A 114191-nucleotide genomic window follows, 5' to 3' on the forward strand; every position below is an offset into this window, starting at 1 on the left:
GAAATGGGCGCCGCCACAGGCTTCCATCACGACGGTGCAGGGTTCCAGTTTCGCCAGATATTGGGTGAGCGCTGCCCGCGTAAACTTTTTGCGGTAAAGCTCATGACCATGATCATCTTGAGCATGCAGATGAAAGGAGTGTTTTCCCAAGTCGATGGCGGCAATAGCTACGTTGTTCATGGCAACGATCTCCGATGAGCCCCCTGTGAAAGCTTAGTGGGCGATCACAGGGGGCAGCGGGGGTAGCCATTTCATTAGTGGAACTCGGCAGTACACACAATCTGTGTTCACTGAAGATTCAATGTGGGAGCGGGCTTGCCCGCGATTGAGGCCAGTCAATACAACCTCAACCTTGCTGATTGACTCGCTCGCGCAGGTATTCGAGTACCGCTACCCTCTCCCCAGCAAACTCGATCCGCACGCCTTTCTTCTCCCGCTGAAACGCATACATCGGGTCGTAATACTCGCGAAGCAACCCTTCGATCCAGCCCCGATGCAGGTCCACTGCACCGCTTCGGCCCTGCTCGGCCAAGGCTTCTTCCATCAATATCAACATCCGCCGATGGCGTTCACCACCCAGGCGTTTCTGCACGTTGTTGAGGCTTTCCAGCATACGTGCGCAAAACAACGCAAACCCTTCATCGCCATGCACACCAATGAACTCGGCACACAGGTCCACCACGTAGTCGCGCAATATTCGTTCGACACGCCCTTCGAGGCTGTCTTCCAGCCAGACCATCGGAAATTGCTGCATGCCCTGATACAGCGGCAACGGCAATGCGCAACTGCCGACTGCCCGGCTCTCGTCTTCCAGCACAAACTGCTCGATGCCGTGGGCACGCTTTTTCAGGACATCCACCGCCAGACGGTTTTCAAAATCAATGTTGGACGGCTGCCCGGTCGCGCGCTTGCCGAAGCTGGAGCCGCGATGATTGGCGTGGCCTTCAAGGTCCAGCCCGTTGCTCAACTGCGTCAGCACTTCGGTCTTGCCGGTGCCGGTCATGCCGCCCAGCAAGACGAAATCGCACTGGGTCACCGCCTGATCGAGCGTGTCGAGGAGGAACGTGCGCATGGCCTTGTAGCCGCCACCGACCCGGGGATAGTCAATGCCGGCTTCGTCCTTGAGCCATTGCTGGACGATCTGCGAACGCAAGCCGCCGCGAAAACAATACAAATAGCCCTCGGGATGCGCCCGGGCGAAATCGGCCCAGGCCTGGATGCGTTCAGCCTTGATCTCGCCGGACACCAGTTGATGCCCCAGCGTAATGGCCGCTTGCTGCCCGTGCTGCTTGTAACAGGTGCCGATGCGCTGGCGTTCGCTGTCATTCATCAGCGGCAGGTTGACCACCCCCGGGAATGAACCCTTGCTGAACTCCACCGGCGCGCGGGCATCCATCATCGGCCGGTCGTTGAGAAAGATGTCGCGGTAATCGGTGAAGTCGATCGACATCAAAACACCTCAACCGCGTGTGTCTGTCGCTCAACCAGTTCGCCGATCGGCTCAAGGCTCAGGCCCAGCTCGGCCGCCACTGCCAGGAACTGTTCGTTGCCCTCGGGCGTGACCGCAATCAGCAGGCCACCGCTGGTCTGCGGATCGCACAGCACGCGTTTGTGCATTTCCTGAAGCCGCCCCAGTTTGCTGGCATAACTGTCGAAGTTGCGCAGCGTCCCGCCCGGTACGCAGCCTTGGTCGAGGTAATACTCAACCCCTGGCAGGCGCGGCACGCGGTCGTATTCGATGCGGGCAGTCAGGTGGCTGCCGTCAGCCATTTCCACCAGGTGCCCCAGCAGGCCAAACCCGGTGACGTCGGTCATGGCGGTCACGCCGTCGAGCTTGCCGAAACGGCTGCCGGGTTTGTTCAGGGTGCACATCCAGTCACGGGCCAGGCCGATGTCGGCATGGCGCAACTTGCCCTTCTTCTCGGCGGTGGTGAGGATGCCGATGCCCAGCGGCTTGGTCAGATAGAGCAGGCAACCGGCCGTGGCCGTGTCATTGCGCTTCATGTGGCGCTTTTCCACGAGCCCGGTCACGGCCAGGCCGAAGATCGGCTCCGGCGCATCGATGGAGTGCCCACCGGCCAGTGGAATCCCGGCTTCATCGCAGACCGAACGGCCACCGCGAATCACTTCCCGGGCAATCTCCGGCGCCAGCACATTGACCGGCCAGCCGAGAATCGCAATCGCCATCAGCGGGTCGCCGCCCATGGCGTAGATATCGCTGATGGCATTGGTGGCGGCGATGCGGCCGAAATCGAACGGGTCGTCGACGATGGGCATGAAGAAGTCAGTGGTCGAGACCACGCCACGTTCTTCGTCGATGGAATAGACCGCGGCGTCATCGCGCGAGGCGTTGCCGACCCAGAGTTTCGGGTCCAGGTTCTGCGCCCCGCTGCCGGCCAGAATCACCTCCAGCACCTGGGGGGAAATCTTGCAGCCGCAACCTGCGCCGTGGCTGTATTGGGTCAGACGAATCGGCTCGCTCATGGGAGGCACCTTGGGAAGTCAGTGCGAGCGATTCTAGCATTGTGTCTGGTGATCGTTCCGAATGCCTCAACGGACGCTTCGCGTTCAGCTAGAGACGCGGAGCGTCCCGGGATGCTTTCCCACGCAGAGCGTGGGAACGATCACCGTTACGGCAACAGGATCACTTTGTCGCCACTGCCCTGATTCACTTCTGAATACCGCTCCAGGCCTTGGGACAGCGGTGATTCAAACAAGCCCTCGGGCAATGGCAACAACCCCTGATCGAAGAACTTGCCGAACTGATCGAGCATCGCCGCGCACGCCTGAACCCCGTACAACAATGAGTTGATCCCGACCACCGAGCCACCCTTGCGATACAGCGCCAGCGCCGGCAATTGCACCATGCCGTCCACCGGTGCGGCGATGATGGCGATGCGGCCGAACGTCGCCAGTGCCGGGACTGAGGCCGGCAGCCAGAACCCGGTGGTGTCGAAGATCACGTCAGCGCCGCCGCTGTACACGGTGTTCACCTGAGCGCCCAGGTCTTCCGGATTATCCAGTTGCAGGGTTTGATAGCCCTGAGCCTGCAATTCCTTGACCTGCTCCGGTCGCCGCGCCGCCGCCAGCACCTGAGCTCCGCGCACCTTGGCCAGCGCCAACGCCGCGCTGCCCACCGCGCCGCCACCGATCACCAACAATCGAGTTTGCGCCGTCACCAGGCTGCGCTCCAACGCATCCCAGGCCGTGATGTACGGCACGCCGAGGCTGGCGGCCTGGGCAAAACTCAGGTGGGTCGGTTTGAGCGCGACACCGTTGGCCGGCAGTTTGACGAATTGCGCATGGGAGCCATCGGCAAAGAACCCCAGCTCACGCCCGGTGCCCCAGACGTCCTGACCAATCAACGCCTGCGGACCTTCAACCACGACACCGGCAAAATCCCGACCGGGAATCCGTGGCAACGTGGTGTAGGGAAATCGACCCAGCACATTCTTCACGTCGCTGGGGTTGAGGCCCGCGGCCTTGATCTGCACCAGCACTTCATCGGCGCCGGGTACCGGAGTGGGCACGTCAACGTAGCGCAGGGCCGAGAGGTCGCCGGTTTTGTCGAACTGCAATGCTTTCATGAGCGTTTCCATCGAGTAAATAAACGGTTCAGGAGATCCAGCCAGCGACCAGTTGCCGCCCCATGGGCCACAACTTTTCACCGGCCAGCATGCCGAGCAGCCCGACCAGCGCGATAGCCGGCGGTGCGGGGGAACGAAAATCCAGTGCGCCGTAGAGCAAACCGACGCCCAGACCGATGGCCAGTGAGATGAGGTAGCTCATGGCTGACTCCGTGGGCTATTAAGATAGGCCAGAGTCTAATGGCAGGTTGCGCCGGGCATCGGCCAAGTGCTTCTGCTTTCCGGCCAAAGCACTAATGCCGAATACAAGACGACGTGTAGCAGCTGGCGAAGCCTGCGGCTACAGGGTTTGGTGATGGCTGGAAAATTGTGAGGGTGCAATGCCCAGTTCCCGGCGGAACATGTCGCTGAAACTGCTCGGCGAATAGCCCAATTCGCGCGCAATGGCACTGACCGGCACACCCTGAATCAGCTCGGCCACGGCTGTCGCCAGTTGCACCTGTCGCCGCCACTCGGCGAACCCCATGCCCAGACCGTCCTTGAACAAGCGCGCCAGGGTGCGCACGCTGGCACCGGCGCTTTCGGCGTGTTGTTCAAAAGAGATGTCCAGCGATGGCGCGGCCATGACGGCCTGACAGAGGTTGATCAGGCGTCGGTCGGAATCATCCGGCATCGGGATTTTCAACTCGGAGCGCTTGGCGCGCCTGAGTTCCAGCAGTGCAAGGCCGACCAGCGCCTCGTAATACTCGGGCGCGCCGTTGTCGCCCTGCTCCACCAACCCGACGATCAGCTCGCGCAGCAAGCCGCCAACCTCGATGACCTGAACGGTTTCGTCCAGCGTCGCGGCGAGGGACGGTCGCAGGTAGATGTTACGCATCTGCAAGTCCGAGACCACGCGAATCCCATGGGGCACGCCCGGTGGCAGCCATACCGCCCGTTGCGGCGGCACGACCAGCGCTTCATGGGGCGTTTCGACCCACATCACCCCGCTCATCGCATACAGCAACTGGCCCCAGACGTGCTCGTGTGGCTCGATGAACAAGCCGCGCGGATAGGTACGTGCCAGTGGTTGCACAGGCACATCGGTATCACTCAGGTCGGGGGGTGCGGCAAGGGCCATGGGCAGCATTCATTGGGGTATTGAGACATTGCATGGTAACCAGCCCAACGTCTGCTCGCCACTGGTCGCCGCCACCTGACAATCCAACTGAATTTTCCGCGACACCGACGATCCCTCTATTACCACCGGGAGGAATACGGGCTTTATGAACAACACAAAACTTTTCGTCATTGAATACACCCTTCATGGCGCCCCCAAGTCATTCATCATCCGCCTGGACAAGATGGACAACGCGGAGGCCTGGCATTGGGCGAGCTGCGACGCCGGGGTGGGCCGGATCCCGCGTTTCGGCCGGGAGAAGGTGCAAAAGACCAGCAAGCCGATGGCAGAGAAGTTCGGCGTCGAGAACGTGACCTGGCGGCCAGCGAGTTAATAAAAAAGAGCGATTGAATACCTGCGGCGAGGGAGCTTGCTCCCGCGCCACAAGATCAGGTTTTAGCACTATTTCTCGTGAGCACACTTGCAGCCCTTGCTGGAGCATTCTTCGCCATGTTCATGGTGCTTGGCGCAGGCTTCGCAGCAATAGTGTTTACCGTGGCGCGCTATCGGATGCTCGCCCAGCTTGCACGAGCATTTGGGACAATCGCAGATACTGTCACTGCTGATCATGAGTCTGACTCCATTGGTGTGGTCGTCGGGGTGCCGCACGCGCGGCCCGTCTTACCAGTGTAGGAGTTTGCGTCAGACCTGCCGCTTGCTGCTGCGATACATGAACACCAACGCCAGTCCCAGACACACCATCGCCACGATCCGGCTGTTCGACAGGTCGATGGCCGGATTACCCAGCCAGCCGAAATTGTCGATCAACATGCCCATGCCCAGTTGCCCGACAATCACCGCCACAGTCGCCACCGCCGTACCGACCCTTGGCACCGCGCCGACCATGACCATCATGTACACCACCCCAAACAGCGCGCCACTGAGTTGCCACTTCGGCACGTCCAGCAAGCTCACGACCTGCGCCGGTTCGAAAAACAGGATCAGCAGCCCGGTAACCACCGCCCCCACCACGAAGGTCAGCAAACTGCTGCGCAACACGCCAACCGTTTCGCCCAGACGGCCATTGATCGCCGCCTGCACACTCAACACCGCACCGGCCGCCACGATTACGGCCAACAAAATAATCAGATTCATCATCAACCCCGAGCGATCAGAACAAGTGCCACGACAATCAACAGCAACGCCAGCCAGCGTTCACCGTTGACCTTTTTGCGGCTGGCGCCGAACCAGCCAAAGTGGTCGATCAGTACGCTTTTGCCGACCTGCCCGCAGAGGATCGCGATCATGGTCATTGCAATGCCGATGTGCGGCGTGGCCAGGGTCAGCACCACCACATAAATCGGCCCGAGAAAGCCGCCGATCAACTGCCAGCGCGGCAAGGTGTTCAACGCCGGACCTTGTTGCGGGCCGCTGAACAACAACAGCAAAAACAGAATCGCCGAGCCGACTCCGAAAATGCTCAATGTCGCCCACAAATGCCCGACCTGAACCCCGAGCGGCCCGAGCAACCCGGCCTCCACGGAAAGGCCCATGCCGGCGAGGATCACCAGCGGCAACAGCAATAGCCGCAGCCCTGGTTTGGTCGCGGGTGTGACCGCAGTGTTGATTGAAGACGCTTGCATAAGGGAAACCTGCCTGTAGAAACAATGGCCGGCATTATCCGGTGGCAGTGCTTTGCGATAAATGGGAGTAGCCTGACAACACTTTTGCGCAACTCGCACAGCAGGACGAATCATGCACGGCCTCAACGACCTCGGATTCAAGGCACTTCGGCTGTTTGTCGCGGTGCTCGACCATGGCAGTTTTTCCGAAGTGGCGCGGCGCGAAGGCCTGGCGCCCTCTTCGATTTCCCGGCAGATCCAGCTAATGGAACAAGCCCTGAGCCAGCAATTGCTCTACCGCCACACCCGCGCCGTAACGCCCACCGAAGCCGGGCGCATGCTCGGTCATCATGCGCGGCTGGTGCTGGTGCAACTGGAAGAAGCCGAGCAAGCCTTGCAAGAACAGCAAAGCGAACCTAGCGGGCTGGTGCGGATCAACGCCCCGGTGGTTTTCGGCCAACGGCACCTGACGCCGTGGCTGGGGCAATTGTGCGAGCGCTATCCGAAGCTGCAACTGGATATCCAGCAAACCGACCACTACATCGACCCGCTGCAAGAAGGTGCCGACCTGCTGTTTCGCATCGGCCCGCTGCACGACTCCAGCATGCAGGCGCGCATTCTGGCGCCTCACCGGTTTCAAGTCGCCGCCAGCCCGGCCTACCTAGAACGCCACGGCACACCGCAACACCCTGAAGACCTCGCAGCGCATCAATGCCTGGCCTACAAAGGCGCGACAGGCCTGCAACGCTGGTTTTTCCGCAAGGATCAGCAGGACTGGACGCCCTACTCGGTCAAAGGGCCGATCACCGGCAATCACGCTGACACCCTGGTTCAAGCCGCCGAACAAGGGTTGGGGTTGGTGATGTTTCCGTCATGGTTGATTGGCGAGGCAGTGCGCGAAGGCACGCTGGTGCCGGTGCTGGGGGACTTTCAGGTATCCAACAGCCTGGAGCCGCAGCAGATTGCGGTGTTGTGGCCGGGCAGCCGACGGTTGTCGGTGAAGGTGCGGACGGTGATTGATTTCTTTGTTGAATGCTTTGGGGCTGTGCCGTATTGGGACAGACCGTAGCATCAACATAAATCTGTAGCAGCTGGCGCAGCCTGCGTTCGGCTGCGCAGCAGTCGTGAAATCAGTCGATGCGGTGTTTCAGGAAGACCTCGCACTCAAGGTTTACGACTGCTTCGCAGCCGAACGCAGGCTGCGCCAGCTGCTACAAAGAATGCTTAACGGCTCAGATACGGAACTGGCCGACCAGTTTGCCAAGGCGCTGGCCGAGGTCAGCCAGGCTGCGCGAAGTCTGCGCACCGAGTTGCGTTTCATCCGCCACATTGTCCACGGCGACCGCGATCTGATGCACGCTGCGGTTGATCTCTTCGGCCACTGCGGTTTGTTCTTCAGCGGCGCTGGCGATCTGTGCGTTCATCGAGTTGATGGTGCCGATCAACTGCGCCATGGTGTCCAGTGAGGCGCCCGCCTCGTTGGCCTGCGCGGACGTGCCGTCGCCGGCTTCGCTGGAACGGCGCATGGCTTCCACCGCCGATTGGGTCCCGGCCTGCAAGCGGTCGATCATGCCCTGGATTTCCTGGGTGCTGATTTGCGTACGACTGGCCAGCGCGCGAACTTCATCGGCCACCACCGCAAACCCGCGACCGGCTTCGCCGGCACGGGCCGCTTCGATGGCGGCGTTGAGTGCCAGCAAGTTGGTTTGGTCGGCAATCGAACGGATCACACCGAGGACGCTGACAATCGACGACACGTCTTTTTGCAGGCTGTCCAACGACACACCGCTGCTGCGGATGTCGTCCACCAACGCATGAATCTTCACGATACTGCCGGCCACCACACGCTTGGCGGCCTGGCCTTCCTCGTCAGTTTGCTGTGCAGCCACGGCTGCGTTTTGTGCACTTTTGGCCACTTCCTGAGCCGCCGCCGACATTTCGTTGATCGCCGTCGCGACCTGATCGGTCTCATGGCGCTGACGCTCCATGGCCTGGTCCGAACGCTGGGCCTGGTCGGAGACCTGATTCACCAGACCGGTCAGTTGCGAGGTCATTTCGGTGATCTGGCGCACCAGACTGTGGATTTTGTCGACAAAACGGTTGAACGAGCCAGCCAGTTCACCGAGTTCATCCTGGCTGGTGATGGACAAGCGGCGCGTCAGGTCGCCCTCGCCCGCCGCGATGTCATCGAGGTTGGCTTTCATCAGGTTCAGTGGACGCAGAATGGTGTTGGCCAGCAGCAGGCCGACCGCCGCAATCACCAACAGCAGCACCGCGGCAATCCCGACAATGCTCAGCACCACGCCTTCCATGCGTTCCTGGACTTTGGCCTCCACCAGCGCGACTTGCGCTTCGATGCCATCGAGGTTGACCGACGTGCCCACCGCCATGTCCCACTTCGACAGGTATTCGGTGTAGCCGAGTTTAGGCACCAGCACCTGGGTGTTGCCGGGCAGCGGTGAGCTGTATTGCAGGTAGTGAGTACCGTCCTTGGCGACTTTCACCAGGTCGCGGTTGACGTAGACGCCGTTCGGGTCGCGGTTGTCCTTGAAGCTCTGGCCCACGCCTTCGGGGCTGTTGGCCTTGAACAGGCGCACGGTGTTGGAGTCGTAGCCGAAGAAGTAGCCTTCCTTGCCGTAGGTGATGCTCGACAGCAACTTGATCACCTGCGCGCGCGCGGCATCATCACCGGGGGCGGCCGCGTCGTAGAGCGGTTTGATCGTGGTCATGGCCACAGCAACGTAGCTTTGCAGCGTGGCCTTGGCATCGTTGAGCAGGCGCTGACGGGTTTCTTCGACTTCCTTGTGCGCCTGTTCCTGGAGGACGAACAGCGTGGTCAGGCTGATAACCAAGGCAAAGAGCAACACCGGGAGAACGGCAAGGGACAGAACTTTAGCCTTCAGGCTCATGCGCATGACGGTTCACTCTTTTGGTTTTGTTGGCGTGGTTAAAGGCTTTAACGGCACGCCAACAAAAAACTGTAGGAGCACGGCTTGCCGGCGATGGCGATTTCAAGGACGCCATCGCCGGCAAGCCGTGCTCCTACAGGGTGGGCCAGGTTAGAGAATCATCGCCGCCGCCCAGCCGAACGCCAGCAGCGGCAGGTTGTAGTGCAGGAAGGTCGGGACCACGGTGTCCCAGATGTGATGGTGCTGGCCGTCGATGTTCAAACCCGAGGTCGGGCCCAAGGTCGAGTCGGAGGCCGGCGAACCGGCGTCACCCAGGGCGCCGGCCGTGCCGACGATGCACACGATCGCCAACGGGCTGAAACCGAGTTGCACGCACAACGGCACGAATATCGCCGCCAGGATCGGCACGGTGGAGAACGACGAACCAATGCCCATGGTCACCAGCAACCCCACCAACAGCATCAACAGTGCGCCAATGCCTTTGCTGTGGTTGATCCACGAGGCCGAGGATTCCACCAGCGTCTGCACCTGACCGGTGGCTTTCATTACTTCGGCGAACCCGGACGCGGCGATCATGATGAAGCCGATCATCGCCATCATCTTCATGCCTTCGGTGAACAGGTCGTCGGTTTCACGCCATTTCACAATGCCCGACACCGAGAAAATCAGGAACCCGGCCAGCGCGCCGATGATCATCGAGTCCAGCAGCAACTGAATAATGAAGGCCGCCACGATGGCGACGCCCGCGACCATCAGGCTCAGCGGGTTGTATTGCACCGCGACCTGTTCGACTTGCTCGATTTTCTCCAGGTCGTAGACGCGTTTCTTGCGATAGCTGAAAAACGCCACCGCCAGGCCGAACACCATGCCCAGTGCCGGAATACCCATGGCGTGGGTGACGTTGATGCCGCTGATGTCCACGCCGCTGCGGGCGACGTTGGCCAGCAGAATCTCGTTGAGGAAGATGTTGCCGAAGCCCACCGGCAGAAACATGTACGGGGTGATCAAACCGAAGGTCATGACGCAGGCAATCAACCGGCGATCCAGTTGCAGCTTGGTCAGCACATATAAAAGCGGCGGCACCAGCAACGGGATAAACGCGATATGTATCGGCAGAATGTTTTGCGAGGCGATGGCCACCACCCACAGCAAACCGATCAGCAGCCACTTGACTTGCCCCCCACCGCTGGCGTGCTGGCGATCAACCATCGCCAGGGCCTTGTCCGCCAAGGCATGGGCCATGCCGGACTTGGCAATCGCCACCGCGAACGCACCGAGCAAGGCATACGACAACGCTACTGTTGCGCCGCCACCGAGGCCACTATTAAAGGCTTTGAGCGTGGCGTCGATGCCCAGGCCGCCGGTCAAACCACCCACCAGCGCGCCGACGATCAGCGCGATGACCACGTGCACGCGCGACAGACTGAGGATCAGCATGATGCCGACCGCGGCAATTACAGCATTAATCATCGTTACCTCTGGGCAAGCGAAATGAGCTCAGCCGGCAGTCTGCGAAGAGCCGCCAGCGAAGTTAAGAATGGGTTTTATTAGAGGGCGCGCACTGTGCCGCAGCACCGGCGCCTTGTCAAAGTGAACACCGTCCCTGTAGCAGCTGCCGAAGGCTGCGTCGGCCGGTCCGCGCTCGGGCGCAGCAGTCGTGAAATCAGGCAGCGCGGTGAATCAAATGAACCGAGATCACAGGGTTTACGGCTGCTACGCCCGAGCGCGGACCGGCCGACGCAGGCTTCGCCAGCTGCTACAAGTTTTGTTTCGTTTCTTATTTGAGCGCATGGATAAAGAAAGCCAAATCACGGCCGCTACAGTGCAAAGTCTCAGATATTTATCGAATAAAGGACGTCTCCATGTCGCTAAGACAACTTTCCATTCAATGGAAAATCACCCTGTTGGCCGGGCTCTGCCTGGCCGGCATCGTGACCCTGTTGGTGGGTCTTTCGCTGTATCGCATGGAGCACAGCTCCGAGATGGTGAAAGCCTCAAGCATGGAGATGCTCACCGAAGCCGCCCAGGCACGGATCGAATCCCAGGGTGAAAACCAGGCGCTGCTGATTCGTCAGCAGTTCATGGATGCCTATCAATATGGCCACGGCTTCTCGCGTCAGGTGTTGTTCCTGCGCGATCAGGCAGAAAAGCGTTTTCTGGACGCCTTCGACCTGCGTGAAGACCTGACTCGCCAGGTCAAGTCGGCGCTGCAAGCCAACCCGGAACTGCTCGGCCTGTCGCTGGTGTTCGAAGCCAACGCACTGGACGGCAAGGACGAACTGTTCACCGGTCAGGCGGAACTGGGCAGCAACGACAAGGGCCGTTTTGCCCTGTACTGGTCGCAACCGACACCGGGCAAGGTCACCTCCATGGCATTGCCGGAAAGTGACATGGCCGACACCAGCACCGGCCCCAGCGGCGAACCGGCCAACGCCTGGTTCACCTGCCCGCGCACCTCGCTCAAACCGTGCGTGATCGAACCGTACTTCTACGTGATCGACGGCCAGAACGTGCTGATGACCAGCATCGTTTTCCCGCTGATGGTCAACGGCAAGGTCATCGCCTCGCTGTCGGTGGACATCAACCTCAACAGCCTGCAAGCCATGAGTCAGGGCGCGAGCAAAAAGCTCTACGATGGCCAGACCAATGTCAGCATCCTCAGCCCGGTCGGTTTGCTCGCCGGCTACAGCGCCGACGCCAGCAAACTCAGCCAGCGCCTGGACACCGTGGACAAAGCCAATGGTGCCGAGCTGATTCGCATGCTTGCCAGCAGCAGCAAAACCGAAAGCCTGCACAACGATCATCAGTTGAAAGTGTTGTCGCCATTCCAGCCGATTCCCGGGGGTAAATCCTGGGGCGTGCTGCTGGACGTGCCGGAAAAAGTCCTGGTCGGCCGAGCCGAAGCGCTGAAAAAACAACTCGATGAAAGCAACACCTCCGGCACCCTGATTGAGCTCAGCCTCGGCGTGCTGGCCGCGTTGATTGGCCTGATGCTGGTGTGGCTGATGGCCCGCAGCGTGACCAATCCGATCCTCGGCGTGGCGCACATGCTCGAAGACATCGCCAGCGGCGAAGGTGACCTGACCCGGCGCCTGGCCTACGACAAAAAGGATGAGTTGGGCCAGTTGGCCGGCTGGTTCAACCGTTTTCTCGACAAGCTGCAACCGATCATTGCCGAGGTAAAACGCTCGGTGCAGGACGCACGCAGCACCGCAGACCAATCATCGGCCATTGCCACCCAGACCAGCGCCGGCATGGAGCAGCAATACCGCCAGGTCGATCAGGTCGCCACCGCGTCCCACGAAATGAGCGCCACCGCCCAGGACGTTGCCCGCAGCGCCGCGCAAGCGGCACAAGCCGCCAAAGATGCGGACCAGGCGACCCGTCGCGGGTTGACCGTGATCGACCAGACCACCACCAGCATCGACCGTCTGGCCGCCGACATGAGCGCCGCCATGGTGCAAGTCGAGGGTCTGGCGGCGAACAGCGAGAAAATCGGTTCGGTACTGGAAGTGATTCGCGCGATTGCCGAGCAGACCAACCTGCTGGCCCTCAATGCCGCCATCGAAGCTGCCCGTGCGGGTGAAGCCGGGCGCGGTTTTGCCGTGGTCGCCGATGAAGTGCGCAACCTGGCGCGACGCACGCAAGAGTCGGTCGAAGAAACCCGCCTGGTGATCGAGCAATTGCAGAGCGGCACCCAGGACGTGGTCGGTTCGATGAACAACAGCCATCGCCAGGCCCAGGGCAGTGTCGATCAAGTCAGCCAGGCGGTGACCGCGCTGCGCCAGATTGGTGATGCGGTGACGGTGATCAGCGACATGAACCTGCAGATTGCGTCGGCAGCGGAAGAGCAGAGCGCGGTGGCCGAGGAGATCAACAACAACGTGGCGACCATTCGGGACGTGACGGAATCGTTGTCGGGGCAGGCCAACGAATCGGCACGGGTGAGCCAATCGCTGAACAGCCTGGCGAATCAGCAGCAGAGCTTGATGGATCAGTTCCGCGTCTGAGATCCGCCCCTCATGATCGTTCCCACGCTCTGCGTGGGAATGCCGCCTGGGACGCTCCGCGTTCCGCTGTGGGATGTGACGCAGAGCGTCACGGGATGCATTCCCACGCAGAGCGTGGGAACGATCAACGTCGCGGAGCGTGGGAACGATCAGTGCCGAGGTAACTCGATCACCACTTTCAACCCGCCCCACTCGCTCTCCTCCAATCGCATCACCCCGCCCCACGTGTCGACGATGTCGCGCACAATCCCCAGCCCCAACCCGTGGCCATCCGTTTGTTCATCCAGTCGCGTGCCGCGATTGAGCACCTGCTCGCGCTGGTCTTCGGGAATCCCCGGCCCGTCATCTTCGACGCTCAGTTCAAACCCTCCCGGCGTCTCGGCCACACTCAAGCGAACCTCGGCATCCGCCCATTTACAGGCGTTGTCCAGCAGGTTACCGAGCAGTTCGAGCAGGTCCTCACGATCCCGCGGCAGCTGCAAACCCGTCGGCGCGCGGTAGCTGAGCGCCAGGTGCTCGCCATGAATCATGTTCAGTGTCGCCAACAACCCCGGGAGTTCTTCATCGCAATCAAACAATGCCCCCGGCAGCGCGTCGCCAGCCAATCGGGCGCGGTTGAGTTCGCGATTTAGGCGTTGCTGCATCTGTTCCAACTGCTCCTTGAGGAGCTTGCGCAACGCTGGATGAGCGTCGAGTTTGTCGCTGGACGCCAGGCTCAACAACACCGCCAGCGGGGTTTTCAAGGCGTGACCGAGGTTGCCCAAGGCGTTGCGCGAACGCTTGAGGCTGTCTTCGGTGTGCGCGAGCAAATGGTTGATTTGCGCCACCAGCGGCTCCAACTCCACCGGCACCTGATCATCCAGTTGCGAGCGCTGGCCCTGCTGCAACTGGGCGATCTGTTCGCGGGCCTGTTCCAGGGGACGCAAGGCGCGGCGCACAGTGAAGCGTTGCAGCAGCAAAATCAGCAGCAGCCCGGCCAATCCCAGGCCAAGCCCCACCTGCTGCATGCGCTTGAAACTCTCGCGCACCGGGGTGTAGTCCTGAGCGACGCTGATGGAAATCGATTGGCCAAGGCGCCGATAGTCTGACCGCAACACGAGCAACTGCTGGCCTTCGGGCCCCAGCTGCAAGTTGCTGTGCAGGCCCGGATGTTCAAGCATGGGCAGTTCCTGATCCCACAGCGAACGGGAGCGCCAGTGGGTATCGTCGAAATCGATGCGAAAGTAGTGCCCGGAAAACGGTCGTTGGTAGGCTGGCGACAGGTGCCGCTCCTCCAGTTGCAACCCTTGCGGCCCGCGTACCAGCGCCAACAGCAGGTTTTCACTGTCATTGCGCAGCCCCGCTTCGAGGTAACGCTGCAAGCCCATTTCGAACAACCACAAACTGGTTTGAGCCAGCACCAGGCCGACAACGACCATGACGCTGATCAGGCCCAGGCTCAAGCTGCGCTGAATCGACTTCACTGAGCCGCCCCGCCGAACACGTAACCCTGACCGCGACGGGTTTCGATCACACTGCGCCCCAGCTTGCGCCGCAGGTGGTTGACGTGAACTTCCAGCACGTTGGAGTCGCGCTCGGTTTCACCGTCGTAGAGGTGTTCGGCGAGGTGGCTTTTGGAAAGGATCTGTTCGGGGTGCAGCATGAAATAGCGCAGCAGGCGAAACTCGGCGGCTGTGAGCTGAATGTCGGCACCGTCGCGAGTCACGCACTGGCGGCCTTCGTCCAGGTGCAGCCCGGCGGCCTTGAGCGTCGGTTGATTGGCCTGACCGTGGGAGCGACGCAGCAGCGCCTGGACCCGCAGGTGCAGTTCTTCAGGGTGGAACGGCTTGGTCAGGTAATCGTCGGCACCGGCCTTGAGGCCTTCAATGCGTTCGGCCCAGGACCCGCGCGCGGTGAGGATCAGCACCGGCGTCGACAAGCCGCCGGTGCGCCATTGCTCCAACACCTCAAGCCCCGGCAAACCGGGCAGGCCGAGGTCGAGAATAATCAGGTCATAGGGCTCGCTGCTGCCCTGATACACCGCATCGCGACCGTCGGCCAGCCAGTCCACGGCGTAACCCTGGCGAATGAGGCCGGCGAGTAATTCGTCGGCCAGCGGCACGTGGTCTTCCACCAGCAGCAATCGCATCGATCAGTCTTCCTTGTCTTTGAGTAAACGCCCGGTGGTGGCGTCGATGTCCAGTTCGCGGACCACACCTTCGGCGGTCAGCAGTTCGACTTCATAAATGTAGACGTCGTGTTTTTCTTCAAGCTCGGCTTCCAGCAATTTCGAGCCGGGGTAGCGATCCAGTGCCTGCTGCAGCAGTTGCTCCAGCGGCAGAATCACACCCTGTTGACGCAGGCGCAGGGCTTCGTCCTGATCAAGGTCGCGGGCCAGGGCCACCGAACAAAACGCCAGAAGCACCAGCGCCATGCGTGAAAATGAAAACACCTTCATTACGTATCCTGATGATCCTTGAGAACCTGGCCACTGACAGCGTCTAATTCCAGTTCCCACTCGATGCCCTGTGGGTCGCGCAGCTCAACCTGATAAATGTACTTGCCATACGCGTCTTCCAGTTCGGTCTGGGTAACGGTCGAACCGGGGTGTTTGGCCAGCGCCGTGGCGTTGAGCTTCTCGAAAGACACAATGGTACCAGCGTCACGCAGCCTCAGGGCTTCGTCGGGGCCCAGGTCGCGAGCGTGGGCGAGGCTGGCGGTCATGGCGATGATCGAGGCGCAGAACAGGGCAGTCTGGGTGTTCATGGGTGTGCCCGGGTTTTTATGTGTTGCAGCACCGGACACCTTAGCGAGCTGAACTTAATTGAAACTGAATGGCCATCATTGGAACAACACACCACGAAATTGCAGATCTGCACAAACCCTGTGGGAGCGAGCTTGCTCGCGATAGCGGTGTATCAGTCACCATCAGTGGTGAATTTGAGACCGCAATCGCGAGCAAGCTCGCTCCCACAGTGGATGGGTGGTGTTGCCTGAACTGCTTATAATCTTGCGCTTGCCAACCATTGAGACCGGTATGACCGCTATCCACATCAAGTTCCCCTCCCTGACCCTCAAGGCCGGCCCGCGTGCCATGGCGCGTATCCGTGAAAACGGCTTGAGCGCCGCCGATGTCGGCACGCTGCCGGGTGCCGCCGGTGGCCCCAAGGCCCTGGGGATTCAAGGTCTGGACCTGGCGTTGTTTGGCGAATGGCTGCCGGCCGCGCCTCGGGAGCGTTCGCTGATTGGCGCCTCGGTCGGTTCCTGGCGCTTTGCCAGCGCGTGCCTGCCGGATGCCGCCGAAGGCATCCGGCGCCTCGGTCACTTGTACACCGAGCAGAACTTTGCCAAGGGCGTGACCATGGCGCAGATCAGCCAGAGTTCCCGGCGCATGCTCGATGAATTGCTCGACGGCCGCGACGCCTCGATCTTGAGCAACGCCCATTACCGGCTGAACATCATGGTGGTCAAAAGCCACGGACGCCTGGCCGACGATCATCGTGGCCGGCTCGGGTTGGCGCTCGGCTCAGTGATCGCCGACAACTTGCGTGCTCGCGCGCGGCTGTCGCGGCATTTCGAACGGCTGATCATCCACGACCCGCGCCTGGCCCCGCCGGTCAATGCACTGAATGACTTCCCGTCGCGCTTTGTCGCATTGAACGCCGGCAACCTGCGCCAGGCCTTGCTCGCGTCGGGCTCGATCCCGATGGTGATGGAAGGCGTGCGCGATTTGCCAGGGGCCGGCAAGGGGACGTTCCGCGATGGCGGCTTGCTGGATTACCACCTTGATCTGCCCTACAGCGGCAACGACATCGTGCTGTACCCGCACTTCACCGACCGGGTGATTCCCGGCTGGTTCGACAAGACGTTGCCGTGGCGCCGTGCCTGCCCCGCGCGGTTGCAAGATGTTCTGCTACTGGCGCCGTCGAAGGATTATCTGGCGCGCTTGCCCTACGGCAAACTGCCAGACCGTAACGATTTCAAGCGTTTCATGGGCGACGCGCCAGGCCGGCAGAAATACTGGCGTGCTGCGATGGATGAAAGCCGTCGCCTCGGTGATGAGTTCCTCGAACTGGCCGCCAATGGTCGCCTCGGCGAGCGCTTGCTGACCCTTTAGTCAGTGTTTTGCCCAGAGCTCTGTTAAACTCGCCACCTGCCCACATCGCCGCGGCGATCGCCACCTGACAGAGCTCAAATCACTGTGGAAATCTTCAAAGAGTTTACGTTCGAATCCGCCCACCGCCTGCCTCACGTACCGGAAGGCCACAAGTGCGGTCGCCTGCACGGTCACTCGTTCAAAGTGGCGATCCACTTGAGCGGCGACATCGACCCGCACACTGGCTGGATCCGTGACTTCTCGGAAATCAAGGCGATCTTCAAGCCACTCTACGAGCGTCTGGACCACAACTACCTGAACGACATTCCCGGTCTGGAAAACCCGACCAGTGAAGTCCTGGCCAAATTCATCTGGAATGAATTGAAGCCCCTGCTGCCGGAACTGAGCGCGATCCGTATCCACGAGACGTGCACCAGCGGCTGCATCTATCACGGCGAGTAACCCGGCTCACTCCTGCAATGAAACGGCGTTTCGTCAGTGAATGATCAAACCACCCTCAGCGGTGGTTTTTTTATGCCTATGCTTTTCGGGTTCGCACCCGCCAAGAGGACAGGCACATGGCTGACTGGTTGCTGGACCGCCAATACCGCTTCAATGGGCACCGGATTCACTACGCCGTTCACGGCGACGGCCCGCCGCTCGTGTTCGTACACGGCACCCCCTTCTCTTCTTATGTGTGGCACCGGATCGCCCCGCACTTCATCGCCACACACCGCGTGCATTATTTCGACCTGCTGGGTTATGGCCAATCCGAGAAGGTCGACGGCGACGTGTCGCTGGGCGTGCAGAACGAGTTGCTGGCGCATTTGCTCGATCACTGGGCAATCGAACGGCCAGACGTGGTGGCCCACGATTTCGGTGGCGCCACGGCCCTGCGCGCGCATCTGTTGAACGGCAAGGATTACCGCAGCCTCACGCTGATCGACCCGGTAGCGCTGTCGCCCTGGGGTTCGCCGTTCGTGCAGCATGTGCGTCAGCATGAAGCGGCGTTCAGTGGCGTACCCGATTACATTCAGCAGGCCATTGTGCCGGCCTACATTCGCGGGGCGATCAAACGCGACATGACCGATGAAGAACTCGCGCCTTACGTGCAACCGTGGCTGGGTGATCCGGGGCAAGCGGCGTTTTACCGGCAGATTGCGCAGATGGACGAACGCTATACCCGCGAGGTCGAAGGGTTGTACCCGACCATTCGATGCCCGGTGCAGATTCTGTGGGGCGAGGATGACCAGTGGATCCCCATCGAGCGAGGACGGGCCTTGCACCAGATGATTGCCGGCTCGCAATTTCACCCGATCCCCAATGCCGGGCATCTGGTGCAGGAAGATGTGCCGGAAGCGATTGTCGCCGCATTGCTGAAATTCTTGCCCCTGGCGCAATGACCCCACAATCCCCCTGTAGGAGTGAGCCGGCTCACTCCTACAAGAGCAGTGTTGTGTTTCGTCACGCGGCACTAGCAAGGATCGCCACTGCCGCGCTAATTTAGAGTCATCAACCCAAAGGACTCACCTCATGCACATCATCAACGCCCGCCTGCGCAACCAAGAAGGCCTGCATGAGTTGCACCTGGAAAACGGCCTGATCCGTACCATTGCCCGCCAGACCGAAGCCCCGACCCTGGGGCCCGACGATCTGGACGCCGGCGGCAACCTGGTGGTGCCTCCCTTCGTCGAACCACACATTCACCTCGACGCCACCCTGACCGCCGGCGAGCCGCGCTGGAACATGAGCGGCACACTGTTCGAAGGCATCGAGTGCTGGGGCGAGCGCAAGGTCACGATCACCGAGGAAGACACCAGGACCCGCGCCACAAAAACCATCCAGACCCTCGCCGCCCACGGCATTCAGCATGTGCGCACCCACGTCGACGTCACCGACCCGCAACTCACCGCGCTCAAGGCCATGCTCGAGGTGCGCGAGCAAAGCCGTCACCTGATCGACATGCAAATCGTCGCGTTCCCGCAGGAAGGCATCGAGTCCTACCGCAATGGCCGCGAGTTGATGGAAGAAGCGATCCGCATGGGCGCCGATGTGGTCGGTGGCATTCCGCACTTCGAGTACACCCGCGATCAGGGCGTCAGCTCAGTGAAGTTCCTGATGGACCTGGCCGAACGCACTGGCTGCCTGGTGGACGTGCACTGCGACGAAACCGACGACCCGCATTCACGTTTCCTCGAAGTGCTGGCCGAAGAAGCCCGCAGTCGCGACATGGGTTCGCGGGTCACCGCCAGCCACACCACGGCGATGGGCTCTTACGACAACGCTTACTGCGCCAAGCTGTTTCGCCTGCTCGGGCATTCGGGAATCAGTTTTGTCTCCTGCCCGACCGAAAGCATTCACCTGCAAGGACGCTTCGACACCTTTCCGAAACGCCGTGGCGTGACACGGGTCAACGAGTTGCTCGAAGCGGGGATGAACGTGTGTTTCGGCCAGGACTCGATCGTTGACCCGTGGTATCCGCTGGGCAATGGCAACATCCTGCGGGTGCTCGAAGCGGGGCTACACATCTGCCATATGCTCGGGTATCGCAACCTGCAAAGCGCACTGGACCTGGTCACCGACAACAGCGCCAGGGCGATGAACCTCGGCGATCGTTATGGCCTGGAAGCCGGGCGGCCGGCGAACTTGCTGGTGCTGTCGGCGGACAGCGATTATGAGGTGATTCGCAGTCAGGGCCTGCCGCTGTATTCGGTTCGCGGGGGCAAGTTGCTGATGAAGCGGACGATGCCCGTGGTCGAGTTCAGTGGTCTGAGCTGAAAACTGCGTCGACGTTGATGGCCTCATCGCGGGCAAGCCACGCTCCCACAGTGGAATGCATTCCAAATGTGGGAGCGTGGCTTGCCCGCGATAGCAATCTTGAATTCAACCCATCAACCGCGCCGTACCGAACAGCCTGACCCGACTCAATTCCCCTGCTGATTCTTCCAACAAAATCGGCGCCGTGCCCCCAGGCATCACAACGCTCACGGCCCCCGCCGCCACCCAACCGACCGACCACGCCGCGCACGCCACCGCACTGGCGCTGGTGCCCGATGACGCCGTCGGCCCTTCCCCGCGCTCAAACACCCTCGCAACCACCCGGCCTTCAGATTCAAGCATCGCCCATTGCAGGTTCACCCCCGCCGGACACGGCGCCCCTGCCCCGGTCGGCAAGGCATACGCAATGCGCAGCAGTCCTTGCGCCAACGGTGCTTCACGCATCTGCTCATTACTCGGCAACGCGGCAGCGTCCGCCACCAGCGTCACGCAATGAGGATTGCCGATGCGCACAAACTGGCTGCGGCTCCACGCCGGTTCGAGCGCGGCCAATGGCGCCACATGGCTGACATCACCCCCATTCAACAACACGCCTTCAATCCCCTGCGCACCCACGGCTTGCGGCCCGAACGACGGTTTGCCCAAATCCAGCCAGAACCCGTGCACGCCCTCGACCTCGGCCGGTATGACGGTCGTTTCAACCGGCGACACCGCGTCAGCCTTGTCGTGATGAACCCGCAGCAGGCAGGCACCCTCCTTCGGCATCAAGCCTTGCTCGCTCAGTGACTGGGAAAAGATCGTCAGCCCATTGCCACTGCGTTCGGCCAGTGTGCCGTCGGTGTTGACGATCAGCAGGTCATAAGGTGGCGCCGATTGAAACGGCCCGACCAGCAAACCGTCGCTGCGATGATCTTTGCTGCCGGGCGGTTGAGTACCGGGCGCCCAGGCGCAGAACGTCTCGATGGCCGACAGTCCCCATTTCTCACGGGTTTGCGCGGCAAGGTCGGCCTGTTCAGGTAATTCGATACCGCTTGCGCGCACGGCGTCAGGCGCCACGACGATATAAATATTGCCTCGCGCATCGTACATCCCCGCCATGTCGCCTCCTGCCTGAGCAATCAAAGTGTCGACGATATCGCGAAACAACCGCTGGCTGTGCAAGGATGTGGACCTGCCTGACCGCGAACCGCTGCGGACACTGACCGAACCCCGCGGGTCAGTCGGTGTCCTTTGCGGACGCGACGTTTTTTGCCAAGGATTGATATGACCAACCTTCACACCCAAACCCCGCTGGTTCCCGGCCGTCTGGAGCAGATGTCCACGCGCATCGCGTTCTTCATCGCCGGTCTCGGCATCGCCGCCTGGGCGCCGCTGGTGCCTTACGCCAAGGCACGGGCCGGGCTGGAGGAAGGGACGCTCGGTTTGCTGCTGTTGAGCCTGGGGGTCGGTTCGATTCTGGCGATGCCGATGGCCGGGTTGCTGGCCGCGCGCTTCGGTTGCCGGCGAGTGGCCACCGGGGGGACGTTGTTGATTTGCGTGGCATTGCCGCTGCTGGCGACGGTCTCGTCCATACCGGGGTTGATCGCCGCGTTGTTCTTGTTCGGCGCCGGGCTCGGCACGGTGGATTCGACCGTCAACCTGCAAGCGGTGATCGTCGAGCGAGCCAGCGGCAAGAACATGATGTCGGGGTTTCACGGGATGTTCAGCCTGGGCGGGATTGTTGGCGCGGCCGGTGTCAGTGGCCTGCTTGGCCTTGGGTTTTCACCGCTGGGCGCGATGGCCGTGGTGATTGTGGTGCTGGTACTGGCGTTGCTCAAGGCGGCGCCCCACCTGTTGCCCTATGGCAGCGAAAGCACAGGGCCTGCGTTTGCCGTGCCCCATGGCATCGTGCTGTTTATTGGCGGGATGTGCTTCATCGTGTTCCTGGCCGAAGGCGCGGCGCTCGACTGGAGTGCGGTATTTCTGGCGCAGGAACGCGGGATCGATACCGCGTATGCGGGACTTGGGTATGCGGCATTTGCACTGACCATGACGGCCGGGCGCTTGACCGGTGACCGGATTGTCCGACGCCTGGGTTCGACGCGGGTGATTGTGTTTGGCGGGCTGACAGCCGCGATGGGCCTGGCGTTGGCCACGTTCGCACCGGCCTGGGAGGCAGCGCTGGCCGGTTATGCGTTATTGGGCGCGGGGTGTTCCAACATTGTGCCGGTGCTGTACACCGCCGTCGGTAAACAAACGGTCATGCCCGAACACATTGCCGTGCCGGCCATCACTACGTTGGGCTATGCAGGCATCCTCGCCGGCCCGGCCGTGATCGGATTTATCGCCCATGGCAGCAGCTTGAGTTTTGCCTTCGGCTTGATGGCATTGCTGCTGGTGGCGGTGGCGATTGGCGGGAAAGTGTTGAGAGCCTGAAACAGCAATCGCGGGCAAGCCCGCTCCCACATTTGTTTTGTGTCGTTCACAAAACCTGTAGGAGCGGGCTTGGTCCGGGCGGCGTTCCGACGATGAAGTCACCTCGCTCTATCAGAAGCCGACGCTGGCCTGCACAAAGAACGTGCGCGGCGCACCGACATACATCCCCGAGTTGTTGTCGCTGGAGCGAGTGAAGTACTGCTTGTCGAAGATGTTTTTCACCCCCGCCGCCAGTTTCAGGTTTGACAACTGCGCACCGAAGTCATACCCGCCGCGCGCGTTCCAGGTCACGTAACCCGGAATGTCGCCGAACTGGCCGTCCGCAGTCCCTTCGGTGATGTAATTGCCGTTGAAACTGCCATCGGCGTTCACGCCTGTACCCGGCGAGCGCTGCTTGGACTGGGCAAACGCATCGAGGTTGTAAGTCCAGCGATTGATGTCGTAACGCAACCCGGCGGTGGCCACCTGGCGCGAATAGAACGGCAGGTCACGGCCCTTGAAGCCCGGAATCTCACCCTCATACGTCGCGCGGGTGTAAGTGAAACCGGCGTTGGCCGTCAGGCCTTCCAGCATCGGGTTCAGCGCCGCCATGTCGTAATGCACCGACGTTTCAATGCCCTGGTGCTTGGTCGCGCCGAGGTTGGTCCAACCCACATCGTTGCTGATGTATTGCAGTTCGTCGTCGAAGTCGATGTAGAACAGCGTCACTTCGCCGCCCCACACGTCATCGTTGTAGCGCGTACCGATTTCGTAGGTCTTGGCCTTTTCCGGCTCCAGGCCATTGGCCGGGTTGTCGCCAATGCCACCCTGGCCGAGCTGGAAATATTGCAGGCTGCCGAACGACGTTTCGTAGTTGGCGAACAGCTTCCACGCTTCGGACATGTGATACATCACGCTCAGGGCCGGCAGCGGCTCGTTGCTCTCGATGCTGCGGCTTTTCGCCGGTACACGCTTGCCGGCGGTGTCGAGCACGGCGCGGTCGTGCCAGTCAGTGCTGATGTGTTCAAAGCGAATGCCCGGGGTCACGGTCCAGTTGCCGACATCAATCTTGTTGTCGACATACACCGAGTTGGCTTCGGTGCCACCGGTACGGTCCTGGAACACGTGGCCATCGGAGGTCTTGGTGATCACCGGCTGATTGTTCACCAACGCCACGCGGCTCGATTCTTCGTGCATGGCTTCCTTCAGGTAGCGATAACCGACGCTGACTTCCTGAGTGGTCGGGCCCACATCAAACACATGGGACACCCGTGGCTCGATGCCGTACGTGTAGTAAGTGCGCGGGTACGAGCTGAGGGTTTTCTGGTCGCGGGCGGCGATGTTGCTGCCACGAAAACTGTCGGTGTAATACGTCAGCACTTCGGCCTGGGTGCGGTCGTCGATCTGCCGCGCCCAGCGAAAGGACACATCTTTACGACGGCCGCTGAAATTGTCGTGGTCACGGTCGGACTGGAACGGATCGGCGTCGTACTGCGCCTGGGTCAGGCCGCCGGGCATGTCGGCGCTGGCGTCGTAGTAGTGAAAATTGAGGCTGAAATCGTCGACATCGGTGGGTGCCCAATGGGTCTTGAGGATCACGTCGTCGATGTCGTTGCCGTTGTTGCTTTCGCGGTAACCGTTGCCGTTGACGCCGGAATACAACAGCGCCATGCCGATGCCGTTGTCCGCCGTGCCGCCGAGGAACGCGGTGTCGATGTGTTTCCAGCCACCGTACTGGGACGTTTCCAGGGTGGTGCCGATTTCACCAGTGGCCTTTTCCGGGATGGCGCGGGTGACGAAGTTGATCACGCCACCGACGTTCTGTGGCCCGTAACGTACCGAACCGGCGCCGCGTACCACGTCGATGCTGTCGAGGTTGCCTGAGGAAATCGGCGCCATCGACAGTTGCGGCTGGCCATAGGGGGCGAACGCGGCGGGGACGCCGTCGATCAGCACCGTGGAGCGTGGCGACAGGCGCGATGTCAGGCCGCGCACGCCGACGTTCAGGGAAATATCGCTGCCGCCGGTGCCGTTGGCGTCCTGCACTTGCACGCCGGGAACGCGTTTGAGCACGTCGCCAACGTTCATCGCGCCCTGCTCGATCATCGCTTCGCGGCGCACCACCGTACGCGCGCCAGGGTGGTTCTGCACCAGGGCGGCATCGGCATTATCAAGCCAGTCGCCGACCACTTTGATGTCGGTCACGCCCAGTTCGATCGGGCCATTGGCGGCGGAAGTCGGTGCTGGCATCAGCGTGACCGAGCCTTCATCGATCTGGTATTGCAGACCGCTGCCTTGCAGCAATTGACGCAAGGCTTCTTCAGGCGAGAAGTTGCCGTCTACCGCCGGGGCTGTTTTGCCGGCCACCAGTTCCGGACTGAAAAAAACCTGCAGCGAGGTTTGCTGACCCAGTTCACTCAAGGCCTCGCCCAACGGCTGGGCCGGAATGCGGATCGCGTCAGCGGCGAATGCCTGAGGCAGCGCCGAGCTGATGGCCAGGGCAAGCGCGAGCCGTAGCCAAGGGGAATTGTTGTTTTTAGCGGTTGTTTTCTTCACGTCGAACAGTGTCCTGAGAATCGCAAGAGTGTGCGTCTGTTAATGCAAACCAGTTGCAGTTGGACAAGAAGACGATGAACTCGAAAAAAACCTGAATCGGTTTGGAAATTAATTGGAAATTATTTCCTGACTGCCGTCATCGAGGGTGCGCACGGCCACCGGCAGGATGCTCGGCAAGGCCTTGAGCAGTGCATCGGTGTTGTCGGATTTGAACACGCTGGTCAGGCGCAAATTGCCCACTTTATCGTTGCCGACCGTGAGGGGTTTGGCCCGGTAGCGCGACACTTCGGCAACCACCTCGCTGAGGCTGGCGTTGTTGAACACCAGTTTGCCGCTGCGCCATGCGGTCAGTTCCTCGGGATTGATCGCATAGGCGGCTGCGACCACCCCTTGCGCATCGATGCGGGTACCGAGGCCGGCAGTGACGGTGATGAAATCAGCGCCCTGCCCCTGAACCTTGACCGTGCCCTGCTCCACCGCCACCCGGGTTTGCGTGGGGTCGCGACGTACATCGAAACGCGTACCGGTGACCGTGACCTTGCCGTTGCCGGCCTCGACCACAAACGGCCGGCTGGTGTCATGTTCAACGCTGAACATGGCCTCGCCTTCCGTCAATTCGATGGCCCGACGATTCTTTTCATAACGCACCTGCACGCGGCTGCGGCTGTTCATGTCGATCACCGAACCGTCCGGCAAGGCCACATGACGCCGCTCGCCCAGCGCCGTGGAATATTCAGCCGTATACGCTGCCGGATGATTCAAACCGCTGAACAATCCCAGCCCCAGTGCTACCGCGACGATGCTCGCCGCCACGGCATAACGCATCAGCGGCTGGCGTTTGCGGCGTGCTGGCGGGGTTTCGCACAAGGCTTGCAGGCGTTTGACCGGCAGCCTATCTGCAGCCGTCCACAAGCCCTGAAGAATCTTGAATTCGTCGCAGTGTTGAGGATGTTCGCTCAGCCAGGCTTCAAAGCGCTGGACCTCTTCGTCGCCCATCGCCGGCTCCTGCAAACGCACAAACCAGCGCGCCGCCTCGTCGCGAACGGTTGTTTGCCCGCACGCACAATCACGAGTATCCATCATGGAAGTTCCTGTTTGGCTGGGGATGAGAATGCGCGGCCAGTCATGGGTACAGTCCGTCGAGGCGGTCGCGCAGATGCCGCAGGGTGCGGATCATATACTTTTCCACCATGTTCTTGGACAGGCCCAGGCGTTCGGCGATTTCAGCCTGGGTCAGGCCTTCGATCTTCTGCCACACGAATATTTTGCGGCAGTTGATCGGCAACTCGGTGAGCGCCCGTTCGATGGAATCAGCCAACTGAACCGCCTGCATGAAATGCTCCGGGTCGCCGGACGACGACACACTGTGATCATTCGCCTGCGACTCCATGGCGCCCCGCCGATCCTCACGCCGATAACCATCCACCGCGATGTTGCGCGCGGTCTGGTGCAAATAGGCCCGGGGTTGTTCCACCACCGCCGAATCGGACTCAAGCACCCGCACAAAGGTGTCGTGGGCCAGGTCCTCGGCCTGCTGACGATTTCTCAGGCGACGGGTCCAGGTGCCAACCAACTCTTCGTAATGCTCGAAAAAGCCGTGTCTGCGGGGCAGCTTGGGGGTCATTGCGGTGTGCTGTGGGGACGGAGGTGCGAATAGTAATGCTTCCTATTAACTGGAAGCAATGGATACTACGTCGCCAACGTCGCCGCCAGTCAGTCAAACCAACGGCCCCCATTGCAGGGGCCGTTGCCAATTACTCAATCAGTGCGCAATACACACCGACTTCAGCTCGGTATACGCCTCAATCACCGCACGACCAAACTCACGGCCCATGCCCGATTGCTTGACGCCACCAAACGGCATGGCCGGGTCGAGCAGCACGTGGGCGTTGACCCACACCGTGCCGGCTTCGATGCGTGGCACCAGGTTCATGGCTTTGCCCAGGTCGTTGGTCCACAGGCTGGCGGCCAAACCGTAACGGTTGTCGTTGGCCAGCGCGATCACGGCGTCTTCGTCGTCGAACGGCATCACGCCCAGCACGGGGCCGAACACTTCTTCACGGGCCACGGCCATGCTGTGGTCGATGTCGGCCAGAATGGTGGGCTGCACATAGAAGCCCTCGCCTTCCACCAACTCCCCGCCCGAGACCACGCGCGCGCCTTCACGGCGAGCCAGTTCGATGTGCTTGAGCACGCTTTGCTGTTGCTTGCGCGACACCAGTGGGTTGATCGCGGCATTGCAGTTCATGCCCGCGCCGATCGGCATGGCCGATACCGCTGCGGCGAGCGCTTCGACGAATTGGTCGTGGATCGAGCGGTGTACATAGAAGCGCGACGCCGCCGCGCACACCTGGCCATTGTTCAGCAGGCCACCGAGGATCGCGCCCTGCACGGCTTTTTCGATGTCGGCATCAGCGAGCACGATCATCGGGTTTTTGCCGCCCAGTTCCAGCGAGAAGCGCGTCATGTTTTCCATGCACGCCACGCCGACGCTTTTGCCCACGGCAGTGGAACCGGTGAACGACACTTTGCTCACCAGCGGATGCGCGGTCAGCACGCCGCCCACCGAAGCACCGCCACCGGTGACGACGTTGAACACGCCGGCCGGGATGCCCGCTTCAAGGGCCAGTTCGGCCAGGCGCATGGCGGTCAGCGGGGTTTCCATTGCCGGCTTGATGATCACCGTGCAACCGGTGGCCAGCGCGGGCATCAGCTTCCAGGCCGCGATCAGCAGCGGGAAGTTCCACGGCACAATCCCGACCACCACACCCACTGGCTCACGCTTGGTGAACGCGGTGAACTTGGCGCCCGGTGGCAGCGGGATCGACACGTCAAAGGTCTGGCCTTCAATCTTGGTCGCCCAACCCGACATGTAGCGCATGAATTCCACGGTGGCGTTCAAGTCCAGCGCGCGGGCCATGTTGATCGACTTGCCCTGGCTCAGGGTCTCCAGCTGCGCCAGTTCTTCGGCGTGGGCCTCAACCAGTGCGGTGAAGTTCAGCAGAATGCGTTCGCGGTCCGCCGGGCGCAGTGCCGACCAGACGCCGGATTTGAACGCCTTGTGCGACGACTGCACGGCTTGCTCGACGATTTCCAGCGGCGCGTCCAGGGTTTCGCAAAGGGTTTGCCCGGTGGCCGGGTTGACCACGGCGATTTGCGGGCCGTCGGCCAACACCCATTGGCCGTCAATGAAGCAGCCATGGCGGCGTTCAAGGAAGGCAGCAACCTGCGGCAGAATTTCAACGTTGCTCATAATTCACCTGTCATTCAAACGTGTGGTTCAGCCTGGAAGTCCGGCTGATTAGCGTTGTTCTTTGAGATAGCAAACGACCGCCTCGCGATCATCGGCGGAGGCCAGCCCCATGTAGGGCATGTAGGTCCCGGGCACATAGGCCTGGGGTTGGGTGATCAGTTGGCTGATGGTTTCGGCTTGCCAGGTCACGTCCTTGCTGCGCATGGCCTGGGAGTAGCTGAAGCCTTCGAGCGAGCCGGATTTGCGTCCGACCACGCCCGACAGGTTCGGCCCCATCATGCCGGCCATGCCCTTGCTCACCGAGTGGCAAACCCCGCACTCATTGGCGAACACCTGGGCGCCATGGGCTTGATCCGGCGCGCAGTCGGCGGCCACGACGGTTTGCGCCAGCGCCAGTGTCAGCAAACCAATGAGCGAGCATTTGTGTGAAGTGAACATAAGAAGCGACCTTGAAAATCCGTGGGGGAAGCAACAGCAGGGTTGAAACGGATTGTCAGCGCTGACTCACGCACAGGTTTTGCCCTGCGTGCCAGTCGTGTTGGCCGGGCTGCCAAACCACGCTTTTTGGCAAGCACAGGCAACTCTTTGGCAACCACACAAAAGGCCGAAAAAGTTCCTCGCCTTAGTATCGAAACAGACCTCAACCCTGTGGTCATGAACAAGAATGGATGCCACACCATGCTCAAGTCCCCCTTGCTTCGTCTTTCGACGCTCGCGCTGATGATCAGCGCCACCCAGGCTCATGCCTACGAACTCTATGCCGATGACGACAGTCATTTGAACGCCACCCTGGAAGCCGTCTTCGGCGCGTTCCACAGCCAGGAAAACTACGCGCTGTCGGGTCGTCTCAGTGAAGGCTCTTCTTCATGGCAAGAGGGCTACATCAAATACGGCCTGAGCTTCGACCAGGCCCTGGGCGGTGTCGGCACCGCTTACGGCGCCGGCAACATGCTCAGCTCCGGCACCTGGGGTGATGGCGATGCCGCCGGTTTCACCGACGGCTCGGAACGCACCACCAAGTTCGAAGACGCCTACCTCGGCTGGCGCTCGGGCAAGTTGTTCGAAGCGATGGGTGATGACGGCGTCGACCTGTCCTTCGGTCGCCAGAACATCGTGGTCGGCGATGGTTTCCTGATTGATGGCGACGCGCTGAACATCGGCAAAGGTCTGGCCGACGGTGAGTTCAACCGCGGCGGCGCCTACTACCTGGCCGCGCGTAAAGCCTTCGACGAAACCGCCGTGCTGCGCCTCGGTGGCAAGCAAGGCTGGCGCAGCGACTTGATGTGGTTGAAGTCGGATAACCGCGCCCAGGCCAAGACCGAAATGTACGTCGGCACCCTTGAGCACGTGGCCGAAGCAGGCACCGTCGGCCTGACCTACATCGACACCACCGATGTCGACGAGCAATTCGCGTCCCCGTTGCAAGCTGAACGCGACGGCATGAAGACCTACAGCCTGCGCGCGACCGGCAATGCCGGGGTGAAAAACCTGTTCCTGTCCGGTGAATACGCCGAGCAGGACAAACCGCACACCGGCAACGAAGACGCCTGGTACCTGGAAGCGGGCTGGACCTTTTCCGACGCCCTCTGGACGCCGTATGTCAGCTACCGCTACAGCCGCTTCTCGGAAAATTACGACACGTTGTTCTACGGTTTCAGCCGCGGCTATGGCACTTGGTTCCAGGGTGAAGTGGCCGGTAACTATGCCGGGCCGTTCAACAGCAACTCGCGCATCCAGAACGTTTCCATGAAGGTTTCGCCACTGGAGAACCTCAACGTCGGCGTGATGTATTTCAACTACGACACCATCGATCGCAACCTCGGCAACACCGATGGCCACGAAGTCGACCTGTACGCCGAATGGCACGTCAACGACCACCTGACGGTGATGCCGCTGGTTGGTATCTACCAGCCGGACAAGAGCGCCGAACAGGGTGGCACCCAGCTGGGCAACAACGACCAGAACGTCTACAGCCAAGTGGTGTTCGCCACTTCGTTCTAAGTCTGTAAGCCCAACAAGATCCCTGTAGCAGCTGGCGAAGCCTGCGTCCGGCTGCGCAGCAGTCGCCAAGACAGACAATGCGGCATGTCAGGAAGGCCCCGCATTCAAGTTTTACGACTGCTTCGCAGCCGGACGCAGGCTTCGCCAGCTGCTACAGGAAACGGGTTGAGGCAAACATTGTTCTTCAACGGAAACGGAGTTTCCAATGCGCTCAAGATTTCTGACGATTCAGAGCAAAATCGCCCTGCTCGCCGGCCTCTGCCTGTTGTTGGTGGTGGGTTTGTTGATGGGGTTGTCGCTGTACCAAACCCATCAAAGCAGCCAGCAAGTGGCCCAGGCCAGCAGCGACATGCTCGCCAACGCGGCCAGGGAACACATGCAAGCGCTGGGCACCGTGCAGGCGATGCAGGTGCAACGCACCTTCATGCAGACTCACGAATACGGCCAAGGGTTGTCGCGGTATTTGCTCTACCTCCGGCAGCTGCAACAGCAGGGTCATCTGACCCGCTCGCAACTGCGCCAGGAGCTGAGCACCCAGCTTCATCAAGCCCTGATCGACAAGCCCGACCTGCTCGGGCTTTATGTCATTTTCGAACCCGATGCCCTCGACGGTGCCGACGCCGGTTTCACCGACCAGGCCGCCATGGGCAGCAACGAAACCGGGCGCTTCTCCCTCTACTGGGTGCAAAGCAAACCCGGCGAACTGCAAGCGGTGATCGGCGATGAATCATTGCTGGCCAACACCTCACCCGGCCCCAGCGGCGCACCGTACAACGCGTTCTACACCTGCGCCCGCGACACCCGTCAGGCCTGTGTACTCGAACCTTATTTCGATGAAGCCTCCGGCAGCCGCAAACTGGTGACCAGCGTCGCGTTCCCGCTGATGGACAACGGCAAAGTCATCGCCGTGGTTGGCCTCGACATCAACCTCGCCGCCCTGCAACAGAACAGCGAAGCCAGCGCCCATCAACTGTTCGACGGCCATGGGCAGATCAGCATCGTCAGCCCGCGTGGCGTGATCTCGGCCAACAGCCAGGACGTCAGCCGCCTCGGGCAACCGTTGGACAATGCCGAGGTGATCGACGCCTTGCGTCAGGGGCAACCGAAGGTCTTTATCGATCAGCAACAAATCAAAGTCCTCGAACCGTTGGCACCGATTGCCGGCGCCGCGCCGTGGGGTGTATTGGTGGGTGTGCCGCAAGACGTGCTGTTGGCGCCGGTGACCACGCTGCAAAAAGAACTTGATGCCCAAGGCGTGCAAAGCACCGCACTCGAAATGCTGGTGGGTGGCGGCTCCGCCCTGCTCGGTTTGCTGTTGATCTGGTACACGGCGTTTCGCATCACCCGGCCACTGCAAGTGCTGACGCGGGTCATGGAAGATATCTCCCGAGGCGAAGGCGACCTGACGCGGCGTCTTGAGGTGCAGTCGCGGGATGAAATCGGCCAACTGGCGACTGCGTTCAACCGCTTTGTCGAACGCATTCACCAGTCAATTCGCGAGGTGTCTTTGGCAGCGATTGGCGTGAATGAAGTGGCCAAGCGTGTGCTGCTCGCCTCCAATTCGTCGATGAGCAACTTCGACGAACAATCGACCCGCACCAACAGCGTCGCCGCCGCGATCAACCAACTCGGGGCCGCCGCCCAGGAAATCGCCCACAACGCCTCCGATGCTTCACAGAAGGCGTCCGTCGCACGGGAACAAGCCGAGGATGGCCGGCAAGTGGTGGAGCGCACGATTGAACTGATGAACGAATTGTCCGGAAAAATCAGCGCCTCGTGCGTCAACATCGAAGTGCTGAACGGCAAAACCGTGAACATCGGGCAGATCCTCGAAGTGATCAAAGGCATCTCGCAGCAGACCAACCTGCTGGCGCTCAACGCCGCGATCGAGGCAGCACGCGCCGGTGAAGCCGGTCGCGGGTTTGCGGTGGTCGCCGACGAAGTGCGTAGCCTGGCCGGACGCACCCAGACGTCCGCGGCGGAGATTCAGCAGATGATCGAAGAACTGCAAATCGGCGCCCGCGACTCGGTCACCACCATGACTGAGAGCCAGCAGCACAGCGAAGAAAGCGTCAACATCGCCAACCTCGCCGGCAAGCGCTTGGGCAGCGTGACGCAGCGCATCGGTGAGATCGACAACGTTAACCAATCAGTCGCCGCTGCTACGGAAGAGCAGACGTCAGTGGTCGAGGCGTTGAATGTCGACATCACCGAAATCAACACGTTGAACCAGCAAGGCGTGGAAAACCTGCACTCGACGTTGCAGGCTTGTACCGAGCTGGAGCGGCAGGCGGATCGGATGAATCAGTTGGTCGGGAGTTTTCGGATCTGAGAGTGATGTTGTCTGACCCACCGCCATCGCGGGCAAGCCCGCTCCCACAGGTTTTGAGGTCATCACAAAATGACTGAACACTACAAAACCTGTGGGAGCGTGGCTTGCCCGCGAAGAACGATGACGCGGTCTCTGATTGTTACTTCGGCACCTCAACGTTATCCATCATCCGGTTCGCCGCCAATTCCGCCAGCATGATGATCTGCTGAATCGCCATCGCCGTGTGCCGATGCGGTCCTTCCAGGTACCCCGCGAAATCGCTGGCCATGACACTGGCCTGGGCCAATGACTCACAGGTATGGGCGAGCAGGTCTTCGTCTCTGATATTCGGTGCGAGCATGAACATCGTGCTGGGTTTGCGGGTAGCGGGTGATTTGAGGGCCGCGGGGTTGAGGTAGTGATTCAGCGCGCGCTCGGCGGCTTCGTGGAGTTTTTTTGAATCGACTGATTCGTAGGGGGATGCCGGATCTGTGTCTGGCGGATTTGGCGTTACCTTGAACATATTATGCGTTCCTGATTGGGCAGCCACGCCTCGCTACTAATACGAGGGGTGGCGGCTGTACGCAGGTTAGTAGACCGGGGAACGAATAGAAGACCGGCGCGCCCGAGGGCGCCCTGCGAACAGCCACCATCAAATGCAGGCAATGAAATACCTGTCTGACAGACGCCTGACGCACTACTCGAACCTCGGGCTACTAAACCCGATCACTGGGAATCAGTGACGGGAATCAAGTTACCGAGGGCGTCCAAAGCGCACAAGCCGGCGGATTCTGGCGTAGTCGTAGGCAATGGCGCAAGGTGCTGTGGCTTTCAGGAAGTTACCTTAAACGCTGTTAAACATGCGCTCCGATTTGAGACCGCCATCGCGGGCAAGCCCGCTCCCACAGTGTGCGTGGTGCTCACTCATTTTGTGATCACCTCAAATCCTGTGGGAGCGGGCTTGCCCGCGATGAACGATAACGCGATCCCCCTGCCCTCCACCCAACCAAATCTGGCATCCACAAACAACCGGATGGCATCCACGCAAACAAGCCCCACCACCACCCCCGCGTAGTATCAAAACCGATCCCTTTTTTAACCCCCAAAAACAATAAATCGACCCCAGGGTCGCGGGAGACGCTTGTGCTTAAGAAAAGTGCGTTGGGCTGGCCAAAGATTGCCGGCCTCGGAATTGCGTTAGTGGTGGCCGGGCAGTTCTCCGGCTGGAATTTCGGCTTGATGGCCGGCGGCTGGCTGAACATGCTGATCGCCACGTTGTTGATGGCCTTGCTGTGCGGCGGTCTGGCGTTGTGTGTGGCGGAGCTGTCCACCGCGTTGCCAAGTGCCGGCGGTGTATTCGTCTATGCGCAAAACGCTTTCGGACCGTTCGTGGGTTACCTGGTCGGCGTCGCTTGCGCGCTGGCACTGACCATCGGCACCGGCGCGGCGGCAACGTTTATTTGCGCCTACACCGAGTCGATGTTCGGCCTCGGTGGCTGGCCGGTGAAAATCGCCCTGTTCGCGATCATCATCGGCATCCACATGCGCGGCGTCGGTGAGGCCATGGGCCTGACCATGATTGCCGGCGTGATCGCCGTCGTCGCCCTGCTGACCTTTGGCGTGGCCATGGCACCGCATGTCGAGTTGGCCAACCTGCTGACAATGCCGGCGGCCATCGCTGGGCCGTCGATCAGCCTGGGCGGTATTTTCGCCTGTGTGCCGTTCGCCATCTGGTTGTTCATCACTGTCGAGCAAACCGGCTCGGCCGCCGAAGAAGCGCAAAACCCCGGGCGCAGCATGCCGCGCGGGATTCTTGCCGCCATCGCCACGTTGCTGGTGACCGCATTGGTGGTGCTGGTGTGCGCACCGGGCGCCGGTGGCGTTGAGTTGGTCGGTTCGGCAGGCGACCCGCTGTACGCCGCGATGACCAGCACCAATGTCTACGGCGACGCTTCGTGGCTGGCCAAGGTGATTGGCTGCGGCGCGGTGTTCGGTTTGATCGCGACCTTCTTCTCGCTGATCTACGCCGCCTCGCGACAATTGTTCGCCATGGCCCGCGACGGTTTGTTCCCGCAGTGGCTGGGCAAAACCGGCAAGCGCGGCACGCCGTTCCCGGCACTGCTGTTGATCGGCGCCATCGGCCTGCCGTTGTCCGCCGTCGACCCGGCCACCGTGATGCTCGCGGTCGTGCTGCTGCTCAACGTTTGCTACCTGTTCATTTTCGGCGCCTACCTGCGCATCAAAAGCAGTCAACCGGACCTGCCACGGCCGTTTTGCCTGGCCGGCGGCAAAGTGATCGCCTGGCTGGGCCTGGCCCTGACGCTGCTGGTGATCGCTGCCTGCTTCCAGCTCGACATGCTGATGCTGATCGCCCTCGCGGTGACCTTCGTGCTGAGCATTTTCAACTTCCTGCTGCGTGCCCGTCTGCAAGGCAACGCGCCACTGATCGAGACCCCAGACCATGCCTGAAGACACGCTCTTGCAGCGCCGCCATCGCGTACTCGGCAGCGCTTCACCATTGTTCTACGACAAGCCATTGCACCTGGTGCGCGGCGAAGGCGTCTGGCTGTATGACGTCGATGGTCAGCGCTACCTCGACGTCTACAACAACGTGCCCTGCGTCGGCCATTGCAACCCGCACGTGGTGGCGGCCATGCACCGCCAGGCCGAAACGCTGAACATCCACACGCGTTATCTGGACGAGCAAATCGTACGCTACGCCGAGCGCCTGACCGCAACCTTCAGCGACCCGCTGGACACCGCGATGTTCACCTGCACCGGCAGCGAAGCCAATGAGCTGGCGTTGCGCCTGGCACGCTTCGCCAGCGGCGGCACCGGCATTATCGTCAGCGATTACAACTACCACGGTAACTCGGCGTCGCTGGCCGAAGTCACCACCGCGTTGCCGTCACCGGAACCGTTCGGCGCGCATGCCCGCGCCGTGCCGATCCCGTGTCTTTATCACGCGCCCGCTGGCACCACTGAAGCGCAATTGGCGGAGCAATATGCCGCCAACATCAAAGCCGCCATCGCCTCGATGCAAGCCCAAGGCATTCGCCCTGCCGCGTTGCTGATCGACACCTTGTTTGCCAACGAAGGCTTGCCACGGGTGCCGGCCGGTTTCGTCAAAAAAGCCGCTGAGCTGATCCGTGCGGCGGGCGGCTTGTTCATTGCCGACGAGGTGCAATCCGGGTTTGCGCGTACCGGCGAACACTTGTGGGGGCATCAGGCCCACGCCGTGGTGCCGGACATCGTTACCCTCGGCAAGCCGATGGGCAACGGTTATCCCCTGGCCGGGTTGATTACCCGCAAGGAGCTGGTCGAGTCGTTCGGTCGTAGCGCGATGTACTTCAACACCTTCGGCGGCTCGCCAGTGGCGGCGGCGGTTGGCATGGCGGTGCTCGATGTCATTGAAGAGCAACAGTTGCTGCGCAATGCGCACACCGTCGGCGCTTATGTGCAGCAACGCTTGCAGGTGCTCGCCAGCAAGCACTCGATCATTGGCGATGTGCGCGGCAAAGGGTTGTTCTTCGCCATGGAACTGGTGCGCGACCACGCCAGCAAAGAGCCCGCCGGGCTGGAGGCGCGGCGGGTGGTCAACCACATGCGTGAGCTGGGGGTGCTGATCAGCAAGATCGGCGCCGGCGACAACATTCTCAAACTACGGCCGCCGCTGGTGTTCAACCGCGAGCACGCCGACCTCTTCGTCGACACGCTGGACACCGCCCTGAGCGCTATCTGAGGCCATGCCATGACTGATTTCCACACCCTGAGCCACGACCAGCAAGTCGCCAAACTGCACGATATGGCCCGGCACGCCCTGCAACAGTGGGACGGCGCCTTTGCCGAGATCGAACTGGTGAAATTCCGCGAGAACGCGGTGTTCTCGGCGCGCCGTGAGGACGGCCAACGGGTCGCCTTGCGCATCCACCGCAACGGCTATCACTGCGAAGCGGCGCTGCGTTCGGAGCTGCAATGGATGGAAGCGCTGGCCACGGCCGGCATTACCGTGCCGCAGATCATCCGCGCGCAAAACCAGCGCCACCTGGTCGAAGTGCTGCATGCCGACATCGGCGAACCGCGCCACGTCGACATGCTCGCCTGGCTGCCCGGCGCCACGGCGGGCACCTCTGAAGCGGGCGTGCAGGCGGACACCGAAATCGACTTTCTGTTTGCCGAAGCCGGCGCGCTCGCCGCGCGTATTCATTTGCACGCGGCGGATTGGCAACAGCCGGACGAGTTTGTCCGGCATGCCTGGGATGAGGATGGCTTGATCGGCGCCAATCCGTTCTGGGGGCGGTTCTGGGACCTGGAACAGCTCAGCGTCGATCAACGTGAACTGCTGCAACAGGCCCGCCGCCGTGCGCGCAGCGACTTGCGTCGATACGGTCGACAGCTGGGCAACTTCGGCATGATCCACGCTGACCTGGTGCCAGAGAACCTGCTGATCGAGGGCGCAAACTTGCGCCTGATCGACTTCGACGATGCGGGTTTCGGCTGGCACATGTTTGAACTGGCGACGGCGCTTTACTTCTGCCTGGACGACCCGCGTTATGAGCAGATCAAAGCGGCGTTGCTGGAGGGGTATCACGCGGTCAAACCGCTGACGGACGCCGACCGGGGGACGCTGGCGCTGTTTCTGATGCTGCGCGGCACGACGTACCTGGGCTGGATTCATACCCGCAAAGGCACACCGACCGCGATCGAAATGGCACCGATGTTGATTGATCGGGCTTGCTTGTTGGCTCGGGAGTATCTGCAACAGGTGCGGTGACTGTTAGTCCGCCATCGCGGGCAAGCCCGCTCCCACAGTGGTCAGCGTGAACACCAAATTTGTGTATTGCGCAAAACCCTGTGGGAGCGTGGCTTGCCCGCGATGAACGATAACGCGGTGTATCAGCAATGCGCACCGGCATGCTCAAGGCGATGAAACAACCGGTTGAAGTACACCAGGCTGTCCCTCTCCCCGCGCACACCGACATTCGACAGCTCAACAAACATCACCGAATGCGACCCGACTTCCTTGCATTCGGTGATCCGTCCTTCCAGCTGCACCAACGCATCGCGCAGCAACGGCACGCCGGTGTCGCCTTCGTCCCACAGGTCCCAGGCAAAACGTTCGGCCATCGACACTTTGGTCATGCCGGCGAAGTGTCGGGCCAGCTCTTCCTGCTCGCCACACAGCACGTTGACGCACAAGTGGCCGTTGGTGCGGAACACATCGTGGGTGGCGCTGTTGCGGTTCACACAGACCAGCACGGTCGGTGGCGAATCGGTGACCGAGCACACGGCGCTGGCGGTGATGCCGCATTGTCCGCCGGGGCCGTTGGTGGTGATGATGTTCACCGCAGCAGGCAGCTGCGCCATGGCGTTGCGAAAGTCGATTTGCTGCTGGCTCAGGTCGGCCATGTCGATGCCCCTTCCTTCAGGAGGACCGTCGTTGCGCGGCCCCTTGTTGTTGGAACAAGATTAAGGCCCGGCGCGGCGCGCGACCATTCTGACGATCCCCATGGCGAGGTAGGCTTTCCGCTAGTCGACTAGGTGGTTTCTTTATCGTCAGGGCCCACGGCAGTGGGTATTCTGCTACTAAGCTCCGTGATGAGCTGATGTCCGCCGCAGCGTGCACGCGTGCGAAAACAATAATTAGAAATTCTCGTGGCAGTCCCAGATGGAAACCCGCAAACCGATTGTGTATATCGTCGATGACGACAAAGACCTGCGCACCTCATTGGCGTGGTTGCTGGAGTCGGTCAGTGTGCAGGCGCAATGCTTTGCCGGCGCTGAAGAGTTCCTGAGCCAGTACGACCCCAAGCAACCGGCGTGTCTGGTGCTGGACGTGCGCATGCCGGAAACCAGCGGCTTTCAGTTGCAGGAAATCCTCAACCAGCGTGGCAGCACCCTGCCGACGATTTTCGTGTCGGCCCATGGCGACATTCCGATGTCGGTCACGGCGATGAAGAACGGCGCGCTGGATTTCGTCGAGAAGCCTTACAACCCGCAGCAGATGATCGACCGCATTCAGGCGGCGCTGAAGACCGCCGTGCATGCCCAGGCCGATCAGGAGCAACGTCAGAACCTGCAAGGCAAACTGGCATTGCTCACGAGTCGGGAACGGGAAGTGTTGATGCTGGTGATCGATGGCAAGGCGAGCAAGGTAATCGCCCGCGAGCTGAACATCAGCGTCAAAACCGTTGATGTGCACCGCACCAAGATCAAGGAAAAGATGGGCGTGACCAGCATTGCGATGCTGGTGCGCGAGGTGTTGCATTTGCCGGTGGATGAACCTGCCCGGCACTGACCTTAATCTTCGGCGGTCTTCAGGCCGCCATCGCGGGCAAGCCCGCTCCCACAGTTGATTTTGGCGTTCACAAAATCACTGTGGGAGCGGGCTTGCCCGCGATGAGGTCGTCACAATTAGTCAGTGACTGTAGCGCTTGCGATATTCACCTGGTGACACGCCAAAGCGCGACTTGAACGCTGAGGAAAAGTAGCTCGAATCCGAGAATCCCCACGCGTAGCACAGCGCCGACAGCTTCTGCTCGACATCCGAACGGCGCAGGTTTTCGGCGCAGAAATCCAGGCGTCGATGCTTGATGTATTGCGCCACCACCAGACCACGCTTGGAAAACATCCGGTACAGCCCGCGCACCGAAATCCCCACCTCACGGGCAATCAGCTCCGGGCACAGTTCTTCGGCACTGATGTGCTCGTCGATGTAAGCGATGGTTTTACGAAATTGCCGCTCGTGGGCATCCACGCTGGCGTCGCGAGCGCTGATACCCGGCAACAACAGGCTGACCAGCGCGTCGAGCACCGCTTCGCTTTCCTGCATGTCCAGGCTTTGATGCTGCCGCGTTTCCAGGACCATGCGGTTGGCCAGCGCAGCCAGTGGCGTGGTGGCCGCAATGCGCGTGGCGCAGTTGAGCGCGTTGAAGTGCGAACCGCGCTGCACCACCTGGCGCGGCAAAATCAATGACAACTGCCGGGAGTCTTCGTTGTAGGTCATGTCACTGGGTTGGCAGGCGTCGATCAGCGCAATGTCACCACAGCCCAATTGGGCGCGGTTGTCCCCCTGTTCGAGTTGCGAGCTGCCGCGCAGTTGGAACACTGCGTAGTAGTGGCCGTCGCTGCTGGTGCTGACGTCTTTGCTGGTGCGATACAAATGCACGTGGGCCATGTCGACCACGCTGAGGTTGATCGCGCCGCTGCGAAACTCCGCCAGTTCACCGTAGAAATTCGTGTCCAGTGCGCGGGCGTCGAAGCGCCCACAGGCCTGATTGACCTGACTTAACCAACTTTCAAATGCATCGTTGCGCAGTGCCGATGAAGTAATCATGACCGCAAGGCCTCACGTCAGTTTTATTGTTATTTTTCGACCGCTTCGTCGAGCGGTTCGATGAATACCGGTTTCGTGACCGTCGCCTCCTTAGACGGTCGTGGGGCGTCGATTTAATCGACTCCCACGCAATGTTTCCAGGGATTTGCGCTTACAGGTCCAATACCAGACGAGCGGACAACGCTCGTGAAACGCAGGCACAAATTTGCTTGTTGCCCGCTTTTTCTTTGCTCGACAAGCAGTTATCCCGGTGTTCCGGCACCCCGTCCAGGACCTCGACGATGCACGTGCCGCAGATACCTTCGCGACACTCGGTGTCGATGTCGCAGCCGTGGGCCTGGAGTACGTCGACCAGGCTGGTATTGGCCGGAATCTGCAGCACCACGCCGGAGCTGGCCAGTTCCACTTCAAAACCGCCGCTCGGGCCGGCATTGGCGGCCGGGTCGGCCTGGAAATGCTCCAGGTGAATCGCGTCTTCGCTACGGCTGCGGGCGGCCACTTCCACCACTTTGTTCATGAACGGCGCCGGGCCGCAGGTGTAGACGTGGGCATCGCTGCCGGCCTGGTTCAGGCTTTGCGTCAATGCAGCGTCCATGTCACCCGGCTCGACGCCGTAATGGAACTGAACGTGATCGGCAAAGGTGCTGGCCAACAATTCGGAAAATGCCGCGTACTGCGGCGAGCGGGCGAAGTAATGCAAACGATACGGTTGACCACTTTCTGCCAGTCGATAGGCCATGCTCAACAGCGGCGTGACGCCGATACCGGCGGCGAACAGCACGTGCTCGGTGGCGGTCGGGTCGAGGCGGAACAGGTTGCGCGGGGCACCCATTTCCAGCTCCATGCCCTCTTCCACCTGCTCGTGCAGGGCCGCGGAACCACCGCGCGATTGCGCTTCTTTCTTGACCGCCACCAGATACGCACGGCGATCCTGCGGCGGACTGCACAGCGAATACTGACGAGTCACGCCGGTCGGCCCGGTCAGGTCGACATGCGCCCCCGGTTCATAAGCGTCGAGCGGCTGACCATCACTGCGCACGAGGCGAAAGGAACGGATATCCAGCGCTTCGTCGACGATCCTTTCGATCCTCACTTTCATCATTGCATCACCTGAATTCGGTTGATTTTGTTAAATGAGCAGCCCTGTAGCAGCTGTCGAGCACCGCGAGGCTGCGTTCGGCTCGGTCCGCGCTCGGGCGAAGCAGCCGTCAATCCTGAAAACGCGATCTTCCTGAAACACCGCATCGCCTGATTTCACGACTGCCTTGCAGCCGAACGCAGCCTCGCGCTGCTCGACAGCTGCTACATAAGCTGCGTCGAACGCTTTTTCAGCGCATGAACAACCCGCCATTGATGTCCCAGCACGCGCCGGTTACGGAGGCGGCGTGGTCGGCGATCAACAGCAAGACGCTGTCGGCGATGTAGTCGGGGGCGCCGAGGGTGCCGGCCGGGATCACCTTCAAAATCTGCTCCAGACGCTCCGGGGCCACGGTTTCGTGCACGATCGGCAAGTCCAGTGGTCCTGGCGAAATGCTGTTGACCGTCACCCCTTGTGGCGCCAGTTCGCGGGCGAATACTTTGGTCAATGTCGCCACGCCGCCCTTGGCCGCCGCGTAATGCGCGCCGGTGGCGGTGCCGCCGTTCTGCCCGGCCAGCGAGGCGATGTTGACGATGCGACCAAAGCCGCGCTCGGCAAAGTGCGCGCCGAACACCTGGCAAGCCACGAACGTGCCGCGCAGGTTGATCGCCATCGACTCATCGAACTCTTCGGGCGTGATGTCCATCAGCGCGGCCACTTTCGATTGACCGGCGTTGTTCACCAGAATGTCAGTGCCGCCCCAACGCTCGGCGAGCAGATCGCGGGCACGGACAAAGTCGGCCTTGTTACGCACATCCAGTTCGACGGCGACGGCACTCGCGCCGCTGCTATCAAGCTCCGCCGCCAACCGCTGCACGCCATCAAGGCGCACGTCGGCCAGCGCCACGCGATAACCCGCCGCGTGCAAGCGACGGGCGATGCATTCGCCGAGACCGCGCGAAGCGCCGGTCACCAGGGCTACTCGGTTCATGGTGTTGGCCCTCACAGCAGGAAGCCGAGCGCGCTCAGGCTGTCGGTGGAGTTGATCAGGCGCACGACCTTGCGCTCCAGTTTCGCCACACCGTCGGTGAAGCGAATCCGGTGGTTGAGGTCGGCCACGAACGGTGTGTGCACGCCGCGTTTGTAGGCGTACAGCACCTGCGCCGAATTCACTTCAACCAGATCCCCCGCCGCTTCCACCAGACGGAAACGCGAGACCGAGCGAATGGTTTTCGCCGCGTCCACCGCCGACGGCGAGTAGCCCGCAGTCAGGCGTTCGATGCGCAGGTCACGCATGCGCGCATCGTCATAGGCGTAGTTGAGGGTCGCTTCGAAGTCTTCGGTGTCCGGGTCGATCGGCACGATGTACTTGCCGCTTTCGCTCCACAGGGTCGCCCATTCGGCGTAGTTCTTGTGGTCGAGCAGTTCGGCTTCGCGCCAGATGAATTCGATGGCCTGGGCCAACGGGCCGGAAAAACCGTTCAGGGTGTCGTGATTGCTCATTGGCTCATCATCCTTTTCCACATGTCGTAGGCACCGCGCATGCCGCCTTCATCGGTGGCGTGGCTGACCTTGTCGCCGTTTTCAGCGATGATTTCGCGGTTCAAGCCGCGGTTGACCAGGATTGGCGCATCGACGCCGGCGTACGAGCCGCGCTGCACGCGGTCCCAGGCCTCGGCATCGTCGGGGCTGCCGAAACCGAACGGGCCCTGGAAGTGTTCGTGAATACGCATGCGTTCGCGGTTGGCGATTTCCGGGCCACCGTCCATGCCGAGGGCGACGTGGCGGATCTCGGTTTCGGTGACCGATACCGGACGCAGCACGCGGAAGAACGACATCGACATCGCCACGTTCGGGAACAGGTTCAAGTTGAACCCGGCGCCGTGCAGCGAGCGCACGATGCGGCGCACTTGATCCGCCGGCAGGGTTTTCGACAGTTCTTCAGTCACATGCGCAAAGCGCTCTTGCAGCTGTTCGGTGCCGTCGTCGTGATCGAGATCGACGTGTTCCGGCACCATCACCATCACGCTGTGGCCGTTGCCCAACGAATGGGTTACGGCTTGTTCGTCGGTCATGAACGAGAGCATTTCCGAGGTTTCTTCATCCACCGACGACATGAACGACTTGTGCACGATCGGGAAGTGGTAGCCGTCAGTGGTGTTTTCCAGCTGGATCTTCCAGTTGCCCTTGAAGCTGAACTTGTGTTCGCCCTGGGTTTTGATCGGGTAGCCGGCGCCCTGTTTCATGAACAGGTCCATCCAGTGTTTGGCGCCGCCGAGGAAGTCTTCCAGCGGTTCGATCTCGTCGTTGTAACTGGCGAAAACCATACCGGCGTAGCGTTCAACGCGCAGGCTGGTCAGCGGCAGTTCGGACTTTTCCAGAATGCCTTCGTAGCCGTCCGGGTACGGCAGCGCGCGCAGTTTGCCGTCCAGGCCATAGGACCAGCTGTGGTACGGGCAGGTGAAACCGGTGGCGTTGCCTTTGTGTTTTTCGCACACTGTGGCGCCACGGTGCCGGCAGCGGTTTTCCAGAACGTTGATGTTGTTCTTTTTGTCGCGAACAACGATCACCGGGCGACGGCCAATGGTGGCGGTCTTGAAGTCGCCGCTGTTGCGCACTTCGCTTTCGTGGGCGACCCACACCCAGGTGCGGTAGAAAATCTTTTCCAGCTCGGCTTCGAACAGCGCCGGGTCGTTGTACAGCGAGACGTCGACGCGGTCGTGCTCGACCAGTTCGTCAGGGCTTTTCGACGTAGCGATCAGCCGGTATTCATGAGTGCTCATGCGGTTCTCCTCATGGCTTTTTATGACTTCTTGTTAGGGATCGACCGTTCACCGGTCATGCTCTGTTGCAACTGCGCACCAAAGGCGCAGACCACTTCGTCCTGACCTTTGCGGCCAACAATTTGCAGGCCGACTTTCAGCCCGCCGCAATCCAGTTCCACCGGCACCGTCAGCGCCGGATGGCCGCTGAGGTTGAATGGCCGTACCAGCGGCGTCATGCCGGCCACGGCTTTGCTCGCGCTGCGGGCTTCGACCAGTGTCGGCGGCAAACCCGGCATCGTCGGCAATAGCAGCACTTCAACGTTTTCCAGCGCGGCATCCACCTGCCGGGTGAAGCGCTCACGGACCTTTTCGGCTTCTGCCAGTTCGGCAGCGCTGGTGCGGCTGGCGGCCAGCAGACGCAGTTCGACGTCCGCACCGATCAAGCCTTGACCGGTGAGGTGGCCGAACGCGGCCCAGTTTTCAAAATTGATCACGGTCAGGCCGGCGGCAAATGCGGCGTCGAATTCACTCAGTTGCACGGTGCTGCGGCGCCAACCGGCACGGTCGGCAGCAGCGCCCAGACACGCTTGCAAATGCGGATCGCAGGCGACATCGAGAAAGCCCACCGAGGCATTGGCCGATGGCAAACCCTGAGCCTGAAAGCCAGGGCAGATCACTTGCATCGCAGCGATCAAATCCGCCATGTCCGCCGCGAAGGGGCCCACGCAATCGAGGCTGGATTCAGCCGGATGCGCACCGACCCGACTGACACGGCCATAGGTCGGTTTCAACCCGGCAATGCCGCAGCACGCTGCCGGTACACGTACCGAACCACCCGTGTCGGAGCCGATGGCGATGTCTGCCAGCCCGGCCGCGACGGCTGCCGCCGAACCGCTGGAAGAACCACCGGGCACGCGGTCCGGCGCTTGCGGATTAATCGGAGTGCCGGTCCAGTCGTTGATGCCGGTGACGCCAAACGCCAGCTCGTGCATGTTGGTCTTGCCGACGATTTGCCAGCCTGCCGCGAGGATCGCATCGACCACCTCGGCGTTTTTCAGGGCCGGCAAAGCGCGAGCAAAGGCGCGGCTGCCGGATTGGGTCGGGTGGCCGGCAATGTCGATGGAATCCTTGATCGCGACCCGCTTGCCGCTGCCACCGAGTAGAAATTCGCTGATAAACGTACTCATGCGCCCAGCACCGTGTTGAACAAACGTTGTGTGCGGAAATGCGCGATCAGCCAGACACCGTCGACGCGCTGGAAATCGATGTTCAAGCGCGTGCCGAACAATTCGCTGCGGCCATCGGCATAGGTTGAAATCTGCTGCATGATCCACTGCCCTTGGGCCGTGCTGCCGTCGACCACAATCGACTCGCTGGTGAGGTAATGCAGGTTCAGCGCAAAGTGTTCGGACGGCGGCAAGTAGCTGCCGACAAACGCAGCCACGGCGTCACGTCCGCGATGCTGGCCAAAGGTCTGCACCGTCTGGCTGCCGATGCCTTCCCAGATCGCGTCTTCGCTGAACAATTCAGCCAGTTCACGCACCTGCGTCGGTGCCCTCGGCACATCGCACAGGTCCATGTAGCGCGCCATCAAGCGGCGCACCTGGCTCTCCCCTTCCAGCGTTTCAAGACGCTGCAGCACGGCCTCGTTCATGGTTTAAACCTTGGCTGCATCAGGAATGGTCAGTGGGCGGCCGATGCGCGCTTCGACCTTGGCGTAGCGCCACAGGCTGTATTCGTTCACCGGCGTAGTGCGGAACAGGTTGCAGGCGTCGATCACCGTTTGATGGCAGTCGACGTCGGCCATGATGTAGACGGTCCACGGCGAGGTGGTGGACGGGCCGACCATCAAGCGGTCATCGTCCATCGCGCCCAGCACGGTGATACCCGGCAGGGCGCCGAGCGAGCCCATCATCTGGCTGAAGCCTTTCCACACGCTCAGGCCTTCGCCGGTTGGCAGGTCGAAAAAGTTCTGGGTGATGCCGATGCAAAAGACGACGCGCAGCGGTTCTTGAGTGGTCTGGGACATGGGACTTGATCCTTGAAATAGAGGGTTCAGATGTAGCCAGGGAATGGCGGCACACCGAGGAACACCGAACCGGCGCCGTCGTACAGGCCTTCACTGAGAAATGCGTGCTGGGTGACCACCATCGAATCGCGCAGGTAGCGCTGCAATGGATGGCGCAGATAAATGGCGGTGGTGCCGGCCAGGCTGTATGCGCTCTGCACCACGGCCGCACCGGCCTGGGACACGTGAATCGCGGACAGGCGCAGCAGGCTGGTTTGCTCTGGCGTGACCGGGTTGCCGGCGAGGATCGAGTTCCACACCTGCTCGGTGGCGTTGTAGAAGAACCCGCGTGCGGCGGCCAGTTGCGCTTCGGCCTTGGCGATTTCAATCCGCACGTAAGCGCGGTCAGCCATCTTCGGCGCGCCTGTGATGCCGCTGCCGGCGGCCATGCTGCTGACTTCGTCGAGGGCGGCGCGGGCCAGACCGAGGTTGACCACGGCCAGCACTTGCGCAGCGTAGGCAATCGAGGGATAGCGGAACAACGGCTCGTCGATGGTGGCAGCACCGCCACGGATGAAGGTCCAGCGCTCATCTACGTGTTTGTCGGTGACGCGCAGGTCGTGGCTACCGGTGCCTTTGAGGCCGACCACGTCCCAGTTCTCGATGATGTCGACCTGGTCCGCACGGAACACAGCGGTGCGTGGTTTGCCGCCGGCCGCGCCAATGCCGACACCGAGCAGGTCGGCGCCTTTGCAGCCGCTGGCGAATTTCCAGGTGCCGTTGACCTGCCAGCCGCCATCAACCGCTTCCGCCGGTTGCAACGGGAACAGGCCGCCGGCGAACACCAGATCAGGACTGTCCGCGTAGATTTCAGCGAGGGTTTCTGGCGGCAACGCAGCGAGATAAACACCGGCACTGCCGAAGCTCGCCACCCAGCCGGCGGACCCGTCGGCTTCAGAAATGCGTTCGATCATCTGCAGGAACAGCGCGGGGGCCAGCGCATCGCCGCCGAAGCATTTCGGCGTGGCGGCGCGGTAGATGCCCACTTGTTTGAAGCGCTCGATCATGTCCCGTGGCACATGGGAGCCGGCGTCGAATTCATCGCGACGTTGGCGCACTTCATCCAGCACCCGCTGAAATTCCTGGCAGTGGACGCTGGTGTCGTCGACGCCTGGCAGAGGGTCTTTCTGCGCGGTAGCTGAACGCAGCATGGGCTTCTTCTCCGTTGACTTGTTATTAGACGGAGCCTGCCTCGTGGCGAGGCGACCGTTGATGGGTTCAGTGTAAAAACCGCATCCGCTCGCCACTATTGGTGCGTGTAGCCTCCCTGCTAAAGAAAACCCCTAGGCCCAGGCGGGTTACCTCTGAGCGCATCCCGAAGCGCAAGCCGGTATAAAACGCCATACTTCTACCTCACCCGTAGTGGACCCCTCCGTCGTCAAGGGCTGCGCGATGTACCTGCCAAAACCGAATGACTTCTACACCCTCATCGAAGCCATGCCGTTGTGCATCATTCTTCACGACGCGCAGAGCAAGGAGATCCTGTGGGCCAACGCCGCGGCCCTGGCGGCGCTCGGCTTTACCCTGGAAGAACTGACGCCGCTCAAAGCCCCGGACATGACCCGCAATGAGCCCAAATACCGACGTTCGGTGGGTTTGCGCTGGCTGGAAGGCGCCGCGCGCACGGGTCAGCGCGCCATCGAGTGGTGTTATCGCTCCAAGCAAGGCGTGGAAATTCTCTCCGAGGCGGTGGCGACGCTGGTGCACCTGGAAGGTCGCGATGTACTGATGGTGCAGTTCCGCGACATCTCCAAGGAAGACCGGGTCAAGCGCGACCTCAAGCGCTTCGAAAGTCGCCTCAAGGCTTTTATGCAGGACCTGGCCGAAGGGGTGGCGGTGCTCGGGCCGGACGGTGAGATTCGTTTTATCAGCGACTCCGGTGCGCACTTGCTGCACAGCGAGGAGCCGGCGCTGATCGGTGAAAATTTCCTGACCTGGTGCGACGACGATTCGCGCCAGCGCCTGTTGCAACAGTTGGCCGGCGAGACACCCGAGCACGCGCCCTTCAGCGTCCACTACCACGTGCAGCGACGTGACGGTGAATGGCGCTGGCATGAGGCAACGTGTCGTTTTATTGAAATTGAAGATGATCTGGTCGGGCATCTGCTGCTGTTTCGCGACGTCACCGAACAGGTGCAAGCCGAAGAAGCGCGGCGGGTCAGTGAGCAAAAGCTTGAATACCTGGCGCGCTATAACGCCATGGGCGAAATGGCCGTGGCGATTGCCCATGAGTTGAGTCAACCGTTGGCGGCCACGCGCAACTTCATCGAAGGCGCGGTGATCCGTCTGGGCCATGCTGACACCACCGAGCAAGGCGTGGCCTGGGGTTTGCAGAACGCGGTGCGGCAAATCGAGCATGCGTCGGTGATCATCAAGAGCGTGCGTGAATACGTGGTCAAGCTGGAGCAATCCGAAGAGCTGATCGACCTCAATGAACTGCTACGCGATTCCCAGTATTTCATCAGCCTGCGTGCCGACCCGAGCCTGATCAAGGTCGAGATCGTCACCAGCCCTGAACCGCTGCTGATCAGTTGCGAGAAGGTGTTGATCGGACAGGTCATCCTGAATCTGGCCTTTAATGCCATTGAAGAGATGAGCGATTTACCGCCGGAACGACGCGTGCTGCGCATTCATGCCAGCGCCGACAACGAGGTTGCGTTGGTGCGCATTGAAGACTGTGGTCGCGGCATCCAGGCCCAGGCGCAAGAGAAACTCTTCGACGGGTTCTTCTCGTCCAAAGTCAGCGGCAACGGCATTGGCCTGGCGTTGTGTAAAAACATCATCGGCCGCCATCGCGGGGATATCTGGGCGCAAAACCTGGAGCCTTGCGGCGCGGTATTTACCTTCTCCCTTCCCCTCGCGAACCCCGCCTGACACCCAAATCCCACGCCGGCCTGTAGCAGCTGCCGAAGGCTGCGTCCGGCTGCGCAGCAGTCGTAAAACCAGAGCGCGCGGTGTGTCAGAAGGACCGTGTCATCAGGGTTTACGACTGCTTCGCAGCCGGACGCAGCCTTCGGCAGCTGCTACAGGTATGCCGCGTTGCAGCCTTCGGCAGCTGCTACAGGTATGCCGCGTTGCAGGCTTCGGCAGAAGCCACAGGTGCGCCGCGTTTGCAGTGCTTTTCGCCGGTTTTCCGCGACTGGCACAGACACACAAACACTTGGCAGCCACAGCAATTCCAGGGGTTTCCCGGCGAGGCAGAATCGAATTGTAAAAATCTGCCCAAGCACCCGCGATCTGCGTGAATAACAATTCAGGGAGTTCCCCTAATGCGAACCAACAGGATCAACGTACAGTCAGCGCTAGGTCTGAGCCTGCTTGTACTCGGCTTGACCAGCGCCCGTGCGGACCTGCCGGCTGACACCATCGGCCAGACCGTTTTGGCGTTTCCGCCAGAAGCTCACCGGGCGTATATCGTCGACGTCGAATTCGACAGTTTCGTGGCTGGCCGCGTCACCGTGGTCGACCCCGACAAAAAACGCATCCTCGGTATGGTGCCGACGGGCTTTGCCGCGCCTTCGACGCTCAGCCGCGACAAGAAAACCCTCTACAGCGCCGACATCTTTTACTCGCGCGGCACCCGCGGCACGCGCACCGATGTGCTGACCGCGTGGGACACGTCGACCCTGGCGCCGGCCTGGGAGCTGTTGATTCCGACCAAGCGGGCCGAATCGCTGACCCAGCGCTTTGGCTTGGGCACCAGCAGCGATGACCGCTTCGTCTACGTCTACAACTTCACGCCGTCGACGTCGGTGACCGTGGTCGACACCCAGACCAAGTCGGTCGCCGGTGAACTGGCGATTCCGGGCTGCGTGCTCAACTACCCGGTCGGCGCTCGTCGCTTCGCTTCTCTGTGCGGCGATGGCAGTTTGCAGGTGATCACGCTGAACGATCAGGGCCAGGAAACCGCGCGCAGCCGCACGCCGTTCTTCGACCCGAATGCTGAAAAGCTCATCGAGCGCGCGGTAAACGTCGGCGATACGTACTACTTCACCACCACGACCGGCACCGTTCGCCCGGTGGATTTCTCGGCCGATGCGCCAAAGATCCTGCCGTCGTGGTCGTTGACCACCGACGCGGAAAAGAAAGCCGGTTGGGCGCCAGGTGGCTGGCAGTTGATGGCCGTGGCGCCGAAGCTCGACCGTTTGTACGTGCTGATGCATGACGCGCACGAACCGATGAAGTGGGAAGACCCGAGCCCGCTGATCTGGGCGTTCGACCTCAAGACCCACAAAAAAGTGGCGACGCTGGAAGCGCCGGCGCCGGTCTGGAGCATGCAAGCCACTGGCGATGACAAGCCGCTGTTGCTGGGCGCCGACGTCGAGGGCGGTTTGCAGATTTTTGATCTGAAGACCAACAAGCTCACCGCCAGCATGCCAAAAGTCGCCAAAACCGCGACTCAGGTCATGAGCTACTAAACGAGGTTCGGCCATGCTTTTAGATCCGATCTTCATCATTGCCTGCGCCCTCACCATTGCGGTGTTGCTGGCCAGTGCCGCGACGCACAAGGTGCGCGCTCCGGCACGCTTTGCCAAACAGTTGGCGGACTACCAACTGCTGCCCGACGCGCTGGTGCGTCCCGTTGCCCGTGTGATCCCGGTGGTAGAACTGGCGATCGCGTTTGCGCTGCTGGTGCCGGTCAGCCGGCATTGGGCAGCGTTGACGGCAGCCAGCCTGATTGCGCTGTACGCCGCCGCCATTGGCATCAACCTGTGGCGCGGTCGCCGCGACATCGACTGCGGCTGTGCCGGTCCGGACCAGGCGCAACCGCTGCGCCCGGTCCTGCTGCTGCGCAACAGCGTGCTGGTGGGGTTGGCGCTGTTGGCCAGCACCCTGCCGATGGCTCGCGACCTTGGTTTTTTTGATGGCTTCGTCACCGTTGCCGCCAGCGCCGTTGCGCTGCTCCTGTACGCCGCAGCCGATGGCTTGCTGGCGAACTCCCCTCTTCTGCTCAAACTGATTGGTAGGTGATCAATGGAAGGCTTAATTGTTTCCAACGTTTTGCTCTGGATTCTGCTCGCGGCCGTGGCGTTTGCCGTCATGGGCCTGGTGCGTCAGATTGGTGTCCTGCACGGCCGCCTGGCTCCGGCCGGGGCGCTGATGATGGACAAAGGCGTGGCGGTCAACGAAGCCGCGCCGCAAGTCACCGCGTCCGACCGTAACGGTCGCCCGGTGAACTTCGGTTATGCCGGCGAAAAGAATCAGCTGCTGTTCTTCCTCTCGCCGACCTGCCCGATCTGCAAATCGCTGTTGCCGGCGATCAAGTCCATTGCCAAGGAGCAGGCTGATCGCCTGGACGTGGTGTTTATCAGTGACGGCGACATGGACGCCCAACAAAAGCTGATCCGCGAACACAAACTGGAAGACGCCACCTACGTGGTCGGGCCGGAAGTCGGCATGACCTATCAGATCGGCAAGCTCCCTTACGCCGCCCTGATCGATAAGTCCGGCACCCTGCGCGCCAAAGGCCTGGTCAATTCCCGCGAGCACCTGGACAGCCTGTTCGAAGTCGAGCACCTGAAAAAGTCCACGCTGCAGGAATACCTCAACAGCCAGCCGCACCCACACGACCACAGCCACGGCCATAGCCACTGATTAAGGCAGGGAGATTTTTATGAAACTGCTAGACCTGCTGTTCGAGCGCTCGACACGTCGAGTGGCCGACACCACCTCACGCCGCAAATTGTTGTCGCGCATGGGTTCCTTGATGGTCGCCGGTGCCGCATTGCCGCTGCTGTTGCCGCTGGACCGCACCAGCAAAGCCCTGGCCGCCGATAACCCGAAAGCCGGTGACCCGGGCGATCCGAACAGCTGCGACTACTGGCGTTACTGCTCCATCGACGGCTTTCTGTGCAGCTGCTGCGGCGGATCGGTAACGTCCTGCCCGCCGGGCACCGAAGCCTCGCAAGTGACCTGGATCGGCACCTGCCGCAACCCGGCGGACGGCAAGGACTACATCATTTCGTACAACGACTGCTGCGGTAAGCAAAGCTGCGCCCAGTGCGCCTGCACCCGTAACGACAGTGAAGAACCGGCTTATCGCCCGTTCAACAACAACGATGTGAACTGGTGCCTGGCCGCCAAATCGCACATCTACCACTGCACCGTTTCGGTCATCCGTGGCGTCGCCGTTTAACGCGCATTGCCGTCGGTTGCTCACGCAATCGACGGCTTTTTTTTGCCCAACGCAATCCCTGTAGCAGCTGGCAAAGCCTGCGTCGGCCGGTCCGCGCTCGGGCAAAGCAGTCGTAAACCCTGTGAACAAGGTCTTCCTGAAAAACCGCGTGCGCTGATTTTACGACTGCTGCGCCCGAGCGCGGACCGGCCGACGCAGGCTTCGCCAGCTGCTACATAAACGTGTGTTTTACCGTAGAGGTGCTTGTCATGCGTAAGTTGCTCTTTCTCGGTCTGGTCTGTGTCATGAGCGCCCCGCTCGCCTATGCCCGTGCCATTCCCGACCCGGCGCAGCGACATGCGCCGGGCAACGAAGCACCGCAAAAACCCATCGCCGAGGCCGGCTACGGCGTTGGCGTGAACTACCAACTGCAATGCGCTGGCTGCCACTTGGGCAACGGCATGGGCTCGGCCGCCAATGACACGCCTCGGCTCACAGGATTTGTCGGCAACTTTCTGAAGGTGCCGGGGGGCCGAGAGTTTCTGGTGCGTGTGCCGGGCATGTCGCAATCGGCGCTGAACAATGCGCAGTTGGCCGATCTGCTCAACTGGTTGATGCGCGAAGATGGCCTGGCGGGCAAAAGCACGCCAGCAAACTACCAGCCTTACAGCGCGGAGGAAGTTGCGGAGTTACGCCACAAAGCCATGCTGAACCTGCCGGGTACACGGGCAGAGTTGATCAAGGAAATGCGCGCGCAAGGGATCGCGATCGAAGATGGAATGAGCAATTGAGTCGCCCGACCGCCACCCCCCTATTGAGGCCATTTACGCCATTTTAGACGCTTTAATTGCTATCACTCATTCAGCGGCCAACCGTCTTCTAGACTCATCGAATCAGGCGGAGCCCCGCTCCATACGCCATCCCCTATGTTGATGAAAAACAAGGAAAGCTAACCTTGAAGGCTTCAACAGTGTGCCTTGCGTTCAGCGTGCTCTTTTCGGCCATGGTTTCTGCCAACGGGGTCATTCCTGTCATCGATCTCGATTTCACAAGGTCAGCTGACCAAACGCTGAAAAAACTGAACATCAACGACGCTTGCATTATTGCGGCGGCGACTCCCATGACGTTCACCTACTGCCGGGAAGGCTCGTTAACACTCTGGAAGTATCAGGCGCTGGACATGGAACAACAGCCGATCATCCACACTGGCGCCCAGCAGTCCCCAATGGCCTTAGGGCGAATCAGCGTTGTGGAAGTCGAGAGCGCTGCCTGCCTTCACGAATACCAGTCAGACCTCAAACCGGTTGTCACTCGCCGGATTGTCTTGAGCCTGATCGCTCTGTTTCTGCTGATCAGTTCGCGATACGCCTACAAGGTCATCGCCCAACGCCGCTCCCAACAGTCGGCGTATTCAGAGCCCTTCTGGCAACAATCGACCGAGTCCGAGCCCGCGCACCATGCCATTGAAAAAGCAGTGGGAGCCTTTGCCATCGCTGCGGTGCTGGCACTCGTTTATGGTTGCTGCAGCGTCATTTAACCGGCCCTGGCTCCCGCGCCACCGGCATGTGTCCTATCCTTGCATCAAACCCATCGATGCGAACAATGAAATGCCCGATCCCGAATCCACCCTCCTCCAGAGTTGGCACCACAACGCCCGCGCCTGGATCGAAGCCATTCGCAGTGGCACCCTCGCAAGCCGCGTTCAGGTCACCGACCAGGCCATGGTGCTGGCGGTTCTGGGCCGCCAGCCCGAACGCGTGCTCGACCTGGGCTGTGGCGAGGGCTGGTTGTTGCGGGCGCTGACTGAACGAGGCATCACCGCGGTCGGCGTGGATGGCGATGCGACGCTGGTGGAGGCCGCGCGGGCGGCGAGCGCTTCGCCAGTGTATTTGGCGAGCTATGCAGATCTGGTGGAGGCGAAGGTGGACGTCGGCCGCGACTACGATCTGATCTGCGCCAACTTCGCCCTGCTGCATCAGGACATCATTGCGCTGCTTGCCGCCATGAACGCACTGCTCGCCCCCGGCGGCGCGCTGGTGATCCAGACGTTGCATCCATGGAGCGTCGCGGCGGGCGACTATCAGGATGGCTGGCGCGAAGAAACCTTTGCCGGGTTCAACGGGCAATGGCAACCCATGCCGTGGTATTTGCGGACCTTGTCCAGTTGGTTCAATGCATTGGACATGGCCGGTTTTTGCCTCGCCGCGCTGCAAGAGCCGCAGCACCCGCAAAGTCCTGTGCCTCAATCGTTGCTGTTGGTGGCCGAGAAACGCAGTGACCACAATAAATGATTCCGGGACGACAACGACTAAGCTTTAGCGACTGAACCTCGCCTCTCAAGGAGACGTCCATGAGCGCCGCGCCCCTGTCCGAACTCGATGCAGCCCTGCCCTGCCTGGCGCGCAAGATCCGCGTGCTGGATGCGCTGTCCTGGCCGGATGGCGTCGAGGAAAGCTTCCTGGCGCATTGGCGCGGCGGACGGGCAAAACTGCCCACCGTCGAATTGCACCCGCGCGACCACAGCTCCGACATTGCGGCCCTGGAAGATTTTGTCAGCCGTTGCGACCTGGGACATCCGGCCGGGAATCACCTGGCCATGACCGCGCAAAGCTATGCCACGGCCGGCCGCCTGTTGGGCGCCATAGGCACTCCCGCGTTTACTCAGTATTCATCAGCGCTGTACCGGCGGCCGGATTTCTACTACCCACGCCTGAACCTGAGCATGCTCGACGCGGCCCGCTTTTTCCTCAAGACCACTGACGCCCTGCTGGGCAATGCCCGAATTCCAGCGAGCCAGGCCGACATCCCGGCCGAGGCTTTCGCCGCCTGGATGCAGCCGGAACTGGACCGGTTTTTCGGCCCGGGCCGGATCACGGTGGTGCTCGATTCGAGTCTGGCCGCCAAGGCCATCGCCGGCTCAAGCCGCATCCGCCTGCGTACCAGTGCTCTGTTTAGCGAATTGGACAAGCATCAGCTTTTGCAGCATGAGGCCTTCGTGCATGTCGCCACGGCCCAAAACGGCGCGCTCCAACCCAACCTTCGAAGCCTGGGCCTGGGAGCACCACGTACAACCCAGACTCAAGAGGGCATCGCCACGCTGGCCGAACTGTTCACCGGCAGCATGGACATCAACCGCTTGCGTCGCCTCGCCCTGCGCGTGCTCGCAGTTCAGCAAGCGCTGGATGGCGCCGATTTTATCCAGGTATTCGAAGGTTTTCTGGCGGCCGGGCAATCCCAAGAGGAGTCTTTCCGTTCCACCCAACGGATTTTTCGGGGCGCCAACCTGCAGGGCGGCTCGGCGTTTACCAAGGATGCCGCTTACTTGACCGGATTGATCGGGGTCCACACGCTGTTGCGCATTGCCATCCGCGACAACCGTCCGGAACTGGTGAGCCACTTGTTTGCGGGGCGCCTCACTCTGGGTGACACCGTGCGTCTGGCGCCACTGTTCGAATCCGGCTGGCTTCAGGGCCCCACCCATCTTCCGGCCTGGGCCAGCGACCTGCGCCTGCTCGCCGCCAACCTGGCCTTCTCGGCGTTTATCTCCCGAATCAAGCTGGATGTGCTCGATCTGGAGGTGCTCATGGCCTTTGCAGACGAGCACGAAGTCAACGCCAGCGCCCAGTGATCGCGGTAGCTACAGACCTGCTCGGCATTCAATGGCCGGCAGGATCAACCTTCTCAGCCCCCCAGCGATGCTCGGGGGCATGATCCAGATTATTAATATTTGATGTCACGCGCAGTGTCGCGCGTGTCCTGCTTGGTGTCGCGCTTGTCCTGGCGGCAATCAGGACGACTCTTTTCATCGCCAGACTTGCAGGCTTGCTTGGTTTCCCGGGCAGTGTCGCGCCCTTCCTGCTTGGTGTCGCGCGAATCCCGGCGCTGGTCAGCCTGGTCGGTCGCGTAGGCCAGCGTCGGCGCCCAGCAACTGCCCGCAGCAATGGCCAGCGTGACCAACACAGGCAAATAACGTTTGCGAATCATGATGTTCCTCCTTCCAGAGTCATCGATCCCGTTGTGCCCCAATCACTCATCGCACAGGGCGGACGGGAGCTGTTGTAGCGTGCAAACAGAAACACTCCTCACAGGGTGGAATTTAACGATAGACGACGTAGGCGGCCCTACAAGGAAGCGGGTTTCCGCTGGTCGGTGAGAGCTGGAATAACTGTCAGAAGTACCCGTTGTAACAACCACCTCATTTCTACAGGCGCCGGTTTTACCAGCTGCTACGCTTCAAACAAATAGCCTTTTAGCGCTTTCCTGGACACCGGTGCACGCGCGCTCTGTGGGCTGATGGAACAGTCGCATTACCAGATCCTGTGCCCGCGCAAGTTTGACTTCGTTGAGCAAAGGAGTGGACATGTCCCCCCGCAAAAGCAGGCCTGCCAGCAGCCTGGCAAGGCCATCGGAAAACACCGGTGACGAGTCAATCTTTCTCTCGCGCAAGGAGCGTCTGTACGCGGGTGAGCAATTACGCGAGCGTCTGCCACATGCGGTTCACTCCGTCTGGAAACCACCGAGCAAACACCGCGACCCCATAGAGCTTCTCGAAGAGTCCAACCGCTATCGACTGCCCAACCTGGTGCCACTGCGCTACGGGCGCATGTTGCGCAGTCCCTTCACCTTTTTGCGCGGTTCTGCAGGTTTGATGGCCCATGACCTGGCCACGATCCCGACCACTGGCATTGAGGTGCAGGCCTGCGGGGATTGCCACCTGATGAACTTCGGGTTGTTCGCGACACCCGAGCGCAATCTGATTTTTGACATCAACGATTTCGACGAAACACTCCCCGGCCCCTGGGAGTGGGATGTGAAACGCCTGGCGATCAGTTTTACCGTGGCCGCACGCGATAACCGACTCAGCGACAAAGACGCTCGGGCCATTGCTGCCAAATGCGTTTGTGCCTACCGCGAAGGCCTGCGCAAATTTTCGAAAATGGGCCCACTGGAGGTCTGGTATGACTGCCTGGATGCCCAAGCGATCATCGATATGGCGCCCAATGCTGAAATAAAGAAAACTCGTGAGCAGGTGGTCGCCAAGGCCAAGACGCGTCTTGGCGATTACCTTTTTCCAAAAATCAGCAGCGAAGTGGGTGGGCGTCGACGGCTGATCGATCAACCGCCCTTACTGTTCCATGTGTATGAAAAAGGCTTCAACCAGCGCGTCCGTTTGGCACTGCTGGATTATCGCTTGTCACTGCCCCATGAACGACGCGTGCTTTTCGATCGTTACCGCCTCGAGGACATTGCAGTCAAAGCGGTCGGGATCGGCAGCGTCGGCACCTATTGTTTCGTCGGCCTGTTCTTTTCCGCGGAAAACCACCCTTTGCTCCTGCAATTCAAGGAAGCCTGCCCCTCGGTACTGGCGCCCTATGCCGGCAAGAGCGAGTACGAGAACCAAGGGCAACGCGTGGTCACGGGGCAACGGTTGATGCAGTCTTCCAGCGACATTTTTCTGGGCTGGACACGCGGTAAAAACGATCGGCATTTTTTTGTACGCCAGTTACGAGACATGAAAATGTCAGCGCCCATTGAAGGCATGTCCGCCGCACGGATGAAAATGTATGCCGAGTGGTGCGGTCATACCCTGGCGCGTGCCCACGCCAAATCCGGGGATGCGGCACTGATCAGTGGTTACTTGGGCAAGTCGGACTCCTTCGACCAGGTCATCGGCAAATTTGCCATCGCCTATGCCAATCAGAATGCGAAAGATCATGCCGCGCTTATCGCTGCAGAAAAATCAGGGCGGATTAATGCACTACGAGAAGAGGAGTGATGAAGCCGATCCGTTGCGTTGTTTTACCTCGTGCGCTTGAGTTGCCGACGCGGCCAGTCCATATCGCAAGGTGTGTAACGTTATGCACTCGGTGCGCGCCACGGGAGTCTGGCCCAATACCTTAAGCTGATATCATTCAAACATTTACGAGCCGAGTTGAAAAAGATGAACCGCCAGAAAAAAATAAAGCAGTTATTGAAGGCCCACGCCAAAAAGGCCAGCGCCAAACTGGCACCACGAAACACCTCTAAATACATCAGTAAAGCGGACCGATTGAAGCTTGCGGCTGAGTCCGGTCAAGACGTCATCATTTCCTCTGAGAGCGGCTCTCAAGGCTGATATCGGCCCCTCACGGGAGCTGTAAAAGCGTTCTTTTTTACCCACCAGGGTTTGTTTGCAGCCGGTGGTGACGGGCTGAAACCGGCCATTTGCATTCGGTCGGAGGTGGCTCAGGCAAATCGAGAGTCACTTCATCTGATTCGATGGATAAAGACCGGCAAGCCGCGCAATCACAACACCAACGTAAAAGACGCCTGAAAACTCTTCGACCATCACAAGTGAGCGGGCGTGGTTAGTCAACGGGATAACATCACCGTAACCGGTGGTTGTGAGCGTCGTGAGGCTAAAATAAATCAGCTTGAAGAAAGTGCCGGGCTGTACGAAATCGAGGTGACCAGGGCCGAATGAGCCAGCGTTGGATATCTCGACCAGGGCATAAACGAAGGACCAAACGAAGGCCAGCATGATGTACCCCGCAAGCGCGCCATGCAGTTTGTCGGCTGTAATTGGCCCGCGCTTGAGAATATAGCTAAGCACTGCGCTAAACGAGACGGCAAGAGACGCCGCATAAGATATTCCGGCGAGGTTAAGAATGGCGATGCTCTCAGCCCACAAAGCGGCCCATTGAAGGCCAACCCCAAGCAATGCCAGGCCCAGTTTGAGGATGAACCCTTGCCGAGTCTGCCTGGTGGCGAAAGCACCCACGAGCAGCACGATGGAAAACAGAATGCCGAGCAACGTGCGAGCAAACGTGCCCTCCTCAAGGAAGGGAAACACAAGGATCAACCCTAGTAAGAGCAGCAATAGATAGGTGCAGGGCCCTAGCCCTATAACCATCTGAGCTAAATCCTCCTCAGGTTCGGTTTTATCTTGCGGACTTGTCATACCGGTTTCCCAGAGGCTGAAATAGCGCTCGTGTCCTGACGTTGTACCGTTGAAACAGGACCTGATTTTAGAATCTGGTTTTAGAATAGTCGGCAGTGAAACTCTAGTCGCGAATGCATAGGAGAGGATTCAGCCTGACAGACAACTCTGAGTCGTTTTCTGTCCTTCGCGACGGGCAAAAAACGGCCAAAAGCGGTCGATCAAAATACCAATGGCGAGTCATAAACGATGAATCTCTAACGTAGCGCACAACCCCGTCGGCATCCGATTCTCTAATCGAACTTGCCCCCCCAAACGATCCGCAATGGCTTGAACGATGGTCAACCCCAATCCTGCACCCTGATTGTTTCCGCGACTGTAAAAACGCTCGAAAAGCCGCTCGCGATCCTCCTCGTTGATTCCCGGCCCCTCGTCCTCTACGGACAGTTCGTAGCGATTGTCTTTTTTGTTCAACCTTACAGTGATCACTCCATGCGGCGGGGAGAAATTCGCCGCATTGGTTACCAGGTTGTTCAAGGCAATATCAATGGAAGCGGGATCAACTCTCACAGGGCTGACATCGGTGGTGACATCGAAGACCAGTTCGAGATCCTTGCTCAACAACCAGGGAGTCAACTGCACCAGGCTATCGCGAACGGTGGTTGTCAGATCAATCGGTGTAGGCGTTTGAGTTCCTGCTTGAGGTTCGATGCGGGCCATCGTAAGTAATTGGTTAACCAGCCGACTGGTACGGTCCACGCCGGCGATGAGGTGTTCAAGTGAGGCCCGACGATCATATTCACTCCCCGCCTCCATCAGATTTTGGGCATGTACTCTGAGCACGGCGAGTGGTGTGCGCATCTCGTGGGCGGCGTCAGCGATAAATCGTCGCTCACGCCCCATCACTTCCTGAATCTGAGCGAGCATTCGGTTGAGGGCTGCCTGCATGGGCTCAAGCTCAGTGGGTAGCGGTGTCAATTGCAAGGGATCGAGTGAGCCAGGATGCCTCGCTCGTAATGTAGTAGCCATATTGACCAGGGGCTTCACCCCCCATCCGATGGCCAACCAGATCAATGCGGCCAGCATCAAACTTCCCAGAACATTGGGCCACATTGTATGGCGCAGAATCCGGTCCACCAGGTCCGAACGGACATCGTCTCGTTCCCCTACCCAGATGCGCAAACCGTTTTGTTTATCTTCTAGTAGAAAGGCACGCCAGTGGCGATTGCTTAGGTCGACGACATTGCTGAAGCCTGGCGTTCTTGCCGGGGAATTGAAGGACGGCGCGCTAGCCGTGTGCACGAGCACTTCGTTCTTAAGGTTCCAGACTTGAAAGGCAATCTTCGTTTCGTAGGGATGACCGTCAACCCTTGGCTCCGCTTCGCTCAAGGCCTGATTGAAGGCCATATACAGGTCAGCATGTTCTTTGCCGGCGATGGGCATGCGCATGACCCCTTGTAGCAGACGGGCGTTCTGGGCCAATTGTGCGTCATAGATTTCGGCGATTTCGTGGTTGCTGTCGTGCAGATTGAGTAGGCTGATCACCGCCAGACCGGCCAGCATCAGGCCGATGATCAGCGTCAGGGTACGCCGCCTGATCGAGGTCATCCACGCTCCTCCACCAGATAACCGACACCACGGATGGTCCGGATCAGATCAGTGGAGAATTTCTTGCGCAAATGATGGATGTGTACTTCCAGAGTATTGCTTTCGGCTTCCTCGCTCCAGCCGTACAGCAGTTGCATCAAATGATCGCGGGTCATTACCCGTCCGGGTGGCGAAAGCAGTTCGTGGAGTAGTTGGTATTCCTTGGGCGTCAGGGCCACGGGCTCGCCCTTATAGCTGACTTGCTGATTGCCGGGATTCAAACTGATACCCGCGTGCTCGATCAACGATTGTGCGCGCCCGGCACTTCTACGCAGGAGCGCACGTATGCGGGCTTTCAATTCCGCCAGGTCAAAAGGTTTGATCAGGTAATCATCAGCCCCGGCATCCAGCCCGGCAATGCGATCTTCGGTGGCATCCCGCGCTGTAAGGATCAGCACCGGCAGATTGGAGCCACTGTCACGCAAACGCCGCAGTACTTCGAGACCATCAATGCGTGGCAGGCCAAGGTCCAGCACCGCCAGATCAAAGGTTTCACTGAGCAATGAATGCAAAGCGCTGCTGCCGTCCTGCAACCAGTCGACGGTGTAACCTTCGCGACCCAGGGCCTGATGTATGCCTTCGCCGAGGGCCACGTCATCCTCTATCAGTAATAAGCGCACACGGACTCCTGTCAACTGAGTTTCTTGTTCACGTCCACCAACAGTGCTTCGATCTCCTTACGGCGACCGGCATCGGCGGTTTCTCGTCCGGGTCTAGGCGCCGCCAGCAGTGCTTTTTGTAGCGCAGCCTTGGCTTCAACGTAACGCTTTTGACGGTAGAGGTGATCGCCCCAGAAGTACAGGCTATCGATGCCACTGGGGTTCATACGCAGGGCGAGTTCGAGTAACTGCTCGGCCTTGTCCGAGTCGCCAAAACCGATGGGCCAACCCGGTACACGGTCATACAGTGCACCGAGGCTGGTGTAGGCCGAGCCTTGCAGCGCCTTGGGGTCAATGGCCAGAGATTTTTCCAGATCAGCCTTGGCCTCCTTGACCTTGCTCAGCGCCCCCAATCCTCCCTGGGCACCGGCCCAACTGCTAGTGACGATGCCGGACCAAATCCACGCTTCAGCAACCGTTTGACGCTCTTGGGTGAAGCTTGAAGCCTGAGCAGCCAGCTTTTCAAATGCGGCGGTTCGCTGCCCCTCCGGCAATTCGTACTGAATATGCGCCCAGCTTTGCTGGATACCGTTCAGGCGTTGCTGATCGGCAGTGTCCAGCGCCCATACACTCTGGCTCAATGCACCAAATAGCAGGCAAGCGATGATGTTTTTCATGGTTTGAGATTCTCCTCGTCTGTTTTCTGGCTCAGGCGGCGGATCAGCGGCAATTGCTTACGCAGGCCCCGGTCCACCAGATGCGGCAGCAGGCTATTGAGGCGTACGAAAAAGCGCTCCGGCCATCCCAGGTACAAATCGCGACGGTCACCGGCAATGGCGTGAATCACCCCAGATGCCACGGTTTGCGGATCGTCGACGTTGGCCTTGAGCGCATCGTTCAGTGCCTGGGCTGCCGGGCTATTCATACCGGTGCGGGTGGCTCGCGGGGCAACGTAGAGCACACTGACTCGAGTATCAGCCAGCTCTCGGCGCAAGGCTTCGGAAAATCCGCGCAGCGCAAATTTGGTGGCGCAATAACTGGCGTACCCGGCGTAGCCAATGGAGCCGTAGGTAGAACCGACGTTAACTACCATGGCGCTGTCGGCCTGCTTGAGCAGGGGCAACAGCATTTTTGTCAGGCAGATCGGCGCGCTGATGTTCACTGCCAGCATTGCGTTGATCTCACTGTCATCCAGTTGTTCGAGCATGGCGAAATGGTTCACCCCGGCGGCATTGATCAGCAGGTTAATGCCTCCCATGTTTTCGGCCTCTGCCAGCACCTCGCGGCGCTCGGCGAGGACGGTCAGGTCGGCACCCACCCAACACAGGTTTTTCGGGTAGCGTTTGAGCAACGGCGCCAACGGTTCCCGATGCCGAGCCACTGCCAACACTTGGGCACCACTGACGCACAGGGCCGTGGCGATTGCCAGGCCGATGCCGCCACTGGCACCGGTCAATACAACGCGAGCCTCAGACAGGCGCATGCAGGTTCTCCCCGTCACGCGGTAGGCCGCGGAACATATCGGCGTAAAGCCGGTACACCACTTTGGACGCGTGAATAACGGCGGCTTGATCGTCCGGGTCTTCCAGTTTGTTCATCAGTCGACGGTAGGTTTGCATGTGCTCGATATCCAGTGAACCGTGGGAACTCAGGTAGCTGAAGGCACTTTCCGGCAGGTCAAGGCGCTCGCGAATACTGCTGGCGGCGTGGGTGGCCAGGGCGATGCTGGTGCCTTCGAGCACGTTGACCATGCCGAACAGCCCCACTGGGTTGTGCCTAGCGATCAGGTCGTAGAGGTAGCTGACCATCAACTCAATCGGCAAGGACGGGCGCCCGTCGCGTACAGCGACTTTGTCCCCCCCGCAGGCCTGGATGTCATTGAGTACCCACTGTTCGTGGCCGTATTCGTCTTCGATGTATTCGCATACCGCCTCACGCAACCACTCCAGGCGCGATGGCAGACGCGCTCCGCAGGCCATCATCAACGGTACGGTATGGCGCACGTGGTAATAGGCTTGTGTCAGAAACGCCCGGTAGCTTTCCAGGCTGACGTTGCCTTCCAGCGCCTCACGGATGATCGGCAGGTTGAACAACTCGATGCGTTCTTGTTGAGTGGCATCTTGCAGGGTGTCGAAGAAGCTCATGGCGCTGTGTTCCTCTGAAAACGCGGATTCGGTCAGTTGTGCCCGGTAGCGTTCGACGATGCTGTCGCGGCGCGGCCGGCCGTTGGCGGTCAGCAAGCCATTGGCCTGGGTAAAGGGCTGCTCCAGGCGAGTCCAGCGATGCACTTGGGCGTAATCGGGAAGGTTCTCGTTGGCCTGGGCCACGGCAGCGGCCAGTTGCTCGTCCGGGCAGTCCGGGCGGTGCGGCCAGAGCAGCGCATGGTTGTGAGGCATGGCTTCGCCGTAGACGAAGGCCTGTGCGATGTGACTGCGCTGAGTCAGTTCCGCCTCAACCCACTCGGGATTCACATTGCGCCCGAAGCTGGTGACAAACTGATGCTTCTTGCGTCCCTTCAGGTAGAGAAACCCCTGCCGGTCGAATTCGCCGAGATCACCACTGCACCACCACTCATCGGTGTGAGGCGCGTCCCCCAGATAGCCCAACAGCATCGCCCCCTTGATGAGCACTTCGCCGTCGTCAGCCAGGCGAATATCCACATGTGGCAGAGGCTGACCGACACTGCCGGGACGGTGTGCCTGCGGGCGATTGAGGCATACCACCGATGCACATTCCGAAAGTCCGTAACCTTCGAAGACCGGTATGCCCACGCGTTCAGCGCGCTCCAACAATTCCTTGGCAACCCGGGCGCCACCCACAGCGGCAAAACGCAAATGCTGTGGATCGAAGGCCTTCTGTTCGGCAGCACTGACCAGCATCAGCAGCAACTGTGGCACCAGGATCAGGCTCTCGGGGGCACGGGTGGCCAGACATCCCAGCAATCGCTGCACATCTGCTCCACTGGCGCCTTGCATACCCAGGGCTTTCTGGCTGGGCAGACTCAAGGTCGCGCCAGCGTACAGCGCGGCATAGCAACCGATGTTCTCCAGCAGAATGGCCAGCGGCAGCAAGGCCAGGTGATGCCACGGATTGGTGGGTTTACTTGCCTGATCCAGTTCCCGGGCCACTCGCAGGATACTTTCGGCACTCAGGCATACGCCTTTTGGCGTGCCCGTGGTGCCGGACGTGAAGGTTAGCTTGGTGGTGCCTTTGGGCATTCGTTTCGAATCGCCGAAATGGCGGCACCAGAATTCGCCGGTTTTCTCATATCCGACCGCGCGCAATTCCGATTCCAGTTCTGGCGCGGCGATCACCCGTTCAGCCTGGCTTTGCTCCAAGCAATGGCTGCGTTGCGCGGGGCTGAAGAACGGTGGTAGCGCTACGCATGTCAGTCCTTCAAACAGCGTAGCCAAATCCCAGAGCATGGCTTCGACGCCATTGTCCAGAGCCAGAGCGACCACCATAACGTGTTCATCGCGCAAGCGCTGCTGGCGATAAATGACTTCGGCATACAGCGTGGCGTAGTCCAGCTTCTGCTGATCGTCCCATAACGCGGTGACATTGGTTTTACGCTCTGCATGGTTACGCAGGATCTGTTTGAACCGTTCCATTTCAGGCGACATGGCAGGCCCCCTCAATGGACGTTGGCAAACCCAGGCGACCAAATAGCCCGATGTTGCGTAAGTGAATGAATCCCGCGCGGATGTTGCCAACATGAACCCAGGGCTTGCTTTCGTAGTAGCTACCCCAGGCATGGCGATCCTCACCCAGGCGCGCTGGGTCGGCAGCGCAAAGCGTCACAGGCTTCAAACCCAGGCGATGAAAGCTGTTCACCAGCCCCAGGTTCCCGGTAAAGGCCACCCATTCCAGTCCGCCCATAGCCAGCAGGTAGGTGATGGTAATGATGCTCAAGCGTGCACTGCCGGTGTCGCTTGCCGCAAGATTGCCTACCTCGACGATGGCTGCGCGGTCTACGGTCTGATCCGCGGCAGCACTGATCAGCGGGTCAATCGCCTCGTCCAGGTAACCCTCCAGAAACAGCGGTTCGCCGTTTGCCAGGCGTACGCCAGCCACCGCACTCAGCGCGCCGGAAGCATCGCTCATGCCAAATAGTTCCGGCATGAAATGGCGGATGTCGGCACCGTGGGCCTTGCGGAAGCGTTGCTGGATAAAGGTTTCGAAGACGGACCGCTGAGGATCGCCAGGCAACGCCCTGGCGAGATTCATCTGCGGTGTTTCGGCTTGGCCGAAGTGCAGCGGCAGCTGAATGTTCCAGTTGAAATTGGACATTTGAAAACGCCTCCCGGTCAATTGGGGAGAAGTATCAAATGCATTTCTTAACGAAGTCTGAAGGTGACATCGGCTCGGATAAAGCAGTCTTCAGATTGCCTTAAGGCTTGGCCGGCAGGGTGGCGGCCAGTACAAAGCTGCTTGACTCAGTCAGCGGCTAACCACCAAGACCTGGATGAGGCCCGCAATGACACACAATAAATCCACACAGCATTATGGAAAGCTGTCGATCACGTTGCACTGGCTGATGCTGGCGCTGTTTGTCGGCGTCTACGCCTGTATCGAAATCAAGGGATTGTTACCGCGTGGCGGCCATTTGAGGAGTTTATTTCTCGGCCTTCACGGCGTGTTCGGGTTAAGCATATTTGCGCTCGTGTGGGTCCGCTTGTTAGGACGCTTGACCCCTCGTCCTCCGATCACTCCAGCCCTGCCCGCCTGGCAAACCGGGATATCCCATTTGATGCACCTGGCGCTGTATGTGCTGATGATCGCTACTCCTTTGTTGGGCTGGCTAATGCTGGCTGCCGGGGGCAAACCAATGCCCTACTTCGGTTTTTTCCTGCCGGCGCCCGTGGCGCACGATCCTGACCTTGCCAGGCAATTCAAGGATTGGCACGAGTTGCTCGGCACCGCCGGTTATTGGCTGATAGGCCTGCATGCGGCGGCAGGGTTGTTTCATCATTACTACGTGGGCGACAACACCTTAATCCGGATGTTGCCAAGGCGTTGATGGCTCTTGCGGCGAGATACAAGCGTCGAGCATCCCCCTTTGCGCTCCCCTTGACAATGAGATGAAACTTGCTGCACCCCGGCTTTGTCGTAGGTAAGCACTGATCAATCACATCAGGCGGTAGCAGGCGAATTTTCATGCCACCCCAAGCGGGTTGTGAGCTAGGGTTTTTAACGCTTCTGATTTGATTGTGAAGAACGACTTGCAAATCCGACTACAAAAACCAGCGGTTTATGAGTGGGGTAAATTGTGAAACATCTTACCCGTGATGAGCTTCAGCTAGAGGTCGCACGCCTGCGCCTGGCGCTTGAGAGTGCCGGGATCGAGCCGCAGGAAGCCGGTGCTGACCAAGATGGGCTAGCTACACAACATCGTCCAGATACGGTTCAAGATGACCAGATCATCGAGCGAGCCTCCCCCTCTGCCGCAATCGCTACCCGCCATGCAAGTACTGGAGTGGAGTTTACGCCGTCTCAAGAAATGGTGGCGCTACTGGAGGCTAGTCGAGCAGCGCTGGCTGGCAGTGAGAGGCGCCAGCGTGCAATCTTCGACTGTGCGATAGATTTCGCAATGATCGTAACCGACCCGCTAGGGATCATAACGGAGTGGAACTCAGGCGCCACTCATGTGATGGGTTGGACCGAAGATGAAATACGCGGCCATAGCATCGCGATTTTTTTTACTGCCCTGGACCGTGAAAGCGGCCGGGTGGAAAAGGAAATGCAACAAGCCCTAATGGAAGGGCGAGCTTCAGATGAACGCTGGCACCTGCGCAAGGACGGCCAGTTGTTCTGGGCTTCGGGCGAAATGATGCCACTGTACGGCAACGATGAGGCCCATCTTGGGTTTGTAAAAATCCTGCGCGACCGCACCAGTGAGCACATGGCGAATCTCGCTATCGCAGAGTCTCAAGAGCGCTACCGTTTGGCCCTCAAAGCCACAAGTGATGCGGTCTGGGACTGGGATCTGAAATCTGACCAAGTCATTTGGAACGAGGCGCTGCAACAGGCTTATGGCTATCCAATAGCGACCGTCGATACGACCGGCAATTGGCGGGTTACCCAGATTCACCCGGAGGACCAGGCTCGCGTGGATGCCTCGATCCGCGCAGCCATTGATGGACACGGCACGACCTGGAGCGAAGAGTACCGCTTCAGACGCATGGACGGTTTATACGCCGAGGTGCTTGACCGAGGACACGTAATCCGAAATACCAATGGCCAAGCCGTGCGCATGATCGGCGCGATGCTCGACCTAACTCGCTCGCGCAGCGCCGAAACAGCTCTGCGCAAAACCGAGGAGCGCTTCAGCACAATACTGGAAACAATTGAAGCTGCGTTCGCTATCGTTCAAGTCAAATTCGATGCCGACGACCGCCCTGTCGACTATCGTTTTGTCGAAGCCAACCCCGCCTTCGAGCATCAGGCCGGCGTCAACTTACGCGGCAAATGGGTCACCGAGTTTGCTCCGGACCTAGAGAGCTTTTGGTTCGAGACGTACGGGCACGTAGCAAAGACCGGGGAACCCGCGAACTTCGAGAGTTATGCCAACACGTTTGAACGTTGGTTCGACGTCCGGGCGGTTCGTGTTGGTGACCCCGCTGATCGGCAGATTGCGATCTTATTCAATGACGTCACCGAAAGACGTGACGCGCAGGAGCGTCTAAAAGTCAGCGAGGCTGTCGCACGCGAAAACATTGAACGCGTTCAACTGGCGCTCGCAGCGGGTGCCATTATCGGTACGTGGCACTGGGATCTGCCGACGGACCGTTGCACCGTAGACGAAGCCTTTGCGAGGGCTTTCGACCTTGATCCAGCCTTGGGGCGCGATGGTTTAAACCTCGAACAAATCGTGAAAAATGTGCATCCCGACGACAGAAGTTCACTGGCGGTTGCCATGAATGATGCCATTACTCGGGGAGGCGTTTACTCGCACCAATACCGTGTCCGCCGCGCTGACGGCAAATATTACTGGGTTGAAGCGAACGGGCGAGTCGACTGTGCCGAAGACGGCACCCCGTTGCGCTTTCCCGGCGTGCTCATTGATGTTGAAGCGCGGCGCACTGTTGAAGAAGAGCGAGACCGAGCTACAGCGGCATTACGCGCGCTCAACGAAACGCTGGAACAGCGTGTTTTTGAAAGGACTGCCGAGCTTATGCAGGCCGAAGAAAAGCTGCGGCAATCTCAGAAGATGGAAGCGGTTGGACAACTGACCGGTGGACTAGCGCATGACTTCAACAACCTATTAGCAGGAATCTCAGGGGCTTTAGAGTTGATGGGCACCAGGATCGCCCAAGGCCGCTTTACGGAAGTTGATAAGTACATCATGACCGCGCAAGGCGCCGCTAAACGCGCGGCGGCCCTCACTCATCGTCTTCTGGCGTTCTCCAGGCGACAGACACTCGATCCTCGCCCGACAGATGTAAATGCTCTGATGGAGGGAATGGCCGAGCTGATTCAGCGTACTGTCGGTCCCAGTATTTTGGTCACGACTGAAGGTGCGACTGAGCTTTGGCCGGCGCTGGTTGACGCAAGTCAGCTTGAGAACTCACTCCTTAATCTATGCCTTAACGCCCGCGACGCCATGCCAGATGGCGGGCGCATTACAATCGAAACGGCTAATCTGCTGATTGAGCATAAAGCTGCCCGAACGCTAGATATGTCCGAAGGGGAGTATCTTTCACTCAGCGTCACTGACACTGGTACCGGAATGACGCCCGATGTCATAGCAAAAGCCTTCGATCCGTTCTTCACTACTAAGCCCCTCGGTCAAGGCACAGGTCTCGGGCTTTCGATGATATATGGGTTCGCCAAACAATCCGGCGGCCAAGTGCGAGTCTTTTCACAGGTTGGTCAGGGAACAACCTTGTGCATTTATCTACCTCGTTACTGCGGGAATGCGGTGCGAAACCATGCTGACACAGAAAATGCGGTAGTTAAGTTCACAAATGCTGGCGAGACAATCTTGGTTGTGGACGATGAGCCATCCGTCCGCGTACTCCTGACGGAAGTTCTCGGCGAACTTGGCTATACCCTCATAGAGGCCGCCGACAGCATTTCCGGACTCCAAATACTACGCTCAGATGTGCCAATCGACTTGCTCATCACGGATGTCGGATTGCCTGGGGGAATGAATGGACGGCAGATGGCAGATGCGGGTAGAGAAGTTAGGCCTAACTTAAAGACCTTGTTCATTACGGGTTATGCAGAAAATGCCGTTTTCGGCAGCAGCCAACTTGAGCCAGGGATGAAGGTGCTGACGAAACCATTCGTGGTAGACACGCTTGTTTCACGTGTCCGGGAGTTGATGTCTGAGAAATCCGAATGACTCAAAGTGCAGCCACAGTATTGAATCGCCCCTAGTGTCGTAAACGACTTGATCGGCCGCTTTGGGTCGGATAGCGACGGTCTGGGGTAGACCGTCGCAATGTATGGTCAGACTTCTGTCTGCTCTGCCATTTCCAGGGCATCATCGACCTCGATGCCCAAGTACCTGACGGTGCTTTCAAGCTTCGTATGCCCCAGCAGGAGTTGAACTGCTCTCAGATTCTTTGTCCTGCGATAGATCAACGATGCCTTGGTTCGCCGTAGCGTGTGAGTACCGTACATGGTTGGGTCGAGGCCAATGGCGGTCACCCACGCTTTGACTATTCGAGCGTACTGTCTGGTGGAGAGATGGTCTGAGTCGTGCAAACGGCTCGGGAACAAGAAGTCCTCGCTGTGGAGGTGGGCTTGATGCATCCAAGCCTCCAGAGCCGTTCGGGTTTGCTCAGTGATTTCAAATTGCACTGGGTGGTGGGTTTTCTGCTGCATCACGATGGCTCGTGACGACACATGTTCCCCATGGGCTATGTCTCGGACTCGCAGCTTGGTTAAGTCACAGGCACGCAATTTGCTGTTGATAGCCAAGTTGAAGAGCGCCAGATCCCGTGTCTTCTCAGCAAGCTGAAGTCTTACGCGGATAGCCCAGATATCTCTGACTCGGAGCGGCGCCTTTTGCCCGACGAGCTTTCCCTTGTTCCAAGGCTGATGGCGATGTGTAGCAATTGAGTTCATGGCTTGTCCTCCAGGTTGAGGGAGGACAAGGGTGGCTCAGTCACGGTGCGTCGTGGTCGCTATTCGACCCATAGATGTCTGTCAGGCTGAGGCTATTCAGCAATTTGCAACTTACGCGCCTGGGTGTACACATAGCGGACTTTTTCGTATTCGAACGGTGAGTTCATCTGGCCATAGCGGAAGTTGGTGGTGTAGCGCTTGTCGATGGCGCGCAGCAGGTAAATTTCCGGGTGATTCTTGCTGACCTCGGCGACATTGAGGTAGTTGATTTGCGAGGCGGTGCTCCAGTCGAAGACTAGTCCGCCGGTGTCGCGAAGGTTGGATGGACCAAGGAACGGTAGAATTAGGTATGCGCCGCTCGGCACGCCGTAGAAACCCAGGGTCTCACCGAAGTCTTCGCTTTGTCTTCGAATGCCCATGCTAGTAGCTGGGTCCCAAAGACCTGCAATACCGACGGTGGTGTTGAGCAGCAGCCGTGCGGTGATTTCCATCGAGCGCTCGCCTTTGAGCTGCAGCAGGCTGTTTAGCAGGTTGGAGACATCGCCCAGATTATTGAAGAAGTTACTCACCCCGGTACGCAGAAAGCTGGGTGTAATGTAGCGGTAGCCGTTGACCACTGGCAGGGCAACCCACTGGTCGAAACGGTAGTTGAAGTGGTAGACCCGGCGGTTCCAGCTCCCCAGAGGGTCGTAGACGCTCAAGGCGTCTAAAGTCGAGCGCTCGAACTCGCGCTGGTCCAGGCCAGGGTTGAATTCAAGTTGCTTGAGCGGCTGGGTGTAGCCATCGGGTTCGACGACGTTGGGCGCCGGCGGTACGGTGCCTTCGGCTTGGACCATGCCAGCGCTCAACAGCGTTGCAACGAAGAGAAGTTTTCTAGCCATGGAAGAACTCCAGCATGGCGTCGCTGTTGACACGGTAGTTGATGTTGCCGCAATGCCCACCGTGCGGGTACACGGTCAGACGGTTACCGAAGGTATTGCGCAGGAAGCCGAGATCACCAGGGCCGAGAATGATGTCATCGGCGTTATGCATCACGGCAATTTTGGTGCTGGTTTTCAAATAATCCTTGAGTGCGTAGAGGCTGGCCTGGTTATTCAGTTGCAGCACGCTACCGCCGTTGGTGTGGGCGCGCCACATGGGGATGACTTGCCCCGCCATATAGCAGTCAAAGTTGCACTCTAAGGCTCGCTCGAAGAACGGCGTGAGGTCGGTACCTTCGTTAATCGGGAATTTGGGCGGGGTGATCAGGCCGCGATGGTTGATCAGGTCGGAGGTGAAGGCGATGTCAGCTGCCGAGAAGCGGAAAGACGTGCCGATCAGCATGGCCATCTGCTCATTGGACAGGCGGTTGTGCGAGTTCTGAAAGTCATAGACAAGGGCATCGTTGAGGTCGATGTAACCCTTTTGCTGGAAATAGCGGGTCAGCTTTGTAAGCATCAGCTCGTAGAAGGTCGTGTTGTTGTCGATACCTTTGACCTTGGCCTGCACCAGCTTGTCCAGGTTGGCTATCGAAGTGACGAGGCTGACTGGAGGGTTGAGCAGCAGCACGCGTTTAAAGTTGAAGCTGTGTCTGGACTCGTCAAGGTTGGCAACAAACGCTGCATCGAGTGCCCCAAGGCTATAGCCCGTAAGGTAGTACTCTGTGACAGGTACGTTCAATTGTTGAGCATGCACTGCCTGCATGACTCGGTACAGGTCTTCGGCATCGTCTCTGGTCACTCCGGGGGTGGCCACTTGTGAGGCTGAGGTCATGAAATCGTAGCTGGTGGGCGAGGATAGCTGCACTACATTATAGCCAGCCTTGTAGTACAGCTTCTTGAGGAACTCGTTGACACTGCTGTAGTAAGGCGAACCAGTGCCGGCGATCAGAAAGATCAGCGGGGCTGGGTGGTCCTGTTTGGCCATGCGGTAGCGTAGTTTTTTCACAGCCCAAAAATTGGCAGGCAGTTCGAATTCGCGATGTGGCAGCAGGTTGAGGGAGTAGTCGCTCTGTTTGATGTCGTCGTCGAGTGGCAACTCGGGGCGAAGTTCGGGCGGTGTTGAGAGGATGGTAGCTTCAAACGGGTTGGTCAACGGATAGTGGTATGTTGCGGCGTCGACTTCGGCGGCCAGGACCGACGCACTCAGGATTAGGCCGCCAAACAAGGCGGCGAAGTGCAATGATACGAGCATGTCGTTGTCCCCAAATAGAAAAATGCTGTGCAAGCAAACACGAGCTAGGGCAACTGCACAGCTAGTCGCCTAGCTTCTTGTCATTTGTCATCTATCAAGACAATCACTCGGATGTCGTATCCGGCATCTCCCCCTAGGAGCAATATAGTTGAGTTTTGGGGAGGTGCTCGCCAAGTGGCCCCGGAACGCCCCGAGTGTTGTCGTCGACCGAAAACTGACCCGATAACGATGATTCTGCCAATTGAAAACGGACCTAGGTTTTCAGAAGATTTCATCTTTAAACTAGGTCATGCAGGTCATTAGATTTTTCGCCTTGGACCAATCTGCGACAGCCTCCTAGGTGAGCGTTCAGTCGGCGTTAACACCGCCTGGCTGCCGACATTGCCTACCAATAGGTCGGAATTGGTCCGAAAGACATCGATGTCTTCGAGCTGCACGACTGCTTTGCCCAGTACCAATTGCTGACATACGAAGGCTGGACTTGTGTGGCGACGGTTAGGCCGAGCGCCTGGTCATGGATGGCGACAACACCTATGGCAGCAAGTAGATGGTCAGCCCATCGGGCGGTTTTCTCTCCAAGGGCCAGCCGCGCAGTCAGCTGGCCTGAACGTTGGCAAATCACAGACAAACCCCAAGCATTGTACAAAGCACTTATTTTTCAAACATCGACCCAAAGCTGCCCTTCGTGGAGGGCAGTAGTCGACCCTTTGCTGCCCTTCGCGACAGGCAACAATCGGCCAAGAGCGGACTGTCAAAAGTGTTTGAAACCCCCAGAGGAATTGATTATTGGACATTGCGGTTGGGCGGTAGCCGGATCGACACGCAGCTCGCGCCTAGCATATGGAGTCTAGGCGCTGCTCTGGTAAGGATGCTCCCGGCCAATAGCGGCCCGTCGAAGATATCCCTGTAACGTTCATTGAGGCTCGCAATGAACGCTACGTGACAATGCCAAACGACGAGTGCTTATCAGCCGCTATCGATCGTACGCTCCGTTTGCCGGCAAACCTGCATAGATGGAAGGGTATTAGAACGTTACCCGTAACAACCCCACAAGGCCGTTCTCATGAGCGTCGCTGGCTAATTGGCCGTTGTAGATCAGACTCAGGTTGGTACTCGGGGTCAGCGCCGCTTCCATCCCCAGATTCACGATGGTCACGTCCTCGGCCAACGGTACGCCGGGTATCGAGAATGTGTTTGCTGAGCGGGCGAACGATTGTGTGTCGACAGGTTCGAGATCGCCAAATGTATGGCGCCAGCCCAACCCGCCTTTCACCCTCATGGGCACGTTATTGGCGAGGAAGGCGTAGCTGGGCCGTATTCCCAATGTGCTGTACGTCACATCGTTGTCGCTGCTGTCCACGGAGAGTGCAGCAGGCCCACCGTGTTCGGTGAACCCATCGGCGTTCACCTTCACCCACGCGAGGTCGGCATAGGGCTCGAGTATCATCGGCCCCACATTGAACCTGTATCCGACATCGCTGAAGACCTGGCCGGTATTGGCCGAGTAGTCGGCGTGAGGGGAGTCACTGAAATCGCCGAAGTTCACGGTCCGGCGCGTATCGATTTCGTTGAACGTGTAGCTGGTGCCCGCCTTGAGCGACCACGGCCCGAGCAGCGTACCGACGTACGCGCCAACGGTGTAATTATCGCCATCGGCCGAACTGTAGCGCGCGTCCACATTGGACCGTGTGTAGCCGAACAAAACGCCCAGTGTGGTGGTGTCGGTGATGCGCGAGTCGATCCCCAGAAACGTCCCGCCGGTATCAACCGATAGGTCACCTTGTTCGCGGTGTGCGCCGACACCTTGTATCCATGCGGTCAGGTTCGAAGCCAGTTGCACCGTATTGTCCGCAGCATGGTGGGGGGTGACCGGCGCCCCCAATGGCGTGTCGAGACGGTCAAAGACCGCGTCCCGCACGAAGTGGCTGTCCTCCAGCATCACGGTCATGAGCGATGGGTTGATCTGACCCGACAATTGATCGAGAGCGACCCGGATTTCGCCCACGGTGGGCAACAGGATGATCCCGCCGAGGATCGGGTTGTCTGGCGGTAACTCATCCACGGCGCCCCCTGTTGATTCTTGTGGCGGGGTGATCGCTATGGGGGGTTGTGGTGGCACCCCGACTATGGGGGGGCTGGCGTGCCACCCGGAGAGTACCTGGTCGAAATTCGCGCCCAGGGTAACTTCCCAATGCAAATGCAAATGCAAATGCAAAGGCCAATGCCGGAGTGCCACTTTTCCACTGCTATGCTGATAACATCTTTTTCCTTCACTAGAGACGAGCAGCATGGCAGCAGAAGGCAAGCATTCCCTGCTCACTTTCAAGGTTATGGCCGGCTCGGCTGGAGGCGTCCTTGTCGCTTGGGCTGCCACAAAGCTCCTCGACACTTACTTCGAGCTGACGTTGCTGGCCGTTATCAAGGGCTGGCTGCTACGTGCGTGGAACTGGCTTCTGTTAGAAACGCCCATGCCGAACTGGTCGCTGCTGATGTTTATCGCGGCGCTGATCAGCACTCTCGCTGTAGCAATTTACTACTACCGCACCACTGACGGAGCTTGCGGCGAGCTACATGAGATAGAGCGAAAAATTTACAAAGCGAACAACCCTCAGTTTCCACAGCTGACAGAGAACCAAACACTGTTGATGGAAGCGTTGGCCTATCATGCAAACTTCAGAAAAATTGCAAACTTAGACTCGGTTTGCAAACTTGTGTCACTCAGCAAGTTGGAAGTTGAAGAAGGGCTTAAGCAACTCCAGGTCAAACGTCTTGTTAAGCAAAAAGTGACACGGGGTACGTTCGGCGCCACCATTTTTGAACTTACCTTGGCAGGCAAGGACTATGCGTTAGAGCGACTTGAACTAACGTAGTAAAGAAACACAGGACGCGCCCTGAAGGCACTTCTTGAGTGACAGAATTCACCCGACGGGTGACACCTCGTTCCTTCCAATATTTCTCCTGCCAAGCTGATGTCTTCATGGAAAAATCGCGATGCCAAACTCAGACCTGCTCCCTTCCCTGCTGTTCAAGATCAACGAAAACCAACTTGCACTCGAAGCCGCCATCATGGAGCTTTCGAACTGGGTCGAGCTACAGGGTGCGGCTGATGTCGCCGACAACGTGCGCTGCGCTCTTGAAGCCATCGACAAGAATGAAGAGTTCATCAAGATAACGCTCGCGTTGATGATGACGCCGGAGTAACGGCATTCGCAGGCCACTGTCGCTCGCTACGTCCGCAATGGACTTTTAAAATCGCGCCAGCGCTATGACAAATCGCGACATAGCGAGCATTCAGCTATTGAGGTGCCGGTTGAATCCAGCCAATAGCAGGCATGTAAACAGACCCAAATCATGACTCGGTAAAGATGAGCTATCTTGTCAGCGACTCACCGCCATCAGGTGATCGCCATCAAGTAAGGATGCTTTATGAATCGCCCCCCCTATCGCCACGCCCTCTTTGCACTGACGTTCATCACGACACTCTCCACTGCAGCTTTGTTGGCCACTCAGAGCTACGCCGCCGAGGCCACCTTCGTCGGGCCTGTAGCCGGCACCAAGGTGACTGAGCCGTACGTGCGCATGATGGCGCGTGAGGCGTACTTCTGGGGTTGGCCGATGGCCAATATCTTCAACCGTCGCCAGGCCTTCAAAGACCTTCCCGAGCCGGGTTTGATGGGCGGCATTGTGCCAGTGGCACCGATCAATCAGCTGTCGCTGTTGAGCGACTACATCGACCCCGCCGAGCGGCTGGTGGCGTGTCCCAATCAAGACGTCGTGTACGGCGCCGGCAGCATTGCCCTGGACCTTGAGCCCGTGGTGCTGCAAGTGCCGGATTTCGGCAGTCGGTTTTGGGTGTATCAGGTGGTTGATCTGCGCTCGGACAGCTTCGCCGAGCTGGGCAAAATGTACGGCACTCAACCTGGCTTCTACTTGCTGGTCGGGCCGGACTGGAATGGCAAGGTCCCGGCCGGCATTACCAAAGTGTTTCGTGCGCGCACCAACACCGGTTTCGTGATTCCCCGCGTGTTCCAGGACGACACCGCCGCCGACCGCCAGACAGTGCAACCGGCGCTGGCCGGGATCGACATGTACCCGTTGTCCAAGTACGACGGCAAGGTCAAAAAACGTGACTGGGCCAAGCTGCCGAAATTTCCCGCCCAAGCGCAAGGCAACGCCGAAACCAAGTGGGTGATGCCAGAGAAGTTCTTCGACGAACTGCCTGCCCTTCTCAAAGATGCCAAGCCATTGCCGGGTGAAGAAGCCCGTTATGCGCAAATGGCCGCCCTGAGTGCTATCGCCAACGCAGATCCGCAGCTCAAGGCAGCGATGATCGACGAGGCGAAAAAAGCCGACAGCGAAGTGATCGATCCGCTGTTGCAGTTCCGCAACTACGGCCTGCAATTGCCAGATCACTGGAGCACCATCAGTAACGGCGCGGCGTTCGGTACCGACTATTTCACCCGCACGGCCGTGGCACGCTCGAACATTTTCGTTAACCAGCAGAAAGAAACCAAATACTTCTATCAGGATCTGGATCAGGCAGGCGCGCGTCTCAATGGTCAGAACGGCTACAGCGTGACCTTCGCCAAAGACAAGCTGCCCCCAGTCAAAGGCTTCTGGTCGCTGACGCTGTACAACGAACAACACTTTTTCGCGCCCAATGACCTGAAGCGTTATTCCATCGGCACCAAGAACAAATCCCTGCAAGCCAACGCCGACGGCTCGCTGACGATTTATGTGCAGAGCGAATCGCCGGGCAAGGACAAGGAAAGCAACTGGCTGCCTTCGCCCAAAGACGCGGACTACTCGTTGTATATCCGTGCCTATTGGCCAGAGCCCGCCGCACTGAATGGCCAGAGGGTTCCGCCAGCCGTAGTCAAAGCCGATTAATCAGAACAGGACGTCAATCATGAGTACCTCAGGTAAAACCCTGACTGCCTTGACCCTGGGCATTGCAATCAGCATCAGCGCCCAGGCCGCCACGCACTACGAGCAACTGGCCGATCTGCCGTTTGCCGGCGGCTATCCAACACTCGACGGTGTGGCGCAACTGAAAAACGAGCTGTTGTTCCAGCGCGCCGTGCAGTCTTACATCTGGGCCTTGCCCGCGCTGAACATGTACGCCATGAAAGAAGGCTCGGAGAAAACCTTCGGCGCGGGCTACAACGTGTTGCCGATCTGGAAAGACCGACTCAATGCCAGGACACTCGTGACCACGCCGAACTCCGACGTGATCTATGCCATGGGCTATCTCGACCTGAAGCAGGAAGGTCCGATGGTGATCGAGGTTCCGCCGGGCTTGCAGGGCATTCTCGACGATTTCTTCCAGCGCCCGATCTGCTCCGAGGGCCAGATTGAAGGTCGTCAGTGGTGCGGCGATGTCGGCTTGCCCGGGCCGGACAAGGGCAAGGGCGCCAAGTACCTGGTATTGCCGCCGGACTACAAAGGTGAAGTGCCGCCCGGTTACCTGACTTACCGCTCGCGCACCTATGGCGTGTTCGTGTTCTGGCGCGGGTTCTTCAAGGATCCGAAGCAACTTGAGGGGCCAGTGAAGGTCATGGAACAGACGCGCATCTATCCGCTGGGTAAAGAAGCCACGGCCAAGGCAATGGCGTTCCCGAACGCTTCGAAAACTCCGGTCAACATGCTCTACCCTACCGATGGCAGCGCATTCGACATGCTCTCGCGCTTTATCGACCATGAATATGTCGACCCGCAAGACATGGAAATGCGCGGCATGCTCGCCGCCCTGGGCATCGTCAAGGGCAAACCGTTCCAGCCTGACTCGGCAACGCGGGAGCTGCTCGACAAGGCCGCGAAAACCGCCAGCAAGATCGGCCACGCCATTTCCTATACCCCGCAGACCATTGTCACCGGTGGCACCTGGTATCCGGATCGCAAGTGGCTGAATGTATTCCCCGGCAACGCCACTTTTACTGCCGACACTTTCAACTACATCGACCCGCGCACAGGATTCTTCACCAACGCCTATTCGGCGAGCCCAGGCATGGCGGTGAACATGGAGAACGTCGGGGCCAAGTACCCGGCGACGTTCGTCGATGCCAAAGGGGAATTCCTGTCGGGCAGCAACGTTTACACGCTGAACTTGCCAAAAGGCATTCCGGCAGCGTTGTTCTGGTCGGTCACGGCCTATGACTCGGTGACCGCCTCCGGTCTGGATAACGGGCAACCCTTCCCATCGCTGAACACCATGGACAAACCAGTGGCCAACGCCGACGGCTCGATCGACGTCCACTTCGGCCCCGAGTCACCGGGGGCTGGAAAAAACTGGATTCGGACTCTGCCTGACAAGGGCTTCTTCGTCATCCTGCGTTTGTACGGCCCGACCAAGGCGTTCTTCGATAAAGCCTGGAAACCTGGCGATTTGCAGAAACAGTAACGAGAGACACCGCCAGGCGATATGAGCACATCAGAGTGCTCATATCGCCGTGGGGTTGGTTTGACGGAACCATGTTTTACCGCCGGTCAGTGGCAGCAATGGGGGGTGGATTCAACCGGTCGATTCAACACTTATGGCGACGGTCCTGACTGTTTGTTTGCAGCTCTTTGCCCGAGGCTGTCACAGCCATTAGCTGCCATTCGTGACAGACCGCCATCGGCCACAAGGGGACATCGATACATTCAGAAAGCGGCCACTTTTCTTGACCCAAATACTCCGCACAATCGCACCCGGTATTGGGGACTATTCCCCCTTCACCGGGGTTTCTCATACGTCTGTTCAAAGCCTGTAGCCAAGAGGAGCGCGGCGTAGAGTCATTAGTCACCTCCTGTCACTTTTGGCAGAAAGCTTGCATCGTTCCCATCCCGGCTCGAAATCAAACATTTCGCCAGCTGGGCTAGTAGCCGTGGCTCATTGCTCGAGTATTGCCACGCGCTCCGCAGAACCCGTCAGAGGTGTTTGCAATGAAACTAGATACCGGAAGGTTGACTCCTAGTCCATTGTCCAAAACCAGGCTGGCGCTGAGTATCTCTGCTGCCGTGTTCATGTTTGGGCTGGGCTTGTCCCAGACCCAGGCAGCCCCCCTCGACAATACCGATCCACCGCCTCCTACCGACCCATCGGCGTTCACCAATCAGCCTGCCGACCCCAATGCCGCATTGAGGGACTTGCTCAAGCAGCCGCCTGCAAACGTCGGCGCCTTCGACTTGCCCAATGGCGTGAGCGGCAACCGCAAGACCCCCTTGGTCGATAATGTGCTGCCACCCGATCTGCAACCCAGCTTCAATATCCCCACCAACGGTAATGCCAGCCCGGTATTCGGGGCTCAACCGTTCTCACAGAAGCTAGAACTGTTCGAGGAATTCGGTTCGAACAAACTGGATGCGGCCGACCCGCCATCACCCGTGCCGTTTCCGGTCCCGACGGTGGGCCCCGCTCCGGCGCAAGATCCATTGAAGGTGGCGCGCAGTGGCCCGTCACCGGCTGCACTGGATGCCTTTCTCAGGCAGCCGGCATTGACGCCCTTCCCGACAGAGTTCTCCAACGTACTGGACCGCAACCCCTGGAGGGCACAGATCGAGGATTTCCTCAATCGCCGGGTCGATTCGCCCGCAGAGGGCCGGCCACCGGGAAAAGGCTGGTCGCACCAGCGTTTCAATGAGTTTTTCCCGCGCGACGCCTTCAAGACTGTGCAAGCCGGCGCGCACGTCAACAGCGGCTTGCGTGATCGTATGCAACGGCATAACTACGCCGTGGGGGAATTTGCGCCAGGCGGGCTCTATCACAACACCAACGGCAACCCGGCCAACGAGGGCACAACCAAGGGCATTCAAGTGCAGTTTCACCCCAACCTCCCTGTCCAGGACCACAATGCACTGTGGACGTTCGACGGCACCTTTCCGCCGAAACTGCTTCAAGTACGCTATGGCCAGGCGATGCTGATGCGTCATTACGATGCCTTGCCCATTGACCCCTCGGCCAACCGGGGCTTTGGCCTGCACACCCTCACCACCCATGAACATAACGGTCACTCCCCCGCGGAAAGCGACGGCTTTACCAACGCGTTCTTCTTCCCGGGCCAGTACTACGACTATCGCTGGCCGATCCAGTTGGCCGGTTACGACACCATCAATACCAGCGCTGAGGATCCGCGTGCGGCATTCCCCTGCGACCCCGGTGAAAAGCTTTTCGTCAACGACGCCAACCCCGGCTTCAAAACCTGCAACAACGGCGCCATCAAGATCCGCGGCGACTGGCGCGAAACCATGAGCACCCACTGGTTCCACGACCACATGCTCGATTTCACCGCGCAAAATGTCTACAAGGGCAATGCGACGATGATGAACTACTACAGCGCCGTGGACCGTGGCAACGAGTCGGTCGACGACGGGGTCAACCTGCGCTTGCCCAGTGGTTCGGCGCTGGGCTGGGGTAACCGCGACTATGACATCAACTTGACGATCGCCGACAAGGCCTGGGACAAGGCCGGCCAGTTGTGGTTCAACCCCTTCAACACCGACGGCTTTCTCGGTGACCAGGTGCTGACCAACTGGGAGTACAAGCCCTTCCTGGACGTACGTGCCCGCCGCTACCGTTTCAGGATTCTCAACGGATCGGTTTCTCGCTTCTTCACGCTGGCGGTGGTGCGTCAGGTCAATGGTAATGGTGGCGAGTTCCCTGGCCCGAGAAACTCCGGGGTTTCCTATAACCGGGTGCCGTTCCACATGATTGCCAACGACGGCAATATCATGGAGCACGCGGTGCCGTTCGATGGCAGCCTGGACCTCGATGGTGACGGCGACAAACAGGACCACAATGCCATTCTGCCGATACTGGGTATTGCTGAGCGCTATGACATCGTCGTCGACTTCGCGAAAAACGGCATCAAGCCGGGCGACAAAATTTTCTTCGTCAACATCGAGGAGCATGAAAACGGCAAGCTTCCCAAACGTGACATTCCATTGGCAGATGTACTCTCCGAGAAGTACCTTCCCGTCGTCAGGCAAACCAGCCACGGGCCACAGTGGATCAACGGCGACCCGGGCGTGGGCGTGTTCATGCAACTGAACGTGAGGCCTTACACTGGCCAGGATGTCAGCATGAACCCCGTCGACTTCGAGCCCGCCAAGCCTGGCAAACCCGAGGGCAGGTTCATGATCCCGCTGCCCTTGCACCGTGATGACCCTGCCGATATCGCCCGGCTCGCCCAGGCTCGGCACCGAACCTTTATCTTTGGCCGCTCCGACGGCACGGACTTCAAGCCGTGGACGATCAAGACCGATGGCGGCGAAGGCTTCAACATGGACCCGCGCCGGATTTCAGCCGCGCCACAACTGGCCACTGGCCCGACACCGGCAGGGTTCAAGGGTGAAGGCACGCTGGAAGTCTGGAAGATCCAGAACGGCGGCAATGGCTGGAGTCACCCGGTGCATGTGCATTTCGAGGAAGGGATCATTCTCACTCGAGGAGGCAAACCACCACCCGAATGGGAAAAAGGGGCGCGCAAGGATGTCTACCGTATTGGCTCCGATCCTGACAGCCTCGACAATGTCGAAATGGCCATACGCATCCGTGAGTTTGCCGGTACCTACCTGGAGCACTGCCACAACACACAGCATGAGGACACCTCGATGCTGCTGCGCTGGGACTCTGAGCACCCGGGCCAGTTCCAATTGATGCCCACACCGTTGCCGAGCTGGGACGGCGTGAAATTCGTGGACTCGGTTGCGTTACCGACATTCCGTACGGGAGATGGCGTCGGGCCGCAGATCAAGGTCGAAAACAGCGGCAGTAGCAGTAGCGGTAGCGGTAGCGGTAGCGGTAGCAGCAGCAGCGGAGGTAAAGGCTAGCGTCGTCTATCAAACGGCAGGTCAGGTCGTCAGCAAACGCAAAAAAGCTTATATGACCGTTTCAATCCCAAAGCCGCCTATCATCAAAGTCGGCTTCGGCTTGTTTGCTGCCCATCACGACAGGCAGAAAACGACCAGAAATGAACATTAAAATCCTCAGCCCTCACGCTACGCAACATCATGCTCTCAGGCTGTTACATGATGCTCGACCGCCCTGATTCCCAGGCTTTGAGTGAACCGCAATAGATAGCCATCTGGATCAAGTACCAGGAAATTAAGCTCACCGTGCAGGCGCTCGTTATCTCGGTACCAGCACTCTTGAATGGGTCTGCGCAATTCAATACCGGCCTCTTCGAGGGCGCTAGCCAACGCTTTGCTATCAGAGCATTGAATCGACAGATTCATCCCTCGGCCATAGGGTGCCACTAGAGGGCCAACGCGCCATGGAGATGCTTGCAGATCATCTTGTTCCAGCATCAATTGGCTGCCTTGAAAAGACAAAAAGGTGAATTTATCTTCAGGCCTTTCGTATTCAACCTGGAAACCCAGAACCTGGCAGTAAAACACCAGGCTTCGTTGCAAGTCAGAGACGATCATCTCTGGCACCAACATGTTCATCTTCATGAACGGACTCCTTGTCGTTGATAAAACCCCTTCAAGCATCGAGACGGCTGATCTCAGCTTTCTCCATCTGCCCGGTTTGGCTCGTAATTCACTGAAGTGTCATTTTCTCTATCAGCGAGGCCACGTCCTTCGCTCCAAAACAGCGAAATTTAACGCTGCCGGCGTCGGTGTCCAGCCGGACGATCTTCGTCATAAAACCACCTTCAACGCTGACCTTTCGGACCCATGCCAGCGGGAGCTCAATGTCCAGCGTGCCATCCTGAACGAGGCGGTTCATGGCATTGGCGTTCAAGCGAACCACGGTTGGGGTCACCTCCAGTTTCCCGCCCACCCACAACCCACCGTATGCTTCCTTGAATGCTTCCAGCACCCCGGCCAACACGTCCACATCACCACTCTCGGCGACGGCGTACACATCGCTGACATTGGCGTAATTCACCTCGACGTCGGCCATCAGAAAATTGACCAGTTTGGACTTCAGAATCTTTTCGGCCATAGCGACAACTCCATCAATTGAGTAGCAATCCATAAAATCACGCAAACACTACCATCAAGGAGCGTTAATGCCATTGTTCTCGCAACGGATTGATTTTGCGGGTCGGGATTGATTGAATGCTGGGCTTTTCGATAAGGAAGTCCCGCGCATGAACCTGAAAAAACTTGAAAAACCGGTCAACCGGTTTGGATTCATTCTGTTCTGTTTGTCTTTAGGGCTTTGCCTGATCGCCTTTTTGATTACTTACAGAACACACTATTCGTTGGACGCTTACTGGCTTGGCCATTTGGTACTCGACGAGTCCCATGACTGGCAGCAAACCGTGTTCAAGTTTGGCCTGGTTGGCGTTGCCATTGGGTCTACCTTGGCCTGGAACTATCTGGACAACCTGAAACGACTCTATAAATGGGTCAGGAGCGCTTGAAGACAGCGCTGCGAAACAATCCTGGTCTGCCGATTTCAGTCTCCGATTACACCGAGGCCCACTCGATCGCCTGCAAACGTTCCTGTTCAGTTGACCTCCCCATCTGACTGAACGCCAGCAGGCGCAGATGGATGAAAATCCGCCCGGCCGAGTTTCAAAAACACCGACGCCCCATACCTCTGTACGACAAGCCTTATCCCTCCACGAAAATTACTTTCGCCTCGTTTGAAAATCACCTCTCGAAATGTTTTAAGAGTTTCACAATCCATTCGACGTGACCCTTTCGAGGAGTACCGCATGACCCTGTCCTTCGGACTTTCCTGCCTGATTTAACCGTATTCCGGTCGAACCAAAAAAAAACGTCATCCCGACGGCCTGATGTTCAGGGTCGCTCATCGGGTGCGCCCTGTTGCGCGCCGGTTTCGGGTTGGCGGTGAACCTCCAGAACAATCATAAGAATTCACCAGGAGCACCGTATGTACCAACGAGCAGTCCCCACCGCCCTCTTGCTGGCCGCCAGTTCCATGTGCGCGCAGGCAGCAGACACCGCCGCGCACGGCTTTCTGGAAGACAGTAAAGCCACCCTCTCGATGCGCACTTTGTATTTCAACAGCGACTACCGCGACGGCACCGCCGCCCCCTCGAAAACCGAAGAAGCGGCCCAGGGTTTGGTGCTGCGCTATGAATCCGGGTTTACGCAAGGCGCGGTCGGGTTCGGGCTGGATGCGCAGGCGCTGCAGGGCATCACGCTGGACAGTGGCGCAGGCCGGCATGTCGGCAGCGGCATGATCCCGACTGACGGCGACGGTGCGGCTGACGCCTGGAGCAGCTTCGGCCCGACGGCGAAGATGCGCATTTCAAAAACAGAATTTCGCTACGGCACCCTGCTGCCAAAGTTGCCGATCCTCATTGCCAACGATGCCCGGGTATTGCCGCAGTCGTTCACCGGTGCCCAAGTCACCTCGAACGACATCGATGGCCTGACCCTGACCAGTGGCGTGATTGAACACGCGGTCGGCCGAGCCTCCACCGACCGTACCGGTTTGTCAGTGCCTGGCGCGACTCAGGACAGCAACAAGTTCTACTACGCCGGTGGCGACTACAGCATCACCAAAGACTTGAAGGCCCAGTACTACTTCGCGCAGCTGGAAGACTTCTACAACCAGAACTTCCTGGGGCTGGTCCACGTCCTGCCGATTGACAGCAAAAGCTCGCTCACCACCGACCTGCGCTACTTCAACTCGACCTCGACCGGCGCCAACAGCACCGCCGCCGGCCGGGCGCAAGGTTATGGCATGTCCGGTTTCACCGAGAACAACAACGGTGAGATCGACAACAACACCTGGTCCGCGATGATCACCTATGTGAACGGGGGTCATGCGGTGTCTTTGGGGCATCAACGCGTGAGCGACGGCAGCAACTTCGTCCAGCCCAACCAGGGCAGCCTGGTGGACAAGGGCGCGGGTGGCGGCAGCGTTTACCTGCCCACGGACAAGATGATCCAGAACTTTGCCCGCGCCGGTGAGCAGACTAATTTCGGTCAGTACACCTATGACTTCGCGCCCCTGGGCATTCCAGGATTGAAAGCCTCTGTGGCGTACCTCAAAGGCACGGACATCAAGGCCCGCAACGCCAGTGACCAGTCCGAGTGGGAGCGCGACATGACCCTGGACTACGTACTGCAATCGGGCACGCTCAAGGGCCTGGGCTTTACCGTGCGTAACGCCAAGTCCAATACGGACGCCGGGCGCAACGTCGACCAGAATCGCTTTATCGTCAATTACACGATCTCGCTGCTGTAAGCACCGGCCTTTAAGGAACCCACAATCTGTAGCAACTGGCGAAGCCTGCTGCTACAGGGTTCGCTTTGGCTTGAGCATTACGAAGGTTTTCGGTTTTTTTGGGGCACTGATTTGTAGTCTGCGTGATGGCGAGTGGATATCTACGCGAAGGTGATTATGCTTCAACTAACCCGGCACCTATCCGAGGCGGTCAGCTGCATCCAGACTTCGTGCAATTTGCAATCCGACGACATCAGCCCCAGGGCCTGGGTGCGGTAAATGGTGTGAGGTACTCCGGCCTATAACAAGAGCAAGACGGAGAACACTCATGGCCGTAATCGACAGCACAACCACGGGCAGCACGCCCAAACGCGGGATCACCAAAGAGGAGCGCAAGGTCATTTTTGCCTCTTCCCTGGGCACCGTTTTCGAATGGTACGACTTCTACCTTTACGGCTCCCTCGCCGCCATCATCGCCAAGCACTTCTTCGCGGGGGTCAATGAGACCACGGCCTTCATCTTCGCACTGCTCGCGTTCGCCGCAGGCTTCGCCGTAAGGCCTTTCGGCGCCATCGTGTTCGGTCGGCTGGGTGACATGATCGGACGCAAGCACACCTTCCTGATCACCATTGTCATCATGGGTATTTCCACCGCCATCGTCGGCTTTCTACCGGGCTACGCCACCATCGGCGTGGCAGCGCCGGTCATCCTGATCAGCCTGCGCCTGCTGCAAGGCCTGGCCCTGGGCGGTGAGTACGGCGGCGCCGCGACGTACGTGGCTGAACATGCGCCGCCCGGCAAGCGCGGTTACTTTACGTCGTGGATCCAGACCACGGCGACCCTGGGCCTGTTTCTTTCGCTGCTGGTGATTCTCGCCTGCCGCACCCTGCTCGGCACCGAAGCGTTCGAGGCCTGGGGCTGGCGGATTCCATTCCTGCTCTCGATCCTGCTGCTGATCGTCTCGGTGTACATCCGCCTGCAACTGAGCGAGTCGCCGGTGTTCAAGAAAATGAAGGCGGAAGGCAAAGCCTCCAAGGCACCGCTGACCGAGTCCTTCGCCCGCTGGGGCAACCTGAAAATCGTCATCATGGCCTTGCTCGGCGGTACGGCCGGCCAGGCGGTGGTCTGGTACACCGGGCAGTTCTATGCGCTATTTTTTCTGTTGCAGATGCTCAAGATCGACCCGCAAACCGCCAACCTGTTGATCGCCGGTTCGCTGCTGATCGGCACGCCGTTCTTCGTCATATTCGGCAGCCTGTCCGACCGCATCGGCCGCAAAGGCATCATCATGGCCGGCTGCATCCTCGCGGCGGTGACCTACTTCCCGATCTTCCATGCGTTGACCCAATACGGTAACCCCGACGTGTTCGCCGCGCAGGCAAAGAACCCGGTGACGGTGATCGCCGATCCCGGCCAGTGCTCGTTCCAGTTCGACCCGGTGGGCAAGGCCAGATTCACCAGTTCCTGCGACCTCGCCAAGAGCGTGCTGGCGAAGAAAGCCATCCCCTACAAAAACGAGAAGGCCGAACCGGGTACCGTCGCGCAGGTCCGCATCGGCGACAAGGTGGTGCCGAGCTTCGAGGGCACCAGCCTGCCGGCCGCCGACTTCAAGGCCAGGAACGATGCCTTCGTCGCCACCCTAGGCACCGCCCTCAAGGACGCCGGTTACCCTGAAAAGGCTGACCCGGCGAAGACCAACTACCCGATGGTGTTGCTGATGCTGACCATCCTGGTGATCTACGTGACCATGGTCTACGGCCCGATAGCCGCCTGGCTGGTGGAGCTGTTCCCGGCACGCATCCGCTACACCTCGATGTCGCTGCCGTACCACATCGGCAACGGCTGGTTCGGCGGTTTTCTGCCCACGGTGGCCTTCGCCATGGTCGCGGCCACGGGGGATATCTATTACGGGCTGTGGTATCCGATCGTGATCGCGGTGATGACGGCCGTACTCGGCACGTTCTTCCTGCCGGAAACCAAGGACCGCGAGATTCATCACACTTAAGGTGAACAACCGCCCTCTCCTGCCGGGGAGAGGGCATGGCTGTTTATTTGACGAGCCGTGTTTCCTTGGACGGCCGGTAGCCAAAATACGAGCTGTAGCACTTGCTGAAATGGCTCGGCGAAACAAACCCGCACGCCACCAACACGTCCACCTGGGACAACTCCGTGTGCTGAAGCAGTCGACGCGCTTCGGTGATGCGCAGCTCCATGTAATAGCGCTGCGGCGTGGTGCCCAGTTGCTCCTTGAACAAGCGCTCGAGCTGGCGACGTGAACGCCCGGCGTAGACCGCCAGTTGTTCCAGCTCCAAAGGTTCTTCGAGGTTGGCGTCCATCAGCTTGACCACCTCACGCAACGGCGCGCTCACGCAGATGTTTTCCGCCGGTTTGATGCGCCGGTAGCGAGATTCTTCGAAAGCCAGAATGTCCTCGATACCCTCGACCAGCGCTTTATCGTGCAGCCCCTTGATCCAGTCCAGCGCCATATGGAAAGCCCCCGCAGGGCTGGACGCCGTGAGTCGGTCCCGGTCAATCACAAAGGGCTCGCTGGTGACATGAGCAGCCTTGGAAACCTCCGCCAGCGCAGGCCGGTGCTCTGGATGAATGGCGCAACGGTAGCCGTCCAGCAGGCCGGCGCTGCCCAGAAACCACGCGCCGTTCCACAGTCCGGCCAGGGTGATGCCCTGCTCTGCCGCAGCCTTGAGCACGCTGATCAGTTCATCGCTTGCCTTCAGTTCAGTCCGGTAGCCGCCACAAATGACCAGCAGATCCAGCTGTTGAAGCGCCCCCGCATTGAATCGGGCATCGGGTCGAATGACCAACCCCAGATCGCTGACCACCTCCCCGTCATTCAAGCCAAACGTGCGGGACGAGAACAACCCGGGGCGTAGCAGGTTGGACGTGACAATCGTGTCCAGCGCTTGCGTGAACGCCGGCAGCGAAAAGTGTTCGAGCAGCAAAAAACCGGTTCGCGTCAGTTGCGCCGGCGCGTTGGAATGCTCATTGAGGTAGCGGAGGTTTTTGCCTTTCATGCCGCCGCTGAATTGCCGTCGTTCGATCAATGTACGACCCACTTGATTACGTTAACGTTGGAAGCCAAGACACGCGTATTCATTATGCGACAGATCAGGCCAACTGGAAGCCGGCCGACGCCAGGTTGTTGTTTGTGGATTAACCTTGGTCAACCGCTCATTTAGGCACGCAGAAACAGAAATCTGGCAGGAATTCACAAGAAGCCATCCACTGGCTGTAGCAAAGTGTGCTGTGCTGTCACCGGTTTACCAAGGAACTCAGAAATGTTCACCTCCATTGTCTCGTTAAAAAGAAAACCACTGGCCCGGCTCGCGCTGGCCATTTCCCTGAGTACCTTCGGCTTGCCGGGTTTGATGTCTAGCGCACAGGCCCACGGCGGGGCTGCCGAGATGGTGCCGCTGCAATCGACTCTTGAAGAGTTTGGCGCCACGGTCAAATGGGACAGTTACGCCAACCTGTTCGTGATTGCCAAGGACGGTGTCTACCTCAAGGTCAAACCGGACAGCAAAGTCGCCATGCTCAATGGCAAGCGCATGGAGCTGTCGGTCCCGGTGGTGTTCAAACACAACACCGCGTACATGTCGAAGGACTTCATCAATCAGGTGTTCCAGTCCGGCCTGGATAAAACCTTTGTCGTCGAAACCCGCCCTAACCCGCTCAACCCGTTGAGCGCGGACGAAATCAAGGCAGCGGTGGACATCGTCAAGCAGTCCGAGCATTACCAACCCGGCTTTCGTTTCACCGAAGTCTCCGTCAATGAGCCGCCCAAGGATCAGGTCTGGAACTTCGTCTTCACTGGCCAGAATGTCACGCAACCGCGCCAGGCCAACATCGTGGTGCTGGACGGCAAGCACGTGATTGAAGCGTTGGTCGATCTCGACGCCAAGGCGCTCAAGTCCTGGAAGCCGATCGAAGGTGCACACGGCATGGTCCTGCTGGACGATTTCGCCACCGTGCAGTCGGCCGTCGAGAACAGCCCCGAGTACGCGCAAGCCTTGGCCAAGCGTGGCATCAATGATGTGAAGAAGGTCGTCGCCACGCCGCTGACGGTCGGTTACTTCGATGGCAAGGACGGGCTGACGCAGGACAAACGCCTGCTGAAAATCGTCAGCTACCTCAACACCGATGACGGCAACTACTGGGCGCACCCGATCGAGGGCCTGGTGGCGATTGTCGACCTTGAGCAAAAGAAGCTGATCAAGATCGAAGACGAGGCACTGATTCCTGTACCGATGAAGCCGACGCCGTACGACGGCCGTGGCCGCAAGGGTGTGCAGGTCAAGCCGCTGGAAATCATCGAGCCGGAAGGGAAAAACTACACCATCACCGGCAACAGCATTCACTGGCAGAACTGGGACTTCCATGTTCGCCTCGATTCGCGGGTCGGCCCGATCCTGTCCACCGTCACGTACGACGATAAGGGCAAGAAACGCAAAATCATGTACGAAGGCTCGCTGGGCGGGATGATCGTGCCTTACGGCGACCCCGACGCCGGCTGGTACTTCAAGGCTTACCTGGACTCAGGCGAATACGGCATGGGTACCCTGACTTCGCCGATTGCCCGCGGCAAAGACGCCCCGCAAAACGCCGTGCTGCTCGACGCCACAATCGCCGACTACACCGGCGCGCCGCAGTCGATTCCCCGCGCCATAGCGGTGTTCGAACGCTACGCCGGCCCGGAATACAAACACCAGGAAATGGGCCAGCCCAACCTCAGCACCGAGCGGCGTGAACTGGTGGTGCGCTGGATCAGCACCGTGGGCAACTACGACTACATCGTCGATTGGGTCTTCCAGCAAAACGGCACCATCGGCATCGATGCCGGCGCCACCGGGATCGAAGCGGTCAAGGGCGTGCAGTCCAAGACCATGCACGAAGCCACGGCCAAGGAAGACACGCGCTACGGCACCCTGCTGGACCACAACATCGTCGGCACCACGCACCAGCACATCTATAACTTCCGCCTGGACATGGACGTGGATGGCGAAAGCAACTCGCTGGTTGAAGTGAACCCGGTGGTACTGCCCAACGACCGTGGCGGCCCGCGCACCAGCACGATGCAGACCGAGCACAACGTGGTCAGCAACGAACAGCAAGCTGCACAGAAATTCGACCCTTCGACCGTTCGCCTGATGACCAACTTCAGCAAGGAAAACAAAGTCGGCAATCCGGTTTCCTATCAGTTGATTCCGTATGCCGGCGGCACGCACCCGGTGGCCAAGGGCGCCAACTTCGGCAAGGACGAATGGCTCTATCACCGCCTCAGCTTCATGGACAAACAACTGTGGGTGACGCGCTACGATCCGCAGGAGAAGTACCCGGAAGGCAAATACCCGAACCGTTCGGATAAAGACTCCGGGCTCGGGCAGTTCACCGCGGATAACCAGTCCATCGAAAACTCGGACGATGTGGTCTGGCTGACCACCGGCACCACGCACATTGCGCGGGCCGAGGAATGGCCGATCATGCCGACCGAGTGGGTTCACGTGCTGTTGAAGCCGTGGAACTTCTTTGACGAGACGCCGACGTTGAACCTCAACGCCCCGCAGTAACTACACACATAGAACTTGTGCGAGCTTGCTCGCGATGGCTGAGTGTCAGTCAACATCTACGTAATCTGACACACCGCTATCGCGAGCAAGCTCGCTCCCACAGGGGTCCGGGGTTGTTCTAGGTATTTGCAGCATCACTGGCTAACCACAATCTTCCCAATCATCTGCGGATGCAGCGCACAAAAATATTCAAACTCTCCCGGCGTATTGAACACCCAGGAAAAGCTGTCATTGGTGTCCAGCGCTCCTGAGCGAAACACCTTGTGGGTTTCCGCCACCGTGTGCGGAATCTGGTCGTCGTTCACCCACGTCACTTTGGTGCCCACGGCCACATTCAAATCCTTGGGCCCGAACATGAACTCCTTGATATCGATTTTCACCTCCTGAGCCCACACCGGCATCGACAGCATCAGGCAGGCCGCAGCCAACAGTCGCTTTTTCATCCGAGTATCCTCCCCTAAACCAGTGTCGAATCGATCAGCGCCAGCGGATGATCACCCTGCGTCGCTCGCACATCGGTGATCCCCAGGTAATTGCGCAGCTGATCAGCCGCCACCGTCATCGGCCCAGGCGTCGGTGCCGCACCCGGTGCGGGTTGTGGATAAGCGGTGCCACGGGCGGTGTGGAAGGTGATATTGCCTTCGACTTTCTGGATGACCTGGTGGATATGCCCGTTCAACACCGTCACCGAACCGTACTTGCGCAGCATGGCAATCGCCTGATCGCCATCCTCGGTGCCCCAGCCCCACGGCTGATAAACCGTCCACAACGGGATGTGGGTAAACACCACGATGGGCGTGCTGCTGGTCACGGCGCGCAAATCATCGGCCAGCCAAGCCAGTTGATCGGCGCCAAGGGTCGCTTCACGGCCCGCCTGGAAATTGAAGACATTCACCAGCGCAATAAAATGCACGCCGTGGTCGTCGAAGCTGTACCAGCCATTGCCTTTGGTGCCCTTGCCGTAACGCTCCAGGTAGAGCTTGCCGCCGCCCTCGTCGAGAGTGTCATGCTCCCCCGGGACGTAGTGCACGGTGGACGGCAGGCCCTTGAGCAGTTGCGCGGCCGTGTCAAATTCCTCGGGTTTGGACAGGTGGGTGATATCGCCGGTATGCAGAATCAGCGACGGTGGTTTTGGCAGCGCGATGACCTTGTCGATCGCCACCTGCAAGGTCTTCACCGGTTCCGGGTTGGCCTCCTTGTTGAAGCCGATGTGCGAGTCGCTTATCTGCACGAAGTGGAAGGTGCTGGCCAGTGCCTTGGGGTCGGAAACGTTGCCCGTCGCATCCAGGGCAAAGGCCCGGGGAATGCCGCCGCTCAAGGCCCAGATGACCCCCGCTCCGGCCCACGCCGAGCATTTCAGCAGTGTCCGGCGGTCGGGGTTGAGCGGGCCGTCGGTGCGAAGCGGGTGTCTTGATTGAATGTCCATCGGTTTTCCCTCGCTGGCGAACTACAGTGATGGTGCTGACACGAGGTACAACCCATCAGGACGGCGTTTTATTCCACGACATTGAACGTCTGTAGCCGCTGTCGAGGCACGAGGCTGCGTTGCGTGTCCGCTGGACCGCCCTTCGGGGGCCGCTACGCAGCCCAACGCAGCCTCGTGCCTCGACAGCGGCTACAGGGAAATGAGTTGTGTGTTGGAAAAGTTGTTTTTTTCGGGAATAAAATGCGGAGTAGCGCGGTTATAGAGGTGGGACAGTGCGGGAACCACTATGAAGCGATTTGAGGAACTGTTTGCGCCCCACCTGGACGCGGCCTACAACCTCGCGCGCTGGCTCACCGGCAACGACAGCGCCGCGCGCGATGTCGTCCAGGAAAGTGCCCTGCGCGCATTCCGCTTTTTACACCGCTTCGCCGATGGCAACGCCAAGGCGTGGTTCCTGACCATCGTGCGCAACGAAAGCTACACCTGGCTCAAGGCGTCGGCCGGGCGCCATTGGGTGGCGATCGGCGATGAGTTGTCCGAAGAGGACGCCGCGCTGGGTCATGGCCAAACCCCGGAACTGCTGGCCATTCATACGGAAAATGCGGCGCTGATCCAGCAAGCCCTGTGCGCCCTGCCGCCGGCATTTCGTGAGGTGATTGTTCTGAAAGAACTCGAAGACCTGCCCTACAAGGACATCGCCCTGGTGGTCGATATTCCCATCGGCACCGTCATGTCGAGACTGGCTCGGGCGCGCGCCATGCTCAAGCTCGAACTACTGAAGTTGCACGATCATGAATGAACTCGACTGCACGGTTTGCCAGACGTTGATGCACGGCTATCTGGACAAGGAACTTGACCCGCCGACGACGGCAACGGTAGCCGGGCATTTGGCCGAATGCGCCGAATGCGCGCGCTTGCACGATCAGGCGAGGCTGCTGATGCTCGGCGTGAAACGCCACGCGCCGTATTACACGGCCCCGGCATCGTTGACCGCCAGTGTGTTCGCCGCTGCGGCCCCGCGCCCAAACATTGTCGAGCGCTGGCGAACATGGTTCGCACCGGCCTTTTCTGCGGCAGCGTTGGGCCTGGCGGTGGTGCTTTATGTGGCTACGCCGGCCAGCGAACAGCCGTTGATGGACGAAGCTGTCTCCAGTCATGTCCGCTCGTTGATGGGTGAGCATTTGAATGATGTGGTGTCGTCCGACCGTCACACCGTGAAGCCTTGGTTCACCGGCAAACTCGACTTCTCGCCACCGGTCGTCGATTACTCGGCACAAGGGTTTGTGCTGTTGGGCGGACGGCTGGATTACTTGCAGCACCAGACCACGGCGGCCCTGAGTTATGGACGGGCCAAACACATTATCAACGTGTTTATCCTGCCCACGCCGGAGGTGGACAAGCCACTACAGAGTCAGTCCATTCGTGGTTTTAACGTGGTGTCCTGGCAAGCGAATCACATGCGGTTTGTGCTGGTATCCGATCTGGAGAAAAGCGAGCTGGAGGCGTTCAGCCAGTTGCTCAAGCCGTAGCCCCCCCTGTAAGAGTGAGCCTGCTCGCGATGGCGGGGTGTCAGATAAATTGAAGCTGTCTGACACTACGCCATCGCAGGCAAGCCATGCTCCTACAGGGGAATTACGGTGTAGTTGAGGGATGATCAGGCGCGGTTTTTTCGGTACTCACCGGGGGAAATGCCAAACCGCGATTTGAATGCCGTGGAGAAGTGACTCGAATCGGAGAAACCCCAGGAGTAACCCAGCACGGACAGTTTCTGTTCGGTGCGCGATTGGCGCAGGGATTGGGCGCACAAGTCCAGCCGACGATTCTTGATGTATTTCGCGACCACCAGGCCCTTCTTGGCAAAGATCCGGTACAACCCTCGAACCGACATGCCAACTTCCCGCGCCAGCCATTCCGGACACAGCTCTTCGGAGCGAATGTGCTCGTCGATGCATTGCAGCGTCTTGCGAAAGATGCGCTCGTGCAAATCGTTGCTGTCTTCGGCTTGGCTGATGGCCGGGCGCAGCAGACTGACAATCGCCTCCAGCGTCGCCTCACTTTCGGGCAGGCTGAGGCAGCTCTGGCGCGAGGCATCGAGAATCAGATGGTGAGAGAGCATCGCCATCGGTGACGTTGCGGCGATCCGGTGACCGCACTTGATCTGGTTGAAGCGCAAGGATTGCTCAATCAACGGCGCAGGCAAAATCAGCGACAACTGCCGGGAGTTTTCGCTGTAGGTGAAGTCGCTGGGGCGCGAGGCGTCGATCAGGGTGATGTCACCGGCCGACAGCAACACCTTGTCGTCGCCCTGAGCCATGCCTGCCGTACCGTCGAGTTGGAACACCGCAAAGTATTTACCGCCCTCGCCCACCGCGACTTCGGCAGGTGTGCGGTACAACCGCGCCTGGCAGGCGTCGACAAAACTGAGTTTCAGCGCGCCGCTTTGGTATTCGCGAATCTGGCCGGAAAACTCATCGCCCAGGGTTTGCGCATTGAAGGCGCCGCAGATCTGGTTGATCTGATGAATCCATTGATCAAATCCATCACGGCGCTGTGCATTTGCAGAAATCATGTCGGGCCTCACGCAGGCTTATTTTTATTATCTACGCCAATCCACAGGTCCTCCCTAACCAACACACTCCCACCACAATGACGGGCTACTTCAGCCCGCCAAACCGTCGATAGAAACTTTCGCCCACGTCCGGCAACGGACCATCGGCGGTTTCCAGTGCACTGTTCAACCATTCTTCGGCTTTGGCGTAGATCAGCCGGTAAATGTTGCGGCACAACTGGCGAGCGGCCCGACCTTCCCAATCGCCGGGCAGTAACTCGTCCGGCAGTTGCGGGTCGCGCAACAGCAGCTTGCGGTATTCATGAATAAGCAGGACGCGTGCCAGGAAGCAGTCACTCGGTTGCAGGTTCTCTTGCTCGCGAAGCGCTTGCCAGAGCGGTCGGAACAGTTGAATGAACTCGCTGTAATGGGTCGCCAGTTCTTCGATGTTCCAGCTTTCGCGCACCTGCAAACGCAAGGCCTTGGAGGCCAGGACGTCCTGCGCGGTGGTTTCGAAGACGATGGTCTCTTCCTGAACGCCGAGGTCGAGCAACGTGGCGTTGAGATCGTTGCGGTCACTGCGCGGACACGCCAGCACCGCCGGCGAAATCGCACCAAAACCTTGCCACTCCAGTTCTTCGCGCACCTGTTTGCGCTTGTCCTGAGTCAGTTGCGTGAGCATCACCAGGCACCAGGAACCGTCCCACGCAGGGACAGTGGAGCTATAGACGCGTTTGAACGCCTTGTCGAATCGCCGGCGACCGGTGCCGGTGAGGCTGTAATAGCTGCGGCGCCCGACTTTCTCGGCGGTCAGCCAGCCTTCTTTGGTCAGGCGGAAAATCGACGTGCGGATCAGCCGCTCGTTGATGCCGATGGGCTCGAGCAATTGAATCAGGCTGCCCAGCCAGACCGTTCCGCCATGGGGTTCGATGGCGTCGCCGTACAAGGTAATGATCAGCGAGCTGGCGCGGATTGGCGTCTGCTCCTGGAAGCGGGTGATCAATTGGTTCAAGGGTGTCAGGGACGACATGGGCGTACCGGGCTGAAAAAAGAAAAGGAATATACCGGTTTCATATGACTCACACGTACCCGTGTAGCAGCTGCCGAAGGCTGCGTCCGGCTGCGAAGCAGTCGTAAAGCCTGAACATGCGGTGTTTCAGGAAGATCGTATCGACCCGATGGCGACTGCTTCGCAGCCGGACGCAGCCTTCGGCTGCGGCTACAGAGGCATTCACAGGGTATTGCCTTTTGGGCGAAAGCCGCTGTCATTGATGCGCGGTCGATCCGCTTCCGGCTCGGTCAGTGGCTCGCAAACTTGCATCCGCTCAAGGCAACGCTTGGCCAGTTGTTGATATTCGCGGGTGCCCGCCTGCTTCCACGCCACTTCTTCGTCGCTGAGGCCGCGCTTGACGCTGGCCGGTGCGCCCATCACCAGTGACTGGTCGGGGCATTCGAACCCGGCCTTGACGAACGCCGCCGCCGACACGAATGAGCGCGGGCCGATCCGTGCGTTGTCCATCACCACGGCGTTCATGCCCACCAGCGCATCGGCGCCGATGCGGCAACCGTGCAGCACCGCGCCATGCCCGATGTGGCCATTGCGCTCGACCACCGTGTCGCTCTCGGGGAAACCATGCATCACGCAGGTGTCCTGCACATTGGCGCCCTCCTCCAGCACGATCCGGCCGAAGTCCCCGCGCAAACTCGCCAGCGGCCCGACGTAGCAATGGGCACCGACGATCACATCGCCGATCAGTACGGCTGACGGATGAACGTAAGCGGTGGGATCAACCACCGGGGTCAAGCCATCGAGGCTGTAGCAGGTCATTGGACATTCCTTCAAGCGCAGTGCCGGGCATCTTCGCAAAGCGATGCCGATAGAGGCTCATTTTGTATCACATCACTTTTAACAGCACAAAGACAAAAATCCGTATCACTTAGTCAAGGCGCCGAATAACCGCACCTCACACGCTGTAAACCGGGCATTAAAGCCAGAAAAACCAGTGATTACTCGTTCACAAGGCTCCCTAAGCCGCGGACTGAAAGAAACCGACCGCTCATCAATAAGACACATTAAATGAACTTTTATGTTGTTATTGCGTATCACGTTGTAGGTATACTCAGGCAAAACCGGCCCACCGCGCCGATCCAATAATGAGCCGGCAGTACAGCCGAGCGTGCACCGTGAGGGCATCCGCCATGCCTCTAACCCTTGTTGTCGAGATCATCGAACCGGGCGTTCGCCTGATTACGTTGCAGCGCCCGCAAGCGCTGAACGCCCTGACCACCGAATTGCTCGGTGAGCTGGCCGATGAACTGAACGCCGCGCAAGCCGACGCCAACACCCGCGCCGTGGTCCTGACCGGCAGCCGCAAAGCCTTCGCGGCCGGCGCCGATATCAAGGAAATGGCCGAGCGCGATCTGGTCGGCATCCTCGACGACCCGCGCCAGGCGTCGTGGCAAACCATTACCCGCTTCAACAAACCGCTGATCGCCGCCGTCAACGGCTTCGCCCTCGGCGGTGGCTGTGAATTGGCGATGCACGCCGACATCATCATTGCCGGGGAAGACGCGCGTTTCGGCCAACCGGAAATCAACCTCGGGATCATGCCGGGCGCCGGCGGCACCCAACGCCTGCTGCGGGCCGTCGGCAAATCCATGGCCATGCAAATGGTCCTGACCGGCGAGCCGATCGACGCCCGCCAGGCGCAACGCGCCGGCCTGGTCAGCGAAGTGACCCAACCGGAATTCACCGTCGAACGCGCCTTGCAGATCGCCCGCAACATTGCCGGCAAAGCACCGCTGGCGGTGCGCCTGGCCAAGGAAGCGCTGCTCAAGGCCATGGACACCGACCTGGCCAGCGGCCTGCGTTTCGAGCGCCATGCCTTCACCGTGCTGGCCGGCACCCGCGACCGCGACGAAGGCATTCAGGCCTTTCAGGAAAAGCGCACACCGAACTTCACGGGCCAGTAATCACCCCGCCCTTTTTACAAAAAAGCGAACGACCTCCCAGAGAGCGCCATGACCATGAACTTCGAACACATCCTGTTTTCCATCGAGGCCGGTGTCGCCCTGCTCAGCCTCAATCGCCCCGAGCAACTGAACAGCTTCAACGCGCAGATGCACGGTGAAGTCAAAGAAGCCCTGAAGCAGGTTCGGCAAAACCCGGACGTACGCGTTTTGCTGCTGACCGGTGAAGGTCGCGGCTTCTGTGCCGGGCAAGACCTGGGCGATCGCAATGTGGCGCCGGGCAATGCCGCGCCGGACTTGGGCGAGTCCATCGAGAAGTTCTACAACCCGCTGATCCGCCAATTGCGCGACCTGCCAATGCCGGTGATCTGCGCGGTCAACGGTGTGGCCGCTGGCGCTGGCGCCAACATCCCGCTGGCCTGCGACCTGGTGTTGGCGGCGCGTTCGGCGAGCTTCATCCAGGCCTTCTGCAAACTTGGCCTGATCCCCGATTCCGGTGGTACCTGGACCTTGCCGCGCCTGGTCGGCATGGCCCGCGCCAAAGCCCTGACCTTGCTCGGCAATCGATTGAGCGCCGAACAGGCCGAGCAATGGGGCCTGATCTACCGCTGCGTGGACGACGCCGAACTGCGTAGTGAAGCGCTGACACTGGCCCGTCACCTCGCCACGCAACCGACCTACGGCCTGGCACTGATCAAACGCAGCCTCAATGCCAGCCTGAGCAACACCTTCGACGAGCAGCTCGAGCTGGAAAAAGACTTGCAACGCCTGGCCGGGCGCAGCGAGGACTACCGTGAAGGCGTCAGCGCCTTCATGGAAAAACGCAGCCCAAGCTTCAAGGGGCGCTGAGTCATGACTGCACTGAACACCAACGCACCCATCGCCGTAATCGGCGCCGGCGCCATGGGTGCCGGGATTGCACAGGTCGCGGCACAGGCCGGCCATACCGTGCTGCTGCTGGACAATCGCCCCGGCGCCGCGGCTCAAGCCATCGACGGCATTGACCGCCAACTGGGCAAACGCGTCGAGAAAGGCAAGCTCTCGGCCGACGCCCGCACCGCGACCATCGCTCGTTTGCTGCCTGTGGAAGCCATCGAAGCGCTGGCCGATTGCGAGCTGGTCATCGAAGCCATCGTCGAGAACCTTGAGGTCAAGCGTGCCCTCTTCCGCCAACTGGAAGGCATCTGCGGCGAGCGCTGCATTCTGGCGAGCAACACCTCGTCGCTGTCGATCACTAGCATCGCCGCACAACTGGATCACCCAGAACGCCTGCTGGGCCTGCACTTTTTCAACCCCGCGCCGATCATGGCGCTGGTGGAAATCGTCTCGGGGCTGGCCAGCGATCCAGCCTTGGCCGATTGCCTGTACGACACCGCCAAGGCCTGGGGCAAAAAACCGGTGCACACCCGTTCAACGCCGGGGTTCATCGTCAACCGCGTGGCCCGGCCGTTTTACGCCGAGAGCTTGCGCCTGCTGCAGGAAGGCGTTGCCGAGTGCTCGACGCTGGATGCGCTGATGCGCGATGCCGGTGGCTTTGCGATGGGTGCTTTCGAACTGACCGACCTGATTGGCCATGACGTCAACTATGCGGTGACCTGCTCAGTGTTCGACGCCTATTACGCCGACACCCGCTTCCAGCCTTCGCTGATCCAGAAAGACCTGGTGGACGCCGGGCGTCTGGGGCGCAAAAGCGGTCACGGTTTCTACAGCTACGCCGAGAACGCCGAACGCCCGCAGCCGACCACCATCAGCAGCGAGCAGACCGTTGAAAGCTGCGTGATCGAAGGTGATCTCGGCGCTGCCAATGCGCTGATCCCGCGCCTGCGCACACACAACATCGAAGTCATTCAACGCGACGGCCAAGGCCTGTTGCGGGTGGGCGACGCGGTGCTGGCGCTGAGCGATGGGCGCATGGCCTGTCAGCGCGCCAGGGAAGACGGGGTGCGCAATCTGATCCTGCTCGACCTCGTGCTCGATTACGGCAACGCCAGCCGAATCGCGATCAGTTGCACAGCGGACATTGAGCCGGTGGCCCTCGAACAAGGCGTTGCCCTGCTGCAACGGGCCGGTTTCAACGTAAGCCTGCTCAACGACAGCCCGGCCCTCGCCGTGTTGCGCACTGTCGCTATGCTCGCCAACGAAGCCGCCGACGCTGTGCTGCAAAGCGTGGCGTCGGCCGCCGACATCGATCTGGCAATGCGCGCCGGGGTCAATTACCCGCAAGGCCCGCTGGCCTGGGCGGATGCCGTCGGCCTGTCGCACGTGCTCAAGGTGCTGGAAAACCTGCAAGCCAGTTACGGCGAAGAGCGCTATCGGCCCTCGCTGCTGTTGCGCCGTCGGGTCGCCGAAGGGAGGACTTTCCATGACTAATCACGAAGCGATGAACCTGGCCAGCGACTGCGCAAAAACCCTGTTCAACCGCGACGCCGCCAGCCAGGCGATGGGCATGCGCCTGCTCTCGGCGGCCCCCGGCTGTGCCCGCGTGGGCATGAGCGTGCGCGCCGACATGCTTCAAGGCCACGGCACCTGCCACGGCGGCTACCTGTTTGCGCTGGCCGACTCGGCGTTTGCCTTTGCCTGCAACAGCTACAACGACGCCACGGTGGCCATCGGTTGCAGCATCGACTACATCGCCCCGGCCCGCCTGGGCGACACCTTGACTGCCGAGTGCACCGAGCAAAGCCGTTCCGGGCGCACCGGCAACTACGACGTACGTATCGAAAACCAACAGGGGCAATTGATCGCCCTGTTCCATGGCAAATCCTACAAAGTGCGCGGCTCGGTGCTGGCGCAGGAGACCCCGAATGAATGACGCCTTGATCATCGACGCGGTGCGGACCCCGATCGGTCGCTACGCCGGAGCCTTGAGCAGCGTACGTGCCGACGACCTCGGCGCGGTGCCACTGCGTGAACTGCTGCGCCGTCACCCGCAGGTCGACTGGAATGCCGTGGATGACGTGATTTACGGGTGCGCCAACCAGGCCGGCGAAGACAACCGCAACGTCGCCCGCATGTCAGCGCTGTTGGCCGGCTTGCCGGTCAGCGTGCCCGGCACCACGCTCAACCGCTTGTGCGGCTCCGGGCTGGATGCCATCGGCACCGCGGCGCGAGCGATTCGTTGTGGCGAGGCTGGCCTGATGCTGGTCGGCGGCGTTGAATCGATGTCCCGCGCGCCACTGGTGATGGGCAAGGCCGAACAGGCGTTTTCCCGCGATGCGCAGATTTACGACACCACCATCGGCTGGCGCTTCGTCAATCCACTGATGAAGAAAACCTTTGGCATCGACTCCATGCCGGAGACGGCCGAGAACGTCGCCGAGCAGTTCAATGTCTCCCGCGCCGACCAGGACGCCTTCGCCCTGCGCAGCCAGCAGCGCGCTGGTGCCGCTCAAGCCAGTGGCCGTCTGGCCAAGGAAATCGTCGCGGTCGACATCCCGCAACGCAAAGGCCCGGCCAAAATCGTCGAGCACGATGAGCACCCGCGCGGCGATACCACGCTTGAGCAACTGCAGAAACTCGGTACGCCGTTTCGCGAAGGCGGCAGCGTCACCGCTGGCAATGCGTCCGGGGTCAACGATGGCGCGTGTGCGCTGCTGCTGGCCAGCCCGGAAGTCGCCAAACGCCACGGTTTGAAAGCGCGCGGCCGGGTGGTCGCCATGGCCACCGCCGGTGTCGAGCCACGCATCATGGGCATCGGCCCGGTGCCGGCGACCCGCAAAGTGCTGGAACTGGCCAACCTGAGCCTGGCCGACATGGACGTGATCGAACTCAACGAAGCCTTCGCTGCACAAGGCCTGGCGGTGCTGCGTGAACTGGGCCTTGGCGACAACGATCCTCGGGTCAACCCGAACGGTGGCGCGATTGCCCTTGGCCATCCGCTGGGCATGAGTGGCGCGCGCCTGGTGACCACCGCCCTGCATGAACTGGAAGAACGTCAGGGCCGCTACGCTTTGTGCACCATGTGCATCGGCGTCGGCCAGGGGATCGCGCTGATCATTGAGCGTATATCCGACTAAAGAACCGCGATTCCCAAGGCGCCCAGAGGTATCCTTGGGGCATGCACTCAAAGCCCTGCCGCGGCCGGGCCGGAACACAAAAACAATTCGAGTGAATTCATGAACATGCCAATTGCCAAAGCCGTGCTTGATCCTGTGCTGGACCCGCTGGAAACCGCCAGCATCGACGAATTGCGTCAACATCAGCTGGATCGCCTGCGCTGGAGCCTGACTCACGCCTACAACAATGTGCCGCTGTACCGTCAGCGTTTCGATGCGCTGGGTGTGCACCCGGACGACATCAAATCACTGGAAGACCTGGCGAAGTTCCCGTTCACCACCAAATCCGATCTGCGCGATAACTACCCCTACGGCATGTTCGCCGTGCCGATGAACGAGGTGGTGCGCCTGCACGCCTCCAGCGGCACCACCGGCAAGCCGACCGTGGTCGGTTACACCCAGAACGACATCGACACCTGGGCCAACGTGGTCGCCCGTTCGATCCGTGCGGCAGGCGGTCGTCGTGGCGACAAGGTGCATATTTCCTATGGCTACGGCCTGTTCACCGGCGGTCTCGGTGCCCACTACGGCGCCGAACGCCTGGGTTGCACGGTGATTCCGATGTCCGGTGGGCAGACTGAAAAACAAGTGCAGCTGATCAAGGATTTCCAGCCGGACATCATCATGGTCACGCCGTCGTACATGCTCAACATCGCCGATGAAATCGAGCGCCAGGGCATCGACCCGCACAAACTGGCCCTGCGCCTGGGCATCTTCGGCGCAGAGCCGTGGACCGGCGAGCTGCGCAGTGCCATCGAGAACCGCTTGGGCATTACTGCACTGGATATTTATGGCCTGTCGGAAATCATGGGGCCGGGTGTCGCCATGGAATGCGCTGAGACCAAGGACGGACCGACGATCTGGGAAGACCATTTCTACCCGGAAATCATCGACCCGGTGACCGGCGAAGTGCTGCCGGATGGTCAAATGGGCGAACTGGTGTTCACCTCGCTGAGCAAAGAAGCCTTGCCGATGATCCGCTACCGCACCCGCGACCTGACGCGCTTGCTGCCCGGCACCGCGCGGCCAATGCGTCGTATCGACAAGATCACCGGACGCAGCGATGACATGCTGATCATTCGCGGGGTCAACGTGTTCCCGACGCAGATTGAGGAGCAGGTTTTAAAAGTTAAACAACTGGCCGAGTGTTACGAGATCCATTTGTATCGCAATGGCAACATGGACAGTGTTGATGTGCATGTCGAGTTGAAGGCTGAGCACCAGCACCTGACCGATGATCAGCAGAAGGCTGTTTGCGGTGAATTGAGCAAACACATCAAGACGTATATCGGGATCAGTTCGCGGATCGTCTTGCAGCCGTTTCACTCGATCAAGCGATCTGAGGGCAAGGCTTGCCACGTTCTGGACAAACGCCCTAAAGCATGACTGCTGCACCCTTTATGGCCCCGCAATTGCGGGGCTTTTTTTTAGCTGGAACGCGTACGCCCTCTGTAGGAGTGAGCCTGCTCGCGATAGCTTTCTGGCAGCCGGCCATTTTCTATCGGGTGTACATATCCATTTTTGCGGTTACGGCGGCTATTGGTTCCGCCCTTACGGCGGGTCACTTTCGAAAAGCGCGAAAGTAACCAAAGCGCTTTTGCCCCTTTCGTTCGGTGCCTCGCTAAGGCTCGGCATGCCCTCGCTCCGGTCCTGCTCCGTGGGCCCGCCGCCATCGGCCATCCATGGCCGGGGGCGGCTAACCCGGCATCCATGCCGGGTTGCCCACTGCGCAGAACCTGCGCTCGGCCTCTCGAGGGGGCGGTGCGTCAAGATCAAAAGCGGCAGGCGAGCTAACACTCGGCCTGTTGAGTGGTGAGAAGCCAAAGCCGTACCCCGATTTTTTGTAGGAGTGAGCCTGCTCGCGATGCTTTTGCTTTGATCGTTCCCACGCTCCGCGTGGGAATGCCGCCGGGGACGCTCTGCGTCCCGTTATCGATGCGAGGTTTGGGTCTGCGCAAGAACCCTCAAAGGCCTATTGCTCAGAGTTTGCGTGACAGCGCCCGGCGTACGCTGTCGCTGTTGAGCACTGCGTTTTCTGCGGGAGCCTCGACGCTTGCCTGCACAACCTCTTCTTCCTGAACAATGACTTCTGCCAGGGCAAAAAGATCGGCCTGGGCCGGTTGCATAACCTGTGCAGGGCTTGGTGCCTGAATGCGACTGGCGACCTGATTTTCCAGCTTCTCGAGGTAGGCGTTCAAATCGCTGACCAGCAGCTTCTTGCGCTGAGAGCCCTGATAAATCGCATAGAACAAATAGCCCGCTGCCGCTAAAAGCCCCAGACCTGCGGTCGCAATACCGGCGACACACAGTCCAGACACGATCAGCACGGTATTCCAGTTGAAGGGCGCCAGCTCCAGCTCGGTGTGCAGCGCGTTGCCGTCGCGCAACACCCAGCGTTTGGAGGCGGTGTGGTTCTGCAAAATGGCATGCAGCGGCGAACCATCCTTTTTCAAAGCGCTGATCAACGAGATGTCCTGGCCGGTGCGCAACGGAATATCCACACCGCGCAACTTCACGTCGTGCTCGACGCCGTCCGGGGTTTTGACCCAAAACTCATGATTAATGATCGAAACCGAACTGACACGCACCGGCGTCACTTCACTGTCCTTGCCGCTCACATGAACGCCGCCAGTGGATGTTACGCGGGTTTCGCTGAGCTTTTCGCTGCCCACCACTTCACCGCTCAGGACAGTGAAAACAACCGATTTATCGCCATGGGTGAAAGTGTGCATTTCGATTCCTTGATAGACCCACGTCAGTCGACGCGCAGGAGAAAATCCGTATGCGGCGGATGCTACTAAGTAGCCATCAGGCTGTCCAGAAATCGGAGCCTCTGTGACGCGGAGCGTCAGGGGATGCATTCCCACGCAGAGCGTGGGAACGATCAAGCAAAAGCATCGCGAGCAGGCTCACTCCTACAAAAAATCGGCGCAAGGCTTTCGCTTCTCACCACTCAAGGCCGAGCGTTAGCTCGCCTGCAGCCTTTGATCTTGACGCACCGCTCCCTCGAGAGGCCGAGCGCAGGTTCTGCGCAGTGGGCAACCCGGCAAGGATGCCGGGTTAGCCGCCCCCGGCCATGGATGGCCGATGGCGGCGGGCCCACGGAGCAGGACCGGAGCGAGGGTATGCCGAGCCTAGGCGAGGCACCGAACGAAAGGGGCAAACGCGCTTTGGTTACTTTGGCGCTCTTCCAAAGTGACCCGCTGTAAGAGCGGAACCAATAGAAGCCATCACAAAAAAAACGGATATGCCCCCGACCAAACCAACCACCCATCCCAAAGCGATACAAAAACACATACGACACACCATTTTATGTTTGATATTAATTTCTGTATCGCTTATAAAGTTCTCCATGCCATCAAACAGATTCACGGCGGGAGACCAAAAATGTACGCACAGCTCGTAGAAACCGGCGTAAAGCGCATCAAAGACCTCTCGGAGATGTCCGAGGAGGAACGCGCCTTCCAGGAAAAAATCGATTCAGAAATCAAGATCGAAGCCAAGAATTGGATGCCAGATGCTTACCGGCAAACCCTGATCCGGCAGATTTCCCAGCACGCTCACTCTGAAATCGTCGGCATGCTGCCCGAAGGCAACTGGGTCACCCGCGCGCCGACGCTGAAACGCAAACTGCAATTGATGGCGAAGATTCAGGACGAGGCCGGTCATGGCCTGTACCTCTACAGCGCCATGGAAACCCTGGGCGCCGACCGCGATGAAGAAATCGCCAAGCTGCACAGCGGCAAGGCCAAGTATTCGAGCATTTTCAATTACCCGACGCTGAACTGGGCCGACATGGGCGCGGTGGGCTGGCTGGTGGACGGCGCGGCGATCGTCAATCAGGTGGTGTTGCAGCGCACCTCTTATGGCCCCTACTCCCGGGCCATGGTGCGGATCTGCAAGGAAGAAAGTTTCCACCAGCGCCAGGGTTACGAAATCCTCCTGACCATGATGCGCCACGGCAATCAGGCGCAAAAAGACATGGTCCAGGACGCGATCAACCGTCTGTGGTGGCCATCGCTGATGATGTTCGGCCCAAGCGACGAACACTCGCCGAACAGCGCTCAGTCCATGGCCTGGAAAATCAAGCGCCAGAGCAACGACGAACTGCGCCAGCGCTTCATCGACCAGACCATCCCGCAACTGGAACTGCTGGGCTGCACCTGCCCGGACCCGGATTTGAAGTGGAACGCCGAAACCGGCCACTACGACTTCGGCGAGATCCAGTGGAGCGAATTCTACGAAGTGCTCAAGGGCAACGGCCCATGCAACCAGGAACGCGTCGCCACCCGCCGCAAGGCGATTGAAGACGGTGCCTGGGTTCGCGAAGCCGCCGTCGCCCACGCCCGCAAAAAACAAAACAAGAACGCCGCCTGATCCGGCCACCTGATGTGGAGTCATTGAAATGTCTGAATGGACCCTTTTTGAAGTCTTCGTGCGCAGCAAGCACGGCCTCAACCACAAGCACGTCGGCAGCGTGCACGCCGCCGACACCACCATGGCCATCGAGAACGCGCGCGAGCTCTACACCCGTCGCAGCGAAGGCGTGAGCCTGTGGGTGGTGCCGTCGGCACTGATTACCGCTTCGTCGCCGGATGAAAAAGACCCGCTGTTCGATCCGTCGGACGACAAGGTGTATCGCCACGCCAGCTTCTACGAGCTGCCGGCCGAAGTCGGGCACATGTGAGGTCGACCATGAACAACCAGACTGACCTGATCGAATACCTGCTGCGCCTCGGCGACAGCGCCCTGATCCAGGGCCAGCGCCTGTGCCAATGGTGCGGCAAGGCCCCGGCGCTGGAAGAAGAATTGGCGTTGATGAACGTCGGCCTCGACCTCGTGGGCCAGGCGCGTAACTGGCTGGAATACGCCGCCGAACTGCTGAACGACGGCCGCAGCGCCGATGACCTGGCGTTCCGCCGTGACGAGCGCGCTTATCGCAACCTGCTGCTGGTGGAACAACCCAACGGCGACTTCGCGGTGACCATGCTCAAGCAGTTCCTCTATGACGCCTGGCATTTGCCGGTGTTGCAGGGACTGAGCCAGTCCAGCGACGAACGCATTGCCGGGATCGCCGCCAAAGCGGTCAAGGAAGTGACCTATCACCTGCGCCGCTCCGGCGAGTGGGTCGAGCGCCTGGGTGACGGCACTGAAGAAAGCCATCGGCGCATGCTGGCGGCGATCCCTGAGGTCTGGCGCTTCACCGTCGAACTGATTGCCGCCGATGACAGCGAGCAGCGCTTGTGCGAAGCCGGCATCACCCCGGACATCGCCAGCGTTGCCGCGCAGTGGCAAGCCAGGGTCAGCGCGATCTTCGCCAGCGCTACCCTGCCCGTGCCTGCCGCGCCGAACTATTTCTACCTGAACGCACGCAAAGGGCTGCACACCGAACACCTCGGCATCCTGTTGGCAGAGATGCAATGCCTGCCACGAGCGTACCCCGATGCAACCTGGTGAGCTGATCGCCAGCGACCTGGGCGCCCGTGCGGCACAACCGACCGACCTGGCCGCTGCGTGGGCAACCCTGGCGCAGGTCATGGACCCGGAAGTGCCGGTGGTCAGCGTGGTCGACCTCGGCATCGTCCGCGACCTGGACTGGCAGGCCGGTCACTTGCACGTGGTGGTCACGCCGACCTACTCCGGTTGCCCCGCCACCGAAGTGATCGAAAGCGACATCCGCGAGGCACTGGAACTGGCCGGGTTCAAGGCGCCGCAACTTGAGCGCAAGTTGACCCCGGCGTGGACCACCGACTGGATCAGCGCCAGTGGCCGTGAACGCTTGCGCGCCTATGGCATCGCCCCGCCGGAGGGCAGCACCAGCAAGCGCAGCCTGCTCGGTGAAAGCCCGGTGGTCGTCTGCCCGCAATGCGGCAGCGCCCACACCGAAGTGCTCAGCGAGTTCGGTTCCACCGCGTGCAAGGCCCTGTATCGCTGCATCGATTGCCGGGAACCGTTCGACTATTTCAAGTGCATCTGAGCGGCAATCGGCCGTCCCAGCTGGAGAACAATAATGAGTAAATTTCACAGCCTGACCATCAAGGACGTGCGCACCGAGACCCGTGACGCGGTGTCCATCGCCTTCGAGATTCCGCAACACCTGCAGGACAGTTTTCACTTCACCCAGGGCCAGCACCTGGTGATGCGCACCCAGTTGGACGGCGAAGAAGTCCGCCGTTCTTACTCGATCTGCACCGGCGTGAATGACGGTGAGCTGCGCATCGCGGTCAAGCGGGTGACGGGTGGGCGCTTCTCGGCGTTTGCCAACGAGCAACTCAAGGCAGGGCACACGCTGGACGTCATGCCGCCCGCCGGGCACTTCAGTGTCGAACTCGACCCGGCGCGCCACGGCCAGTACCTGGCCGTAGCAGCGGGCAGCGGCATCACGCCGATCCTGTCGATCATCAAGACCACCCTGGAAACCGAGCCGCACAGCCGCGTCACCCTGCTGTATGGCAACCGTTCCAGCTCCGGCGCGCTGTTTCGCGAGCAACTGGAGGACCTGAAAAACCGCTACTTGCAGCGTCTGAACCTGATTTTCGTGTTCAGCCGCGAGCAGCAGGATGTCGACCTGTACAACGGCCGGATCAACGTCGAAAAATGCGAGCAGTTGTTCTCACGCTGGCTCGACGTCAAAGCCCTCGACGCCGCGTTCATTTGCGGCCCGCAAGAGATGACCGAAACCGTGCGCGACACCCTCAAGGCCAAAGGCATGGCGTCTGAGCGTATCCATTTCGAACTGTTCGCCGCCGCTGGCAGCCAGCAGAAACGTGAAGCCCGCGAGGCGGCCCGCCAGGTGGATGCGGCGGTCAGCCAGATCACCGTCATCAGCGATGGCCGCGCATTGGCTTTTGATCTGCCGCGCAACAGCCAGAGCATCCTCGATGCCGGCAACGCCCAGGGTGCCGAACTGCCCTACTCGTGCAAGGCCGGCGTGTGCTCGACCTGCAAGTGCAAGGTCATCGAAGGCGAAGTGGAAATGGACAGCAACCACGCCCTCGAAGACTACGAAGTGGCCGCCGGCTATGTGCTGTCGTGCCAGGCGTTCCCGATCAGCGACAAAGTGGTGCTGGATTTCGATCAACTCTAACCCCCTGACGCTCGTAGCAGCTGCGTCCGACTTGTAGCAGCTGTCGAGCCTGCGAGGCTGCGTTCGGCTGCGAAGCAGTCGTGAAATCAGGCGCGGTGGTGTTTCAGGAGCATCGCGTCCTCAGGTTTTACGACTGCTTCGCAGCCGAACGCAGCCTCGCTGGGGCTCGACAGCTGCTACGGGATCGTGCACGACCAACAATTTGATAACCCGGAGCAATCGTGATGCCTCACGCCCCTACCCTGCAGAGTTTCATCGCCGGTCGCTGGATCGGTCAACAAGGCGCACAGATCCTGCGCAGCGCCATCGACGGCCATGAAATCGCCCGCACTCACGAAGAGCGCCCGGATTTCGCCGAAGCCATCGAGCACGGCCGCCGCCAAGGCATCAGTGGCTTGATGGCGCTGGACTTCCAGCAACGCGCCCAACGTCTCAAGGCACTGGCCTTGTACCTGAGCGAACGCAAGGAACAGCTGTACGCGATTTCCCACCACAGCGGCGCGACCCGTGCCGACAGCTGGATCGACATCGAAGGCGGCAACAGCACCCTCTTCACCTACGCCAGCCTGGGCTCGCGGGAATTGCCATCGGGCAACATCGTCCATGAAGGCCCGGCAATGCAGCTGAGCAAACTCGGGACCTTCGCCGGCACGCACATTCTGGTGCCACGCGGTGGCCTGGCCGTGCACATCAACGCCTTCAACTTCCCGATCTGGGGCATGTTGGAAAAGTTTGCACCGAGCTTTCTCGCCGGCATGCCGTGCATCGTCAAACCGGCCAGCGCCACCAGCTACCTGACCGAAGCCGTGGTGCGCCTGATGGACGAATCCGGCTTGCTGCCACCGGGCAGCTTGCAGTTGATCATCGGCAGTACCGGTGACTTGCTCGACCGCTTGCAGGGCCAGGACGTGGTGACCTTCACCGGTTCCGCCGACACCGCCGCCAAGCTTCGGGTCAATCCGAACCTGATCCGCAACTCGGTGCCGTTCAATGCCGAAGCCGACTCGCTGAACTGCGCGATCCTCGCCCCGGACGTGACCCCGGACGACGAAGAATTCGAGCTGTTCATCAAGGAAGTCGCCCGGGAGATGACCACCAAGGCCGGGCAGAAATGCACCGCAATTCGCCGCGCCATCGTGCCGGCCAAACACATTGACGCGGTCGCGACCCGCTTGCGTGATCGCCTGGCCAAAGTCGTGGTCGGAGACCCGTCAGTGGAAGGCGTGCGCATGGGTGCGCTGGCGTCCCACGATCAGCAGAAAGACGTGGCCGAGCGCCTGGAAAGCCTGTTGCAGAGCAGCGACATGCTGTTCGGCGCCCGTGACGGTTTCGAACCGCGCGGCGAGAACGTCAGCCAGGGCGCGTTCTTCGCCCCGACCTTGCTGCAAGCTCGCGATCCGCACGCCGAAGGTGGCGCGCACGATATCGAAGCGTTCGGCCCGGTCAGCACCCTGATGGCGTACGACGATCTCGACGAAGCCCTGGCGCTGGCCGCTCGCGGCAAAGGCAGCCTGGTGGCGAGTCTGATCACCAAGGATCCGCAGATCGCCGCCAAGGCCATCCCTGTCGCAGCGGCGTGGCACGGTCGCTTGCTGGTGCTGGATCGCAACTGCGCCGCCGAGTCCACCGGCCACGGCTCGCCACTGCCGCAACTCAAGCACGGTGGCCCGGGTCGTGCCGGTGGCGGTGAGGAACTCGGCGGTCTGCGCGCGGTGAAACACTACCTGCAACGCGCAGCGGTACAAGGCTCGCCGACCATGCTGGCCGCCGTCACCGGTGAATACGTACGCGGCGCCCAGGTCATCGAAACCGAGGTGCATCCATTCCGCCGGTTCTTCCAGGATCTGCAGATTGGTGAGTCGCTGCTGACGCACCGTCGCACCGTGACCGAAGCCGATCTAGTGAACTTCGGTTGCCTGTCCGGCGATCACTTCTACATGCACTTCGATGACATCGCCGCCAAGGAATCGCAATTCGGCAAACGCATCGCCCACGGCTACTTCGTGTTGTCGGCGGCGGCCGGGCTTTTCGTTTCCCCAGCGCCGGGGCCGGTGCTGGCCAACTATGGCCTGGATACCTTGCGCTTTATCAATCCGGTGGGGATTGGCGACACGATTCAGGCGCGATTGACTTGCAAACGCAAAATCGATCAAGGCAAGAAGAGCCCGCAAGGCATTCCGCAAGGGGTGGTGGCGTGGGATGTTGAGGTGACTAACCAGTTGGGAGAGCTGGTGGCCAGTTACGACATTCTGACCCTGGTCGTTAAACGCGAGGACTGACCACAAATATTGTGGTCAACCCCTCTCCCCTGTGGGAGCGAGCTTGCTCGCGATAGCGGACTTACATTCAGCATTGATGTTGAATGTCATGGCCTCATCGCGAGCAAGCTCGCTCCCACAGGTTTTTTTCGGGTGGGTTGTAGATTTGGGGTCAGTGCTGGCGCAACCACTCGATAAACAGTGCAAACAACTCCGACTGCGACCCGACCTGCAGTTTCAGGTACAGGTTCTTGCGGTGCATGCGCACGGTTTCCGGGGAAATGCTCAGTTGGCTCGCGGTGGATTTCACCGAGTGCCCCCTGAGCACCATGTGCGCCACTTCCCGCTCGCGTTCGGTCAGCACCTCGCAGCCAAAGTTTTCGAAGGCGCACTGCACGCGCTGCTTCAGATCATCACGCACACTTTCAATCACCGTGCTGCGCGCCAGGCCTCGACGGCCGAACTCGCTGATGAACTCGCGAACCAACGGCTCGACCGCCCGCAACAGGTTCAGTTGTTCCGCCCGCAGGCTTTCCCCACCAAAACCCTGAAACAGGCTGACCGAGACTTGGCTGTCATGGCCGGTATCGATCAGGTAAAAACTGTCCTCCGAACACCCGGCCTTCACGTAATAAGTCTTGTAGTACTCGCTGTCGAAGAAGTTGTCCGGGGCTATTTCCTCCAGGTGATAAAACCCTTCGGCCAAGCCCTGCTCCACCGCCAGGCAAAACGGGTCGAGCAGGTAACCACCGGAAAAATAACGGTCGATGATCGACTCCCGATACTCCTCCGGGATGCCGCGCTGATACAGCAACTGCGGCGGCCGGTCCTTGTGTTCGAGGCTGATCATCACCGACTCGATGGACACCAGGTGCCCGAACGCCGACGCCAGGTATTGCAGCGCATCAGGCTTGTCGACATGGGCGAATGCTTCGCGCATGTCGCCGTGCCATTTGTGCAACGCCCCGAAGGGCAATGCGATCAGCGTTTCGTCGTTGGGTTTGCTCATGCCCCGCAGTCTAGCGGGAGAACCGGCACCGGGTAACCGCAGATTGAGCGAATTCATTGCCCGAAGTACTGGCCGTTTTTCTCAAGTTCGGTCGCCACTTCAAGAATGCACACCCGCAGGATCTCGACGATTTCATCGACCTGGGCACACGTCAGGATCAGCGGCGGCGACATGACGTTGAGGTGCATGATCGGCCGCACCAGCAAGCCGCGAGACTGGGCACGGGAGTGAATCATTTCGCCAATATTCACCTCGTCGGCAAACAACGCCTTGGTGCGTTTGTCGGCCACGAACTCCACGCACGCCATGAACTTCTGGCAGCGCACATCGCCCACCAGCGGCAAGTCGCTGAGCGTCGCCAGCCGTTCCTCCAGATAAGCGCCGACCACATCGACATGCGCCAGCAACTGTTCGCGCTCGATGATTTCGATGTTCTTCAGCGCCGCCGTGCAGCACACAGGATGACCGCTGTAGGTAAAACCATGGGTAAAGCAGCGGCCCTTGCCCGGCTCGGCGATAACCTTCCAGATACGGTCGGAAAAAATGCACGCACCCAGCGGCAGGTAGGCCGAGGTCAGGCCCTTGGCCGTGGTGATGATGTCGGGCTGCACGTCGAACAGATCATAAGACGCGAAGAACTTGCCCAGGCGACCGAACGAGGTCACCACTTCATCGGCCACAAACAGAATGTCGTAGCGCTGACAGACTTCCCACATGCGCTTGAGGTAACCCTTGGGCGGAATGATCACGCCGCCGGAACCCATGATCGGCTCGGCAAAGAAGCCCGCCACCTTGTCCGCGCCGATGGAAAGAATTTTGTCTTCGAACTCCTTGATCAGAAATTCGAGAAACTGCGCCTCGTCCATGCCGTCCGGTGCGCGGTACGGGTTGGGGTTGGACACGTGGTGAATCTTGTCGTTGGCGTAATCGAACTCCGGCACGCGGTCGGCGGCCTTGTTGCCGATCGACATCGTCAGCGTGGTGGAGCCGTGATACGCGTTAAAACGGGCGATGACGTGCTTCTTTTCCGGTTTGCCACGGCAGTTCTGGTAGTACTGAATCAACCGGTACGCGGTGTCCACGGCGGTGGAGCCGCCAGTGGTCAGAAACACATGATCGAGGTCGCCCGGCGCCAGGCTGGCGAGTTTTTCGCACAACTGAATGGCGACGTTGTTGGACATGTCGGAAAACGGATTCGAATACGCCAGTTGCCGCACCTGATCGGCAATCGCCAGGGCCATTTCCTCACGGCCCAAGCCGATGTTGGTGCACCACATGCCACCCACCGCATCGAGAAAACGGTTGCCCTGAGCGTCGTAGATGTAGGCACCGTCACCGGCCACAATGTTCAGCGCCCCCTGTTCGGCGTGCTCGTCGAACATGTGATAGCCGTGCATGTAATGGGCTTTATCGGCCTTGATCAAATGGGCGTCATTCACGGTCGGCAGTACTTTCAACGTTGGAGTAGCCATACAAAAACCTCAAACCGAAGGGTTAAACGATCAGATCCCGCTCTTCACCGTGCTCCAGACGCGGGTGATGGCGCGCATTTCCTTGGCGTCCTGAGTCTTTTGCGGAAACAGGCGCTGGCGGGTTTCTTCATCGGGATAAATTGCCAGGTTGTTGCGCACGTCGGCATCCACTAACGGGGTGGCCGCCGCGTTACTGTTGGCGTAATGAATGAAGTCGGTGACGTCGGCCATCACCTGCGGCTGCATCAAGTACTCGAGGAACTTGTGGGCATTGGCG

At 59.8% G+C, this 114191-nt stretch carries 104 protein-coding genes and 7 pseudogenes (1 of these 111 running past the window's edge); 53 read left to right on the forward strand and 58 right to left on the reverse strand.

Annotated features, from left to right (window positions below):
- From C7534_RS23745 to C7534_RS23770, 6 genes and pseudogenes are all read right to left on the reverse strand, one after another.
- Positions 1-180, reverse strand: a pseudogene (locus C7534_RS23745) (IS110 family transposase); the annotation flags it as partial.
- Positions 181-346: 166 nt separating this feature from the next.
- Positions 347-1450 (reverse strand): tRNA 2-selenouridine(34) synthase MnmH, encoded by a 1104-nt coding sequence (mnmH, locus tag C7534_RS23750; protein ID WP_109787238.1) that lies wholly within the window; start codon positions 1448-1450, stop codon positions 347-349.
- On the reverse strand, positions 1450-2484 hold the full coding sequence (gene selD, locus C7534_RS23755; protein ID WP_109787239.1) for a selenide, water dikinase SelD: 1035 nt from the start codon (positions 2482-2484) through the stop codon (positions 1450-1452). Before selD ends, mnmH begins: the two co-directional genes overlap by 1 nt.
- 146 nt (positions 2485-2630) lie before the next feature.
- Positions 2631-3587 (reverse strand): quinone oxidoreductase family protein, encoded by a 957-nt coding sequence (locus tag C7534_RS23760; RefSeq protein ID WP_109787240.1) that lies wholly within the window; start codon positions 3585-3587, stop codon positions 2631-2633.
- Positions 3588-3615: 28 nt separating this feature from the next.
- On the reverse strand, positions 3616-3789 hold the full coding sequence (locus C7534_RS23765; protein ID WP_077431753.1) for a DUF1427 family protein: 174 nt from the start codon (positions 3787-3789) through the stop codon (positions 3616-3618).
- A gap of 138 nt (positions 3790-3927) precedes the next feature.
- A complete protein-coding gene (locus C7534_RS23770) occupies positions 3928-4707 on the reverse strand; it encodes an AraC family transcriptional regulator (protein ID WP_177412274.1) in 780 nt (259 codons plus the stop codon).
- A gap of 145 nt (positions 4708-4852) precedes the next feature.
- Here C7534_RS23770 and C7534_RS23775 point away from each other — a divergent pair, with 145 nt between their 5' ends.
- Positions 4853-5080 (forward strand): DUF6555 family protein, encoded by a 228-nt coding sequence (locus C7534_RS23775; RefSeq protein ID WP_109787242.1) that lies wholly within the window; start codon positions 4853-4855, stop codon positions 5078-5080.
- Between the two features lie 68 nt (positions 5081-5148).
- Here C7534_RS23775 and C7534_RS23780 read toward each other — a convergent pair whose 3' ends face one another.
- The 3 genes from C7534_RS23780 to C7534_RS23790 form a co-directional block, all read right to left on the reverse strand.
- Positions 5149-5316 carry a metallothionein gene (locus C7534_RS23780; RefSeq protein ID WP_081744005.1) on the reverse strand — a complete coding sequence of 56 codons (168 nt, stop codon included), beginning with the start codon at positions 5314-5316 and terminating at the stop codon, positions 5149-5151.
- Positions 5317-5388: 72 nt separating this feature from the next.
- The gene (locus C7534_RS23785) at positions 5389-5844 is read right to left on the reverse strand and encodes a DMT family transporter (protein WP_109787243.1); all 456 of its coding nucleotides are present in this window, start codon (positions 5842-5844) and stop codon (positions 5389-5391) included.
- Positions 5844-6329, reverse strand: coding sequence for a DMT family transporter (locus tag C7534_RS23790; protein ID WP_109787244.1), 486 nt, complete (start codon positions 6327-6329; stop codon positions 5844-5846). The genes C7534_RS23785 and C7534_RS23790 overlap by 1 nt, the downstream gene beginning before the upstream one ends.
- 112 nt (positions 6330-6441) lie before the next feature.
- On the opposite strand from C7534_RS23790, the gene C7534_RS23795 reads away from it, so the two are divergent.
- Positions 6442-7377, forward strand: a complete 936-nt coding sequence (locus C7534_RS23795; RefSeq protein ID WP_046032741.1) for a LysR family transcriptional regulator — start codon at positions 6442-6444, stop codon at positions 7375-7377.
- A 163-nt stretch (positions 7378-7540) separates the two neighbouring features.
- Here C7534_RS23795 and C7534_RS33355 read toward each other — a convergent pair whose 3' ends face one another.
- From C7534_RS33355 to C7534_RS23805, 3 genes and pseudogenes are all read right to left on the reverse strand, one after another.
- Positions 7541-8362, reverse strand: a complete 822-nt coding sequence (locus C7534_RS33355; RefSeq protein WP_442963231.1) for a methyl-accepting chemotaxis protein — start codon at positions 8360-8362, stop codon at positions 7541-7543.
- A gap of 84 nt (positions 8363-8446) precedes the next feature.
- Positions 8447-9223, reverse strand: a pseudogene (locus tag C7534_RS33360) (cache domain-containing protein); the annotation flags it as partial.
- Between the two features lie 144 nt (positions 9224-9367).
- Positions 9368-10684, reverse strand: a complete 1317-nt coding sequence (locus tag C7534_RS23805) for a Na+/H+ antiporter family protein (protein ID WP_175649046.1) — start codon at positions 10682-10684, stop codon at positions 9368-9370.
- Between the two features lie 1538 nt (positions 10685-12222).
- Between C7534_RS23805 and C7534_RS33365 the strand changes: the two are divergent.
- Positions 12223-12369, forward strand: a pseudogene (locus C7534_RS33365) (HAMP domain-containing protein); the annotation flags it as partial.
- Positions 12370-12471: 102 nt separating this feature from the next.
- A complete protein-coding gene (locus C7534_RS33370) occupies positions 12472-13227 on the forward strand; it encodes a methyl-accepting chemotaxis protein (RefSeq protein ID WP_371916734.1) in 756 nt (251 codons plus the stop codon).
- A gap of 149 nt (positions 13228-13376) precedes the next feature.
- On the opposite strand, the gene C7534_RS23815 is transcribed toward C7534_RS33370, so the two are convergent.
- From C7534_RS23815 to C7534_RS23830, 4 genes are read right to left on the reverse strand one after another with little or no spacing between them, the layout of a single operon-like run.
- The gene (locus C7534_RS23815; protein ID WP_109787246.1) at positions 13377-14690 is read right to left on the reverse strand and encodes a sensor histidine kinase; all 1314 of its coding nucleotides are present in this window, start codon (positions 14688-14690) and stop codon (positions 13377-13379) included.
- Positions 14687-15355: a response regulator transcription factor gene (locus tag C7534_RS23820; protein ID WP_046032736.1), complete on the reverse strand. Its 669-nt coding sequence runs from the start codon at positions 15353-15355 to the stop codon at positions 14687-14689. Before C7534_RS23820 ends, C7534_RS23815 begins: the two co-directional genes overlap by 4 nt.
- 3 nt (positions 15356-15358) lie before the next feature.
- A complete protein-coding gene (locus C7534_RS23825; protein WP_046032735.1) occupies positions 15359-15664 on the reverse strand; it encodes a PepSY domain-containing protein in 306 nt (101 codons plus the stop codon).
- Entirely contained in the window at positions 15664-15972 is a 309-nt protein-coding gene (locus C7534_RS23830) for a PepSY domain-containing protein (RefSeq protein WP_046032734.1), read from the reverse strand. The genes C7534_RS23825 and C7534_RS23830 overlap by 1 nt, the downstream gene beginning before the upstream one ends.
- A gap of 271 nt (positions 15973-16243) precedes the next feature.
- On the opposite strand from C7534_RS23830, the gene C7534_RS23835 reads away from it, so the two are divergent.
- From C7534_RS23835 to codA, 4 genes are all read left to right on the forward strand, one after another.
- Positions 16244-17323 carry a patatin-like phospholipase family protein gene (locus C7534_RS23835; RefSeq protein WP_077431746.1) on the forward strand — a complete coding sequence of 360 codons (1080 nt, stop codon included), beginning with the start codon at positions 16244-16246 and terminating at the stop codon, positions 17321-17323.
- An 84-nt stretch (positions 17324-17407) separates the two neighbouring features.
- On the forward strand, positions 17408-17764 hold the full coding sequence (gene queD, locus C7534_RS23840; RefSeq protein WP_077431745.1) for a 6-carboxytetrahydropterin synthase QueD: 357 nt from the start codon (positions 17408-17410) through the stop codon (positions 17762-17764).
- A gap of 116 nt (positions 17765-17880) precedes the next feature.
- Positions 17881-18705: an alpha/beta fold hydrolase gene (locus tag C7534_RS23845; protein ID WP_046032731.1), complete on the forward strand. Its 825-nt coding sequence runs from the start codon at positions 17881-17883 to the stop codon at positions 18703-18705.
- A 130-nt stretch (positions 18706-18835) separates the two neighbouring features.
- Positions 18836-20080: a cytosine deaminase gene (codA, locus tag C7534_RS23850; RefSeq protein ID WP_046032730.1), complete on the forward strand. Its 1245-nt coding sequence runs from the start codon at positions 18836-18838 to the stop codon at positions 20078-20080.
- Positions 20081-20185: 105 nt separating this feature from the next.
- On the opposite strand, the gene C7534_RS23855 is transcribed toward codA, so the two are convergent.
- Positions 20186-21178: a diaminopimelate epimerase gene (locus C7534_RS23855; protein WP_109787247.1), complete on the reverse strand. Its 993-nt coding sequence runs from the start codon at positions 21176-21178 to the stop codon at positions 20186-20188.
- 165 nt (positions 21179-21343) lie between these two features.
- Between C7534_RS23855 and C7534_RS23860 the strand changes: the two genes are divergently transcribed.
- Entirely contained in the window at positions 21344-22495 is a 1152-nt protein-coding gene (locus C7534_RS23860; protein ID WP_109787248.1) for an MFS transporter, read from the forward strand.
- Positions 22496-22606: 111 nt separating this feature from the next.
- Here C7534_RS23860 and C7534_RS23865 read toward each other — a convergent pair whose 3' ends face one another.
- The 5 genes from C7534_RS23865 to C7534_RS23885 form a co-directional block, all read right to left on the reverse strand.
- Positions 22607-25030: a TonB-dependent siderophore receptor gene (locus C7534_RS23865; protein ID WP_109787249.1), complete on the reverse strand. Its 2424-nt coding sequence runs from the start codon at positions 25028-25030 to the stop codon at positions 22607-22609.
- A 108-nt stretch (positions 25031-25138) separates the two neighbouring features.
- Positions 25139-26113, reverse strand: a complete 975-nt coding sequence (locus tag C7534_RS23870) for a FecR family protein (protein ID WP_109787250.1) — start codon at positions 26111-26113, stop codon at positions 25139-25141.
- A 40-nt stretch (positions 26114-26153) separates the two neighbouring features.
- On the reverse strand, positions 26154-26654 hold the full coding sequence (locus tag C7534_RS23875) for a sigma-70 family RNA polymerase sigma factor (RefSeq protein WP_046032725.1): 501 nt from the start codon (positions 26652-26654) through the stop codon (positions 26154-26156).
- A gap of 138 nt (positions 26655-26792) precedes the next feature.
- Positions 26793-28283 carry an aldehyde dehydrogenase family protein gene (locus tag C7534_RS23880; protein ID WP_046032724.1) on the reverse strand — a complete coding sequence of 497 codons (1491 nt, stop codon included), beginning with the start codon at positions 28281-28283 and terminating at the stop codon, positions 26793-26795.
- Positions 28284-28331: 48 nt separating this feature from the next.
- Positions 28332-28721, reverse strand: a complete 390-nt coding sequence (locus C7534_RS23885) for a c-type cytochrome (protein WP_046032723.1) — start codon at positions 28719-28721, stop codon at positions 28332-28334.
- Between the two features lie 240 nt (positions 28722-28961).
- Between C7534_RS23885 and C7534_RS23890 the strand changes: the two genes are divergently transcribed.
- The 3 genes and pseudogenes from C7534_RS23890 to C7534_RS33380 form a co-directional block, all read left to right on the forward strand.
- On the forward strand, positions 28962-30284 hold the full coding sequence (locus tag C7534_RS23890) for a hypothetical protein (protein ID WP_109787251.1): 1323 nt from the start codon (positions 28962-28964) through the stop codon (positions 30282-30284).
- Between the two features lie 424 nt (positions 30285-30708).
- Positions 30709-31761 (forward strand): annotated as a pseudogene (locus C7534_RS33375) (HAMP domain-containing protein); the annotation flags it as partial.
- A gap of 258 nt (positions 31762-32019) precedes the next feature.
- A pseudogene (locus C7534_RS33380) lies at positions 32020-32616 on the forward strand (methyl-accepting chemotaxis protein); the annotation flags it as partial.
- Between the two features lie 139 nt (positions 32617-32755).
- Here the strand turns inward: C7534_RS33380 and C7534_RS23900 are convergent.
- Positions 32756-33118, reverse strand: coding sequence for a DUF6124 family protein (locus tag C7534_RS23900; RefSeq protein ID WP_077431739.1), 363 nt, complete (start codon positions 33116-33118; stop codon positions 32756-32758).
- A 620-nt stretch (positions 33119-33738) separates the two neighbouring features.
- Between C7534_RS23900 and C7534_RS23905 the strand changes: the two genes are divergently transcribed.
- The 3 genes from C7534_RS23905 to C7534_RS23915 are packed head-to-tail and all read left to right on the forward strand — an operon-like array spanning position 33739 to position 37369.
- Positions 33739-35064: an amino acid permease gene (locus C7534_RS23905; protein ID WP_109787253.1), complete on the forward strand. Its 1326-nt coding sequence runs from the start codon at positions 33739-33741 to the stop codon at positions 35062-35064.
- Positions 35057-36337 (forward strand): aspartate aminotransferase family protein, encoded by a 1281-nt coding sequence (locus tag C7534_RS23910; RefSeq protein WP_109787254.1) that lies wholly within the window; start codon positions 35057-35059, stop codon positions 36335-36337. Before C7534_RS23905 ends, C7534_RS23910 begins: the two co-directional genes overlap by 8 nt.
- A gap of 9 nt (positions 36338-36346) precedes the next feature.
- On the forward strand, positions 36347-37369 hold the full coding sequence (locus C7534_RS23915) for a phosphotransferase enzyme family protein (RefSeq protein WP_109787255.1): 1023 nt from the start codon (positions 36347-36349) through the stop codon (positions 37367-37369).
- 122 nt (positions 37370-37491) lie between these two features.
- Here C7534_RS23915 and hpaC read toward each other — a convergent pair whose 3' ends face one another.
- Positions 37492-38004 (reverse strand): 4-hydroxyphenylacetate 3-monooxygenase, reductase component, encoded by a 513-nt coding sequence (gene hpaC / locus C7534_RS23920; RefSeq protein WP_077431735.1) that lies wholly within the window; start codon positions 38002-38004, stop codon positions 37492-37494.
- A gap of 259 nt (positions 38005-38263) precedes the next feature.
- On the opposite strand from hpaC, the gene C7534_RS23925 reads away from it, so the two are divergent.
- Positions 38264-38893 (forward strand): response regulator transcription factor, encoded by a 630-nt coding sequence (locus tag C7534_RS23925; RefSeq protein ID WP_109787256.1) that lies wholly within the window; start codon positions 38264-38266, stop codon positions 38891-38893.
- Between the two features lie 120 nt (positions 38894-39013).
- Here C7534_RS23925 and feaR (C7534_RS23930) read toward each other — a convergent pair whose 3' ends face one another.
- The 9 genes from feaR (C7534_RS23930) to C7534_RS23970 form a co-directional block, all read right to left on the reverse strand.
- Complete coding sequence (gene feaR, locus C7534_RS23930; RefSeq protein ID WP_077431734.1) at positions 39014-39931, reverse strand: transcriptional regulator FeaR; 918 nt, start codon at positions 39929-39931, stop codon at positions 39014-39016.
- A 151-nt stretch (positions 39932-40082) separates the two neighbouring features.
- Complete coding sequence (locus C7534_RS23935; RefSeq protein ID WP_046032711.1) at positions 40083-41033, reverse strand: PDR/VanB family oxidoreductase; 951 nt, start codon at positions 41031-41033, stop codon at positions 40083-40085.
- A gap of 226 nt (positions 41034-41259) precedes the next feature.
- Positions 41260-42000: an SDR family NAD(P)-dependent oxidoreductase gene (locus tag C7534_RS23940; protein WP_077431733.1), complete on the reverse strand. Its 741-nt coding sequence runs from the start codon at positions 41998-42000 to the stop codon at positions 41260-41262.
- Positions 42001-42011: 11 nt separating this feature from the next.
- Positions 42012-42512, reverse strand: a complete 501-nt coding sequence (locus C7534_RS23945; RefSeq protein ID WP_046032709.1) for an aromatic-ring-hydroxylating dioxygenase subunit beta — start codon at positions 42510-42512, stop codon at positions 42012-42014.
- Complete coding sequence (locus C7534_RS23950; protein WP_046032708.1) at positions 42509-43792, reverse strand: aromatic ring-hydroxylating oxygenase subunit alpha; 1284 nt, start codon at positions 43790-43792, stop codon at positions 42509-42511. Before C7534_RS23950 ends, C7534_RS23945 begins: the two co-directional genes overlap by 4 nt.
- 20 nt (positions 43793-43812) lie before the next feature.
- The gene (locus C7534_RS23955; RefSeq protein ID WP_046032707.1) at positions 43813-44961 is read right to left on the reverse strand and encodes an amidase; all 1149 of its coding nucleotides are present in this window, start codon (positions 44959-44961) and stop codon (positions 43813-43815) included.
- A complete protein-coding gene (locus tag C7534_RS23960) occupies positions 44958-45428 on the reverse strand; it encodes a nuclear transport factor 2 family protein (RefSeq protein ID WP_046032706.1) in 471 nt (156 codons plus the stop codon). The genes C7534_RS23955 and C7534_RS23960 overlap by 4 nt, the downstream gene beginning before the upstream one ends.
- 3 nt (positions 45429-45431) lie before the next feature.
- Positions 45432-45803: a hypothetical protein gene (locus C7534_RS23965; protein ID WP_046032705.1), complete on the reverse strand. Its 372-nt coding sequence runs from the start codon at positions 45801-45803 to the stop codon at positions 45432-45434.
- Positions 45804-45829: 26 nt separating this feature from the next.
- Positions 45830-46993 carry an acyl-CoA dehydrogenase family protein gene (locus tag C7534_RS23970; protein WP_046032704.1) on the reverse strand — a complete coding sequence of 388 codons (1164 nt, stop codon included), beginning with the start codon at positions 46991-46993 and terminating at the stop codon, positions 45830-45832.
- A gap of 241 nt (positions 46994-47234) precedes the next feature.
- Between C7534_RS23970 and C7534_RS23975 the strand changes: the two genes are divergently transcribed.
- From C7534_RS23975 to C7534_RS24020, 9 genes are all read left to right on the forward strand, one after another.
- A complete protein-coding gene (locus C7534_RS23975; protein ID WP_046032703.1) occupies positions 47235-48716 on the forward strand; it encodes a sensor histidine kinase in 1482 nt (493 codons plus the stop codon).
- Positions 48717-49111: 395 nt separating this feature from the next.
- A complete protein-coding gene (locus C7534_RS23980) occupies positions 49112-50260 on the forward strand; it encodes an amine dehydrogenase large subunit (protein ID WP_109787257.1) in 1149 nt (382 codons plus the stop codon).
- Between the two features lie 13 nt (positions 50261-50273).
- On the forward strand, positions 50274-50813 hold the full coding sequence (locus tag C7534_RS23985; RefSeq protein ID WP_077431730.1) for a MauE/DoxX family redox-associated membrane protein: 540 nt from the start codon (positions 50274-50276) through the stop codon (positions 50811-50813).
- Positions 50814-50816: 3 nt separating this feature from the next.
- Positions 50817-51437 carry a methylamine dehydrogenase accessory protein MauD gene (gene mauD, locus C7534_RS23990; RefSeq protein WP_046032700.1) on the forward strand — a complete coding sequence of 207 codons (621 nt, stop codon included), beginning with the start codon at positions 50817-50819 and terminating at the stop codon, positions 51435-51437.
- Between the two features lie 19 nt (positions 51438-51456).
- Positions 51457-51978 carry a methylamine dehydrogenase light chain gene (locus C7534_RS23995; protein WP_046032699.1) on the forward strand — a complete coding sequence of 174 codons (522 nt, stop codon included), beginning with the start codon at positions 51457-51459 and terminating at the stop codon, positions 51976-51978.
- 248 nt (positions 51979-52226) lie between these two features.
- Entirely contained in the window at positions 52227-52748 is a 522-nt protein-coding gene (locus C7534_RS24000; protein ID WP_046032698.1) for a hypothetical protein, read from the forward strand.
- A gap of 164 nt (positions 52749-52912) precedes the next feature.
- Complete coding sequence (locus C7534_RS24010) at positions 52913-53494, forward strand: hypothetical protein (RefSeq protein WP_046032697.1); 582 nt, start codon at positions 52913-52915, stop codon at positions 53492-53494.
- 70 nt (positions 53495-53564) lie between these two features.
- Positions 53565-54248, forward strand: coding sequence for a class I SAM-dependent methyltransferase (locus C7534_RS24015; protein ID WP_046032696.1), 684 nt, complete (start codon positions 53565-53567; stop codon positions 54246-54248).
- 59 nt (positions 54249-54307) lie between these two features.
- Positions 54308-55585 carry a flavohemoglobin expression-modulating QEGLA motif protein gene (locus C7534_RS24020; RefSeq protein WP_046032695.1) on the forward strand — a complete coding sequence of 426 codons (1278 nt, stop codon included), beginning with the start codon at positions 54308-54310 and terminating at the stop codon, positions 55583-55585.
- Positions 55586-55677: 92 nt separating this feature from the next.
- Here the strand turns inward: C7534_RS24020 and C7534_RS24025 are convergent, their stop codons facing one another.
- A complete protein-coding gene (locus C7534_RS24025) occupies positions 55678-55941 on the reverse strand; it encodes a hypothetical protein (RefSeq protein WP_046032694.1) in 264 nt (87 codons plus the stop codon).
- Between the two features lie 376 nt (positions 55942-56317).
- Here C7534_RS24025 and C7534_RS24030 point away from each other — a divergent pair, with 376 nt between their 5' ends.
- Positions 56318-57733: a DUF2252 domain-containing protein gene (locus C7534_RS24030; RefSeq protein WP_218278085.1), complete on the forward strand. Its 1416-nt coding sequence runs from the start codon at positions 56318-56320 to the stop codon at positions 57731-57733.
- A 165-nt stretch (positions 57734-57898) separates the two neighbouring features.
- Positions 57899-58072 carry a DUF2986 domain-containing protein gene (locus C7534_RS24035; RefSeq protein ID WP_077431725.1) on the forward strand — a complete coding sequence of 58 codons (174 nt, stop codon included), beginning with the start codon at positions 57899-57901 and terminating at the stop codon, positions 58070-58072.
- Between the two features lie 126 nt (positions 58073-58198).
- On the opposite strand, the gene C7534_RS24040 is transcribed toward C7534_RS24035, so the two are convergent.
- From C7534_RS24040 to C7534_RS24070, 8 genes and pseudogenes are all read right to left on the reverse strand, one after another.
- Complete coding sequence (locus C7534_RS24040; RefSeq protein ID WP_046032693.1) at positions 58199-58897, reverse strand: ion channel; 699 nt, start codon at positions 58895-58897, stop codon at positions 58199-58201.
- Positions 58898-59116: 219 nt separating this feature from the next.
- Entirely contained in the window at positions 59117-60484 is a 1368-nt protein-coding gene (locus tag C7534_RS24045) for a sensor histidine kinase (RefSeq protein WP_109787258.1), read from the reverse strand.
- On the reverse strand, positions 60481-61143 hold the full coding sequence (locus C7534_RS24050) for a response regulator (protein WP_109787259.1): 663 nt from the start codon (positions 61141-61143) through the stop codon (positions 60481-60483). The genes C7534_RS24045 and C7534_RS24050 overlap by 4 nt, the downstream gene beginning before the upstream one ends.
- 11 nt (positions 61144-61154) lie before the next feature.
- Positions 61155-61799 carry a tetratricopeptide repeat protein gene (locus C7534_RS24055; protein WP_109787260.1) on the reverse strand — a complete coding sequence of 215 codons (645 nt, stop codon included), beginning with the start codon at positions 61797-61799 and terminating at the stop codon, positions 61155-61157.
- Complete coding sequence (locus C7534_RS24060) at positions 61796-62605, reverse strand: SDR family oxidoreductase (RefSeq protein ID WP_109787261.1); 810 nt, start codon at positions 62603-62605, stop codon at positions 61796-61798. Before C7534_RS24060 ends, C7534_RS24055 begins: the two co-directional genes overlap by 4 nt.
- On the reverse strand, positions 62592-63266 hold the full coding sequence (locus tag C7534_RS32710) for a TenA family transcriptional regulator (RefSeq protein WP_218278086.1): 675 nt from the start codon (positions 63264-63266) through the stop codon (positions 62592-62594). Before C7534_RS32710 ends, C7534_RS24060 begins: the two co-directional genes overlap by 14 nt.
- Positions 63267-63275: 9 nt before the next feature.
- Positions 63276-64745 (reverse strand): annotated as a pseudogene (locus C7534_RS24065) (AMP-binding protein); the annotation flags it as partial.
- On the reverse strand, positions 64735-65412 hold the full coding sequence (locus tag C7534_RS24070) for a thermostable hemolysin (RefSeq protein WP_109787263.1): 678 nt from the start codon (positions 65410-65412) through the stop codon (positions 64735-64737). The pseudogene C7534_RS24065 and the gene C7534_RS24070, both read right to left, overlap by 11 nt.
- A 187-nt stretch (positions 65413-65599) precedes the next feature.
- On the opposite strand from C7534_RS24070, the gene C7534_RS24075 reads away from it, so the two are divergent.
- Together C7534_RS24075 and C7534_RS24080 are read left to right on the forward strand one after the other, a co-directional pair.
- On the forward strand, positions 65600-66142 hold the full coding sequence (locus C7534_RS24075) for a cytochrome b (protein ID WP_109787264.1): 543 nt from the start codon (positions 65600-65602) through the stop codon (positions 66140-66142).
- Between the two features lie 480 nt (positions 66143-66622).
- Positions 66623-69469 (forward strand): PAS domain S-box protein, encoded by a 2847-nt coding sequence (locus C7534_RS24080; protein WP_109787301.1) that lies wholly within the window; start codon positions 66623-66625, stop codon positions 69467-69469.
- Between the two features lie 107 nt (positions 69470-69576).
- Here the strand turns inward: C7534_RS24080 and C7534_RS24085 are convergent, their stop codons facing one another.
- The 3 genes from C7534_RS24085 to C7534_RS24095 all read right to left on the reverse strand — a co-directional run bounded on the left by C7534_RS24085 (position 69577) and on the right by C7534_RS24095 (position 72369).
- On the reverse strand, positions 69577-70197 hold the full coding sequence (locus tag C7534_RS24085; protein WP_109787265.1) for a tyrosine-type recombinase/integrase: 621 nt from the start codon (positions 70195-70197) through the stop codon (positions 69577-69579).
- Between the two features lie 92 nt (positions 70198-70289).
- Positions 70290-71078 (reverse strand): MlaA family lipoprotein, encoded by a 789-nt coding sequence (locus C7534_RS24090; RefSeq protein WP_109787266.1) that lies wholly within the window; start codon positions 71076-71078, stop codon positions 70290-70292.
- Positions 71071-72369, reverse strand: a complete 1299-nt coding sequence (locus C7534_RS24095) for a serine/threonine protein kinase (protein WP_109787267.1) — start codon at positions 72367-72369, stop codon at positions 71071-71073. The genes C7534_RS24090 and C7534_RS24095 overlap by 8 nt, the downstream gene beginning before the upstream one ends.
- A gap of 398 nt (positions 72370-72767) precedes the next feature.
- Between C7534_RS24095 and C7534_RS32945 the strand changes: the two are divergent.
- Positions 72768-72913, forward strand: a pseudogene (locus C7534_RS32945) (thiolase C-terminal domain-containing protein); the annotation flags it as partial.
- Between the two features lie 480 nt (positions 72914-73393).
- Here C7534_RS32945 and C7534_RS24105 read toward each other — a convergent pair.
- On the reverse strand, positions 73394-74431 hold the full coding sequence (locus C7534_RS24105; RefSeq protein ID WP_158283939.1) for an autotransporter outer membrane beta-barrel domain-containing protein: 1038 nt from the start codon (positions 74429-74431) through the stop codon (positions 73394-73396).
- Between the two features lie 226 nt (positions 74432-74657).
- Between C7534_RS24105 and C7534_RS24110 the strand changes: the two genes are divergently transcribed.
- The 5 genes from C7534_RS24110 (at position 74658) to C7534_RS24130 (ending at position 82179) form a co-directional block, all read left to right on the forward strand.
- Positions 74658-75239: a hypothetical protein gene (locus C7534_RS24110; protein WP_109787269.1), complete on the forward strand. Its 582-nt coding sequence runs from the start codon at positions 74658-74660 to the stop codon at positions 75237-75239.
- A 121-nt stretch (positions 75240-75360) separates the two neighbouring features.
- The gene (locus tag C7534_RS24115; RefSeq protein ID WP_109787270.1) at positions 75361-75570 is read left to right on the forward strand and encodes a hypothetical protein; all 210 of its coding nucleotides are present in this window, start codon (positions 75361-75363) and stop codon (positions 75568-75570) included.
- Positions 75571-75795: 225 nt separating this feature from the next.
- Positions 75796-77259 (forward strand): DUF1254 domain-containing protein, encoded by a 1464-nt coding sequence (locus C7534_RS24120; RefSeq protein WP_109787271.1) that lies wholly within the window; start codon positions 75796-75798, stop codon positions 77257-77259.
- Between the two features lie 19 nt (positions 77260-77278).
- The gene (locus C7534_RS24125; protein ID WP_109787272.1) at positions 77279-78769 is read left to right on the forward strand and encodes a DUF1254 domain-containing protein; all 1491 of its coding nucleotides are present in this window, start codon (positions 77279-77281) and stop codon (positions 78767-78769) included.
- Between the two features lie 524 nt (positions 78770-79293).
- Positions 79294-82179, forward strand: a complete 2886-nt coding sequence (locus tag C7534_RS24130; protein WP_109787273.1) for a multicopper oxidase domain-containing protein — start codon at positions 79294-79296, stop codon at positions 82177-82179.
- Positions 82180-82365: 186 nt separating this feature from the next.
- Here C7534_RS24130 and C7534_RS24135 read toward each other — a convergent pair whose 3' ends face one another.
- The gene (locus tag C7534_RS24135) at positions 82366-82803 is read right to left on the reverse strand and encodes a bleomycin resistance protein (protein ID WP_109787274.1); all 438 of its coding nucleotides are present in this window, start codon (positions 82801-82803) and stop codon (positions 82366-82368) included.
- Positions 82804-82891: 88 nt separating this feature from the next.
- Entirely contained in the window at positions 82892-83299 is a 408-nt protein-coding gene (locus C7534_RS24140) for a hypothetical protein (RefSeq protein ID WP_109787275.1), read from the reverse strand.
- 148 nt (positions 83300-83447) lie between these two features.
- Between C7534_RS24140 and C7534_RS24145 the strand changes: the two genes are divergently transcribed.
- The 3 genes from C7534_RS24145 to C7534_RS24155 all read left to right on the forward strand — a co-directional run bounded on the left by C7534_RS24145 (position 83448) and on the right by C7534_RS24155 (position 87509).
- Entirely contained in the window at positions 83448-83723 is a 276-nt protein-coding gene (locus C7534_RS24145; RefSeq protein WP_109787276.1) for a hypothetical protein, read from the forward strand.
- Positions 83724-84199: 476 nt separating this feature from the next.
- A complete protein-coding gene (locus tag C7534_RS24150) occupies positions 84200-85525 on the forward strand; it encodes an OprD family porin (protein ID WP_109787277.1) in 1326 nt (441 codons plus the stop codon).
- A gap of 307 nt (positions 85526-85832) precedes the next feature.
- Positions 85833-87509: an MFS transporter gene (locus C7534_RS24155; RefSeq protein ID WP_109787278.1), complete on the forward strand. Its 1677-nt coding sequence runs from the start codon at positions 85833-85835 to the stop codon at positions 87507-87509.
- 43 nt (positions 87510-87552) lie between these two features.
- Here C7534_RS24155 and C7534_RS24160 read toward each other — a convergent pair whose 3' ends face one another.
- Complete coding sequence (locus C7534_RS24160) at positions 87553-88536, reverse strand: GlxA family transcriptional regulator (RefSeq protein ID WP_177412275.1); 984 nt, start codon at positions 88534-88536, stop codon at positions 87553-87555.
- A 264-nt stretch (positions 88537-88800) separates the two neighbouring features.
- Between C7534_RS24160 and tynA the strand changes: the two genes are divergently transcribed.
- Positions 88801-91089, forward strand: a complete 2289-nt coding sequence (gene tynA / locus C7534_RS24165; RefSeq protein WP_109787280.1) for a primary-amine oxidase — start codon at positions 88801-88803, stop codon at positions 91087-91089.
- 134 nt (positions 91090-91223) lie between these two features.
- Here tynA and C7534_RS24170 read toward each other — a convergent pair whose 3' ends face one another.
- Positions 91224-91532, reverse strand: coding sequence for a cupredoxin domain-containing protein (locus tag C7534_RS24170; protein WP_046032681.1), 309 nt, complete (start codon positions 91530-91532; stop codon positions 91224-91226).
- A gap of 14 nt (positions 91533-91546) precedes the next feature.
- Positions 91547-92515 carry a metallophosphoesterase family protein gene (locus C7534_RS24175; RefSeq protein ID WP_077431711.1) on the reverse strand — a complete coding sequence of 323 codons (969 nt, stop codon included), beginning with the start codon at positions 92513-92515 and terminating at the stop codon, positions 91547-91549.
- A 286-nt stretch (positions 92516-92801) separates the two neighbouring features.
- Between C7534_RS24175 and C7534_RS24180 the strand changes: the two genes are divergently transcribed.
- Both C7534_RS24180 and C7534_RS24185 read left to right on the forward strand, forming a co-directional pair.
- Positions 92802-93314, forward strand: coding sequence for a sigma-70 family RNA polymerase sigma factor (locus tag C7534_RS24180; protein WP_046032679.1), 513 nt, complete (start codon positions 92802-92804; stop codon positions 93312-93314).
- Entirely contained in the window at positions 93307-94044 is a 738-nt protein-coding gene (locus C7534_RS24185) for an anti-sigma factor family protein (RefSeq protein WP_109787281.1), read from the forward strand. The genes C7534_RS24180 and C7534_RS24185 overlap by 8 nt, the downstream gene beginning before the upstream one ends.
- Before the next feature lie 125 nt (positions 94045-94169).
- Here the strand turns inward: C7534_RS24185 and feaR (C7534_RS24190) are convergent, their stop codons facing one another.
- The 3 genes from feaR (C7534_RS24190) to paaY all read right to left on the reverse strand — a co-directional run bounded on the left by feaR (C7534_RS24190) (position 94170) and on the right by paaY (position 96891).
- Positions 94170-95084 carry a transcriptional regulator FeaR gene (gene feaR, locus C7534_RS24190; RefSeq protein WP_109787282.1) on the reverse strand — a complete coding sequence of 305 codons (915 nt, stop codon included), beginning with the start codon at positions 95082-95084 and terminating at the stop codon, positions 94170-94172.
- A gap of 85 nt (positions 95085-95169) precedes the next feature.
- Positions 95170-96093 (reverse strand): phenylacetic acid degradation operon negative regulatory protein PaaX, encoded by a 924-nt coding sequence (gene paaX / locus C7534_RS24195; RefSeq protein ID WP_046032676.1) that lies wholly within the window; start codon positions 96091-96093, stop codon positions 95170-95172.
- A 201-nt stretch (positions 96094-96294) separates the two neighbouring features.
- On the reverse strand, positions 96295-96891 hold the full coding sequence (gene paaY / locus C7534_RS24200) for a phenylacetic acid degradation protein PaaY (protein WP_109787283.1): 597 nt from the start codon (positions 96889-96891) through the stop codon (positions 96295-96297).
- Between the two features lie 371 nt (positions 96892-97262).
- Between paaY and paaF the strand changes: the two genes are divergently transcribed.
- From paaF to paaK, 6 genes are all read left to right on the forward strand, one after another.
- Positions 97263-98036 (forward strand): 2,3-dehydroadipyl-CoA hydratase PaaF, encoded by a 774-nt coding sequence (gene paaF / locus C7534_RS24205; protein WP_109787284.1) that lies wholly within the window; start codon positions 97263-97265, stop codon positions 98034-98036.
- Positions 98037-98090: 54 nt separating this feature from the next.
- Entirely contained in the window at positions 98091-98882 is a 792-nt protein-coding gene (gene paaG / locus C7534_RS24210; protein ID WP_046032752.1) for a 2-(1,2-epoxy-1,2-dihydrophenyl)acetyl-CoA isomerase PaaG, read from the forward strand.
- A gap of 3 nt (positions 98883-98885) precedes the next feature.
- Complete coding sequence (paaH, locus tag C7534_RS24215; RefSeq protein ID WP_109787285.1) at positions 98886-100403, forward strand: 3-hydroxyacyl-CoA dehydrogenase PaaH; 1518 nt, start codon at positions 98886-98888, stop codon at positions 100401-100403.
- On the forward strand, positions 100396-100845 hold the full coding sequence (gene paaI / locus C7534_RS24220; RefSeq protein WP_046032672.1) for a hydroxyphenylacetyl-CoA thioesterase PaaI: 450 nt from the start codon (positions 100396-100398) through the stop codon (positions 100843-100845). Before paaH ends, paaI begins: the two co-directional genes overlap by 8 nt.
- Positions 100838-102049, forward strand: coding sequence for a 3-oxoadipyl-CoA thiolase (pcaF, locus tag C7534_RS24225; RefSeq protein WP_109787286.1), 1212 nt, complete (start codon positions 100838-100840; stop codon positions 102047-102049). The genes paaI and pcaF overlap by 8 nt, the downstream gene beginning before the upstream one ends.
- Positions 102050-102148: 99 nt before the next feature.
- Positions 102149-103474: a phenylacetate--CoA ligase PaaK gene (gene paaK, locus C7534_RS24230; RefSeq protein ID WP_109787287.1), complete on the forward strand. Its 1326-nt coding sequence runs from the start codon at positions 102149-102151 to the stop codon at positions 103472-103474.
- A gap of 593 nt (positions 103475-104067) precedes the next feature.
- Here the strand turns inward: paaK and C7534_RS24235 are convergent.
- Positions 104068-104976, reverse strand: coding sequence for a hypothetical protein (locus C7534_RS24235; RefSeq protein ID WP_256594812.1), 909 nt, complete (start codon positions 104974-104976; stop codon positions 104068-104070).
- 499 nt (positions 104977-105475) lie between these two features.
- Here C7534_RS24235 and paaA point away from each other — a divergent pair, with 499 nt between their 5' ends.
- The 6 genes from paaA (at position 105476) to paaZ (ending at position 111454) form a co-directional block, all read left to right on the forward strand.
- A complete protein-coding gene (paaA, locus tag C7534_RS24240) occupies positions 105476-106465 on the forward strand; it encodes a 1,2-phenylacetyl-CoA epoxidase subunit PaaA (protein WP_046032668.1) in 990 nt (329 codons plus the stop codon).
- Positions 106466-106493: 28 nt separating this feature from the next.
- Positions 106494-106775 (forward strand): 1,2-phenylacetyl-CoA epoxidase subunit PaaB, encoded by a 282-nt coding sequence (paaB, locus tag C7534_RS24245; RefSeq protein WP_007943393.1) that lies wholly within the window; start codon positions 106494-106496, stop codon positions 106773-106775.
- A gap of 8 nt (positions 106776-106783) precedes the next feature.
- Positions 106784-107545, forward strand: a complete 762-nt coding sequence (gene paaC, locus C7534_RS24250; RefSeq protein ID WP_109787289.1) for a 1,2-phenylacetyl-CoA epoxidase subunit PaaC — start codon at positions 106784-106786, stop codon at positions 107543-107545.
- Positions 107532-108065: a 1,2-phenylacetyl-CoA epoxidase subunit PaaD gene (gene paaD / locus C7534_RS24255; RefSeq protein WP_077431704.1), complete on the forward strand. Its 534-nt coding sequence runs from the start codon at positions 107532-107534 to the stop codon at positions 108063-108065. The genes paaC and paaD overlap by 14 nt, the downstream gene beginning before the upstream one ends.
- A gap of 33 nt (positions 108066-108098) precedes the next feature.
- Positions 108099-109175 (forward strand): 1,2-phenylacetyl-CoA epoxidase subunit PaaE, encoded by a 1077-nt coding sequence (gene paaE, locus C7534_RS24260; protein WP_109787290.1) that lies wholly within the window; start codon positions 108099-108101, stop codon positions 109173-109175.
- Between the two features lie 224 nt (positions 109176-109399).
- Complete coding sequence (paaZ, locus tag C7534_RS24265; RefSeq protein ID WP_109787291.1) at positions 109400-111454, forward strand: phenylacetic acid degradation bifunctional protein PaaZ; 2055 nt, start codon at positions 109400-109402, stop codon at positions 111452-111454.
- A 151-nt stretch (positions 111455-111605) separates the two neighbouring features.
- Here the strand turns inward: paaZ and C7534_RS24270 are convergent, their stop codons facing one another.
- The 3 genes in view from C7534_RS24270 to C7534_RS24280 are tightly spaced (at most 30 nt apart) and all read right to left on the reverse strand, a layout consistent with a single transcriptional unit that may run on beyond the window.
- Complete coding sequence (locus tag C7534_RS24270) at positions 111606-112499, reverse strand: helix-turn-helix transcriptional regulator (protein WP_109787292.1); 894 nt, start codon at positions 112497-112499, stop codon at positions 111606-111608.
- Entirely contained in the window at positions 112496-113914 is a 1419-nt protein-coding gene (locus C7534_RS24275; protein WP_109787293.1) for an aminotransferase, read from the reverse strand. The genes C7534_RS24270 and C7534_RS24275 overlap by 4 nt, the downstream gene beginning before the upstream one ends.
- 30 nt (positions 113915-113944) lie before the next feature.
- Positions 113945-114191: the end of a polyamine ABC transporter substrate-binding protein gene (locus C7534_RS24280; RefSeq protein ID WP_109787294.1), read on the reverse strand. Its footprint extends 857 nt past the window's final position; only the last 247 of its 1104 coding nucleotides appear in the window; its start codon lies off the right edge, out of view — the gene reads right to left on this strand; it ends in the stop codon at positions 113945-113947.

Source organism: Pseudomonas sp. OV226 (assembly GCF_003148705.1).
Lineage (GTDB): Bacteria > Pseudomonadota > Gammaproteobacteria > Pseudomonadales > Pseudomonadaceae > Aquipseudomonas.

Excerpts from the sequence above, each read along its gene's own strand:
- paaK (WP_109787287.1), top strand. The coding sequence starts at position 102,149 with ATGAACATGCCAATTGCCAAAGCCGTGCTTGATCCTGTGCTGGACCCG.
- C7534_RS24045 (WP_109787258.1), bottom strand. The coding sequence starts at position 60,484 with ATGACCTCGATCAGGCGGCGTACCCTGACGCTGATCATCGGCCTGATG.
- C7534_RS23970 (WP_046032704.1), bottom strand. The coding sequence starts at position 46,993 with ATGCTGCGTTCAGCTACCGCGCAGAAAGACCCTCTGCCAGGCGTCGAC.
- C7534_RS23960 (WP_046032706.1), bottom strand. The coding sequence starts at position 45,428 with ATGAACGAGGCCGTGCTGCAGCGTCTTGAAACGCTGGAAGGGGAGAGC.
- C7534_RS23765 (WP_077431753.1), bottom strand. The coding sequence starts at position 3,789 with ATGAGCTACCTCATCTCACTGGCCATCGGTCTGGGCGTCGGTTTGCTC.
- C7534_RS24125 (WP_109787272.1), top strand. The coding sequence starts at position 77,279 with ATGAGTACCTCAGGTAAAACCCTGACTGCCTTGACCCTGGGCATTGCA.
- C7534_RS23950 (WP_046032708.1), bottom strand. The coding sequence starts at position 43,792 with ATGAGCACTCATGAATACCGGCTGATCGCTACGTCGAAAAGCCCTGAC.
- C7534_RS23995 (WP_046032699.1), top strand. The coding sequence starts at position 51,457 with ATGAAACTGCTAGACCTGCTGTTCGAGCGCTCGACACGTCGAGTGGCC.
- C7534_RS23965 (WP_046032705.1), bottom strand. The coding sequence starts at position 45,803 with ATGTCCCAGACCACTCAAGAACCGCTGCGCGTCGTCTTTTGCATCGGC.
- tynA (WP_109787280.1), top strand. The coding sequence starts at position 88,801 with ATGTTCACCTCCATTGTCTCGTTAAAAAGAAAACCACTGGCCCGGCTC.
- C7534_RS24270 (WP_109787292.1), bottom strand. The coding sequence starts at position 112,499 with ATGAATTCGCTCAATCTGCGGTTACCCGGTGCCGGTTCTCCCGCTAGA.
- mnmH (WP_109787238.1), bottom strand. The coding sequence starts at position 1,450 with ATGTCGATCGACTTCACCGATTACCGCGACATCTTTCTCAACGACCGG.
- C7534_RS23975 (WP_046032703.1), top strand. The coding sequence starts at position 47,235 with ATGTACCTGCCAAAACCGAATGACTTCTACACCCTCATCGAAGCCATG.
- C7534_RS32710 (WP_218278086.1), bottom strand. The coding sequence starts at position 63,266 with ATGAGCTTCTTCGACACCCTGCAAGATGCCACTCAACAAGAACGCATC.
- paaH (WP_109787285.1), top strand. The coding sequence starts at position 98,886 with ATGACTGCACTGAACACCAACGCACCCATCGCCGTAATCGGCGCCGGC.
- C7534_RS24080 (WP_109787301.1), top strand. The coding sequence starts at position 66,623 with ATGGTGGCGCTACTGGAGGCTAGTCGAGCAGCGCTGGCTGGCAGTGAG.
- C7534_RS24175 (WP_077431711.1), bottom strand. The coding sequence starts at position 92,515 with ATGGACATTCAATCAAGACACCCGCTTCGCACCGACGGCCCGCTCAAC.
- paaY (WP_109787283.1), bottom strand. The coding sequence starts at position 96,891 with ATGACCTGCTACAGCCTCGATGGCTTGACCCCGGTGGTTGATCCCACC.
- C7534_RS24120 (WP_109787271.1), top strand. The coding sequence starts at position 75,796 with ATGAATCGCCCCCCCTATCGCCACGCCCTCTTTGCACTGACGTTCATC.
- C7534_RS24030 (WP_218278085.1), top strand. The coding sequence starts at position 56,318 with ATGTCCCCCCGCAAAAGCAGGCCTGCCAGCAGCCTGGCAAGGCCATCG.
- C7534_RS24025 (WP_046032694.1), bottom strand. The coding sequence starts at position 55,941 with ATGATTCGCAAACGTTATTTGCCTGTGTTGGTCACGCTGGCCATTGCT.
- paaA (WP_046032668.1), top strand. The coding sequence starts at position 105,476 with ATGTACGCACAGCTCGTAGAAACCGGCGTAAAGCGCATCAAAGACCTC.
- C7534_RS23885 (WP_046032723.1), bottom strand. The coding sequence starts at position 28,721 with ATGTTCACTTCACACAAATGCTCGCTCATTGGTTTGCTGACACTGGCG.
- paaG (WP_046032752.1), top strand. The coding sequence starts at position 98,091 with ATGAACTTCGAACACATCCTGTTTTCCATCGAGGCCGGTGTCGCCCTG.
- paaX (WP_046032676.1), bottom strand. The coding sequence starts at position 96,093 with ATGTCGTCCCTGACACCCTTGAACCAATTGATCACCCGCTTCCAGGAG.
- C7534_RS23935 (WP_046032711.1), bottom strand. The coding sequence starts at position 41,033 with ATGATGAAAGTGAGGATCGAAAGGATCGTCGACGAAGCGCTGGATATC.
- C7534_RS33370 (WP_371916734.1), top strand. The coding sequence starts at position 12,472 with ATGGAGCAGCAATACCGCCAGGTCGATCAGGTCGCCACCGCGTCCCAC.
- C7534_RS24015 (WP_046032696.1), top strand. The coding sequence starts at position 53,565 with ATGCCCGATCCCGAATCCACCCTCCTCCAGAGTTGGCACCACAACGCC.
- C7534_RS24180 (WP_046032679.1), top strand. The coding sequence starts at position 92,802 with ATGAAGCGATTTGAGGAACTGTTTGCGCCCCACCTGGACGCGGCCTAC.
- C7534_RS24145 (WP_109787276.1), top strand. The coding sequence starts at position 83,448 with ATGAACCTGAAAAAACTTGAAAAACCGGTCAACCGGTTTGGATTCATT.
- C7534_RS33355 (WP_442963231.1), bottom strand. The coding sequence starts at position 8,362 with ATGACCTCGCAACTGACCGGTCTGGTGAATCAGGTCTCCGACCAGGCC.
- C7534_RS23900 (WP_077431739.1), bottom strand. The coding sequence starts at position 33,118 with ATGTTCAAGGTAACGCCAAATCCGCCAGACACAGATCCGGCATCCCCC.
- C7534_RS24090 (WP_109787266.1), bottom strand. The coding sequence starts at position 71,078 with ATGGCTAGAAAACTTCTCTTCGTTGCAACGCTGTTGAGCGCTGGCATG.
- C7534_RS23760 (WP_109787240.1), bottom strand. The coding sequence starts at position 3,587 with ATGAAAGCATTGCAGTTCGACAAAACCGGCGACCTCTCGGCCCTGCGC.
- C7534_RS23770 (WP_177412274.1), bottom strand. The coding sequence starts at position 4,707 with ATGGCCCTTGCCGCACCCCCCGACCTGAGTGATACCGATGTGCCTGTG.
- C7534_RS23940 (WP_077431733.1), bottom strand. The coding sequence starts at position 42,000 with ATGAACCGAGTAGCCCTGGTGACCGGCGCTTCGCGCGGTCTCGGCGAA.
- C7534_RS23890 (WP_109787251.1), top strand. The coding sequence starts at position 28,962 with ATGCTCAAGTCCCCCTTGCTTCGTCTTTCGACGCTCGCGCTGATGATC.
- C7534_RS23775 (WP_109787242.1), top strand. The coding sequence starts at position 4,853 with ATGAACAACACAAAACTTTTCGTCATTGAATACACCCTTCATGGCGCC.
- C7534_RS23955 (WP_046032707.1), bottom strand. The coding sequence starts at position 44,961 with ATGAGTACGTTTATCAGCGAATTTCTACTCGGTGGCAGCGGCAAGCGG.
- C7534_RS24135 (WP_109787274.1), bottom strand. The coding sequence starts at position 82,803 with ATGAAGATGAACATGTTGGTGCCAGAGATGATCGTCTCTGACTTGCAA.
- C7534_RS24085 (WP_109787265.1), bottom strand. The coding sequence starts at position 70,197 with ATGAACTCAATTGCTACACATCGCCATCAGCCTTGGAACAAGGGAAAG.
- C7534_RS24040 (WP_046032693.1), bottom strand. The coding sequence starts at position 58,897 with ATGACAAGTCCGCAAGATAAAACCGAACCTGAGGAGGATTTAGCTCAG.
- C7534_RS24035 (WP_077431725.1), top strand. The coding sequence starts at position 57,899 with ATGAACCGCCAGAAAAAAATAAAGCAGTTATTGAAGGCCCACGCCAAA.
- C7534_RS23790 (WP_109787244.1), bottom strand. The coding sequence starts at position 6,329 with ATGCAAGCGTCTTCAATCAACACTGCGGTCACACCCGCGACCAAACCA.
- C7534_RS24170 (WP_046032681.1), bottom strand. The coding sequence starts at position 91,532 with ATGAAAAAGCGACTGTTGGCTGCGGCCTGCCTGATGCTGTCGATGCCG.
- C7534_RS24140 (WP_109787275.1), bottom strand. The coding sequence starts at position 83,299 with ATGGCCGAAAAGATTCTGAAGTCCAAACTGGTCAATTTTCTGATGGCC.
- C7534_RS24275 (WP_109787293.1), bottom strand. The coding sequence starts at position 113,914 with ATGGCTACTCCAACGTTGAAAGTACTGCCGACCGTGAATGACGCCCAT.
- C7534_RS23875 (WP_046032725.1), bottom strand. The coding sequence starts at position 26,654 with ATGACCCCCAAGCTGCCCCGCAGACACGGCTTTTTCGAGCATTACGAA.
- C7534_RS24110 (WP_109787269.1), top strand. The coding sequence starts at position 74,658 with ATGGCAGCAGAAGGCAAGCATTCCCTGCTCACTTTCAAGGTTATGGCC.
- C7534_RS23795 (WP_046032741.1), top strand. The coding sequence starts at position 6,442 with ATGCACGGCCTCAACGACCTCGGATTCAAGGCACTTCGGCTGTTTGTC.
- C7534_RS23945 (WP_046032709.1), bottom strand. The coding sequence starts at position 42,512 with ATGAGCAATCACGACACCCTGAACGGTTTTTCCGGCCCGTTGGCCCAG.
- C7534_RS23860 (WP_109787248.1), top strand. The coding sequence starts at position 21,344 with ATGACCAACCTTCACACCCAAACCCCGCTGGTTCCCGGCCGTCTGGAG.
- C7534_RS23870 (WP_109787250.1), bottom strand. The coding sequence starts at position 26,113 with ATGATGGATACTCGTGATTGTGCGTGCGGGCAAACAACCGTTCGCGAC.
- paaF (WP_109787284.1), top strand. The coding sequence starts at position 97,263 with ATGCCTCTAACCCTTGTTGTCGAGATCATCGAACCGGGCGTTCGCCTG.
- paaE (WP_109787290.1), top strand. The coding sequence starts at position 108,099 with ATGAGTAAATTTCACAGCCTGACCATCAAGGACGTGCGCACCGAGACC.
- feaR (WP_109787282.1), bottom strand. The coding sequence starts at position 95,084 with ATGATTTCTGCAAATGCACAGCGCCGTGATGGATTTGATCAATGGATT.
- paaB (WP_007943393.1), top strand. The coding sequence starts at position 106,494 with ATGTCTGAATGGACCCTTTTTGAAGTCTTCGTGCGCAGCAAGCACGGC.
- codA (WP_046032730.1), top strand. The coding sequence starts at position 18,836 with ATGCACATCATCAACGCCCGCCTGCGCAACCAAGAAGGCCTGCATGAG.
- C7534_RS23915 (WP_109787255.1), top strand. The coding sequence starts at position 36,347 with ATGACTGATTTCCACACCCTGAGCCACGACCAGCAAGTCGCCAAACTG.
- C7534_RS23785 (WP_109787243.1), bottom strand. The coding sequence starts at position 5,844 with ATGATGAATCTGATTATTTTGTTGGCCGTAATCGTGGCGGCCGGTGCG.
- C7534_RS23855 (WP_109787247.1), bottom strand. The coding sequence starts at position 21,178 with ATGGCGGGGATGTACGATGCGCGAGGCAATATTTATATCGTCGTGGCG.
- C7534_RS24185 (WP_109787281.1), top strand. The coding sequence starts at position 93,307 with ATGAATGAACTCGACTGCACGGTTTGCCAGACGTTGATGCACGGCTAT.
- C7534_RS24150 (WP_109787277.1), top strand. The coding sequence starts at position 84,200 with ATGTACCAACGAGCAGTCCCCACCGCCCTCTTGCTGGCCGCCAGTTCC.
- C7534_RS24070 (WP_109787263.1), bottom strand. The coding sequence starts at position 65,412 with ATGTCCAATTTCAACTGGAACATTCAGCTGCCGCTGCACTTCGGCCAA.
- C7534_RS23910 (WP_109787254.1), top strand. The coding sequence starts at position 35,057 with ATGCCTGAAGACACGCTCTTGCAGCGCCGCCATCGCGTACTCGGCAGC.
- feaR (WP_077431734.1), bottom strand. The coding sequence starts at position 39,931 with ATGATTACTTCATCGGCACTGCGCAACGATGCATTTGAAAGTTGGTTA.
- C7534_RS23820 (WP_046032736.1), bottom strand. The coding sequence starts at position 15,355 with ATGCGATTGCTGCTGGTGGAAGACCACGTGCCGCTGGCCGACGAATTA.
- C7534_RS24000 (WP_046032698.1), top strand. The coding sequence starts at position 52,227 with ATGCGTAAGTTGCTCTTTCTCGGTCTGGTCTGTGTCATGAGCGCCCCG.
- paaD (WP_077431704.1), top strand. The coding sequence starts at position 107,532 with ATGCAACCTGGTGAGCTGATCGCCAGCGACCTGGGCGCCCGTGCGGCA.
- hpaC (WP_077431735.1), bottom strand. The coding sequence starts at position 38,004 with ATGGCCGACCTGAGCCAGCAGCAAATCGACTTTCGCAACGCCATGGCG.
- C7534_RS24160 (WP_177412275.1), bottom strand. The coding sequence starts at position 88,536 with ATGAAAGGCAAAAACCTCCGCTACCTCAATGAGCATTCCAACGCGCCG.
- paaI (WP_046032672.1), top strand. The coding sequence starts at position 100,396 with ATGACTAATCACGAAGCGATGAACCTGGCCAGCGACTGCGCAAAAACC.
- C7534_RS24020 (WP_046032695.1), top strand. The coding sequence starts at position 54,308 with ATGAGCGCCGCGCCCCTGTCCGAACTCGATGCAGCCCTGCCCTGCCTG.
- mauD (WP_046032700.1), top strand. The coding sequence starts at position 50,817 with ATGGAAGGCTTAATTGTTTCCAACGTTTTGCTCTGGATTCTGCTCGCG.
- C7534_RS23985 (WP_077431730.1), top strand. The coding sequence starts at position 50,274 with ATGCTTTTAGATCCGATCTTCATCATTGCCTGCGCCCTCACCATTGCG.
- selD (WP_109787239.1), bottom strand. The coding sequence starts at position 2,484 with ATGAGCGAGCCGATTCGTCTGACCCAATACAGCCACGGCGCAGGTTGC.
- C7534_RS23845 (WP_046032731.1), top strand. The coding sequence starts at position 17,881 with ATGGCTGACTGGTTGCTGGACCGCCAATACCGCTTCAATGGGCACCGG.
- C7534_RS23925 (WP_109787256.1), top strand. The coding sequence starts at position 38,264 with ATGGAAACCCGCAAACCGATTGTGTATATCGTCGATGACGACAAAGAC.
- C7534_RS24115 (WP_109787270.1), top strand. The coding sequence starts at position 75,361 with ATGCCAAACTCAGACCTGCTCCCTTCCCTGCTGTTCAAGATCAACGAA.
- C7534_RS23835 (WP_077431746.1), top strand. The coding sequence starts at position 16,244 with ATGACCGCTATCCACATCAAGTTCCCCTCCCTGACCCTCAAGGCCGGC.
- pcaF (WP_109787286.1), top strand. The coding sequence starts at position 100,838 with ATGAATGACGCCTTGATCATCGACGCGGTGCGGACCCCGATCGGTCGC.
- C7534_RS24095 (WP_109787267.1), bottom strand. The coding sequence starts at position 72,369 with ATGCTCGTATCATTGCACTTCGCCGCCTTGTTTGGCGGCCTAATCCTG.
- C7534_RS23980 (WP_109787257.1), top strand. The coding sequence starts at position 49,112 with ATGCGAACCAACAGGATCAACGTACAGTCAGCGCTAGGTCTGAGCCTG.
- C7534_RS24130 (WP_109787273.1), top strand. The coding sequence starts at position 79,294 with ATGAAACTAGATACCGGAAGGTTGACTCCTAGTCCATTGTCCAAAACC.
- C7534_RS24155 (WP_109787278.1), top strand. The coding sequence starts at position 85,833 with ATGGCCGTAATCGACAGCACAACCACGGGCAGCACGCCCAAACGCGGG.
- C7534_RS23825 (WP_046032735.1), bottom strand. The coding sequence starts at position 15,664 with ATGAAGGTGTTTTCATTTTCACGCATGGCGCTGGTGCTTCTGGCGTTT.
- paaZ (WP_109787291.1), top strand. The coding sequence starts at position 109,400 with ATGCCTCACGCCCCTACCCTGCAGAGTTTCATCGCCGGTCGCTGGATC.
- C7534_RS24060 (WP_109787261.1), bottom strand. The coding sequence starts at position 62,605 with ATGCGCCTGTCTGAGGCTCGCGTTGTATTGACCGGTGCCAGTGGCGGC.
- C7534_RS23780 (WP_081744005.1), bottom strand. The coding sequence starts at position 5,316 with ATGATCAGCAGTGACAGTATCTGCGATTGTCCCAAATGCTCGTGCAAG.
- C7534_RS23880 (WP_046032724.1), bottom strand. The coding sequence starts at position 28,283 with ATGAGCAACGTTGAAATTCTGCCGCAGGTTGCTGCCTTCCTTGAACGC.
- paaC (WP_109787289.1), top strand. The coding sequence starts at position 106,784 with ATGAACAACCAGACTGACCTGATCGAATACCTGCTGCGCCTCGGCGAC.
- C7534_RS23830 (WP_046032734.1), bottom strand. The coding sequence starts at position 15,972 with ATGAACACCCAGACTGCCCTGTTCTGCGCCTCGATCATCGCCATGACC.
- C7534_RS24075 (WP_109787264.1), top strand. The coding sequence starts at position 65,600 with ATGACACACAATAAATCCACACAGCATTATGGAAAGCTGTCGATCACG.
- C7534_RS24055 (WP_109787260.1), bottom strand. The coding sequence starts at position 61,799 with ATGAAAAACATCATCGCTTGCCTGCTATTTGGTGCATTGAGCCAGAGT.